We start from the raw sequence: 111,823 nt of genomic DNA, 5'->3' as shown, positions 1-111,823 counted from the left end.
GCCTGCATCTTCGTGCGGGCGCCGCAGATCTCCATGGCGCACCAGGTTCCGCCCCGGTTGCGTGAAGTGTCGAAGAAGACCCAGCGGCAGACGTCCCGGCGACACGCTTTCAGGCGCTGAAGCTGGGCCGGGTCGGCATGGACCAGGACGGCACCGATGCGGGCGAGTGCTTCGCGCACCGGAGGCTGGGGCACCGGCTCGACGCGCGGCTCTCCTCCGGCGACCATGACCCGAACCGGAAGCTGCTCCAGGGCACGGTCAAGGCGCTGCAGGCCGGTGGCGACGTCGGGTGCCGGCGTGCCGTGCAGGTGCCCGCCGTCGTCGTGCGCAGCCGCGCGGTCCCCGCCGTCGTGGTGCGTGAGGAAGAGGGAGCGCAGCCCCTCCCGTAGGTCGAGCGCCAGGGCAAGATCCTCCTCAGTAGCCTGCGTGCCTGCCCCGACCAGCCCGTAGCCGGCCAGCCAGTCCGCCAGTCCGCCGGGGTTGTCCAGTGCGTCCTTCCCGGCTTCCCGGTCCGCAGTATTGGCGAACACCTGGAGGAGCCGCAGGGGAGCAGGGGCCGGTGCGCGCCCGCCCGGCTCCGGGTATCCGCTGTCCGCAGGAACATTTTGTTCCAAAGTGTTACCGCTCATAGTCGATTGCCGGTAACGTATGCCGGAGCAACGGACAAGGACAAGCCGGCAGGGGACCCAGGTATGCACGCATCAGCGCGATCAAGGATGGCTCGTCGTCCCGACCGCATGACTCGATTCTTCGTCGCAGTGGGTCTCCATATCCGGCACATGCCTTCATTATTGCCCGTCACCTCCGCAAACGCAGTGCAGCGGAGGGTCTCGGTATGAAGGACCCAAGCTGGGTGCTGCTGCGCACCGACCGCAGTTTCCGCCGCTACTGGCTGGGGCAGGGCGCTGCCAGTGCCGGCGCCCAGATCACGGGCATCGCCGTTCCGCTGGTTACAGCCATCGCCCTCGATGCCGGGCCGGCGGCGGTCAGCCTTGTCGCTGCGGCCGGCACGCTGCCGTACCTGTTGTTCTCGCTGGTGGCCGGCCATCTCCTGCAGGGTCGGGACCAGCGGCGCTCCATGGTGGCGGCCGATCTTGCCCAATGCGTGCTACTGGCACAGATTCCCCTGGCCTGGGCCGGGGGATGGCTCAGCGTCCCCCTGCTGGCAGCAGTCACCTTCCTCAGCGGCTGCTGCGCCCTGATCTTCGGGTTATCGGCCTTCGCCTTTGTCCCCGCCCTCGTTACGGATCAGGACCTCGCGCCGGCCAACCGTGCCGTCCAAGCCACTCGGACCGTTACGGAAATCGGCGGCCCGGGGCTGGCCGGTCTGCTGGTCTCGGCGGTGGGTGCTCCCGGCGCCTTGATCGCCACCATGCTTGGACATCTGGCTTCCGCTGCGGGAGTGGCCTCGAGCCGCCCCCGGGAACAACGTGCCGTTGCGGCGGCTCCGGCGTCGAGGGCCTCGATGCCTGCGGGGGAGGAGAGCCGGAGCCCGGTTCCGGAGAAGCGGCCCACCCTCCTCACCGGACTGCGGATCCTGTTCGGTGACCGCCATCTGCGCGCCTTGACCGTCCATGCGGCCACCTATAACGCGGCGGAACAGATCCTGATGCTGAACCTGATTCTCTGGGCGGTGCAGCAGCAGGACGTCGGTGTTGGTGCGTACGGCCTGGCGCTGGCCGGAGCCGGTGTCGGCGGTCTGCTCGGCACCCTGGTTGCGCTCCGCCTGGCCGACAAAGCAGGCCTTGGCCCGGCATTCGCCGTTTCGCTGGTGCTCTCCTGCGCGGTTCCGCTGTTGCTGCCGGTCTGGCCGTTAACCGGATGGACAATGGCGGGGGTCATTGCTGCAGTCATGTTGCTGCGTGGTATCGGCGAGGGCAACGCCAATGTCTACTCGCTGACGATGCGCCAGCAGCTCATTCCGCGGGATGAACTCACCCGCTCCGCCGGTGCCTATACCCAGGTGATGTACGGCTCGATTCCGCTGGGCGCCCTGCTGGCCGGCGTCGTCGGCGAAACGCTGGGGGTCCGCGCCGGCGTCCTGGTCGGCGCCGTCGGGCTGGTGCTCTCCGCGGTTCCGATGCTCACCCCCGCGTTCCTGCGGCTCCGTACCATCCCTAGTCCCGGCCGCCGCTTAACGTCCCGGCCTGCAGGGGCCGGGGACAGGGTCAGCTGACACGGAACCAGACGTCACCCATTTGTTCCCGCCGCCAAACCTGCCGAGGCCCGCCGTTCTCTCGGACGCGGTCAGTCAGCCACAAGGTGCTGTCCGGGTCCCACCCTGCGATCACTGAGGAGGTGCCGGCGTCGACGGGGAGGGCATGCCCTGCACTGCCGAGGTAGCCCAGGACAGTCAGGTGCACGGCGTCCCATTGTCCTGCTGCGCGTTCCCAGTCCGGGATCACCCAGCGGCCGGCGCGTCCCGTGGTGCGAAACCAGTCATGTCGGCGGGAGGCAGTGACCTCCAGCGGATAGGCACGGCACAGGGCAGTCCAGTCCTCGGGGGAGCGGATGTGGAGGATCCTGCCGATGCCGCTAACCGGAATTGCGGTCGCTTCTTCCACATCACTCGAGTCCTCGACGAGGCTCAATCCGGCGGGAATCTGCCCGACGGTGCGGACCAGCCCGAGCGGGATGGACCACCAGCTTCCGCTGAAAGGTGCCCGCGGATCCTGCGGCCGGTCCTTGGCGGCCAGCGCTTCCTCGGTGCGGACAGCTGTGCCCCACTTCTGCAGGGTGCCTTGGGGATCCCGGGGCAGGGGTGCCGGGTCCTCCGCCGGCCGCCAGTCGATGGCCCACTGTTCCGGCGGGCCGGGTCGGCCCCACCACTGTGCCGCCGGTGCGCCCAGCGCCCCTTCAGCCACGTGGTGAAGGGCGTTGCGGATGACCGGGAGTGCGGCCAGCGCATCCTCACCGTCGGGTTCCTGCCAGTACCGTGCCGTGTCGACGGACCGTTGGAGGGCCGCCTGGATCTGTTCGCCATCCAGGCGGCGGAGATCCAGGGACAGAATCCCGGCTGCGAGGTGATCGGGCGAGGGCAGGTCACCGGGGCCGGCGGAGCCGAACAATACCGTTGAAGTTCCTTTCCCGGGGTCGAGTTCGTAGCCCAGCCAGAACACCGCCGAGCGGATATCCGGATCCAGCTCGGCCGCAAGTTCAAGGCACAGGCGCCGTCCGCGCGGTCCCTCAACGAGCTGTTCTGCCGGCGACATCATGCGCCCATCCTTGCACGCCGGACCGGCTCAGCAGCTGCCGCGCCGGGTCGCCCACAACGCCACCCTCCTCTTCCGGCTCACTTGTTGGGGCTCTGCCGGTGCTGGTAGGTCTGTGCGGACACGTAGCCCACGAAAAGGGCACCAGGAAGTCCGATCAATGCCTTGTTGTCCGATGCGAAGGCCAGAAAGGCCGCAACGGCGAGAAAACATAAAAAGGCAACGGCGATCCGGGCAGGCAGTTTCATGAATACTCCTCACATACGCGTGCCGCGGCACGATGCTTCGGTAAGAGCAGGCTAAGCGCTTCGGATTCAAGGCAGGGACAGGGAGGCTACCTGTCTTTTAGTGGAAAGCACTGCCCTCAAGAGCGGCGGGTGTGCAACCCGTCAAAGACCATGGTGATGATGTTGTCCGCGAGCTTCTGCGCGGGCAGCGGACCGCCGGGTTTGTACCATTCCACGATCGAGTTGATGGTGCCGAACAGCAGGCGCGTGGTGGTGCGCGGATCAATGTCGCTCCGCACCGAACCCTCGCGCCGGGCCGCGTCCACGAGTCCCGCCACCCGGTGGTCGAACTCCCGGCGCCGGGCCAACGCACTGCGTTCAACGTCGGTGTTGCCCCGGAGCCGCAGTAGCAGCGTGACGAACGGCAGTCGCTCCGTCAGCACCTCGATGGTGCCGCGCAGCACGAATTCCAGCCGGGCATCCGCGGCACCGGCCGAAGCCCGCGGATCATCCAGCACCGCCTCGAGCCCGTCCAGCGCATAGTCCAGCGCCAGGCGCAGCAGATCACCCTTGGACGGCACATGGTGGTAGATCGCCGACTTCGTGATGCCCAGGTTTTCGGCCAGGATTCCCATGGACGTGGCTTCATAGCCGTGCCGGTTGAAGACGTCCACGGCCACGTTCAGTACTGTCTGCTGGTCGTATCCCGGCCGGCCCCGGCGCGGCCCGGACGCCGGGTCGGAGGCAGGGCCGACGGCGGCGGCGGACGCGGCGGATCCAGCATCGGCAGCGGGAACGGGAGCAGGTTCGGAGGAAGCTCCGGCGGCGGCAGGCATGGCGCTATTTTCCCACGTCAACGGGCGGTTCACTGCGCTGAGGCGGTATCGGTGCCGCGGCGCAGGTCGTAGATCCGGCGGAGCTTGCCGCTGGAGCGTGCCAGCGTCCCGGGGTCGACCACCTCAACGAGGCAGGAGGAACCGACGTGGATCTTGACCTGCGCGGCGAGCTCCGATGCCGCCGCCGCGGAGTCCGGCGTCGTGGCATCCTCACGGCGCTCGATCCGGACCGTGAGCTCATCCATGCGTCCCGGGCGGGTGATTTCGAGCTGGAAGTGCGGGCTCAGGGCCGGGATGCGCAGGGCGATTTCCTCGATCTGGGTGGGGAAGAGGTTGACGCCGCGCAGGATGATCATGTCGTCGCTGCGGCCGGTGATGCGTCCCATCCTGCGCATGGATGGCCGGGCAGTGCCGGGCAGCAGGCGGGTGAGGTCATGGGTCCGGTAGCGGATGATCGGCAGCGCCTCCTTGGTCAGGGAGGTAAAAACCAGCTCGCCCGGTTCGCCGTCGCCCAGGACCCGGGTCTCGTCAAACGGGTCGATGATCTCCGGCCGGAAGTGATCCTCCCAGATATGGGCCCCGTCCTTGCTCTCCACGCACTCGCCGGCCACGCCCGGCCCCATGACTTCCGAGAGTCCGTAAATGTCGCACGCGTCCAGGTCCATCAGCGTTTCGAGTTCGTGCCGCATTTCCTCGGTCCACGGCTCCGCCCCGAGAACCGCGTTCTTCAGCGAAGTCGAGCGCGGATCGATGCCGGCCGCTGCAATCGCATCGGCAATGGCCAGCAGGTAGGTGGGCGTGCAGAGGATGGTGTCCGGTTCGAAGTCCACGATGAGCTGGGCCTGCCGCTCCGTCTGCCCGCCGGAAACGGGGATCACCGTGCAGCCGAGTCTCTCCGCGCCGAAGTGGGCCCCCAACCCGCCGGTGAAGAGACCGTAACCGTAGGCATTGTGCACCTTGTATCCCTGACGCACTCCGGAGGCACGCAGCGAACGGGCCACCAGGGAGCTCCAGCGGTCCAGGTCCCCGGCCGTGTAGCCGACGACGGTGGGCCGCCCCGTGGTTCCGGAGGATGCGTGGATGCGGGCCACCTGCTGCTGCGGGACGGCGAACATGCCAAACGGATAGGTAGAGCGCAGGTCCTCCTTCGTGGTGTACGGGAACCGAGCGAGGTCGCTCAGTTCGCCCAGGTCGGAGGGGTGCACGCCGGCGTCGTCGAACTTGCGCCGGTACAGCGGAACCCGTTCGTACGCGTAGGCGACGGTCTGCTTCAGACGCTTCAACTGGAGGGCCTCCAGTTCGTCCCGGCTCATGCGTTCCTCCGGGTCCAGCGTCGAAGGATCGGCTGCGGCGGACTTGATCGGAGCGGAGGGGGCTCTCATGGGCGGCCTTCGGTCGAGGCGCCGGACGGTGTCCGGGCGGGGTTGGGGATGGTGCGCGAGCGTCCGCGGAAGAGGGCGACGACGGCGGCGGTCCCGTCGGGACGTTCGGACCGCACCTCAACGTCGTAGACGCCGCTGCGGCCGTTGCCGGCACGGTGCTCGGCGGAAGCAGTCAGCCGGTCACCCGCCCTGGCCGGAGCCAGGAAGGTGACGTCGGCACCGGCAGCCACCGTGATGTGTTCCCGTTCCCGTGCCGGCCCGCCGTCTTCCGGATTGCAGGCCAGGGCGAAGGCCGTGTCGGCAAACGCGAAGACCATCCCGCCGTGCCCGATGCCGAAACCGTTGACCATCTGCGGGCGGAGAAGCATCGAAATACGTGCCGTGCCGGAGCCGGTTTCCACCACATCGATGCCCATCCAAGCCGAGGCGGCGTCGTCGACCAGGAGAGGATGGGCAGGGGATGTGACCCGGGGAACCTCGGTGTCAGCCATGGGACCTCTTTTCTTTACCGAATGTTCATTAGGTAATCCCGCCATGCGTTCGGCTGTCAAGGATTCCGGCGGTCCCGGTAGGCAGACCGCCCTGCGGACCGAACTTACAGACAGTCGGGGATCGGCCGGAGGCCGTGGCGTACCCTAGTGAGGTGACTCTCTCTGCGGCCACAGCCGTCTCCGGTCCTGTCCGCCCTCCAACGTCTTCCCTTTTGCCTGAGTGGCTGGACCCCCAGGTATTCCTTGCCGACCCGGCCCTCGCACCGTGGGTGGTCCTGATGGTCTGCGGCATCGTGTTTGCAGAAACCGGGCTGCTTATCGGCTTCTTCCTGCCGGGGGATTCCCTCCTGTTTACCGCCGGGCTCCTGGTGGCTACGGGCACCATCGACATTAACGTGTGGCTGCTTGCTGTCCTGGTCTTCATCAGCGCCTTCGTAGGGGACCAGACGGGCTATTACATTGGCAGGAAGGCCGGCCCCGCCGTCTTCAACCGGCCGGACAGCAGGCTCTTCAAACGGGAGAACGTAAGACGCGCCCAGGTGTTCTTTGACCACCACGGCGGCAAAGCCGTGATCCTGGCCCGGTTCGTACCTGTGGTTCGGACCTTCACCCCGGTGGTGGCCGGTGTTGCCGAGATGAACTACAAGGCGTTCGTCTCGTTCAACGCGGTGGGCGCGTTCGTCTGGGGCGTCGGCGTGACCCTCCTGGGCTACGTCCTCGGTGACCGTGTGCCCTTTGTCCGGGAAAACCTCGACCTGATCTTCGTGGCCGTGGTGGTGCTCTCCGTGATTCCGATTGTCATTGAGGTTCTGCGCCAGTCCCACAAGGCCGCAACCAAGGATGATGACGAGGAGGACGACGGCAAGGACAGCAGCACCGAAGCCACTGCTTCAGCAACCGAAGCCGGCGCCGTACCGGAGCGCAACGCCGAGACCGCACGTGCATCCGACGTCGTCGAACACTCCGGCCGCCACACCGGTCCCGCGGAGGGCCGCCGCGTCACCGCACCGAAGCCGAACGTGGAAGGTGCAGGCGCGGTCGAGTAGCCGTCGAAGCCCCGGCTGGAGAATGTTCAGCGCAAGCAGGCCCGGACCGATTGGTCCGGGCCTTTTTGCGCCCGCAGGAGCCGTGCGCGGAGGCATCCCTCGGTAACGATTTTGTAACCGCCGGGCCGCCATCTGCGGTTTGACCTGCGGATACGCAGCTGGGATCACTTCTACGAAAAGTGTGGGAGCGCTCCCACTTGACATGTGATTCAGCACACATCACGATTGGCTCATCGCTTGTGGGAGCGCTCCCACCATTTTTCTTGGCGGCCGGTTCGGCAGCAGGGCGCATCCGTAAGGCAGCGGCACGGAACGCGGAGGTACCGCGGACACTCGTGCTTCGACACCCGGATTATGACAAAGGAGTCAGCAATGAGTACCAAACCCACTTCCGCCGGCCGTGCACGCCGCGGACCTGCGCTTGCCGCATCCGTTGCAGCCGCAGCCCTTCTCCTGACCGCATGCGGCGGGGGAGACGACGGAGCTTCCGAAGGAGGGGACGGCCAGGTCACGCTCAGCATCAGCACCTTCAACGAGTGGGGCTACGAGGAGCTGCTCGAGGAGTACCAGGAGGCGAACCCCGACATCAAGATCGTGCATGACAAGAAGGCCACCTCCAACAATGCCCGGGACAACCTGAACACCAAGCTCGCTGCCGGTTCGGGCCTCTCGGACATCGAGGGCATCGAAGTGGACTGGCTGCCGGAACTCAAGCAGTACCCGGACCAGTTCGCGGACCTGGCCAGCCCCGAGGTGGAAGGCCGCTGGCTGGACTGGAAGGTCGAGGGCGCGACCACGGAGGATGGAAAGCTGATCGGCTACGGCACCGACGTCGGCCCGCAGGCTATCTGCTACCGCTCGGACCTGTTCGCAGCAGCGGGCCTGCCGACGGACCGCGAGGAAGTTGCGGAGCTGCTCGAAGGCGACTGGGACCACTACTTCGAAATCGGCGAACAGTTCACGGCGAAGTCCGACGCCGCCTGGTACGACTCCGCAATGTCCGCCTACCAGGGCATGATCAACCAGGTCGAGAACGCCTACGAGGAAAACGACGGAACGGTCATCGCCACCGAGAACCCCGAAGTGAAGGACATCTACAACCAGGTGCTCGAGAACTCCGTGGACAAGGATCTCTCCGCTCACCTGCAGCTGTGGTCCGACGATTATGAGGCAGGCTTCCAGAGCGGTGCCTTCGCCACCACCTTCTGCCCGGGCTGGATGCTGGGCAGCATCGAGGGCAACGCTGCCGGTGTCGAAGGCTGGGACATCGCCAACGTCTTCCCGGGCGGCGGCGGAAACTGGGGCGGCTCCTACCTGACCGTTCCCACGCAGGGAAAGAACCAGGAAGAGGCCATCAAGCTGGCACAGTGGCTCACCGCTCCGGAGCAGCAGATCAAGGCTTTTGCCTCCAAGGGCACCTTCCCCAGCCAGGTCGAGGCCTACGAGATGGAAGAGCTGACGGGCTCAACCAACGCGTTCTTCAATGACGCTCCGGTGGGCGAGATCCTTGCCGACCGCGCTGAAGCCGTGACTGTTACCCCGTTCAAGGGACAGAACTACTTCGCCATCAATGACTCGATGCAGCAGGCGCTGGACCGGGTAGACGTCCTCAAATCCGATGACCCCGAGTCTTCGTGGAAGAAGTTCGTCACCGGAGTCGAAGCGCTCCAGTAGCATCCACAGGCGTCCGGTGCCTGCGGCCGCGTAAGAGCGGCCGCAGGCACCGGAACCACACTTCGACACCCCTTGGACGTTAGGAAGATAGCCATGGCTGTCACCGTTAAACCGCCGGCAGCGCGGACACCGGTACGCCGGGTAGGGTTCAGCAGCCGGCTGGCCCGTTGGGACGTAAAAGTCTCCCCGTACCTCTACATTTCACCGTTTTTCATCCTGTTTGCGATTGTCGGGCTGTTCCCGCTGATCTACACCGGATGGGTCTCGCTGCATAACTGGAACCTGATCGGCGGCAACCTTGGATTCAGCGGCGCGGAGAACTTCACGTTCGTCCTCTCGCAGCCTTACTTCTGGAATGCGGTAGGCAACACCTTCAGCATCTTCCTGATCTCGGCGGTTCCGCAGATCATCCTGGCAATCGGCATTGCCGCCGTCCTGGATGCGAACCTGCGTGCCAAGACGTTCTGGCGTATGGGCGTGCTGGTTCCCTACGTGGTTGCCCCCGTGGCAGTGGGCCTGATCTTCGGCAATGTCTTCGCTGACCAGTCCGGCGCCATCAACGGGCTGTTGACGTCCATCGGCCTGGATCCCGTTCCGTGGCACTCCAACACCCTGGCAAGCCACATCGCCATCGCCACCATGGTCGATTTCCGCTGGACAGGTTACAACGCCCTGATCTTCCTGGCTGCCATGCAGGCCGTGCCGCGGGACATGTATGAAGCGGCGATTCTCGACGGCGCCAGCCGCTGGCGGCAGTTCATCTCGGTAACCGTTCCCATGCTGCGGCCCACCATCATCTTTGTCGTCATTACCGCCACCATCGGCGGCCTGCAGATTTTCGACGAGCCGCGCGTCTTTGACGCCTACGGCCTGGGCGGGGCCGACCGGCAATGGCAGACCCTCACCATGTACATCTGGGAACTGGGCTGGGGACAGCGCAACCTTGGCCGCGCGTCCGCCGTCGCCTGGCTGCTGTTCGTCATCATCGTGCTCATCGCGGCCCTCAATTTCCTCATCACCCGCCGCATTGCCTCGCAGGGAGGACGGAAATGACCTCCGTACCCATGGTCGAACAAACGGCAGGCAAACGCGCCGCCGAAACCGCCCGGCGCCGTCGGAACCGCGGCGGTGCGCAGCCGCCGCACCCGGCACGGGGCGGGCGGAAAACCGGCGGATACAACCGGCGACCGGGCTTCGTTACCTACGGGCTGCTGGGGGCCGTGATTCTCGGCTCTGCCCTCCCCATCCTCTGGTCCGTCCTGGTGGCCAGCCATGACAGCACGGCGATCGTCAAGGGAGTCCCGCTGATTCCCGGCGGCAACTTCTTCGCAAACGCGGCCACCGTGCTGGATACCATCCCGTTCTGGAAAGCCCTGGGCAACAGCATCCTGGTTTCCACCGTGACGGCCGCTTCCGTGGTGATCTTCTCCTCCCTGGCCGGTTTCGCCTTCGCGAAGCTGCGCTTCCGGGGCAGCAAGGCACTGCTGGTCTTCGTAGTGGCCACGATGGCCGTACCCACCCAGCTCGGTGTCATTCCGCTGTTTATCGTGATGTCCAAGCTCGGCTGGACCGGGACCATGGGAGCCGTCATCATTCCGGGGCTGGTCACCGCCTTCGGTGTCTTCTGGATGACCCAGTACCTGCAGGACGCGCTGCCGGACGAACTGATCGAAGCCGTACGGATGGACGGCGCCAACATGTGGCAGGCCTTCTGGCACGTGGCCCTGCCCGCAGCGCGGCCGGCCGCCGCGATGCTGGCACTGTTCACCTTCGTTGCCACCTGGACCAACTTCTTCTGGCCGTTCATTGTCCTCAATGCGCAGAACCCCACCCTGCCGGTGGCACTGCAGCAACTGCAGTCAGCGCGCTTTGTGGACTACTCGGTGGTCCTGGCCGGCGTGGTGCTCTCCACCATTCCGCTGCTCATCGTTTTTGCCCTCGCAGGACGGCATCTGGTTGCAGGAATCATGCAGGGAGCGGTGAAGGGATGACCACGGACAACGCATCATTCCCGTCCGGGTTCGTGTGGGGTGCGGCGACCGCCGCCTACCAGGTGGAGGGCGCTGCTTCGGAAGACGGCCGGAAGGATTCCATCTGGGACACTTTCAGCCGTATTCCCGGGGCAGTGGTGAACGGTGACACCGGAGACGTCGCCTGCGACCACTATCACCGGATGGATGATGATGTGGCCCTCATGAAGTCACTGAACCTGGACTCCTACCGGTTCTCCACCTCCTGGGCGCGGATCCGGCCAGACGGCGGCCCGGTCAACGCTGCGGGGCTCGACTTCTACAGCCGGCTGACGGATTCGCTGCTCGACGCCGGGATCCAGCCGTGGCTGACCCTGTACCACTGGGACCTGCCGCAGGCCCTGCAGGACCAGGGCGGCTGGGCGAACCGGGACACTGCCTATCGGTTTGCCGATTACGCCCTCAGCGTCCACGACGTGCTGGGCGACCGGGTGCGGGCCTGGACCACCCTGAACGAGCCCTGGTGCTCCGCCTATGTGGGCTACGCCAGCGGCGAGCACGCACCCGGGCTGCAGGACCGAAAACTCGCGGTTGCCGCCAACCATCACCTTTTGTTGGCGCACGGACTTGCCGTCCAGGCGCTCAAGGGCCGTGATCCTGGCCTGGACACCGGCCTGACCCTGAACTTCACGGTCGCCGATCCCGCCGATCCGCGGAACCCCGACGACGTCGACGCAGCCCGCCGGATCGACGGGCAGTTCAACCGGATGTTCGCGGACCCCGTCTTCCACGGGAAGTACCCCGAGGATGTGGTGGCGGACCTCGCTCCCTATGGTTTCGAGTCCCACGTCCGGGACGGAGACCTGGCCATCATCAGTTCGCCCATCGATTTCCTGGGGGTGAATTACTACCACGGTGATGCCCTCACCAAGACCCCGCCGACGGCACCCCTGACGACGGCGGCGCCGTCGGCCCGTCCCACGGCCAGCCCGTATCCTGCCGCGGACGGGATCCATGCCGTGCCGCGCGGACTACCGCGAACGAACATGGGGTGGGAGATCCAGCCCGAGGGACTCCGGCGGCTGCTGAACCGGCTGCAGCGCGACTACACCGGTCCGGCGGGCGTGCCGCTGTACATCACCGAGAACGGTGCAGCCTTCGATGATGACGTAGTGGCCGACGGGACCGTGCAGGACCTGGATCGACTCGACTTCATCCGTTCGCATCTGGCGGCGGTGCAGGAGGCGGCGGCGGACGGCGTCGATGTCCGCGGCTACTTTGCCTGGTCGCTGATGGACAACTTTGAGTGGGCCTGGGGGTACGCCAAGCGGTTCGGCATTGTGCACGTCGATTACGAAACACTGCAGCGCACGCCCAAGGCGAGCGGGCTCTGGTACGCGGAAGCGGCGGCCGCCAATGCCCTGCCCCCGGCCCTGCCGGTGCCGGGCACCGCTACACCTGCGTATGTCGTATCGTCGAAACGATGAGCAGCCTTAAGCCCGGGCCCCGGAACGGGGCGGTGAAACCCCGACGCAGCAGCCCCACGCTGGAAGACGTGGCGGCGCTGTCCGGTGTTTCCCGCTCGACCGTCTCCCGAGCCATCAACGGCGGTGCCCGGGTCAGCGCCCAGACGCAGGCCGCCATCGACGCGGCGATTGGGGAGTTGGGTTTCACGCCCAACCGTGCGGCCCGTTCCCTGGCCACCAGCCGCGCCGATTCCATTGCCCTGGTGATCCCGGAGCCGGATGGCCGGGTCCTGGTGGATCCCTTCTTCGCCATGACGTTGAACGGAATCACGGAGGCGTTGAAGGATACCGAGGTGCAGCTGGTACTGCTGATTGCCCGGCAGGGGGAGAAGGAAGGGCAGTTCATCCGATACCTGCGCAGCGGACACGTGGACGGAGCCATCATCGTTTCCCACCACAAAGCCGATGCCCTGGAAACCGAACTGGCGGACGCAACGCTGCCCGCCGTGTTCATCGGCCGGCCGTGGCAGGACCGCGCCGGGCTGGCTTTCGTGGATACGGATAACCGAACCGGCGGACTGCTCGCTGCCCGGCACCTTACGGGCCGCGGCTACCGGCGGATCGCCACGGTCACCGGGCCGGCGGACATGACGGCCGCCCAGGACCGGACCGAAGGATGGCGGCTGGGACTGGCCGAGGCCGGCCTGGAACCGGCCGGCGTCGAATCCGGACACTTCACCACCGAGGGCGGTGCAGCTGCCGCGGCCCGCTTGCTCGACGCCGACCCGGGCATAGACGCCATCTTTGCCGCCTCCGACCCGATGGCGCTGGGCGTACTGGAGGTGCTGCGCGGGCGCGGACTGTCCGTGCCCGGCGACGTGGCGCTGGTGGGATACGACAACCACCGGCTCGCATCCTCCAGCACGCCGGGCCTCACCACGGTGGTCAACCCGATGGTCGAGATGGCCCGGCGGGCCGCAGAGATGCTGCTGCGCGAAATCGAAGAGCCGGGTTCACATCTGGAGCCTGTCGTCTACCCGCCGGAACTGGTGGTCCGGGAGTCCGCCTAGGCTACCGGGACATCCTGCCGCCCTTCGACACCTCGCTCGTTCCTCGCTCGGCGATGCGGGCTACGCAGAATGCCCCGTCCGCCTAGGCTGCGTTTTCCCGGCGGTCGGCGGGGAGCAGTTCCCGGGCGCCGAGCGCGGACAGGATAAACGCGTAGTCCCACGCCCGGTCCTTCCACGCCTCGTACCGGCCCGATGCTCCGCCGTGGCCGCCGTCCATTTCGATCTTCAGGACGATCGGTTCGCTGCCGGTAGTGGTCTCGCGCAGCTGCGCCACCCACTTGGCCGGTTCGACGTACAGCACGCGGGTGTCGTTGAAGCTGGTGACCGCCGCGATCTGCGGGTAGTCCACGGCCCGGATGTTCTCGTACGGGCTGTACTCCTTCATGTACCGGTAGACCTCCGGATCGGTGATGGGGTTTCCCCATTCCTCCCATTCCAGGGCCGACAACGGCAGCTCGGGATCCAGGATGGTGGTCAGTGCATCCACGAAAGGCACCTGTGCCACGATGGCACGGTACTTTTCCGGGGCCAGGTTTGCGACGGCGCCCATCAGCAGCCCGCCGGCGGAACCGCCCATTGCGGCGATCCGGTCCGGATCCGCCCAGCCCGAGGCGGCAACCCAGTCCGTGGCATCCACGAAGTCGGTGAAGGTGTTCTTCTTGTTCAGCTTCTTGCCGTTGTCATACCAGGCGCGGCCCATCTCGCCGCCGCCGCGGATGTGCGCCACCACGTAGACGACGCCGCGGTCCAGCAGCGACAGCCGGGCGATGTTGAACGCCGGATCCATGCTCAGCTCGTAGCTGCCGTACGCGTAGACCAGTGCCGGGTTGCTGCCGTCCTGCTGCAGGTCCGCCCGGCGGATGACGGAGAGCGGAATGCGGGTGCCGTCCGCCGCCGTCGCCCATTCCCGCTCGGCCACGTACTCCTCGGAACGGTAACCGCCCTTCACAGGGGTTTCCTTCCGCAGCTCCAGCTCTCCGGTGGCCAGCACGTAGTCGTAGACGCGCGGAGGCGTGAGGTAGGAGGTGTAGCTGAGGCGGGCGATCGGGGAATCAAACTCGGCGTTGGCCAGGTTGGCCGTGTAAAGCTCTTCGTCGAAGGCAGGTTCCACGGGCGCGCTCTGCGCCGGGGTGCCCAGACCTTCCACAGGGAGGATCTGCACCCGCTCGGTGGTGTCCTTGCGGACCGACACGAGCACATGGGTGCGGGTTACGGCGGCACCGTTGACGCGCACGGTGTCATCGTGGGCAATGACAGTGTCCCAGTGCTGGTCCGCCAGCGGCTTGGCGAATTCCTCTTCGGCAACGAGCGAGAGCATCGAGTTCAGGGCGTTCCGGTTGTGCGTCACCAGGTATTTGCGTGCGCCGTCCAGGGTCAGCGGCTCGGCTTCGTAAAGGATGCGCTCGCTGCGCGGGATCAGCGTGCGGACGGTGTCGGAGGGGTCGTCGAAGTCCAGGACCCGGTATTCGCTGTACTCGGAACTGCTGATGCCGATCAGCAGCTGCCGGCGGTCCGCCGAGAGATCGAAGCCGGTCCACATGGCGATGTCGTCTTCCTGGTAGATGACGACGTCGTCCTCCACCGGGGTGCCGAGCGTGTGGGCCTTGACCTGGTACGGACGCCAGGAATCATCCACCACGGTGTAGAAGACGCGGCGGCCGTCGGGGGAAAAGGCCAACGAGTAGAAGACGTTGGAAATGACGTCCGGCAGCAGGTCGCCGGTGCGCAGATCCTTGATCCGCAGCGTGAACCGCTCATCTCCGGCGTTGTCCTCGGAGTAGGCCAGCAGGTTGCCGTCTTCGGTGACCGCCAGGCCGCCGAGCGAGAAGAACGGCTTGCCTTCGGCCTCGGCGTTGCCGTCCACGAGGATCTGCTCGCCCGGAACCGGAACACCGGGGACGACGGCGGGCGGCGTCCAATCGGCGTCGAGGTTCCCGGTGTCCTGCGCGGCCGTGCGGCAGTGGATGGCGTACTGCTTGCCTTCCTCGGTGCGGGTGTAATACCACCAGCCCTTTTTGCGTGCCGGAACGGACAGGTCCGTTTCCTCGGTGCGGTTCTTGATTTCGTTGAAGATCTGCCCGCGCAGCTCTTCCTGATCTGCCGTCATCGCGGCGGAGTAGGCGTTCTCTGCCTTGAGGTGTTCCACCACCTCCGGGTTTTCCTTCTCCCGGAGCCACTCATAGTTGTCAATGAACGTGTCACCGTGGCGGGTACGTCCGGTGGGGACTTTCTTGGCAACCGGAGGAAGGGGAGTAGTCATGCTTCGAATATATCCATCCCGGCGGCGGCGTCGAAGGACCGCGCTGCCGTTATGCTCGCGGCTTAGCCCCGCGGCAGCCGCCGGGTTGGCCGTGGGCCAATCCCCGGGCAGGTTAATCCCCGGGCAGGCTAGTCCCCGAGCAGCAGCCAGGCGCAGAGTGCACCGGCGGCGAGGAAGAGTGCCCAGTTCACTGCCACCACCAGCAAAGTGGAGGTGAAGGAGCGTGCGGCGGCTTGGTGCCGGGGAAGCAGCACCGGCTCGGGTGCCGGACCCTTGCGGAACTGGCCCCACAGGCTCGTGGACAGCAGGACGCCTCCTCCGCACAGAGCCAGCGGCAGCGCCGGCAGCGAGAACAGGATCACCTCCGGCGCGAACAGGAACAATACGGTCTCCATCAGGAGACAGGCAGCCAGTAAGAAGGCAGGCCGCCGCAGGGATCCCCAGGTGGGATTCACTGCGTAGAGCGGGCTGACTCCGGCCACCACCATGGCGGTAAGGGCCAGCAGCAACCCCGGAACGGTGACGCTGACGGTCGCTTCTTCAGCAGTCACAGCTGCCGACACGGCGAAGAAACCCAGCAGTCCCAAAAGCGTAGGGACGATGACGACGGCGGCGGATGTCCGCTCTGCCGGTCCGGTCTCCGCCTGCTCGGCACCTGCTTGCTCGGAGCGCGCCTCTTCGGCGCCTGCCGGCTCGGCGCCTACTTGCTCGGAGCCCGCCAGCTCGGCACCTGCCGGTCTGGTTCCTGCCAGCCCGGCGCCTGCCGGACCTGCGCCGACCTCCTCAAGGCCCGCCTGCTCCGCAGAGGATCCGCTGCTGCCCGAAGCTGCGCCCGCGCGGATGGCCCGACGGCCGGCGTCGGGCTCTGGAACACCCATAACTGTCCTTTCCGCACCGCAACATCTACTCACCAGTTTTACATAGCCTGCCTCTTGACGCGCCCATTCCGCCTCCATATCCTGAACGAACGGTCGGTAATTATTCAGCGGGCGGCTACTGGTCGAAATGACTGCTGTTCGGCGCAATTGGAAGCGGAGAAACCATGAGCGGGCAAGAGTATTTTGACGCACTCATTGCAGCGGATGCCCGGGTGGAGCCGCGGGACTGGATGCCCGACGGGTACCGAAAGACGCTGGTCCGGCAGATCTCCCAGCACGCACACTCGGAAATCATCGGCATGCAGCCGGAAGCAAACTGGATCACCCGTGCGCCGTCCCTGAAACGCAAAGCGATCCTGATGGCGAAGGTGCAGGACGAAGCAGGCCACGGACTTTACCTCTACTCCGCCGCTGAAACCCTGGGCACTCCGCGGGATCAAATGACTGCCGACCTCATTGCCGGCAAGGCGCGCTACTCGAGCATCTTCAACTACCCCACGCTGACGTGGGCGGATATGGGTGCCATCGGCTGGCTGGTGGACGGCGCCGCCATCTGCAACCAGGTCCCGCTCTGCCGTGCCTCCTACGGTCCCTACGGGCGGGCCATGGTGCGGATCTGCAAAGAGGAGTCCTTCCACCAGCGGCAGGGCTTCGAAATCCTGCTGGAACTGGCCAACGGCACCCCTGCGCAGCGGGAGCTGGCCCAGGATGCAATCAACCGTTGGTACGCCCCGTCGCTGATGATGTTCGGGCCGCCGGACGAGGATTCACCGAACTCCCGGCAGTCCATGGCGTGGAACATCAAACGCTTCTCCAACGACGAGCTGCGTTCCCGTTTTGTCGGCATGATCGTCGAGCAAGTGAAGGTCCTTGGGCTGACCCTTCCCGATGCGGATATCCGGTACAACGAGGAGACAGGGCGCTGGGAACACGGGCCGCTGGACTGGGACGAGTTCTCCGAAATCCTCGCCGGGCGCGGCCAGTGCAACTCGCAGCGGCTGGCCCGACGGCGGGAGGCCCACGAAGACGGAGCCTGGGTGCGTGAAGCAGCGGCTGCCTATGCCGCCCGCCAGACCGGCCGCGCCGGCGCCGGGGTTCTCTCCAGCGAAGCGGGGGCAGCGTAGCCATGACGGGCGGATCAACTACGGGCGACGACGGTTCGAAGCCGGCTGTCTCGGGCACAAGTACGGCCGCAGCGAACGACGGCGGCGCGACGCCGGGTACCGTACGCGATGGGGGCCTGCAGCCTGCGGGCACGCCAACGGCCGCACAGACCTCCACTGCGGCCTGGCCGCTGTGGGAAGTGTTTGTCCGCTCCTCCCGGGGCCTGTCCCATGTGCATGCCGGTTCGCTTCATGCACCCGACGCGGATATGGCGGTACGCAATGCCAGGGATCTCTACACCCGGCGAAACGAGGGTGTTTCGCTCTGGGTGGTGCCGGCGTCGGCCATCATCGCCAGCGATCCCGATGCCAAGGGACAGTTCTTCGAATCCCCGCAGGGCAAGGATTACCGCCACGCCACCTACTACACCAAGTCGGAAGGGGTGAAGCACCTGTGAGTTCAGACAGCGCCACCCGGATTACACCCGGCAACGCCCTGCGGCCGGAGGACATTGCCGCCGCTGGAACGCGAGCGGATCCCGACGCCGCGGCTTACGCCCTGCGCCTGGGCGACGACGCACTGGTACTGGCACAGCGGCTCGGCTGGTGGATCTCCCGGGCACCCGAACTGGAAGAGGATGTGGCACTGGGGAACATTGCCCTGGACCTGATCGGGCATGCCCGTTCCTTCCTCAGTTATGCCGGCAGCGCCGACGGCCGTACCGAGGACGATCTCGCGTACTGGCGGAAGGACACCGAATTCCGCTCCGTGCATCTGGTGGAACAGCCCAACGGCGATTTTGCCCGGACAATTGCCCGGCAGCTGGTGGTGTCCTTCTACCAGTTCGAGCTGTACGGCGCACTGCAGCATTCCACTGATCCCACCCTTTCCGCGATCGCGGCGAAGGCAGTCAAGGAAGTGGACTACCACCGGGACCACAGCGCACAGTGGGTGCTCCGGCTTGGCCTGGGCACGGACGAATCCCGACGCCGGATGATCCGTGCGCTCGAACTGACCTGGCCGTACGTGGCCGAGCTGTTCGGCGACGACGAGCTTTTGGTCTCGCTCGGCGACCGGGCGGTTCTGCCCTCGTCCCTGAAGCCGGCCTTCGACAGCAATATTGCCGCCGTGCTGCGCGAAGCGGAACTGGACCTGCCCGCGGTGCCGCCTGCTCCCGGCGGCGGCCGGCGCGGACAGCACAGCGAACATCTGGGGTATCTGCTGGCCGAGATGCAGGTGCTGGCCCGCGAACATCCCGGCGCATCGTGGTGAGCCTGATGGAATCCTCCCTGCGTCCGGCGGACCCTGCCGCGGCAGCGGCCTGGGATATCGCCGCCACGGTCTGCGACCCCGAAATCCCCGTACTGACCATCGAGGACCTGGGTGTGCTTCGGCGGGTGGAGGTCATCGGCGCGCGGGTGAACGTGGCCGTTACCCCCACCTATTCCGGCTGCCCGGCCATGGACGCCATCCGGCAGGACGTCACAGCCGCCCTCGACGCTGCCGGTTATCCCAGCGTCCACGTTTCCCTGGAGCTGGCTCCGGCGTGGACCACCGATTGGATGAGCAGTGCAGGCAAAGCGAAGTTGGACGCCTACGGCATCGCGCCGCCGTCGGGCCGGGCCGCTGCGGGGCCGGTGCGGGTGGGCCTGAGCGTGAAATGCCCCCAGTGCTCGTCCCTGAATACCCGCGAGCTGACCCGCTTCGGATCCACGTCCTGCAAGGCGCTGTGGGTGTGCGGCGACTGCCGGGAACCGTTCGACTACTTCAAGGTGCTCTGAAGCCATGACCGCCCTTCCCGAAGCGCCGACCCGCCGCGGCGCCTTCCATCCACTGACCGTTGCCGCCGTTCGCCGGTTGACCGAAGACGCCGTCGAGGTCACCTTCGCGGTGCCGTCCGGACTCGTGGACGCCTACTCCTATCTGCCGGGACAGTACGTTGCCCTGCGCACGGTGCTGGACGGCACGGAACTGCGGCGCAGCTACTCCATCTGCGCCGAACCGAAGCCCGGCGAACTGCGGGTGGCCGTCAAACGGGACCTGGGCGGATTGTTTTCCTCCTGGGTAAACGAGCATTTGAGGGCCGGTGACGTGCTGGATGTGATGAGCCCGGCCGGCAGCTTCATCTCCCGGCACGCCCCGGGCCAACCCGGACTGGAAGCAGTGCACGGGCAGGTGTTTGCCGCCGTAGCCGCAGGGTCCGGCATCACCCCCGTGATCGCAATTGCCCGCACCGTGCTGGCGTCCTCCGACAGCACGCGCTTTGACCTGGTCTACGCCAACAAGGCGGCCATGGATGTGATGTTCCTCGAGGAGCTGGCGGACCTGAAGGACCGCTACCCGTCGCGGTTTGCCCTGCACCACGTCCTCTCCCGCGAACAGCGGATTTCGCCGCTGCTCAGCGGACGGCTCGATGCCGGGAAACTCACCACCCTGATCGACACGGTGCTCCCGGCAGCAGCCGTGGATGAATGGTTCCTCTGCGGCCCGTTCGACCTGGTGCAGTTGTGCCGTGATGCGCTCGCCGAACGCGGCGTCGATCCGGCGCGGGTACGTTTTGAACTCTTCACCACCGGGCGTCCCGACCGTCCGGAAGGTTCGGCCGGCCGTCCGGTCCTGCCCGACAGCTCGGGCGAGAACTTCGACATCACCTTCCGGCTGGACGGACTGCAGGGCAAGGTGGCCAGCCCGGTGCACGCCCGCGAATCCATTCTCAACGCAGCCCTCCGCGTCCGCCCGGACGTGCCCTTCGCCTGCGCCGGCGGCGTCTGCGGAACCTGCCGGGCCAAGCTGGTCGCCGGCACCGTGGACATGGAGGAGAACTACGCGCTGGAACCGGAGGAACTGGAACGCGGCTACGTGCTGACCTGCCAGAGCCGGCCCACCAGCCCGGAGGTGAGCGTTGATTACGACTTCTAGGAGCACCCGTTGATTGAACTCGACATCCACGACGGCGTGGCCGAAGTGGTCCTGAACGCCCCGCAGAAACTCAACGCCTTGGACGGCCCCGCGCTGGCGGACCTGGGGCAGGCGTACGACGACGCCGCTGCCTCGGGCGTACGCGCGCTTTTGCTGCGGGGCGAGGGCAGGAGCTTCTGTGCAGGGCGGGACCTTTCCACTGTCTCGCCGGACCACGACGATGCCCGCGGCTACCTCGTGGATGACCTGTTGCCGCTGCTGCAGAAAATGTCCGCCTTTCCTGCGCCGACGTTCGCTGCTGCCCAGGGTGCGTGCCTGGGAGTAGGGCTCGGATTGTTGGTGGCCACCGACGTCGTCTACGTGGCTGCCGACGCGAAGATCGGCTCGCCGTTCGCGAATCTGGGTGCGGCGCTGGATTCGGGCGGGCACTGGCTCTTCACGGAGCGGCTGGGGCCGCACCGCACGCTGGACCTGATCTACACGGCGGATCTGATGAGCGGTGCGGAAGCGGTGGCTGCCGGGCTGTTCAGCCGCGCCATGGACCCCGCCGAACTGCTGGACCGCACCCGTGCCACGGCCTTGCGCGTCGCCTCCGGTCCCACGCAGGCCTTTACCGCGTCCCGGGAACTCGTGGCCCAGATCCGCGACCGGAGGCTGGGTTTCTGGGAAGCTCTCGATGCGGAGAACACCGTGCAGGAAAAGCTCAGCGGAACGCCCGACTATGCGGAGGGGTTCAAAGCCTTCCTGGCCAAACGCAAGCCCGTTTTCCAGGGCTGACCTGTCGGCTGCGCTCACCGGCCGCCGGTCGGCTTGTGATGCGGTGGACACCGGACTACCTTGGAGGTAACTCGTAAGCATGCTTATAACAGGTGCTTGCCGACGCTAGAGAACCTTGAGACACCGAGGAGGTAAGAACATGGCCGACAGCTACAACCCGAACAATGACCCGGCGAACCCGGATAAGCCGAAGGATGCGCAAAAGGGCTCCGATACGCAGGAGGGCACCGGTAACCACGCCCATAGCGAGGCCAAGGCCGGGAGCACCAATCCTGACCCGATGGACGGCAACATTACCGGCCTCGAGCCCGGCGGCGGCGTTCCTCCGGGAGAGACCCCTCCGGCCGAGGACCAGATGAGCACCGACCAGGGCCACGACGAAAACTGACCTGCCGGACTGGATGAACCGCTTGGGCCAAGGAAGCACCCGGACTGGATGAACCGCCCGGGCTGACATAAAAAGCAGGGCCTGCAGCTGCAGGCCCTGCTTTTTTGCTACCTCTTACTGCTGCGCCTTCAGCGGGTATCGCGTTCCTCGAAGACCAGGAACGTCTGGGTGTCCAGGACGCCCGGCATGGACTGCAGCTGGTCGAAAATGACCCTGCGCAGGTGGATGTTGTCCTCGGCCCGGACCAGCACGATAACGTCGAACGAGCCGCCCACCAGGGCAATGTGGTGGATCTCCGGCACCTCGCTGAGCCGGTCCTTCAATTCCCGCCAGGCGTGCTGGCGGACCTTCAGTGTCACATACGCCGACGAGCCCAGGCCTGCTTTCTCCGGATCCACCAGCGCGGTGAACCGGCTGAGGACTCCGGACTCGGTGAGCCGGGCAATCCGCGAGTACGCGTGCGCCCGGGAGATATGGACCGCCTGTGCGACGGCCGTAAACGAAGCCCTGCCGTCGGCCCGCAGGACGGCCAGGATCTTCCGGTCAATGTCATCCAGTGCCTGCACCTGCGTTGTAGTCATAATGTCCACGCTCTCCCCAAGTAATCTGCGTCACATTTGCAAGGTGTCCATCAGATTACCCTCGCAGGCCGCTGGCGTCCAAGATTTCGGGGAATGCTGGTAACGATTCGGCGCCCGAAAGCATACTGGCAAGACAGAAGTTCCGTGTGCAAAGATGCCGCGGCACTGCGGACGGAGGCTCGCGATGACCATCTCTACCGACAGGACCCGCCAGGCTGCCTTTGGCACCGAAAGCGGTTCCGGGAGCGTCGATGCCCTGTTGCCGTCGGACGTCCCCGTCCAGCTGATAGATGCCGGCGGCGCAGCCCGCCGGGATTCCCGGTACACGATGCCCGCAGATGAAATGCTGCTGGATGCCTATGCCCGTCTGGTGGCGGGCCGGCGGATCAATGACCAGGCCAACGCCCTGGTGCGGCAGGGACGGCTGGCCGTCTACCCTTCCTCCCACGGGCAGGAGGCCTGCCAGGTAGCCGCCGCTGCGGTGCTCCAAACGCAGGACTGGCTGTTCCCCACGTACCGGGACAGTGTTGCCGTTATGTCCCGCGGTGTGGACCCGCTGCAGGTGCTCACGCTGCTGCGCGGTGACTGGCACAGCGGATATGACCCGTACGAACACCGGGTGGCGCCGCAGGCCACGCCCCTGGCCACCCAGCTGCTGCACGCCGTCGGCGTCGCACACGCCGGGAAACTCAAGGGGGAGGACACTGTGGTGCTTGCACTTTGCGGCGACGGCGCCACCAGCGAGGGCGACTTCCACGAAGCCCTGAACTTTGCCGCGGTGTTCCACGTGCCCGTGGTGTTCTTCATCCAGAACAACGAATACGCCATCTCGGTGCCGCTGAAAAACCAGTCCGCGGCGCCGTCGCTGGCCCACAAAGCCGTCGGATACGGCATGCCGGGGGAGCGGGTTGACGGGAACGACGTCGCCGCCCTCCTCTCCGTCCTGGGCGCGGCAGTGCTGCGGGCGCGCGAAGGCGGCGGACCGGCACTGGTGGAAGCACATACCTACCGCATGCAGGCCCACACCAACGCGGATGATGCCACCCGGTACCGTTCGGCGGAAGAAGTGCAGGACTGGTTGCCCCGGGACCCGCTGGCCCGGACCCGCACCTACCTGCGCGGCCGCGGGCTGCTCGATGATGCACGCGAGGATGAACTGGCCGCGGCGGCCGAAGCGCTTGCGGCAGCCATGCGTGAGGGCCTGAATGCCGACGTCGAACCGGACCCGCTGGCGCTGTTTGAACACGTCTATACCCGGCGCACGCCGCAGTTGACGGAGCAGTCCGAGTTGCTGCGCGGCGAGCTGCAGCGGGACGGGTTCGAAAGCGATGCGCTTGTCCGCAACGCCGACGCAGGCCCGGCCGGCGCCGGGAACCCCGCAGATCCCGGCGCTTCGCGGTGACACCTCCTGATCCGAAAGGCAGCACCATGGCAGCAACTCCAACGGTCACTCCGCCCCAGGCGGGGGAGATGACCGAAGCCGGGACAGAGTCCGGACCGGAAATCCTGACCTTCGCCAAGGCGCTCAACGCCGCGCTCGCCGACGAAATGGCGGCCGATCCCACGGTGGTGGTTTTCGGAGAGGACGTGGGTCCGCTCGGCGGGGTCTTCCGGATCACCGACGGGCTGACCGCGCGGTTCGGAACCGGCCGCTGCTTCGACACTCCGCTGGCCGAATCCGGGATCATGGGCATGGCCGTGGGCATGGCGATGAATGGTCTGCGTCCGGTGGTGGAAATGCAGTTCGACGCCTTCGCCTACCCCGCGTTCGAGCAGGTGGTCAGCCACGTGGCGAAGATGTCCAACCGCACCAGGGGGAAGGTGAAGCTTCCGCTGGTGATCCGCATTCCGTATGCGGGCGGGATCGGCGGGGTGGAACACCACTGCGATTCCTCCGAGGCCTACTACGCGCACACGCCCGGCCTGACCGTCGTCGCGCCGGCCACCGTAGCGGACGCCTACACGCTGCTGCGCGACGCGATCCGGCTGAATGATCCCGTGGTTTTCCTGGAACCGAAGAAGCTCTACTGGAGCAAGGAATCAGTGGATCTGGCCGTCCTGCGCCGAGCCGCCGATGAAGCGCTGCACACGGGCCGTTCGGTTTCGGGCGGTATCGGCACCGCAGCCGTGGCACGCACCGGAACGGATGCAACGTTGGTGGCTTACGGGCCGTCAGTGTCGACGGCCCTGGCTGCAGCGGCAGCCGCCGAAGCAGAGGGCCGGTCCCTGGAAGTCATCGACCTGCGCTCGATTGTTCCGTACGACGACGCCACCGTGGACGCGTCCGTCCGGCGCACCGGTCGGGCAGTGGTCATTGCCGAAGCACCGGGGTTTGCTTCTGTCGCTTCGGAAATCGCGGCCCGCATCTCCGAACGCTGCTTCCATTCCCTCGCCGCACCGGTGCTGCGGGTGACCGGCTTCGATGTGCCGTATCCGGCGCCGAAGCTGGAACACTGGTTCCTGCCCGGCGTGGACCGCATCCTGGACGCCGTGGACGAACTGCAGTGGGAAGAGCCGGAGGCTCCCGGTTCCGGCACGGGCGTCCGAATCTCTGCTTCGAAGGATCCCCGATGAGTGTGCGTACCTTCCTGCTGCCGGACCTGGGCGAGGGCCTGACCGAGGCGGAACTCGTCAACTGGCTCGTGGCTGTGGGGGACACGGTTGTGGTGGACCAGCCGGTGGCCGAAGTGGAAACGGCAAAGTCCCTGGTGGAAGTTCCGTCCCCCTTTGCGGGCCGCGTGGCGCAGCTGCACGGCCAGGCCGGCGAGAGCGTCGACGTCGGGCGTCCGCTGATCTCGGTGGACACCGCGGCTGCGGCAACAGCGGGGGCCGGCCTGGCCGCCGGAATGACAGCCACGGGAACCGGGGAGACGATGGCACCTGCGGCAGCCGTGGGACCGGCCGAAGCGGCCGAAGCAGTAGCGGCTGCGGAATCGGCCGGTGAGACTGCGGCGGGGGATGCCTACCGGGAGGAAGAGAAGGCAGGGTCCGGGAACGTCCTCATCGGCTACGGAACCCCGGCCAACGGGCAGTCCCCGCGGCGCACCCGTGCACCCCGGCTGCGGATCGGCGCGGCTGGTGGCCAGGTTGCCGTCCCGGCTGCTGCCCAAGCTGCAGGCCAGGTTGCCGGCCCCACCGCTCGAACGGAAGCTCCGCGTTGTGTATCCCCTCTGGTCCGCCGCCTGGCCCGTGACGCCGGATTGAAGCTGGAGGATGTGGCCGGCAGCGGTCCCGACGGGCTGATCCTGCGCCGCGATGTCGAAGCCGCCGTGGCGCCCGCTCGGGCGGAAGACACTGCCGGCGAAGGGGCGGCCCGAGGTAGTGCCGGCGGAACCGGGGCCGGGGCCGGCCGGGAAGTCCATTCTGTCCGGAATGCCGGAGCCACAGCCGGCGATTCCGGGACCGCAACGGATGCGCGGACGGGGCTCGCCGTCACCTCGCGCACTCCGGTGCGCGGCCTGCGGCGCACCGTCGCCGCAAACCTGAGCCGCAGCCGCAGCCTGATCCCCGAGGCGACCGTGTGGGTGGACGTGGATGCCACGGCCCTGATGGACCTGCGCGCGGACCTTTCCCGCCAGCGGGAGGACGCACCGTCGCTGCTGGCTTTCCTGGCCCGTTTCACGCTGGCCGGACTCACCCGGTTCCCGGAACTCAACACCCGGTTTGTGCCTGCGGAGGAAAGAGTCGGTGCGGGCCCGGGGGAGGACCCCCGGGATAACGCGGGCGAGGACCAGGACGAACAACAGGCCGTGATTGAGGCCTTCGACGGCGTGAACCTGGGCATCGCCGTGCAGGCTGAGCGCGGGTTGATGGTCCCCTCGGTTCGGCGGGCAGACACCCTGTCCACTCGGGAACTAAACGCGGAGATCCGCCGTCTCACCTCTGCCGCCCAGGCGGGCCGGGCAACTCCCGCCGAACTTTCCTCGGGCACGTTCACGCTCAACAACTACGGCGTCTACGGGGTGGACGGCAGCGCTGCCATCATTAATTACCCCGAGTCGGCCATCCTCGGCGTGGGACGCATCATCGAAAAACCGTGGGTGGTTTCCGGCCAGCTCGCGGTCCGGAAGGTCACCCAGCTGACCCTGGTGTTCGATCACCGCGTCTGCGACGGCGCGACCGCCGGCGGCTTCCTGCGCTACGTCGCCGACGCCGTCGAAAACCCGGGCCGCGTGCTGGCGGACCTGTAATACGTGCCGCAGAGAGCCACCCGCGATAGGTTGGAAACCGGCCGGCGAAAAGGAAAGCTGACATGACAGAAACACCGCAGCAGCACATCCCCACCCAGCGCAGCTGGCAGGAGGTTGCACCCCGGGTCTGGGTGCGCGCCAATGCTGCCTTTGCCGTCAACACCGGGCTGGTGATCGGGGACGATCGGGCACTGCTGATCGATACCGGAGCAGGCCCCGGCATGGCGCAGGAGATTTACGATTCCGCCCGGATGCTGACCGACCTGCCGCTCACGGCCGTCAACACGCATGCCCACTTTGACCATTACTTCGGCAACGCCCTGATGCTCGCCAACGGTGTGGAGGATATCTGGGGTACCGCCGGATGCGCCGCGAGTATCCGTGAAAACGGAAACAGCCACCGCCCGCAGGCCGCCGACGTCGAACCCGAGATGGCGGCGGCCACGGGCGAAAACACGGCAATCGCCGAACCCACGAAACTGGTGGAGGACGCACCGGTGGACCTGGACCTGGGCGGCATCTCCGTGACCCTCTTCCACCTCGGACGCGGCCACACGGACCACGACCTGCTGGTGGGAGCCGGGGACGTGCTCTTCACCGGCGATCTCGTCGAACAGGGCGCTGATCCGGCTTTCGAGGACTCCTTTCCCAAGGACTGGATCCGCACGCTGGGGAAAATCTCGGCGCTCGAGGACCTCTACACGATTTTCGTTCCCGGACACGGCAAACCCGTCACGGTGGATTTCGTGACCACGCAAATGCACAAGATGCGCACCGCCGTCGCCGTCACCCGCAGCGCCATGGACCAGGCCTCGGTGGACATGACGAAGGCAATTCCCATCCTGCCGTACGGGCCGGACCAGTCCAGGGCATTGCTCACCCGCCTGCGGACCCTTGCCCGGTGGAAGTGGCTCAAGCAGTAATCACCTCCCCGGAACCGGAACCGGTTGCGGATAGTCTAGGGCCGTGCCAGCGGACGATTTCAGCCTTCGGAAAATAGCTATCCCGGCCTACGGGCCTACCCTGCTTTACGGGTTGGCGACCGGAGCCATCCTGCCGGTCATCGCGCTCAGCGCCCGCGACCTGGGCGCCACCGTTGCCCTGGCGGCGCTGGTCATCACCCTTACCGGAGTCGGTTCACTCCTGACGAACGTGCCTGCCACGATTGTGACCACGCGTTTCGGGGAGAAATGGGCGCTTGTGGCTGCTTCGGCCTGGTGCGCGCTGGCGATGGTCCTTGCCGCTGCGGTCCCGGTGCTGGCGGTTTTCGCGCTGGCCGTCTTTATGATCGGCATGGCGGGGTCGGTCTTCGGGCTGGCCCGGCAGAGCTATTTGACGGAAGCCGTACCGGTGAACTTCCGTGCGCGGGCCCTGTCCACGCTCGGCGGGGTGAACCGGATCGGCGTCTTCATCGGTCCCTTCGCAGCCGCCGGTGCAATCCATTTCTTCGGCACCACCGGGGCGTACTGGGTGGGTGCCGCGGCCGCCGTCGGCGCCGGGATCCTCAGCCTCCAGGTGCCGGATCTTGCTGTCCGTTCCGGTAGGGACGGATCGGGGTTGGTGTCCAAGGGCGACGCCGTCCCCGCGCCCACCGTGCGGTCCATCCTGCGAAGCCATGCACGGATCTTCCGGACCATCGGCATCGGGGTGCTGCTGATCGCTGCCGTCCGTGCGACGCGGCAGGCAGTGATTCCGCTCTGGGGCCAGCACATCGGCCTGGACCCCACCACCACGGCGCTGATCTACGGGCTCTCCGGAGCCATCGACATGCTGATCTTCTATCCCGCGGGCAAAGCCATGGACACCTGGGGGCGGCGTTCGGTGGCGGTGCCCTGCATGCTGATCATGGGGCTGGGCCTCGGGCTGCTGCCGCTGGCTTCCGAAGCAACCGGACTGCTGCTGGCTGCGCTGCTGATCGGGTTCGGCAACGGCATCGGATCCGGGATCGTTATGACCCTCGGGGCGGACTTCTCGCCTTCGCCCGGACGCCCGCAGTTCCTGGGCATCTGGCGGCTGCTGGCCGACCTCGGGACCATGGGCGGCCCAGGCATCCTCTCCGGAGTGACTGCCCTCGTGTCGCTCTCGGCAGGGATCGGGGCCACCGCTGTCCTGGGACTGCTGGGCGCCGTCGTGCTCTGGATCTGGGTTCCCGGACGGAAGGCCGCTGGCAATCCGCTTACCGCCGGCGAGGCTCGCTAGCGGCGATTGCCCCGGGAACCGCCCGCTGCCCGTGCGGGGTCTCCGGCCTGCTGGTTGAACAGCCAGCAGGCGAGGGCGCTGACGAGGAAGCCGACACCCACTATCAGTGTCAGGCCCGCCCAGAAGTACAGCGGTGCGGAAGTGCTCACCGCCGTCGGGTCCCAGCGGGCATAGAAGTAAAGTCCCAGGCTGGCAGCCGTAGCCAGCACTCCGGGCACGGCGCAGATTCCGGCAATCACTTTCGCCGTTCCCTGTGCCGCACCGTTGGCCGGCCAGCGGTTCCAGTCCGGGTTGGTCCGCATCATCACGAGGCCGCCGACAAGGGTCCAGGCGGCCACCACCAGCAGCGAGGCGACGACGTCGGCCGGCCGGTGCCAGAGGTTGAGGAAGGTGGCTGCGCCCGCGAGCACGGCGTAGCTGCCGCCGAAGAGTGCAACCAGGGGCCGCCAGCGCGGGGAGGCGAGCAGGAAGACCGCCGCAGCTGCGGAGGCTGCCAGCGTGGTGTGGCCGGACGGCAGGGAGTTGAAATCCAGGGTCACCACCCCGCGGTCCGGCCGGTCCAGCACGGTCCGTTTCAGCAGCTGGCTGCTGACATTTGCTGCTCCGAAAGTGCCGAGGGCAATCACCGCCGGCGAAATCCGGTGCCGCAGGATGGATACAAACACCACCACAATCACGGCGATGAAGACGGAGATCAGCGGCAGCTCGTCCAGGAAGGCGATCACCGGCCGTTCGGTGGCAGGTGCAATCAGCTCCGCTTCCTGGAAAGCGGACTCATCGGCGAGCTGGCCGGTGGTGGTGCGGACGAAGAACCAATACGTTGCGGCAACGCCGGCAGCGCAGAGGAGGGCCGCGAACAGAAAGAGCGCCGGATTATGCGCAGCCGGTCGTTCGGCACGGGCGCGCTGTGCCAGCAAGTTGCGAGTATCCATTGCATCCAGATTGCCACATCATCGTGGTCCTTACCTGTTCGACCCGAAGCGGGCAGCCGGTGAGCGTCAAAGCGTAGGCTGGCAGGGTGCCGAACAACCCTGACCTGTCTGCCCTCCTAGCCGGAGCCCGCGTGGTCTCCATTCCCATGCGGGTGAAGTTCCGCGGCATCCTGCACCGCGAGGCCCTGCTGATCGAGGGGCCGGAGGGCTGGGGCGAGTTTGCCCCGTTCCCGGAATACTCCGACGCAGAGGCCTCACCCTGGCTTGCCTCCGCCTTAGAAGCGGCCTGGCAGGGCTATCCGGAAGCGGTGCGGAAGTCCATCCCGGTGAACGGCACGGTGCCCGCCGTGCCGGTGCACCAGGTGGAGGCCGTGCTGGCCCGGTTCGGACATGTCCCTGCCGTGAAGGTCAAAGTGGCTGAAACTGGCCAGACTCCGCTTCAGGACCTGGCCCGGGTGGCCGAGGTCCGCCGGTTGCTGCCCGACGCCGGTATCCGGGTGGACGCCAATGCTGGCTGGGACGTGCCCACCGCCGTCGAAACGCTGACCCTGCTGGCTGAGGCCGGGCTGGAATACGCCGAACAACCCGTAGCGGGCATTGACGGCCTGCGTGCCGTCCGGACCGAGCTGCGCCGGCGCGGGGTTCCCGTGCTGATCGCCGCCGATGAAAGCGTGCGGAAGGAAAGCGACCCGCTGAAGGTCGCCCGGGAAGACGCTGCGGACCTGATCGTCATCAAGGCGGCCCCGTTGGGCGGGGTGCGCCGGGCCGTCGAGATTGTGGCGCAGGCCGGGCTGCCCGCTGTGGTGAGCTCCGCCATCGACACTTCCGTGGGGATCCGTACCGGCGTCGCCCTGGCCGCTGCGCTGCCGGAGCTGCCCTATGCCTGCGGGCTGGGCACCTTGTCGCTCATGGCCGGAGACGTGACGGAAGAATCGCTGGTGCCCGACGGTGGTGCCCTGGCCGTGCGGGACGTGCCCGTGTCCGAGGAGCTGTTGGAGCGGTTTGCCGCACCGCCGGAGCGCCGTCAGTGGTGGCTGGACCGGCTGGAGCGGGTGCATGCGCAGTTGGTGACGGCCCAGCAGCGCTAGGCTTTCGATCCGCATGTGTGTCTTAGGCCGGCGTCAGCCTCCGATACCGGTGACGCCAACCATGATGGGGACAATGCCGATGATGAGCGCTGCCCCGAGGATGTCGAAGACGAGCCCGGTGCGGATCATCCTGGTGATCGGTATGGTCCCGGAGCCGTAGACAATGGCGTTCTGCGGCGTCGATACCGGGAGCATAAAGCCGAAGGATGCCGCGAAAGTCGCTGCCAGGGCAGGGATGAACGGATCCACGTCCATCGCTACGCACAGGGGAATCACGATGGGCACGACGACGGCCGCAGAGGCGGTGTTGCTGGTGGTTTCCGAGATGAGGATAGCCAGGATCACTGAGAAGGCGGTGATGGTGATAACGCTGGTGACGCCCAGAGTGTCGGAGGCGGTGGTTCCGATGGTTTCCGCCAGGCCCGTGGCCGACAGCAGGGAACCGAAGATGATGCCCGTGCCGAAGAGGACGATGGTTCCCCAGTCGATCTTGGCTGCATCGGACCAGGTGAGGGTGGCTTCGCGCTTCTTCCAATCGGTGGGCAGGATGAACAGCAGCGAGGCCCCGAGAACTGCCACGATGCCTTCGTCCAGCCTGTCGTCCAGGAAAATGTACTGGCCGGAGTCCGTGCCGAAGATAAGGCTCGCGAATGCCGGGAGCAGCCACAGGGTCACGGTGAAACCGAAGGCGATCAGGGTGTTGACCTCTGCCCGCTTCATTTTGCCCTGCTCGGCTTTTTTCTCGCTGATGAACCCGTCAACACCTTCAATCCTGCGGATCTCGGGCTTATTGAGCAGGAACATAACGAGGGCGAGCACGATGAACATGGCGAGGCAGAGCGGTGCAGCAGTGGCGGCCCACTGGGCAAACGAGATGCGCACGCCCGTCGCTTCCTCGATCAGGCCGCGGCCGATGAGGTTCGGCGGGGAACCCACAGGCGTGAGCAGTCCGCCCACGCTGGCGCCGTAGGCCAGCATCAGCATCAGCGCGGCACCGACACGCAGGCGCAACGGGTCGAAGTCGGACTTGACTACGCCACGGTTCTGCAGAAGTTCGCCGATGACTGTGAGGATGCCCAGAGCCGTAGGCAGAAGCATGGCCACCGTTGCGGTGTTCGACACGAAGGCAGAGAGCAGGCAGGTGATCACTCCGAAGGCGGTGATAATACGGTACGTCGACTTTGCCACTCCGGGAACGGACAGGACGGCGAAGGCCAGCCGCTGCGCGATGCCGTGCTTGAGCATGGCCTGGGCCAGTATGAAGGCTCCGATAAACGTGAAGATGGTGGTGGAGCCAAAGGGCTGCAGGACCTCCGCTGCCGGTGCGATGCCGAGGATCACTACGGCGGCAACCCCCATAAGGCCACCCACGGGGATGGGCACCGGTTCGCAGATCCACAGGATGATCACGCCGAGCAGGACCGCAGCGAGCAGCTGCTGGGTCGGGTCCATGGCCGTGGGCAGGAGGGCGAAGACGATTGCAACGGCCGGTGCGAGGAACAACCCCAGCGTCTGGCGTGCCCGCTCAAACTTCTCCTCACGGGGAGAGAGGGATTGTTCGCTTAGGCTCCGGAACGTTTTCCCGCCCAGCAGGGCGGCTTTGACATCGGTGAACCCCGGCGTCTTCGGGGCCGGCATGGACAGCGGCACATTCTGGGACATCTTCGTCCTCCCGATTTTGGGTGCATTTTCTCGGTTCGACGGGCCGCGGCCCGTGGTGTGCCGCTGTGGAACTAAATCGGCACAACATACGACCGCCGAAATCCCCTACAGGTCATCCGGCGGCTACGGCACTGATTTCATTGGCTATGGCTTTTCCCAGCTGTTCGGTGGTCCCGCTGCCGCCGAGATCGGGCGTGAGGGAAACATCTCCCCGGGCCAGCACGTTCTCGAAAGCCTGAACCACGGCTGCTGCTGCTGCATGCTCGCCCAGGTGCTGCAGCATCATGGAGGCGCTCCAGATCTGGCCGATGGGGTTCGCGATACCCTGACCGGCAATGTCCGGAGCGGATCCGTGGACAGGTTCGAAAAGGCTCGGGAAACGGCGTTCAGGATTTATGTTGCCGCTGGGTGCGATGCCGATGGTGCCCGTGCATGCCGGACCCAGGTCCGAGAGGATGTCGCCGAAGAGGTTGCTGGCCACGACTACGTCGAATCTTTCGGGATGCAGCACGAAGTGCGCCGTAAGGATGTCGATGTGGTAGCTGTCGATCCTCACATCTGCGTAATTGCCGGACATTCGAGCTACGCGCTCGTCCCAATACGGCATGGTCACCGAAATTCCGTTGCTTTTGGTGGCGGAGGTCAGGTGCTTCTTGGGACGGCTGCCGGCGAGGTCGAACGCGTACTTGAGGATGCGGTCCACACCGGTCCTGGTCATGACCGTTTCCTGGATCACCGTTTCCCTGTCGGTGCCCTCGAATATCCGCCCGCCAATGCTGGAGTACTCGCCCTCGGTGTTCTCACGGACAACGTAAAAGTCGATTTCCCCGGGCCGGCGGTCGGCCAGCGGACTCCGGACTCCGTTCAGCAGCTTCACCGGTCGGAGGTTGACGTACTGGTCGAAGTGGCGGCGAAACTGGAGGAGGCTTCCCCACAGGGAGATATGGTCCGGAACCGTTTCAGGGGAGCCGACAGCACCGAAGAAGATGGCGTCGAAACCCTCAAGCTGCTCAACCCAGTTGTCGGGCAGCATCCTGCCGTGCTTGAGGTAGTAGTCGCCGTTGGCAAAGTCGAAGTCTGTGCTCTTCAGGGTGAAGTCAAAGGCCTCAGCTGCGGCAGCCAACGCCCTCATCCCTTCGGGCACCACTTCCTGCCCGATCCCGTCTCCGGCGATGGTGGCGATTCTGTGGGTCTGCGTCATAGCGGACCTTCCGGTCGCGGCGCACCTGCGCCGCGCGAGTCTCAAGGTGCTGGTTCCAACAGTGTAGGGACGGCGCGAAGCTACGGTTAGACCTTCCGGGCAAAGCATTATGTCCGGTTCTGAAAGTAGGGATTCGGCTCGGTGTGCAGCCTGGATCAGGAGCACCTGCCCAGCGACCCTGCAATGCGGCCGCTACGGTCCGGATGCACCGAACCCTAGGATGGAAGAGTGAACGGAACCTCGAAGTCTCCCAACCCGTCCTCCGCCTCCGGGGCGCCTGCTTCCGGCTCCTCTGCGGCCGGCACCCCTGACCTGTCGGATGCGGCGCGGACCGGATTGAGCTCCCTGCAGGCAGCCCGGTCCGCCGTCGCCGCCCTGGCATCCGCAGGAGTGCGCGACGTCGTCCTGTCCCCGGGATCGCGCAGCGCACCGCTTGCCTACGCGCTGGCGGAAGCGGAACTACAGGACCGGATTCGGGTGCACGTACGGATTGATGAACGGGTTGCCGGCTTTACTGCCCTCGGCCTGGCGCGCGGCGGGCGCCGTCCCGCAGCCGTCGTGACGACGTCGGGCACTGCCGTGGGTGAACTGATGCCTGCCGTGATGGAAGCCCACCATGCCTGTGTTCCGCTGGTGGTCCTCTCGGCGGATAGACCGGCCGAGCTGCACGGCACCGGTGCCAACCAAACCACGGTGCAGCCCGGCCTCTTTGCCCACTTCCCTGCGACGGCTGCGGATGTGGAGGCCGGCACCGATCCTGCGGAAGCCATTTCCGCAGCTCTGGCCAGCCTTGGCAACGGGATCCCGGTGGGACCGGTGCACGTGAACCTCCAGTTCCGGGAGCCGCTGACCCCCGGCGAAACCGACCCCTTGTTCCTCGAATCCGATTCCGTTCCGGAGGCTTTGCCTGCCTCCGCTCCGGTTCCGGCGGAGGACCGGGTCCCTGCCGCCGATCCGCCGATCCCCGGTGTTCACCGCACCGTGGTGGTGGCGGGCGACGGGGCCGGGGAGCTCGCTGCGCTCTTTGCCCTGCGTGCCGGGCTGCCGCTGCTGGCGGAACCGTCCTCCAACGCCCGCTTCGGTCCCAACGCCGTGGGCGCGTACCGCCTGTTGCTGCCGGAACTCGGCCCGATGATTGAACGGGTCGTGGTGTTCGGCCGCCCAACGCTCTCCCGTCCGGTAGCCGGACTACTGGCCCGTACCGACATCGAAAAAGCCCTTTATCTGCCCCGGCCGGTGAACTGGTTTACCGAGGGACGACGTCCGGAAACCATCATCAGCGACATCCCCGGACTCTTCGAGTTCGCGGGAACCGGTGCGCCCGGCTGGCTTGAGCAGTGGCGGACGGCCTCGGAAGCGGCCATGAACACGCTGAACAATCTGCTGGAACAGCAGGCCGGGCTCACGGGTCTGCAGGTCGCGGACCTGGTGTGGGACGCTGCAGACGCCAATCTGGTACTCGGTTCCTCCAACGTCATCCGGGACATGGACCTGGTTGCCTCTCCGGGCTGGCATCCGCTGGACGTGTACGCCAACCGCGGCCTGGCCGGGATCGACGGGACCATTTCCACGGCCACGGGCATTGCGCTCGCCAACGGCATTCCCACCCGGCTGCTGCTGGGCGACCTCACGTTCCTGCACGACGCCGGAGCTCTGCTCCTTGGAGAGGGAGAGGACGAGCCGGACCTGCAGATGATCGTGTTGAACGACTCCGGCGGCGGCATTTTCACTGTCCTCGAACATGGTGCACTGGGGGAGGACCCGCGGTACACGGCCTTGGTGGAACGCTTCTTCGGGACTCCGCACCGTGCCGATCTGGCCGCACTGTGCCGCGGCTACGGTGTCCGGCACCAAGTGATCCGTTCGGCCGACGAACTCGAAGCCGCATTGGCCGAACCGGTTCACGGACGGTCGGTGCTGGAGGTACGCACCGCACGGGAGACGCTGCGCGGCCTGCATCAGCAGGTGCAGTCGGCTGTGGGGGCAGCGGTGCGGAGCTAGTGCTGCGGGGTTAGTGCTGCGCGGGTAGGGCTTTACGCCCGCGTCGGCGAAGCGTAGCGTCGCCGCATGGTTACGCCGCTCGATGGCCTACCGAAGATCGGTGCGCCGGCTACCCGTGCCCTCGCCGAGGCGGGCTACGACTCACTTCGCCAGCTGGCCGGGGTCCCGCACGCGGAACTCGCCTCGCTGCACGGCATGGGTCCTAAGGCGCTGCGGCTCATAGCGCAGGCCCTGGACGAATACGGACTCGCACTGGGCTGAGTCTTGCGCCTAGCTGGCCGGAATAACCAATCCGGGCAACCAATCAGGCAACCAAGCCCGGCTAACCAACACCGGGAAACACAGCGCGGCCTGCACCTTGGAGGTGCAGGCCGCGGTGGCGGGTGCGTTGCTTCCGTCTTGGCCCCCGGGCCTGCGATAGGCCGGCGGCACGGGGAACCGGGTTAAAGAACCTTGGAAAGGAACGCCCGGGTGCGCTCGTGCTGCGGGTTGCCCAGGACATCTTCGGGACGTCCCTGCTCCACCACCACGCCGCCGTCCATGAAGACAACGCGGTCGCCCACTTCACGGGCGAAGCCCATCTCATGGGTCACCACCATCATGGTCATGCCTTCCTCGGCAAGCTGACGCATCACGGCGAGAACATCACCAACGAGTTCCGGGTCCAAGGCGCTGGTGGGCTCGTCGAACAGCATCATGTCCGGATCCATGGACAGTGCGCGGGCAATGGCCACACGCTGCTGCTGGCCGCCGGACAGCTGTGCGGGGAAGGCCGTGGCACGGTCCTCCAGACCCACCTTGGCGAGGTTCTTCAGGGCTACCTTGGAGGCTTCCTCCTGGCCGCGCTTCTTCGCCCGGCGCTGCGCCAAGGTCAGGTTGCGCAGCACGTTCAGGTGCGGGAAGAGGTTGAACTGCTGGAAGACCATGCCGATCCGGGTGCGTATCTTGTCCAGGTCCGTGTCGGGATGGGTAATGTCAACGCCCTCCACCAGGACGGTGCCGCTGGTGGGCTCCTCCAGGCGGTTGACGCAGCGCAGCAGGGTCGACTTGCCGGAACCGGACGGACCGATCACGCAGACCACTTCGCCCTGGTCTACATGGAAGTCGATGCCTTTCAGCACCTCGTTGCTTCCGAAGGACTTGTGAAGGTTGCGGACCTCGATGGCAGGGGCGTTGGTGTTCGGGACGCTCATGGCTGCTACCTGCCTCTCTGGTTGTGTCGTTCAAGCTTTGCCACCAGCTGGGTCAGCGGCAGCGTAATGATCAGGTACATCAGGGCAGCGAGCACCAGGGGTGTGGCGTTTGCGGTCTGGGACACGGAGTCACGCGCAAAGGTGGTCAGCTCGCGGTCCTGCAGCGCCATACCGGCAATGAAAAGCAGCGAGGTGTCCTTGATCAGGATGACCAGTTCGTTGGTCAGCGGCGGCGTGATGATCCGGAAGGCCTGGGGCAGGGTCACGGAAATCATGGTCCAGGTCGGACCCATGCCCAGCGAACGGGCAGCCTCGGCCTGACCGGAGGGCACTGCCTGGATTCCGGCACGGATGGTCTCGGCGATGTAGGCGCCGGAAACGATGATCAGGGCCAGGAGCCCTGCGCCTGCGCTGCCTCCCGGCGGACGCCAGTCGAAGGCGATCGGCACGGCGAAGGCGAACCCGAAGATCACCAGCAGTGCGGGGAGTCCGCGGAAGAGTTCGATGTATGCCGTGGCGGCCCAGCGGTACGGGGCTACGGGGGAAAGCTTCATCAGGGCCAGCAGCAGGCCCAGGAGGAGCCCGCCCGCGAAAGCAATGACGGTATAGATAATCGTGTTCTTAACCGCCACCGTGATGATGGTCGGGAAGGCCTCACGGGCCACCTCGGCGTCGAAGAAGTTCTCGCCGATGGCTTCCCAATCGGCAGCCAGCACTACGGCTACCAGCGCGATGACGAAAACGGCGTACAGGACGCCCCGGAACAGGCGTCTGCGGGTGGAGGGTTTCAAAGTGGGGAGCCTTCCAAGGAAGAAAAGGGGTCGTCCCGGGCATCCGGCCCGGGACGACGCAGTGGTCTAGGCGTTATTCGGTGAAGTACTTGTCGTAGATCTCCTGGTATTTGCCGTTGTCCCGCAGCTCAGCGAGCTGCTCATTGACGGCGGAGATGAGTTCGGTGTTGTCCTTCTTCATGGCGAAGCCGTAGGACTCATCCGTCTCATACTCTTCGGCGATGGTGAATTCGCCATCCTCCGTGTGTCCAATGTTCACCGGAAGGTCCTGGAGCACAGCATCGACGTTACCGGACTGGATGGCCGGGAAAAGTTCGGCATCGCTCGGGAAGGCCACGATTTCCGCTCCGGGAGCATTCTCGCGGGCGTAGGACTCACCGGTGGTGTTTCCCTGGACGCCGAGCTTCTTGCCCTCCAGGTCCTCGATGCTCTTGATGTCCGAGTCGACGGGGACCAGCAGCGACTGCAGCGAGTCATAGTACGGATCGGCGAAGCCCATGGCCTCTTCGCGTTCCGCGGTGATGGTGATTGCGCTGGCCTCTAGGTCGCACTGTCCCGCCGCGAGCACGGTGCCGCTGGCAATTCCCTCGAACCCGGCGTCCTGGACTGCGAGCTCAAGGTCAAGCCCGGCCGCGATCTCCTTGACCAGGTCCATGTCGAAACCGGTGTATTCGCCGTTCTCTTCATACTCGAACGGAACGTACGGGATGTCCGAGCAGACCGTCAGCGTGCCTTCGGATACCAGGTTGTATCCGTTGGCAGCGTCGTCGGAGGCTCCGGCGTCGTCGCCGCCGCAGGCGGTCAGCGAGAGGGCACCGATGGCCAAAAAGGTGAAGGCGGCGGTGCGGGCTTTATGCGGCATTGGTTTACAACCTTACGTCGGACGGTGTGAGCAGTCTCACCCGTAGCTGGGTATTGGGATGCAGTCTAGAGCGTACGTAGTCCATATTTCGGTAACGTGTCCGCCACTACCGGCAGTAAAACAGAAGCCCACGTGGCGTGCCTTACTGCGGCACCCGGTTCCCAGTGCGGCTACTTCGTGAAGAACCGGTCATGGAGCTCCTGGTACTTCCCATTCTCCCGCAGCTCAGCAAGCTGTTCATTCACCTTCGAAACCAGTTCCTCGCTGCCTTCCTTCTTCATGGCGAAGCCATAGGACTCACCCGTCTCGAAGCTCGCTGAAATCCGGAACTTGCCGTCCTCGGTGTGGTCCTGGTTTACCGCGTGGTCCTGGAGAACCGCATCAATGTTTCCTGCCTGCAGTCCCTGGAACAGCTCCGCATCGGTCTGGAAGGACATGATTTCTGCGTCGGCGGCATTTTCCCGCGCATAGCTCTCACCGGTGGTGCCCTGCTGGACCCCTACCTTCTTGCCCTTGAGGTCTGCCAGGGAGGCAACTGGGGAATCGGCAGGAACCAGGAGGGTCTGCGGCGAGTCATAGTACGGGTCCGAAAATGCCAGTTTCTCGGCCCGCTCATCGGTGATGGACATGGCTGCGGCAATCACATCGCACTGGCGGGCAGCCAGTACGGTTCCGCTCTGCAGGCCGTCGAATCCAACGTTCTGCACTTCATGCTCGAGGCCCATGCCCTTGGCAATTTCGCGGGTGAGCTCGATATCGAAGCCGGTGAACTCGCCGTCCACTACGTATTCAAACGGCTTGAAGGGAACGTTGGAGCACACCGTGAGGGTGCCTTCGTTGACGGTCGTGAGACCGGACTCCGCGGAGTCGTCTCCTCCGCCGCAGGCGGTCAGGGACAACGCTCCGACGGCGAGGAGGACGGCAAGAGTGGTGCGGGCTTTGTGCGGCATTGCGATTCAGAACCTTAGGTTGGCAGGAACAGAAGAGGCCGCAGGCGGAAACCAAACCGTCTCCAGAGCGGCATAGGGCGGAAACGGCCACAAAGGCACGATCCGAGTTTCTATTCTACCCACTGTAAATTTATGCAACGAACCAAACGGTTATGCAGCCGGTCTCCGACGGAGGCGTCAAGGGGCTTCAGGATCCGGCGGGAGAGGATGCGAAATCGGGGTTACGCACCGGAACGGCGCGGGGCCGGTCCAGGCCCAGGGCCTCAAGCATGGGGCGGAACTTGCTCCAGGTTTCCTCTAGTTCCGCCGCAGGATTGGAGCCGGCCACAATTCCACAGCCTGCATAAAGGCGTACTTCCGTGGGGCTCTCGATCACAGCGCCGCGCAGGGCGATACCCCATTCACCGTTTCCGGCGGCGTCCATCCAGCCGACGGGTCCGGAGTAGGGGCCACGGTCCATGTGTTCAAGCTCACTGATAAGTTCGCCGGCCACGCTGGTGGGGAAGCCGCAGACAGCGGCAGTGGGATGCAGTGCTTCAACCAGCGTCAGGGGTGTGGGGATCAGTCCGCCCGCATCCCGTGCGAGCTCGGCAGTGACGTCGGAGGCCAGGTGCCAGACGTTCGGCAGTTCGAGGACAAACGGCTCCGTGTGGGAAGTCATCGACGAGGTGAAAGGTTCAAGGGACCGGGTGAGGGAATCGATGGCAATTTGATGCTCGTGCTGCTGCTTGGCGGAACCCGCCAGCACTCGCTTTGCGTAGTGGGGATCATCGGCGGGAGCAGTAGCGCGGTCCAGTGTTCCGGCCAGCACGCGAGCCTCGGCGGTGCCGTTTTCGACCTTTATCAGCATCTCGGGCGTGGACCCGATCAAACCGTCCACCGAATACGTCCAGCAGTCGCGGTAGCGCACGGCCAGTTCGCGCAGTACCTGTGAAGCCACGAGGGGGCTGCCCAACTCCACTGCAACGTCGCGGGCCAGGACAATCTTGCTCAAATCGCCGGCTGCTACATGGGCCACCGACCGTGCCACGGCATTTTTCCACTCCGATTCGCTCAGCATGCCCGGAAGGACCCGGTCGGCAGGATCGCTTTCCCGGTAGAGCGGAAGATCGTCCAGATAACGGGCCAAGGCGGCCTTCGCGGTCTCCGCATTTAGTTCTGCTTCTGGATCCGCGGTTGTGTACGTCACCCAGCCGGCGCCGTCGCGCAGCCCGACGATGATTTCCGGAACCACCAGACGGGATTCAAAGGGGGAGCGTTTGGAAAAAGCGAAGGAACCAAAGGCGACGATGCCGGTGCCGGGAGCGGCAAGAGGATCCTCGACGTCGGCTTCCGCAAGGAGGGACCGCCACCAATCCTGTGCGCGCGCAAAGCGCTCGGGGCCGCTGGAAGTGAAGCGGGCCGCTTCTCCAAAGCCGACCAGCCCCTCTTGGCGCCGGATCCAGCACAGTTGCTCGTCAAGAACCAGATACTCCAGGAGACCCATGGCGGCGGAAAGCTCACCGACGGGCACTGTCACAGAACGCAGGGTGGTCATAGTGGTTCCAGACTACTCCGCCGTAGGTACCTGCCGGATATCGGGGGTCCGTGGCTGAGAGCAACACGACAGCGCCGCGGCCGGTTCGGCGGCCCTCCCATTGTTTGAGACAATGACAGAGTGAACCGCGCATCGTTGGAAAAACGCCCGGATGAAGTTGCTGCCATGTTTGATGACGTGGCACCTAAATACGACGTCGTAAACGACGTGCTGTCCCTGGGGCAGACGCGCCGCTGGCGCCGTATTGTGGTGGACGCTGTCGGAGCCGTGCCCGGACAGCGGGTCCTGGACCTGGCCGCCGGCACCGGCACCTCAAGTGAGCCCTACGCCGATGCCGGAATCGACGTCGTCGCCTGCGACTTCTCGCTCGGGATGCTTAAGGTCGGCAAGCGCCGCCGCCCGGACATCGACTTCGTTGCCGGTGACGCCACCAACCTCCCGTTCGAGGACAACTCCTTCGACGCCTCCACCATCTCCTTCGGCCTCCGCAACGTCAACGAGCCGAAAAAGGCCCTGGCGGAAATGCTCCGGGTAACCAAGCCCGGCGGCCGCCTTGTCATTGCGGAATTCTCCTCGCCGGTCATTCCGGTGTGGCGCACCATGTACACCGAATACCTGATGCGTGCCCTTCCTTCGATCGCCCGCAAGGTCGCCTCCAATCCCGATGCCTACGTCTACCTCGCCGAGTCCATCCGGGCATGGCCGAACCAGGACGGCCTGGCAGCCTGGATTGCTGAAACCGGCTGGCAGGATGTTGCCTACCGCAACCTGACCGGCGGCATCGTGGCTGTGCACCGCGCCGTCAAGCCCGGAGGGCATCCGGCCAAGTGAAGGTCCTTATTGTCGGTGCCGGGCCCGCCGGCTCCACAGCCGCGTACTACCTCGCCTCTGCAGGGGTGGATGTCACCGTTCTCGAAAAGACCGCCTTCCCGCGGGAAAAGGTCTGCGGCGACGGCCTGACCCCCCGCGCCGTGCGCGAAATCCAGTTCCTGGGCCTGCCGCACGAAGAAGCCGAAGGGTGGCGCCGGAATAAGGGGCTACGCCTGATTGCCGGCGGCCGGACACTGGAACTGCCGTGGCCTGCGCTCTCGGATTTCCCCGATTACGGCCTGATCCGCACCCGTCTCGGTTTCGACGAGGCCCTTGCCCGCCACGCGCAGGCTGCCGGAGCGAAGATCCTTGAGCGGCACACAGTGGTCTCTGCCATCCGCGGCGACGACGGACGCGTGGAAGGTGCTGTCGCCAACATCCTGGATGAAAACGGGAGGCGCACCGGCGAACGGCGGGAGTTCTTCGCCGACGTCGTCCTGGCTGCCGACGGAAACTCGAGCCGGACCGCGCTGAGCGTGGGCATCGAAAAACGTGACGACCGTCCTATGGGCGTAGCCGTGCGTACCTACTTCGAGAGCCCGCGCACCAATGACGACTGGATGGAAGGCTGGCTGGAGCTTCCGGATGCCTCCGGCAATCCGCTGCCCGGCTACGGCTGGGTCTTCGGAGTGGGAGACGGAACGTCCAATGTTGGCCTGGGCATCCTGAACTCCTCCAAGGAATTCGGAAAGCTGGACTACCGCAAGGTCCTGCGCGACTGGACCGCCGGCATGCCCGCAGAATGGGGCTTCACCCCGGAAAACCAAGTGGGTGAGATCCGCGGGGCAGCCCTGCCCATGGGCTTCAACCGCACCCCGCACTATTCGCCGGGGCTGCTGCTGCTCGGCGATGCCGGCGGCATGGTCAGCCCGTTCAACGGTGAAGGCATTTCCTACGCCATGGAATCGGCGCGGTTTGCGGCCGAACACATCATCGAGGGCTCAGGGGCCGCTCTGGCGCCGGGCCTGCTCACTTCGCGGGCCGCGTTCGACGTCGAACTGCGCGCCTATGCAGGCCACGTGCGGGAAGAATGGGGCAGCCACTTCACGCTCGGCCGCATCTTCGCCGCCATGATCGGCCGCCCCGCAGTCATGAAACTGGCGCTGCGCACAGGAATGCCGATTCCCGTGCTTATGCGTTTCGTGGTGCGTATGCTCGCTAACCTGACGGACAGCAGTTCCAAGGGCATAGAGGATAGAGTGATTGCCTTACTGGAAATGCTGGTTCCGCCGGCAAGCAATCAAGGAACGCCGATAACTCCCCGGCAGCCCGCGCAGCACCCGTGACCTCTATGCCTGTTGTCCACCCGTTCCGACAAATAGTGAGTCTTGAACAGTGACTGAATCCACCAACACCAGCCCGGAAACCGTGCCGGGCACCTCCGCACTGCCGCCGGGCTTCGCCCTGCTGGCTGAGGACCCGAGGCTTGGCCCGTCAATGGCCGCATCCCTGGAGCAGGTGGAACTGCGGCTGCGCGAAGCTGTAGCCAACTCCGATCCTTTCGCCGACGTCACCTCCCGGCACCTCGTGGAGGCCGGCGGCAAGCGGATCCGTCCGCTCCTGACCCTCCTGGCTTCCCATCTCGGTGCCGAGGATGCGCCGGAAAAGGTTATCCAGTCCGCCGTGGTCGTCGAGCTGACGCACCTTGCCACGCTCTACCACGACGACGTGATGGACGAGGCACCGTACCGGCGCGGAGCGCCGACTGCGCATGAACTGTGGGGCAACTCGGTTGCCGTGCTCACCGGCGACCTCATCTTCGCGCGGGCTTCCAGCCTGGTCTCCGCCCTGGGCGGCCCGGCGCTGGCTATCCAGGCACACACGTTCGAGCGGCTGTGCCTGGGCCAGCTGCACGAAACCGTCGGCCCTGCCGAAGGCCAGGATCCGCTCGAACATTACCTGTCCGTGATCGCGGACAAGACCGGATCACTGATTGCCGCCTCCGGCCAGTTCGGTGCATTGTTCTCCGGTGCGGGCCAGGAAACCATCGACATCATGGTTGAGTACGGCGAGAAGGTGGGCATTGCCTTCCAACTGGCCGACGACGTCATTGACGTCACCGGCAAGCAGGCGAAGTCGGGGAAGACGCCGGGCACGGACCTGCGCGAAGGCGTTCCCACCTTGCCCGTGCTGCTGCTTCGACGTGCCGCAGCCGGCGGGGATGCCGACGCCGCAGCCGTGCTCGAACTGGTGGAACGGGACTTGAGCTCGGACGAGGCGCTGGCCGAAGCCGTAGCCGCCCTGCGCAGCAGCCCCGTCACGGATCAGTCCTGGGAAGTTGCACGCAGCTGGTCCGAAGACGCCGTAGCTGCCCTCGCACCGCTGCCCGACTCCGTCGTGAAGGAAGCCCTGGCCGCCTTTGCGCGCGCCGTGGTCAACCGCGAGGTCTAGGTTCTGCTGCCGGGCCGGCAGTTTCCGGGATTCCCCAAACCGCTGAGGTTTCCTGCTGGAAGTGCGGCTACAGGACCGCGCGCAGCTCGGCGGCCTTGCGGGCACGGACAGCGGGCGGCACGATAGGCCGCTTGGGCGTGAAGTAGAGCCCGTCGTCCGTCCAGCGAGGGAGTACATGCTGGTGGTAGTGCCACACGTGCTGGCTCCCTGCTGGCTCGTTGTGCTGCCGGGTGGTGACGCCGTCGGGGTTCCAGGCCTTCTTGATGGCCACTGCCATATCCCGGGTCACGAGCATGATCCGCGCCGCGACGTCGTCGGGCAGCTCATAGAGCAGTTCGTAGTGCCGACGCGGTGTGACGAGGACGTGGCCCGGTTCAGGGTCAAAACCGTGTGAAGCAATGAACGCAAGCACCAGCTCATCGGAGTAGATCAGGTCCCCGGGCTCGCAGAGGTTTCCGGGATACCGGAATTCGCCTGTCGCCATGTCGCAGAACGGGCACTCATACCCGTCCGGCGCGTGGCTTTTCCAAGCTGCTTCGCGGAAAACGTCCTTCATCGACGGCTCAGTCCTCGTCTTCATCCTCTTCGAAGATCCACTCGAACATGTCCAGGACATACTCGCTCAGGGTGCCTTCTTCGCTCTGCCAGTCACCGCGCGCGTTATTGCGTCGCCACACGATGGGGTCCGGAACGTCCAGCTGGTCGGCACGAATGCCCCAGACAAACTTCTCGTCCTCATCTTCGAGGAAGAGCAGGTAGCCGTCTTCGATCTCCAGCTCGTCCGGATCCCAGAAGAAATGGAAGGCCTCCATCAGGTCTTCGCATCCGCCGAGGGCGAGGTAGAACTCACGCAGTACCAGCGGGATGTTGAAATCGTGGACGGCCAGCATCGAATCGAGCTCCCGTTCGGGGATGCCGTCCTCTTCCCGCCAGTTGTCCTCAAGGTACTTGGGGACCAAGGCGCGGAACCGATCCAGGAAAATTTCACTCATGTGGTCTCCAAGCGTGCGTTGAGTGGGTGTATTCCAATCCTAGCCGGGACACGGAGCCGGTCCGGACGAGGGGAGCCTTTGCGGGGTCTGGGGTCTGGAGCCCTAGACCCTTGGAGCCTAGGGCAGACGCGTCGCCAGTCCGGGATAGTCGATGACCATGCCGTCGGCGTCGACGGTGAGTTCGGCGGTGAACCCACGGTTGGCGGAGCTGTAGAGGACGACGGCGTGGCCCGGGTCGGGGGAATAGGCCCGCACCTGTGAATACACCTGCTTGCTGGGCAGGACCCGCAGACTGGGCATTTCCACCCAGGCCATTGTCAGCTGTGTCTCATCCGGGGGAGCGGAATCGTTCAGCAGGTCCAGCCGCAGGATCGGCATGGTGTTGGTCAGCGGGCACAGCCCGAGGTCACAGTCCTGGGCTTCGTCGAGGCTGCGCGGGTCGGCGATTCCGGGGGCGGGCAGGTCGGTGAGCCCGGACGTGGTTGTCTCCGCGCTCCATCTGCCCTCGGTGCTGCGTTCGAGCTCCAGGCTCCGGGACCAGCCCTTCCCCGTCACCTCTACCGTCAGCCGCCGGGTGACCCACCCCGGGATGGTAGACAGTGTCCAGGACGCCCTGTATCCGGCGGTGACAGAGGTGCCGGCTGCGGCGAGTTCCCGGTCACGAAAGGAGACCACTGCCGTGTCCGTACGCTCCGGATCGTCCTGTCCCTGCCAGTGGACGGTCCTGGCCTGCGCGGTGGTAGTCATCCCTACAGGTTAACCGCCCAAGCGTCGGACGTTTAGCGCAAGGTACAGGTGTACCCGGTCGGCGGTCACCGCCGGGTCGTATCCGGTCAGCTCGGCAATTTGTGCAAGGCGGTAGCGGACGGTGTTGCGGTGCAGGCCAAGATCCGCGGCGACGGCGGCCACGGATCCGTTCAGGAGCAGGTAGGTGTCCAGGGTAGGGATCAGTTGCGCGCCGTGCCTGTTGTCGAAGGCGACCAGAGGGTCCAGGGCTTCGGCTGCCAGATCCGATAGTGGAACATCGCGGCTGGCCATCAGCAGGGACGTGAGGTTCAAACGGTCGGGTTCGTTCACTGCTGCACCGTTGCGGAGTGCCTCCCGTGCCTCGTAATAACTCCAGCGCAGCCCTGCTGTTTCGGTGTATGAACCGCCTATCCCCACCTTTGCCGTCAGCCCGGCTCCAAAGAGATACGCGCTCAACTCAGCGGCCAGCTCGTTCGCATCGGCAGCGGGAACCACCAAAGCCAGCCGGTTTTCATGAAGTGCCGTAGGTGCGCCGTTGAATCCGGCCGGCAGCGGGAGAGTGGGCAGGGTGCGGATCTGGCCGGACGCTACTTCCACGAGAAGCACGGCTTGCCGCAGGTCCGAGTCAATACCCGCTGCCTGCAGCCTCACAGCAGCGTCCTGACCTGCGAGCCGGCCATCCACAACGTCACCCAGGAGCTGGCCGGTGACGGCCCTGCTGCTGGCCCGCCTGGCGGCCTGGTTGCTCAGCTCCACGCCGATAAGGCTCTGCGCGTAGGCAATGATGTCCGGTTGTACAGACGGTTCGGCAATGGCCAAGGTGCAACGGTCCCGCATTCCGGTGGGGACAGGGATCCGCCGCCAGGAAGGATCGGGGTCGGAGGTGGCAAAGACCGGTGCGCCGTATTGGAAGAGGGCAACGTCGGCCTCTACAAGTCGGGAGAGTTGTGCCAGCAGCCGTGGCAGTCCCTTGCCGCTGAGCAGCGCCTCTGCCAGCACTTGATGGCCTGAAAGCAATTGATGCAGCTGGGCGACGTGCTGGGCGGAGAGGGAATCCGCAACCAGCTTTCCCAGAGCCATGAACGGTGTGCCGTAGGGGACCTCGAAGACGGGCATGCCGAGTCGGTCCGCCTCAGCGAGCAGGGGAGCCGGCACCGAGGCGTGGCTGAGGCCGGTGCCGAAACCGATCCCCAGCGCTCCGGCCCGCTCCACGCTTTGCACGAAGCGTTGCTGGGCCGCACTGCTGCCGTGCCGCAAACCCGTAGTCAGAACCACCTCTCCGCCGCCGAGGAACGGAGAGGGATCCTCCAGCTCGGTCACAGCGACCCACTGAATAGGCCGTGGAGAAAGGGGAGCCGACCCGTGGCGCGTCAGTTCCAACCCGCCCGCCGCCAGCAGGTCCGAGAGTGTGATCGACATTGCACCACTATAGACCGCGGACTTTTATGCGATCGCACTGCATCTTCCCCATAAGGCTGTGCATGCGGCCGTATGTGTGACCTGCGCTTCACAGTAGGTTTGGGGTAATCGAATACGCACCCGCCCGCCCCGAAAGGACGTCCGGCATGGCTGAGACACTGCAGAACTTCATTAACGGCGAGTTTGTCCCGTCCCGGGGAACCGATGTGCTGGATGTCGTTAATCCAACCAACGGTGAAGTGGTTGCCGTGTCGCCCGTATCCGTGCAGGCGGACGTCGACGCAGCCATGGACGCAGCCGCGGCAGCGTTCCGTACGTGGAAGCGCACCACTCCCAGCGAACGCCAGCGCATGCTGCTTCGTCTGGCGGATGCCTTTGAAGCCCATTCCGACGAATTGGTGGAAGCCCAGCACCGCAATACGGGTCAGGTTCGCTCACTGATTGCCGCAGAAGAAGTGGCCGTCGGGGCGGATCAGCTCCGCTTCTTTGCCGGCGCGGCCAGGCTTCTGGAGGGAAAATCCGCCGGAGAGTACATGGAAGGCTTTACCTCCTTCATCCGCCGCGAGCCGATCGGCGTCGTCGCCCAAGTAGCTCCCTGGAACTACCCGCTGCTGATGGCGGTCTGGAAAATCGGTCCGGCGCTTGCCGCCGGAAACACGGTGGTACTCAAGCCTTCCGACACCACCCCCGAATCCACCTTGGTCCTGGCCCGTCTTGCGGCAGATATCTTCCCTGCCGGCGTGTTCAACGTGGTCCTGGGGACCGGTGCCACCGGTGAGCTGATGGTTGAACACCCCGTGCCCGGCCTGGTTTCCATCACCGGGTCCGTGCGGGCAGGCATCGCCGTGGCCTCCGGTGCGGCAAAGACCCTCAAACGGGCCCACCTGGAACTCGGCGGGAAGGCCCCTGCAGTCGTATTTGCAGACGCAGACCTGGACCGGACCGCCACGGCCATTGCCGAATTCGCGTTCTTTAATGCCGGCCAGGACTGCACCGCCATCACCCGCGTTCTGGTGGAGGATTCCGTGCATGACGCACTGGTGGACAAGCTGGTGGCTGCGGCCAAGGAGCTGAAGACCGGCAGCGACAACGACGAGGAAAACTACTTCGGTCCGCTGAACAACATCAACCACTTCAACGCTGTGAATGCCGTGATCGAAGCTCTGCCCGCGCATTGCCGTGTGGAGACCGGCGGGCGGAGGGCAGGGTCCAAGGGCTTCTTCTTCGAACCCACCGTCATCACCGGTGCCCGCCAAGACGACGACGTGGTGCAGAAGGAAACCTTCGGCCCGGTCATCACCGTGCAGAAGTTCGACAACGAGGAGCAGGCCGTGGAAATGGCCAACGACGTCGAATACGCTCTTGCCTCCAGCGTCTGGACCACGAACCACGGCCGGGCCATGCGCCTGTCACGGGACCTGGATTTCGGAGCGGTCTGGATCAACACGCACATCATGCTCACCGCCGAAATGCCGCACGGAGGCTTCAAGAGCTCCGGTTACGGCAAGGACCTCTCCATGTACGGCGTGGAAGACTACACCCGCATTAAGCACGTCATGAGCGCGTTGGACGCCTAGCCCCGGCATCCGAACCCTGTTCCTCAGGCAGTATTTTCGAAAGGCAATCCCATGAGCATCTCCCTCACCACCCCGAGTTACCGCATCGAACAGCGACGCCGGATTACCGGCACTTTCCCGGGCCCGAAGTCTGCAGCCTTGGAGGCGCGGCGTGCCGCAGTTGTTGCGAAGGGTGTTGCCTCGAGCATTCCCGTGTATGCCGCTGATGCCGACGGCGGCATCATCGTGGACGTGGACGGCAATGCCTTCACTGACCTGGGCTCGGGCATCGCCGTGACCAGCGTGGGTGCCTCTGATCCAGCCGTTGTCGCCGCCGTGCAGGAACAGGTGGAGCACTTCACGCACACGTGCTTCATGGTGACGCCCTACGAGGGGTATGTGGCCGTCGCCGAACGTCTTGCTGCCGTGACTCCGGGGGACTTCGAAAAACGGACCGTGCTGTTCAACTCCGGTGCCGAAGCGGTGGAGAACGCCGTGAAGATTGCCCGCTCGGCTACCGGGCGCGACGCAGTAGTGGCTTTCGACCACGCCTACCACGGCCGCACCAACCTCACCATGGGGTTGACGGCCAAGGCCATGCCCTACAAGACAGGGTTCGGACCGTTCGCGCCGGAGATCTACCGGATGCCCATGAGCTATCCGTTCCGTGAAGAGAACCCGAACCTTACCGGCGCGGAGGCTGCGGACCGGGCCATCCTGGCCATCGAGAAGCAGATCGGCGCGGACCAGCTTGCCGCGCTCCTCATTGAACCGATTCAGGGAGAGGGGGGATTCATTGTTCCTGCGGAGGGCTTCCTGCCGCGGCTCGCGGAGTGGGCGCAGGCCAACGGTGTGGTCTTCATCGCGGACGAGGTGCAGTCCGGTTTCTGCCGTACGGGTGAATGGTTTGCGGTACAGCACGAGGGGGTAGTTCCCGACCTGATCACCATGGCAAAGGGGATTGCCGGCGGGCTGCCGCTCTCGGCCGTCACGGGACGGGCGGAATTGCTCGACGCCGTCCACCCCGGAGGTCTGGGAGGCACCTACGGCGGCAATCCCGTAGCCTGCGCAGCTGCGCTGGCGGCGATGGACACCATGGTTTCGCAGGACCTGGCCGGGCGGGCGCGGCACATCGAGGAGCTCGTCCGGCCAAGACTGGAGGCACTTGTGGTCGAGGGCGGCGTCGTTGGCGATGTCCGTGGACGCGGGGCCATGCTCGCCATGGAATTCGTTCGCCCCGGGTCTCGAACGCCCGACGCCGAGGCGGCCAAAGCTGTCGCAGCGGCGTGCCTGCAGGAAGGTGTCATCGTGCTGACCTGCGGAACCTACGGGAACGTCATTCGGCTGCTGCCGCCGCTGACCATTGGCGATGAGCTCCTGCTTGATGCACTGGAGGTTCTGGAGACCGCCGTCCGCGCCCGGAGCTGATGCCGTCATGGAAGGTCCTTGCGGTGAGGCGTCAGGTTCCGTTTGCGGTCCCGCCAGAGGCCGGGAACCCAGGGTGGAAGTAGGTGTTCCGCAGCGGTCTGCGCTCCGGATCCACGTAAGCCGGCGGCCGGAACCAGGGAATGCCCGCCTGCATTGATACGTGCCAGTTGCCCTGATGGATCAAGTGGTGGTGGAAGGAACACAGCAGCACCCCGTTCCCGATGCTGGTGTCTCCACCCCGTTCCCAGAAGGTGACATGGTGCGCTTCGGTCCAAGGTCCCGGAACTGTACATCCGGGGAAAGCGCAGCCTCGGTCGCGGGCGTGCAGGGCCTTCCGCAGGTGGGGAGGGAAAAGTCGTGCCGCCCGGCCCAGGTCCAGCACCTGTCCCTTGGATCCCAGGACTACCGGAATCAAATCCGCGTCGCAGGCTATGCGCCGGACAGCCCGGGTGTCGATTGGTCCCGAGAAGGCAGCGATGCCGGGCGACGGAGAATGCGATGTTTCGGTGTTCCTGTTATCCGGACCGCTGGCGGAATGTGGTCCGTCTGCGCGATCCCCGCGGATCCTGCGGTTCCTCGCGCCCGGCCCGCCTGTTGGGTTCGTCAGCCCCAGCAAGAGGGCGTCATGACTGATAGTGACCATAACTTGAGGACGCATACCCCCGGAAGCGGGCAGCCCCCCGGAAGCCAGAGCAGTGCGGACAGCGGCGAGCAGCCCCTCCAACAGCAGTTGCGGGCGGGTGGGCCTGGGCAGCCGGTCAAGGATATGGGGGTGCGGAGGTGAATCCTGTCCCGCTGCTGCGGGTGTAAAAGCTCCCTCCGCAGGAATGTGGCGCTCGGGCTGAGTGCTACCGGGTTCGGCCGCGCGGTCCGGCTCGGTCGCGCGGCCCGGTTCGGTTGCGCAGCCTCGCTGGATCGCGCAGCCCGGCTCAGTCGCACAGCCCGGTTCCGTCTTGCGGTCTGATTCCGGGGCGCCGCGGTTGGTACCTTCCTGGCCGTTCACCCGCGGATTGGAGGCGCTGTTCATCAGGGTGGTGAGTGCTTCGTGCTGTTCGTCGGTGCAGTAAATGTGGAGATGGTTCAATCCATTTCGGCGTCGTCCAGGGAAGATCCCTTGGAACCGGACGAGCTCTTCCTCGCTAGGTGGCCGGTCCTGGTCCAGCAAAGCGGTCCAATGCTTCGCCGTACGAACGAGAAAATCATGGTCCTGATGGGAACCGATATCAGTGAGCTGCTTTTCCATGGCGTCGAGAGCCTGTGGTTCCATACGCGGAAGCGCTTCTTCCAACGCGTGTGCGATCACATCAGCATCTGTTGCAGCGAGGGCGGCATCAGCACAAGCCTCAGCCAACCGCGGATACGCGGGTGGGCGACTCTCGCCTGTGACAGTGGTTGCGGGAAGGACAGCTGAACCGAGCGACAGCCGGCGGCGCGCTTCGGCGCGTGAGATTCGAAGGCGGGCTCGCATGAAGTCCGGAGTACTCCGGAACTCCCGCAGATCGCCCTCGCCAAACGTCTGAGCGGGTCTCTGCCGATCGATGGCCGCGGCTGCGACCAGCTTCAGGTAGTCCGTAACGCGTGAAATACCTTCAACGGCCGCAGCGAAATCCACCGCGTCCTGAAAACCTAGAAGATCCCAGGCCTCAGTCGCGTCTTCACCGAGGTCACGGGCTTCCGCGACGAGCGATTCGGCACGCTGCATCAGGCTCACACCTGTTGTAGCGACGGAGAATTCCGCCGGTAGCTGCAACTCGCTCAAAGTTTCCGAAGTCATGCAACAAGGCTGCCGCGGCAGAGCGACTGATGGTCCGGTAGGGCCCCGGATTGGGGACAACAATCAAGACGCGCTGCCCAGGGTGAAGCGGGGGAGGACTAGTCGCCCGCCCTATAACCACGCAGACCGGATCTAGCATCGTCGGTGTGGTTAGGACGGGGGAGGACTAGTCGTTAGAACATCTGCGTCGCCGGAGTAACCCCTAGACAGCCGCCGCAGCACGCAGCCGCCGATTGCGGCGGGGGCCGCCGATCATATCGACGGTCAGCATCACCAGTGCGAGCCAGACGAGGCCGAAGCCCGCCCAGCGCTCGGGCGGCATCGCTTCCTTGAACACGGTCAGGGCCAGGATGAACTGCAGGGTAGGCGCCAGATACTGCAGCAGTCCCACGGTGGACAGCGGCAGGCGGCGTGCAGCCGCCCCAAAGAAGATCAGCGGTACGGCAGTGATGATGCCGGAGGCGACCAGAAGCCAGAGATGCCCGGCACCGTTGGTAGTCAGCGTGGCCGCTCCGGTCATGGAAAGCCAGATCATCACGCCGACTGCAATAGGTGTGAGCACGGCCGTTTCAATCGTCAGGCTCGAAACTGCGTCAACACGCGAGCCGATGCCCTTCTTGACCAAGCCGTAGAACCCGAAGCTGAAGGCCAGGGCCAGGGCCACCCACGGCACGGTTCCGTACGCGAAAGCCAGGACCAGAACGGCAATGAAACCCACTGCCATGGCCGCCCACTGGAGCGGACGCAGTTTTTCCTTGAGCACCAGCACGCCGAGCAGCACCGACACGATCGGGTTAATGAAGTAGCCCAACGCTGCTTCCACTGCGTGCTCGTTCAACACGGCCCAGGAATACGTCAGCCAGTTCACGGCGATCAGCAGGGCAGCACCCGCCAGGGTTCCTACTGTGCGGGGGTTCCGTCCAGCGGCAAGCATCGGCTTCCAGGCCCGCATGACGGAGAGCAGGATCGCGCAGAACACCAGTGACCAGACAACACGGTTGGCAACGATTTCCACCGCGCCGGCGGGCTTGAGGACCATGAAATAGAGCGGAAGCAGACCCCAGAGCCCGTACGCACCAATTCCGAAGAGGATGCCGGGAAGGTTCTCTCGTCCCGTCCCCGCAGGCCCGGACGACGACGGCCCCGTCCCCGCAGGCCCGGACGACGACGGCCCGGACGACGACGGAGCAGCGGACTGGTCCGGCGCACCTGACGCCCCAGACGAACCGGCGGACGAACCGGCGGACGGACCCGAGGTCGCGCCGACGCCCTCTCCGGGCATAGCGGTACGGATGCCGCGAAGGGCGGGGACAGGCTTTGAGAAAGGCACGCACAGCTTAACGCGCCTGTACCTGTGCGTATTCCCGAGGCCTCCCGCACCCGTTTTTTCGAGCCGTTTAGACGGTGGCGAACCCGGCATTTAGAATAAATAACTGTGTGTTAATTGCGCACCCAGAAGCTCAGAAGAGAAGAAGGACTATCAGTGACTAACCCTGCCGCGGACAGCGCCCAGCGTCCTTTGAGGGTCGCCATTATCGGCGCAGGCCCCGCCGGTGTTTACGCCGCCGACATCCTTACCAAAGCCGATCGGGACTTCGAGGTCAGCATTGACCTCTTCGACCAGTACCCCGCGCCCTACGGGCTCATCCGCTACGGTGTGGCTCCCGACCATCCCCGGATCAAGGGCATAGTCAACGCCCTGCACAAGGTGCTGGACCGCGGGGACATCCGGTTCCTCGGCAACGTCAACTACGGCCGCGACCTGACGCTGGCAGACTTCCGCCACTTCTATGACGCCATCATCTTTGCCACGGGCGCCATCAAGGACGCCCCGCTGAACGTGCCCGGCGTCGACCTGGAAGGCTCCTTCGGCGGTGCGGAATTCGTGTCCTGGTATGACGGGCATCCTGATGTTCCGCGCGAATGGCCGCTGGACGCCAAGGAAGTGGCTGTGATCGGCAACGGCAACGTAGCCCTCGACGTCGCCCGCATCCTTTCCAAGCACGCAGATGACCTGCTCAGCACGGAAATTCCGACCAACGTCTACGAGGGCCTGAAGAAGTCCCCGGTCACCGATGTGCACATCTTCGGCCGCCGCGGACCGGCACAGGTGAAGTTCACGCCGCTGGAACTTCGCGAACTCTCGCATTCGCGCGATGTCGATATTGTCCTGTACCCCGAGGACTTCGAATTCGACGAAGGCTCCGACGAGCAGATCCGCACCAACAACCAGACCAAGACCATGGTCAACACCCTCACCAACTGGCTGGTGGAGGAACAGGACACCGGAGCTTCCCGCCGCCTGCACCTGCACTTCCTGCACAGCCCCGTGGAGATCTATGACGATCCCGCGGATCCGGGCAAGGTCGCCGGTATGAAGTTCGAGCGGACCGAGCTGGACGGCACCGGGAACGTCCGCGGCACCGGCGAGATTGTCGACTACCCGGTCCAGGCCGTTTACCGGGCCATCGGGTACTTCGGCTCCGAGCTGCCCGAAGTCGGCTACGACGAGCAGCGCGGCGTGATCCCCAACGAGGGCGGCCGCGTCATCAATGAAGACGGCGCTCCGGTGCCGGGCATCTACACCACCGGTTGGATCAAGCGCGGACCCGTGGGCCTGATCGGCCACACCAAGGGCGACGCGCTGGAGACCATCGGCTTCCTGCTCGAGGACCGGCTGAACCTGCCGGCCGCCACGCACCCGGACCCGTCGTCGATCATTGAGCTGCTGGAAGAACGCGGCGTCAAGTACACCACTTGGGAGGGCTGGCTGAAACTGGATGCTTATGAGCGCAGCCTCGGCGCCTCCTACATCCACCCCGAACCGCTGACGGGCGAACTCGTCCGTGAGCGTGTCAAGGTGGTCGACCGCGAGGAAATGACCCGTATCTCCCGCGGCGAGTAGTCGTAATCAGCAACCCGTAGTTTCTCTGGCCTCCGCCGGTCCGCGCATGGGAGCATATCCAGCAAGGTGTGTTCCCTAACCGGACAACGTCCATTTTGGCGACGTTGTCCGTTTATCAGCGTGGATAGGCGGGGGCCGTGCGCATTGCGGCGCGAAATGAAGGTTTGGCCCAGAACGGGCAGTCCGGTGTCCTGCCGCGGATACCGGCGGAGGCGCTGCTTCGCAACGCCGTCCGGGCCCACGAGTCGCTCGGTGTCGGAACCGGCTGGCTGGAGCGGCTTCGGCCTTCCATCCGGGAGTCCTGGCAGCGTTCGCTGCAGCACCACTCGGACCCGGACGTTTCGCGTCCCGAGTTGGTGTTCGACGACGCCGCCCTGGACCGTTACCGTGCCGCGCATCCGCTCGCTGCCGTGATGCCGGTAATCCGCCGCCTGCTCGTGGAGCCCGGAGAGGACTCCGGGCTGTTGGTGGCCGTAGGCGATGAACTGGGCCGCCTGCTCTGGGTCGACGGCGACGCTGCCCTGCGCCGCCGCGCGGAAGGCATGTTGTTCCTGCCCGGCGCGGATTGGTCCGAACGAACGGTAGGCACCAGTGCCCCCGGAACCGCCCTCGCCACAGGGGCCGACGTGCAGATTGCCGGACCGGAGCATTTCAGCAGGCTCGTGCACTCCTGGAGCTGCACCGCCGTGCCCGTGCATGACCCGGATACCGGTTCCGTGCTGGGCGTCGTGGACGTTACCGGCGGCCCCGAAGCCGTCGCTCCGCATACGCTCGCCCTTGTCCGGGCAGCTGTCGCTGCCGCCGAAGCCCGGCTCCAGGTCCAGCGGCTGCAGGCCCGCCGGGATACCCGTAACGGATCCCCCACAACCTCCGGAGCTCCGCTGCGCCGTCGTGCCCGCCGGAAGCCCCCGCCGCCGGTCCCCGGCTCCACGGAAAGCCTGGAGCTGCTCGGCCGGGACCGGGCCGTCCTGCACATCAATGGCAGGCCGGTGGAACTCAGTTCCCGCCACGGCGAACTGCTGGCCGTGCTGGCGCTGCATCCGGGCGGGCTGACGGCCGAGGAACTGGCCTCGCTTGCCTACCCCGACGGCGGACAGGCAGGTACGGTGCGCGCCGAGATGCTGCGCCTGCGCAACCTCATGGAAGGCGTGGCCGCCGGAACGGAGCCGCTGGTGCCGCGCTCCCGCCCCTACCGCCTGTCGCGTCCGCTCGAAGTGGACGCCGCACAGGTCCTGGGGTTCCTGGAACACGGCGCCTACCGGCTGGCCCTGCGGAGGTACGGCGGACCGGTGCTGCCGCGCTCTGAGGCGCCCGCCGTCGTCCGGCTGCGGACCGAGGTCTCTGCCGTACTGCGCCAGGCCATGCTCTCCGACGCCGGTGCCGACACCCTGCTCCAGTACCTGCACCTGCCGGAGGCAGAGCACGACGCCGAGGCCTGGCAGCTTGCCCTGCGCGTGCTTCCGCCGCGCTCACCCCGCAGGGCCGCCGTCATCGCTGCCCTGGAACGGATCGAACGGGACCTGGCCTAAAAAGGCACAAACCTCTCGTTGCAACCTGCTTGCAACGTTGCGCTCCGTAGCCTCGGGGATGTCCGCAACCGACACCGACGTCGAACGCACAAGGAGCGCAAAATGACCGTTTACGCACAGCCAGGCACCGAAGGATCGAAAGTCACCTTCAAACCGCGCTATGAGAACTGGATCGGCGGCGAATGGGTGGCCCCGGTCAAGGGACAGTACTTCGAGAACATTTCGCCGATCAACGGCCGCCCATTCTGTGAAGTGGCCCGCGGCACATCGGCTGACATCGATCTCGCGCTGGACGCCGCGCACAAGGCCGCCGGGGCCTGGGGCAAGACTGCGGTGGCCGAACGGGCCCTGGTCCTGACCCGCATCGCGGACCGGATCGAAGCGAATCTCGAAATGCTCGCCGTCGCCGAAACCTGGGACAACGGCAAACCGATCAGGGAAGTCCTGGCCGCCGACCTGCCGCTGGCCGTCGACCACTTCCGCTACTTCGCCGGCGCCATCCGCGCCCAGGAGGGCGGCATCTCCCAGATCGACGACAACACCACGTCCTACCACTTCCACGAGCCGCTGGGAGTTGTGGGACAGATCATTCCGTGGAACTTCCCCATCCTGATGGCCGTCTGGAAACTGGCTCCGGCGCTGGCGGCAGGCAACGCCATCGTGCTGAAGCCCGCTGAGCAGACGCCGACGTCGATCCTGGTCCTGATGGAGCTCATCGCGGACCTGCTGCCGGCCGGCGTGCTGAACGTGGTGAACGGCTTCGGGGTGGAAGCCGGCAAACCCCTGGCATCCTCGAACCGGATCCGGAAGATCGCCTTCACCGGTGAGACCACCACGGGCCGGCTGATCATGCAGTACGCCAGCCAGAACCTGATTCCGGTCACCCTCGAGCTGGGCGGCAAGAGCCCGAATATCTTCTTCGCCGACGTCGCCGCCGCCGATGACTCGTTCTACGACAAGGCGCTCGAAGGCTTCAACATGTTCGCGCTGAACCAGGGCGAGGTCTGCACCTGCCCGTCCCGTGCGCTGGTCCAGGACTCCATGTATGACTCCTTCATGGCGGACGCACTGGCCCGCACGGCCCAGATGATCCAGGGCAATCCCCTCGATACCAACACCATGGTGGGCGCCCAGGCGTCCAACGACCAGTTGGAGAAGATCCTCTCCTACCTGGATATCGGCAAGCAGGAGGGTGCACGGGTCCTCGCCGGAGGCGAGCGAGCCCACTTCGACGGCGACCTTGCCGGCGGCTTCTTCGTCCAGCCCACCGTTTTCGAGGGCACCAACAACATGCGCATCTTCCAGGAGGAAATCTTCGGTCCGGTGGTTTCCGTGACCCGGTTCTCCGACTACGGGGAGGCCCTGGCCATCGCCAATGACACGCTGTACGGCCTTGGTGCCGGTGTCTGGTCCCGGGACGGCAACACCGCCTACCGGGCAGGACGCGATATCCAGGCCGGCCGGGTATGGGTGAACAATTACCACGCCTATCCTGCCCATTCCGCTTTCGGCGGCTACAAGTCCTCCGGCATCGGCCGCGAGAACCATGCCATGATGCTGGACCACTACCAGCAGACCAAGAACCTGCTGGTCAGCTACGCGGAAAACAAGCAGGGGTTCTTCTAAGCGGTACCCCGACCTGCCTAGGCTTGGGTGTCACTCGCTTTCCACTGGAATTCCCCTAAACCGCTGATGGAAAGAGAACCCCATGGCCAGCATGCAGGCAGCAGTAGTGAACCAACTCGGTGAAGGCCTCTCCATCGAGGAAATGGCGGTGCTTGAACCAGGTCCGGGCCAGGCGCTCGTCAAGCTGGTGGCGACAGGTGTATGCCATACGGACCTCCATGCCGCAGACGGTGACTGGCCCGTAAAGCCGACTCCGCCGTTCATCCCCGGCCACGAGGGGGTAGGTGAGGTGGTGCAGGTCGGTGAAGGGGTCACCGACCTGCACCCGGGCGACATGGTGGGCAACGCCTGGCTCGCCTACGCCTGCGGTGTATGCGAGTACTGCCGGACCGGCTGGGAAACCCTGTGTGAGCAGCAGCAGAACAGTGGTTACTCCGTGGACGGCTCCTTCGGCCAGTACATGCTGGTAGATGCGCGTTTTGCGGCGCGCATCCCTGAAGGGGCCGATCCGCAGGAAATCGCTCCGGTCCTCTGCGCAGGCGTCACGGTCTACAAAGGACTGAAAGTCAGCGAGGCACGGCCCGGTCAGTGGGTCGTCATCTCCGGCATAGGCGGGCTGGGACACGTAGCAGTGCAGTACGCCATTGCCATGGGACTGCGCGTCGCCGCCGTGGATATCGCAGATGACAAGCTGGAGCTGGCAACGAGGTACGGAGCCGAGGTTGTGGTCAATGCGCGCACCGAGGACCCGGCGGAGGTTATCCAGGAAAAGATCGGCGGTGCACACGCAATACTTGTCACCGCGGTGCATCCGACAGCCTTCGGACAGGCCATCGGCATGGCCCGGCGCGGCGGAACGATTGTCTTTGTCGGGTTGCCGCCGGGAGACTTTCCGGCTCCTATCTTTGACACTGTGCTCAAGGGCCTCACCATCCGGGGGTCGATTGTGGGGACGCGCCAGGACCTGGCGGAGGCAATCGACTTCTACGACCGCGGACTGATCCACCCCAACATCACCGTCCGCAATCTGGAAGAGATCAATGATGTGATGACGGAACTTCGAGAAGGCCGCATCGACGGCCGTGTAGTGATTGGATACTGATGGATTCTTCGCTTGCCCCCGGGCTGGAGGCGGCTGCCGCACTGCCCGGAGAGAGTTTTTCCCGGGTGGCGCTGACGCCGGAGGCACAGGCCCTGCTGCTGCGGCTACGGCCCGTCCACGGTGCGCTGATGTTCCACCAGTCCGGGGGCTGCTGTGACGGGTCCTCGCCCATGTGCTTTCCGAAGGGGGAGTTCCTGACTTCGGATGCCGACGTCCTTCTGGGGGTCTTCGACCTGGCGGGGGAGGAACTGGAGTTCTGGATGTCGCGTGAGCAGTTTGAGTACTGGAAGCACACCCATCTGACCGTGGATGTTGTCTCCGGACGGGGAAGTGGGTTTTCCGTGGAAGCACCCGAGGGTAAACGCTTTCTCATCCGGTCCCGTCTGCTTGACTAGGATCCAAATAGTAAGCTGGCTGTTGAACCTGCCGTTTTGAACGGTAGGGTGCAGTGGACGGAACTTATCAAGGCCCCGTGAGGGCAGGAGAAGAGGAAGACCATGGTAAAGAAGTTTGTATTTCTGGCGGGCGCGGGTATTGGCTACCTGGTTGGCTCCAAGGGCGGCCGCGAAAAGCTGATGCAGCTTTGGAATGACCCGAAGGTGCAGGAAACTGTTTCCCACGGCACCGATTGGGCGAAGGAAAAGGCACCGGGCCTGCAGGATAAGGTTACGGGCGTCGCCAAGGATGCCGCCTCCAAGGTCACCGGTTCCAGCAGCGGATCGGGCTCTTCCGGCAGCACCGGATCCGGGTCCACCGGTTCCACCACGGGTTCTTCCGCGGCCGGCAGCACGGGAACCAATGGTTCCTACACCTCCGGCGGCGAGCAGAAGATGTCTCCGGCTGAACCGCAGCCTGAGGCATAAGCGCAAAGAGCAAGAGAAGCACCGGATAGGCAGGCGGAAACCTGCTTGTCCGGTGCTTTTTCGTTCCCCTTGCCCGCCGTGCAAAGTTGCACTTAGTGTATTGGCGTGGCAGCAGGAGAAACGGCCGCCCCCTCACGGCGGGAACTGAACAAATCGGTGACACGCGCAGCTATCGCCGCGGCTGCCCTCAGCTTGGTCCGCAGCAAGGGCCCGGGCAATTTCACGGTGGACGACATTGCGGAGCGGGCCGGTGTCTCGCGCAGGACCTTCTTCAACTATTTTTCCAGCACTGAAGCATCGCTCACGGTGGCCATGGAAGGATTCCTGGAAACCGTGCTGGGCCACTTCGAGTCCCGTCCGCAGGACGAAAACATCGTGGAGTCCATGCTGGAGGCCCTGACCTCCCCGGCGGAACCGGAGCGGCTGGCGGTGACTGCCGAGCTCTACGCCTTTGCCCAGGACAACCCGGAAATGATGCGGTTCCAGCTGGAGGCATGGGACCGGGCAGAACAGCGCATCGTCGCTTCCATCCGGCAGCGATTAGGCGATGCCGCCGATCCCTTCTACATCTCCTGCCTGGTTGGTTCAGTGCTGACCTGCGGACGAAGCGCCTTTGCCCAGTGGGAACGGCGCACGCAGGGCGCCATCACGCCGGAGTCCCTCAAGCTGCTGGAACAGCTGTTTGCCGAAGCGATTGGGTTCCTCCGCAACGGATTCAACCGTTAACAAGTCCCGTCGAAAAAGCGGAACCTGCACGGCTGGATGCACGTTGGGTAGGAAAGGGTGCGCGGGGACCGCACAATGGACCCGGACGGCTTCCCGGCACGAGCGCACTTTCGGCGCCGCGGGGCTGGGCGCCCAAGGTCCGGGCACCAAAGTCCGGGCGCGCAACGTCCGGGCACCAACGTCCGGGCACCCAGGGTCCGGAGAAAGAAAAACGGCAGCTGAACGGCCGATGGGAATAGTACGCGACCGTACAACCGTTATGTTCGGCTAGTATCGAGTGCCCCGGAAACAACATAACTACGGATTTGGAGTGTGAGCCGAGAAAATGGCTACAGATTATGACGCGCCGCGCAAGACTGAGGAAGAAGCCGGCCCGGCTTCTATCGAAGAGCTTCAGGCACGGCGCAGTGACAAGCAGTCTGCCGTAGTTGACGTGGATGAGACCGAGGCAGCTGAAGGATTTGAACTGCCCGGCGCAGACCTGTCCGGTGAAGAACTGCTTGTCCGCGTAGTGCCGCCGCAGGAAGACGAGTTCACCTGCAACTCCTGCTTCCTGGTCCGCCACCGCTCCCAGCTGGCCGTCGAAAAGAACGGCCTGGCCTACTGCAAGGACTGTGAAGGCTAATTACCCGAAACCTCAGCCGTCGCACCATCCAAGGGTGCGGCGGCTGCCTGTTTAAGTCCGGAGCGGAGTGAGGACGGACCAATGACCGGAACGACGACGGCGGTCCTGCTGGCTGCCGGTGCCGGCAGACGTCTCGGCCGCGGGCCTAAGGCGCTGCTGCCTTTCCGCGGGCGGCCCCTGATCGAGCATCAGGTCGAGGTGCTGCTGGCCGGAGGGTGTGCCCAGGTGGTCGCAGTGCTGGGCGCCGGGAGCACTGAGATTCTGGCCTCGGTCCGGCTGCAGGATGCTGTACCGGTGGTGAATCCACAGTGGGAGCTCGGAATGGGCACCAGTTACCGTTGCGGGATCCTGGCGGCACTGGCCCGGGAGCCGGAGACCTCGGTCCTTGTGGCCCTGGTAGACCAGCCCGGATTGACCCCGGCCGTGGTCTCCCGTGTCCTCGCCTCGGGGCGGCCCGGAAGGATAGCCGCCGCCGGCTACCGGAGGCCGGATGGGGAGTTGCGGCGCGGGCACCCCGTTCTGTTCGATGCTTCCCTGGCCGCGCGAAGCCTGGAACCGGATACACGCTATTCAGGGGCTGAACATGCAGGGGAAGGGAAGCCGGGAGTCGATCCGGATTCCGGTGCCCGTGCGTTCCTGGCTGCCCATCCGGAGCTCCTGGACATCGTGGACTGTTCCGACCTGGCCGATGGGCGGGACGTGGACTGCGATGCGGACCTGGCCCTGTTAGACTGATTCCTTCGTAGGGGAGTATCCCAAAACGCAGATATCCGTCAACACGTGGAGCACCGACGCTCCGCCGGGTTCAGCGGCCAGCCTGTCCAGGGTGGCGGGAGAGACCTATGCTCCTTCGGCATACCCTACGAAAGCAGAGATTCCATGACTGTTTCCCCCTTGGTCTGGGGAGTGACCATTGCGGTCATCCTGGCCCTTCTGGCCTTTGATTACTTCTTCCACATCCGCAAGGCCCACATCCCTACGCTGAAGGAAGCGGCCATTTGGTCCTCCATTTACGTAGGCCTGGCCGTGGTTTTCGGCGGTGTCGTTTGGGCCCTTGGCGGAACCCAGATGGGCACCGAGTACTTCGCCGGATACATCACCGAGAAAGCGCTTTCGGTGGACAACCTGTTTGTCTTCCTGATCATCATGGCGAGTTTCCGGGTTCCGCGTGAAGACCAGCAGAAGGTCCTCCTCTTCGGCATCGTCTTCTCCCTGATCGCCCGTACCGCGTTCATCCTTCTCGGTGCCGCGCTGATCAACTCCTTCTCCTGGGTCTTCTACCTCTTCGGCCTGATCCTGCTGATCACGGCGGGCAACCTGCTCAAGCCTGAAAGCACCGAGGGCGACGACGAAGCCAACAACTTCATCATTCGGCTCGCCCGCAAAATCTTCCACACGTCGGAGACGTACGACGGCGACAAGCTCTTCACCATGGAGAACGGCAAGCGCGTCCTCACCCCGATGCTGCTGGTCATGGTGGCCATCGGCGGTACCGACATCCTCTTCGCGCTCGACTCAATCCCGGCGATCTTCGGCCTGACGCAGAACGTCTTCATTGTCTTCACGGCCACGGCGTTCTCCCTGATGGGCCTGCGCCAGCTCTACTTCCTCATTGATGGACTGCTCGACCGCCTGATCTACCTCAGCTACGGCCTGGCAACCATCCTGGCCTTCATCGGCGTCAAGCTTGTCCTGCACGCCCTGCACGAGAACACCCTGCCCTTCATCAACGGCGGCGAGCACGTTCCGGTTATCGAGATCACCACCGGCCTCTCGCTCTCCGTCATTGTGGGCGTCCTGCTGGTGACCGTTGTTGCGTCCCTGGTCAGCCCGGCAGGCAAGGCCATGACCGCCGTGAACAACGCGCGGCGCCATGCGGATTCCTACCTGGACCTGTCCTACACCGCAGATCCCGCCGAGCGGGAGCGGGTCTACAAGGCCCTGTGCGATGAAGAGCAGGACATCCTGAAGATGGACGTCAAGTACCGCAACAAGGTCAAGGACATCGAAGAGATCCGCGAAACCGTAGCCCGCGCCCACAGCGAGCACGAGCGGTACCTCTCCCGCTAGCGAGAACAGCCGGCGGTGATCCGCCGGCAGTACAGGGCATCCCGGGCAGCCATCGCTGCCCGGGATGCCCTTCGCAGTTAAGCCTGGATGCGACGGGCTACCAAGCGCGTGAACCCGGGCCGCAGCCGGCTATCAGCGGGGCGAGCCCGGGCCAGCGGCGCGAGCCCCGGGCTAGCGGCGGGAACGGTGCGGCACCGGCGCATTCTGCCGCGCACCGGACCGGCGGACGGCAACACCCAGGCACAGGCCGGCCGCCAACGCGCCCAGCCCTCCGGCAGCCAGATCTCCCATGGTGTCCGCATACCCGACGTTGATGCTTGCATCCACGTACGTGTGGCCCCACCACTCACCGATTTCCCAGAGGACACTCATTCCCAGGCCAAGCGCCAGCACCAGCAGCGGAACCACCACGGGGAGCGAGGGCGAGTGACGGTGCGGGCGCTGGACTGCAGGTACTGCGCCGAACTGCACCAGCAGGAAATAGGCCATCACGGCCAGCGCACCGGTGGTGGCAAAGTGGACGGCGAGATCCCACCAGGAGATGCGGGCGTAGAGGTCCGCCACGCTGCTCCAGGCCGCGGCCAGCAGCACCACGCCGTAGGCGGCGTCAAAATCAGGGAAGACCGCCAGCGCCCGGGAGACCAGAAGCCCCAGCAGCACCAGCAGGAACAGGGCCGTTTCCACCGGTCCGAGCAGTACGAGTGCCGTCAGGACACTGAGTACTCCCACTGCACGTACCGCGTCAGCCAGGTACGCCTTCCGGGACTCGGGCGGGCGGAGCAGTGCGTCGATCATCCTCATACGGTAGCCCGGCACCACTGACGGAGGCAGTGGGCATCGGAAACGGGCCGGGAGAACCAGTGGCTCCACGCTAAACTCAGCCCATGCCTTCTGAGCTTCCGGCTGTTGCCGTGGTCATCCCGTGCCGCAATGATGCCGCCCTCCTGGAAGCGTGCCTGGAGTCGCTGGCCGGGCAGAGCCTGCAGCCCCGGGAAATAGTGGTGGTGGACAACAACAGCAGCGATGCCAGCGCAGAGGTTGCCCGGCGGTTCGGCGCCCGAGTGGTTTTCGAACCGGCTCTCGGAATCCCAGCCGCTGCCGGTGCCGGGTACGACGCCGCTGCTCAGGGCCTCGACGCGGACGCCATTATTGCGAGATGTGACGCAGATTGCGTCCTGCCCCCGGATTGGATTGCGCGCATAGCTGAAGCCTTCGCCGCCGATCCGCAGTTGGAAGTGCTTAGCGGTCCCGGTGTTTTCTACGGGATGCCCCGCCTCCCGGCGCTGCTGCTCTCCCGGGTGTATCTGGGGTCCTATTACCTGGCCATGGGGTCAGCTTTGGCCCACTGGCCGTTTTTCGGCTCGAATCTGGCCCTGCGCGCCGGGACCTGGCAAGCGGTCAGCGGCGAGGTGCATAGGAGCGATGCGCAGATGCACGACGACGTCTGCCTCAGCTTCCATCTTGGCCAAGGCCGTCGCTGCCGCCGGGATCCGCACCTGACCGTAGGGATGGCGCCGCGGGCGGTGCAAAGCCGGGCAAACGTGGCCCTGCGCTTCCGGCGGGCCTTCCACACCCTGGCCGGGCACTGGCCCCAGGAATACCCCTGGGTCCGCTGGGGCCGGAGGTTCGCGGGCAGCAAAACCGCAGCACCGGCACACTGAGCGACTGCCGCGCCGTCAGTCCGCACGCACACCGTCGATCCTGCCTGCCGCGCCGTCAGTCCGCACGCACACCGTCAGGCCGACCCCACGCCGTCGCCCACCCCAGACAGGCCGGGCCGGATCTAGGGGTAGAGCAGCGGAAGCTGCAGCACCAGCCAGGGACTGAATGCCCAAGGCGTCAGCCGAACCGCCGGAACAAGCTGCGCCGGATCCGCCCACTCCCAGTCCATGACCTCGTCCGCTGCCGGGACCGGATCGGCGTCGGCCACGGCCGTATAAACGGGGCAGATCTCATGCTCGACAATCCCGGAGGCATCCACGGCACGGTAGCGGAAATCCGGCAGCCGCAGCGTCAGGTCCCGCACTTCGAGCCCCAGCTCGCGCCGGGCGCGCCGGTTCACCGCGTCCTCCGTCGCTTCTCCGGGTCCGGGATGGCCGCAGAAGGAATTTGTCCAGACTCCCGGCCAGGTCAGCTTGGACATCGCCCGGCGGGTGACCAGCAACGAGCCGCGGGTATTGAAGACGTGGGTGGAGAACGCCAGGTGCAGCGGCGTGTCAGTGGTGTGCACGGCGGCCTTGTCCCGGGTGCCCACGGGACGGCCGTCATTGTCTACCAGAACCACGCGTTCTGAGCCGTCTGTCATTTCTTCCGCTAGTCCCATACGTGTTTACTTTACCTATGCAGACGCACCCCCCGCTCGACTTGTCTATCGGCCAGGATCTGGTCGAGACCGTTCTGAACCGGTTCTTCGAGCGGGCCAAAGCCCGCGCCGCGAAACTGGGTCCCGGCTACCTCTCGCTGTGGCAGGCACTGGAAAACTCGACTGCCGGAGGTAAGCGGGTGCGCCCGCGCATCCTCTTGACGGCTTACCTGAATCTCGGCGGCACCGACACGGCGGCCGCTGCCAGTGTAGGCGCCGCATTCGAACTGCTGCATACGGCCCTGATTGTGCACGACGACGTGATCGATCTGGATTTCACCCGCCGCGGCCACGAAAACGTTTCCGGCGTCTATCGGGAGCTGGCCGCCGCCGCAGGCGTTGAAACAGCCGCAGCCCGGCACCGCGGGCTCTCCGCCGGGGTCATTGCAGGGGACCTGGCCCTGACCGGCGCATTCCGCATGCTGGACAGCGCCGAGGTGGACACAGGCCTCCGGTCACGGATGGCCGAGATCCTGGACGAGGCCGTCTTCGCATCCGCGGGCGGAGAGCTGATCGACGTCGACCTTTCCTTCCACCCTGATGCCCCGCCCATCGCCGAAATCCTGCACATGGAGCGGCTCAAGACCGCCGTCTATTCCTTCGAAGCGCCGCTGCAGGCCGGGGCGGTGCTTGCCGGGGCACCGGACGACGTCGTAACCACCCTCGGTCTCTACGGTCGGGACATCGGGATTGCCTACCAGGTTGTGGATGACCTGCTGGGGGTTTTCGGCACGGAGAGCGCCACGGGCAAGTCCAGTTTTTCGGACCTGCGCGAGGGAAAGCGGACGGTGCTGGTCTCCTATGTTGCTCAGAAGCCGGAGTGGGAAGAACTCTCGGGCCTGATCGGCAACCCAGAGCTGACCGCCCGTGATGCCGCCCGCGCCCGGGAACTGTTGGTTTCCTCCGGTGCCCGGGACCATGCGCAGCAGCTGGTGCGCGAATATGCAGACCGGGCCCGCCAACACCTGGACTGCCCTGCGGTCACCCCAGGGCTGCGCGCAGCACTGTCGACAGTGGTTGACGACGCCGTGAACCGGGGGCGGTAGTCCGTGGTAGCTGAGCAGGGCCTGCCCCTCTATAACGCCGTCGCGCGCCGGACTTCGGCCGTGCTGATCCGGTCCTACTCGACGTCCTTCGGGCTGGCCTCCCGGCTGTTGCCGGCCCGGACGCGACTGCAGATTGAAACCATCTACGCGCTGGTCCGGCTGGCGGACGAGATTGTCGACGGCGTGGCGGCGGCCGCGCTGGTGCCCCGCACGGAGATCGGCGAGCTGCTCGATGAGCTGGAGGCGGACACGGAACGTGCCCTGCGCACCGGCTACAGCGTCAATCTGGTGGTCCATGCGTTCGCGCTGACGGCGAGGGAAACCGGCATCGGAACGGACCTCACCCGCCCGTTCTTCGCGTCGATGCGCGCGGACCTGGACCGGGTGGAACACACCGAGGCCAGCTTCAACGAGTACGTTTACGGCTCCGCCGAAGTGATCGGGCTGATGTGCCTGCGGTGTTTCCTCGACGGAGTTCCGCTGCCCGATGACCAGGCCAAGCGGCTGCACGAGGGCGCCCAACGGCTGGGGGCAGCGTTCCAGAAGGTCAACTTCCTGCGGGATCTTGCCCAGGACTTCGAGACCCTGGGACGCAGCTATTTCCCCGGCATCACCGTGGCAGCGTTCAGTGAAACGGACAAGCACCGGATCCTGGCCGGCATCGAGGCTGACCTGCTGGTTTCGGGCGCCGCGGTGGCGGAGCTGCCGGCAAACTGCAGGGCCGCCGTCGCGCTGGCCCAGGACCTGTTCGGTGAATTGGCCCGCAGGCTCCGGAACACACCCGCCGAACAGCTGCGTACCACCCGGGTGCGGGTCCCGAACCCCGTGAAAGTCCGCATCGCAACGCGTGCGGTTCTGACCCGCCGGGTTGCCGGTCCTGTCGGGCTCCGGCACCGCGGCGCAAACCAAGCTGTCCCGGGAAACGAAAGGCAACTATGAGCATGCGTCCGCGCACCGCCGTCGTGATCGGCGGCGGGATTACCGGTCTGGCCACCGCGGCACTGCTGTCGCGGGAAGGCCTGGAGGTCACGGTGCTGGAGAAGCAGCCGGAGACCGGGGGACGGGCGGGGAGCTGGGAGACCGGAGGGTTCCGCTTTGACACGGGGCCGTCCTGGTACCTCATGCCCGAGGTCTTCGACCACTTCTTTCGGCTGCTGGGCACCACCGCTGCCGAGCAGTTGGAGCTGGTCCGGCTGGATCCGGGGTACCGGGTGCTCTTCGAGGACACCGCGGAACCGGTGGACGTGGCTGCCACCCGGGACGGCAACATTGCGTTGTTCGAGTCGCTGGAACCCGGTGCCGGAGCCCGGCTCGAGGAATATCTCGAGTCCGCCGAAGAGGTCTACGCGATGGCCAAGAAGCGGTTCCTGTATACAACGTTTGCCTCGTTCCTGCCGCTGCTGCGCCCCGATGTCCTGCGCAGCGGCCCCCGGCTTGCCAGGCTGCTGCTGGAACCGCTGAGCACCTTCGTTGGCCGGCGTTTCACGGATCCGCGGATCCGGCAGATCCTGGGCTACCCCGCCGTTTTCCTGGGCTCCTCGCCGTTCACCACACCCAGCATGTACCACCTGATGAGCCGGCTGGACCTGGCTGACGGGGTGCTTTATCCCCTGGGCGGCTTCCACCGGATAGTCTCGGTCATTTCCGACCTGGCGCGTGCAGAGGGCAGCCGGGTCATCACCGGTGCCGAGGTCACCCGGATCAGGACTTCCGCTCCGGCCAACGCCAAGAGCGGCCGGGCCCGCTTCCCCCGCCGCAAGCCCCGTGCCGTGGGCGTGGAGTACCGGGATGCCGGCGGCTCACTGGTGTCGCTGGACGCGGACCTGGTGGTTTCAGCAGCGGATCTGCACCACACCGAGACCACCCTCGTGCCCCGGGAGCTGCAGACCTATCCGGAGGCATACTGGGAGCACCGGGTCCCCGGCCCCGGCGGGCTGCTGCTGCATCTCGGTGTGGAGGGGAAACTGCCGCAGCTGGAACACCACACCCTGCTGTTCACCCGGGACTGGGAAGCCAACTTCGAGAAGATCTTCGGTCAGGACACCTCGGTGCCGGATCCGGCCTCCCTGTACGTCTGCCGACCGAGCGCGACGGACCCCGACGCGGCGCCGGAAGGACATGAAAACCTGTTTGTGCTGGTGCCGGTACCTTCGGATCCGTCGCTCGGAGCCGGAGGGATCGACGGCGCAGGGGATCCCCGGATCGAGAAGATGGCCGACGCGGTCATCGAGCAGCTCTCATCCTGGGCCGGTATTCCCGACCTGGCCGAACGCATCATCATCCGCCGCACCGTGGGCCCGCAGGACTTCGTTGCCGACCTCAATTCGTGGCGCGGAACCCTGCTGGGACCGGCGCACATCCTGAAGCAAAGCGCGTTCTTCCGCGGAACAAATGCCAGCCGGAAAGTGGAGGGGCTGCTTTACGCCGGCGGGTCCACCCTGCCGGGCATCGGACTGCCCATGTGCCTGATCAGCGCGGAACTCGTGCTCAAGCGGCTGCGCGGGGAAACGGGCACCGAGGCGCTGCCGGAGCCCGCGCCGTGGGGTGCACGGGTGTCATCAAGCCAGCTTCCTGACGGACAGCACCCGGCCCCGCAGCCGTCGGCAGAGGCGGGAGCGTAATGGGCGTCCTGTACCTGCTTTTCCTGCTGCTGTCCCTGGGCTGCATGGTGCTGCTCGACCACCGGTTCCGGCTGTTCTTCTTCGCCCACGCACGGCGGGCAGCCGCAGTGCTGGCCATCGGAGTGCTGTTCTTCACCGGCTGGGACCTGGCCGGCATCGGCTCCGACATTTTCTACCGCGGCGAGACCCCGTTTATGCTCGGCCTGACCTTGGCACCGCACCTGCCCGTGGAAGAGATCTTTTTCCTGGCCTTCCTTTGCTACCTGACCATGGTGCTCTTCGGCCTGGTGCGTCTGGTCGCGGATCGGGCCGGCGAACGGGCCGCCGAACGAAACACCGACCGGACCGGCAGGCACCCGGCCCGCAGGCCGAGCGAGAGGACCCGGCCGTGACCTACTGGACCCTCAATGCCTTCTTCCTCGTGCCGGCGGCTCTGATCTTTACAACCGCCCTGCTGGGCCGGAACCGCCCGCGGCACTTCGCAGCCGCAGCTGCCGTCACCGGCGTCGTCCTGTTGGCACTGACCGCCGTCTTCGACAACCTCATGATCCGCGTGGGCCTCTTTTGGTACAACGAGGACCGCATTTCCGGAGCCTTTGCCGGTGCTGCGCCGCTGGAGGATTTCGCGTACCCGCTGGCGGCCGTCCTGCTGCTGCCGGCGCTCTGGATGCTGCTGCCCGGACGTGCCCCCGCGCCGGGAGACGCCAAGCCGAACACTAAGGAAACACCGTGAGCACCGCCGCCACCTCCACCGCGGGAACCCTGCGGATGCTGCTGGTGTCTTCGCGGCCGCTCTCTTGGGTGAACACCGCGTATCCGTTCGCCGCCGCCTATCTGCTCACCACCGGGCAGATCGACCTGACCTGGGTCATCGGTACGCTGTACTTCCTGGTTCCCTACAACCTGGCGATGTACGGCATCAATGACGTTTTCGACTACGAGTCGGACCTGCATAATCCGCGCAAGGGGGGAGTGGAAGGCGCCGTCCTGGACCGCGGTTTCCACCGCATCACGTTGTGGGCAGCGGTCATCACCAATGTGCCGTTCCTCGTGGCCTTGATCCTGCTGGGAAGCCCGCTGTCCTGGCTGGTGCTGGCAGTCAGCGTCTTCGCAGTCATTGCGTACAGCGCACCCGGACTGCGGTTCAAGGAACGTCCCTTCCTGGATTCCATGACCTCGAGCACCCACTTCGTCAGCCCTGCAGTGTACGGACTGGTCCTGGCCGGCGCGGTCTTCACCCCGGAGCTCTGGGCAGTCCTGGGGGCGTTCTTCCTCTGGGGCATGGCCAGCCAGGCCTTCGGTGCCGTGCAGGACGTGGTGCCGGACCGGGAAGGGGGCATCGGGTCCATTGCCACGGTGCTGGGGGCGCGGCCGGTGGTGGTGCTTGCCGCCGCTGCCTATCTGGCGGCCGGCCTGCTGATGCTGCTGACTCCCTGGCCGGCGATGCTGGGCGGGTTGCTGGCCCTGCCCTACATCCTTAACCTGGTTCCGTTCCTGCGGATCACCGACGCCGGGTCCGGTGCTGCGAATGCCGGCTGGAGACGGTTCCTGAAGCTGAACTTCCTCACCGGTTTCCTGGTGACGCTGCTGATTATCTGGTACTGGCCTACCCGGTAGGAGGCAGGACATACAGCAGCGGCCGGCCCCCGAAGGGACCGGCCGCTGCTGGTTTAGCGGGTGCTGAAATTACTCAGCAACGCCCACGAACTCGGCCTTTTCGTTGGCCGTGGTTTCGCCCTGTGCCAGGGAAAGGCGCAGCTTCTCGCCCAGGGTCGCGTCAACGTTGGTCCAGTACTGGATCGCAGCTTCGCGGATATGCGGACGCTTCACGCCGGAGATGGCACCGGTGATGGTTTCCAGGAAACGCTGCTTGGCGGCGTCGTCGTAAACCTCGCGGTACAGGGTACCGGCCTGGACGAAGTCGCTGTCCTCGGAATGCAGGGTTGCGGCGGCACGCACCAGGGCGCCGTCGTTCTCCCAGCTGCCCGAACCGGCCAGCGCTGCATCGGCCGCGGGGCCGCCCAGCGTGTTCGGTGCGTAGACCGGAGTCTGCGGGGAGTTGTAGGAGAAGCGCATGGCGCCGTCCTGCGAGTAGTTGTTAACCGGGGCCTTGGGTGCGTTGACCGGCAGCTGGTTGTAGTTGGCGCCGATGCGGTAACGCTGGGCGTCCGGGTAGGAGAAGATGCGGGCCATCAGCATCTTGTCCGGGCTGGCGTCGATGCCGGGAACCAGGTTCGCGGGGGACAGGGCAACCTGTTCGATCTGCGCGAAGAAGTTTTCCGGGTTGCGGTTCAGGGTGTGGGTACCCACCTTGATCAGCGGGTAGTCCGCGTGCGGCCAGACCTTGGTCAGGTCGAACGGGTTGAACCGGTACGTCTTGGCATCTTCGTACGGCATAACCTGCACGTGCAGGTCCCAGGACGGGAAGTTGCCGGCCTCGATGGCCTCGTACAGGTCGCGGCGGTAGTAGTCGGCGTCGGCGCCGGCAATCTTCTCGGCCTCGGCACCGGTGATTTCATGGTTGCCCTGGTTGGACGTGAAGTGGTACTTCACCCAGAAGCGCTCGCCGGCGGCATTGATCCACTGGTAGGTGTGCGAACCGAAGCCGGGCATTTCACGCCACGACGTCGGAAGCCCGCGGTCGCCCATGAGGTAGGTGACCTGGTGGGCGGACTCGGGGGAGTTGGTCCAGAAGTCCCACTGCATGTCGGCGTCGCGCAGGCCGGAACCCGGAAGGCGCTTCTGCGAGTGGATGAAGTCCGGGAACTTGATGCCGTCGCGGATGAAGAACACCGGAGTGTTGTTGCCGACGATGTCGTAGTTGCCCTCGGTGCTGTAGAAACGCAGGGCGAAGCCGCGCACGTCGCGCCAGGTGTCGGGCGAACCCATTTCGCCGGCAACTGAGGAGAACCGCTGGACGGTTTCGGTGACGGTGCCCGGCTGGAAGACAGCGGCACGCGTGTACATGGAGACATCCTCGGTGACAACGAACTCACCGAATGCGCCGCCGCCCTTGGCGTGCACGATGCGCTCCGGAATACGCTCCCGGTTGAACTGTGCCAGCTTCTCGACCAGGTAGCGGTCGTGAAGGGCGATGGCGCCGTCGGCGCCGGTGCTCAGCGAGTGTGCGTCGCTCGCTACCGGGGTGCCGGTCTGCGTGGTGGTGAAGTTGGACATACTTGTTCTTTCTCTGGTGCTGACAAAAGGGAGGAAAGGCTTTGGGGGGCGGGCTACGAGGCTGCGGCGGCGCAGTCGGTGCAGATCCCGCGGTAGAGCACATCCGCAATCTGGATGGTCATACCGTGTGTGTTTCCGGGGGTGAGGCAGGGAGCGTGGCCGACGGCGCAGTCCACGTCCTCGATCCGTCCGCATTCGGTGCAGATGGCGTGGTGGTGGTTGTCATTCACGCGGGTCTCGTACCGGGCCGGAGAATCGGGGGTTTCGATTTTCCGCAGCAGGCCTGTTTCGGTGAGGTCGGCCAGGATCACATAGACGGACTGCAGGGAAATGTCCGGAAGTTCCCGGCGGACGCCGGCCGCGACGTCGTCCGCTACCGAGTGCGGTGCGGTGTCGACGGTACGGAGCACGGCGAGGCGCTGCTTGGTCACCCGACGGCCGTGGGCGCGCAGCTCATCGGACCACCTGGCGGTGGTTTCCTCTGCAGCTGCGTTTCCGTTCATGTCCAACATCCTATCCTTATTCTGAGTTATTCATAATAAGGATCGCCTAACCTGCCCGGGTCCCGGTACGCTGGCCCTAAAGCGTCCCGACAAGCGTCTCGACGGAACAGGAAGCAGAGGCACAGTGCCTGCAGCAGAAGCTCGAACGGGATTCCAGCGCGTGACGGTAGGGGACACGCAGGTGGACATCCGCACCTACCGCCGCTTTGACGACGCCGGGACACCCGACTGGCACGAGACCCGCAGCGAGGTGGTCCTGGTGCACGGGATCGGCGCCTCGGAGCGGTACTACCGCCCGCTGATCTGGGAACTGGCGCGCACATCCATCGTCCATACGCTCGAGCTGCCCGGCTTCGGATCCACCCCGAAGCCGCGCAGGCAACTGCAGATGGAAGACTTCGGGCGCATCGCCGCCGAGGCGCTCGATACCGCCGGCATCCGGGGTGCCCAGTGGGTGGGCCATTCCATGGGCTGCCAGGTGGTGGTGGAAATGGCGCTCGCCGCCCCGGATGCGGCGTCCTCGGTGGTCCTGCTGGGGCCGACCATTAACGACGCCGAGCGCTCCGCCCCGCTGCAGGCCCTGCGGCTGATGCAGGACTGCCTGGTGGAACCCCCGGCCGTCAACTTCATTCTGGTCACCGACTACCTGCGTGCCGGGCCGCGCTGGTATCTCTCCACGCTGCCCGTGATGATCCACCACCGCCTCGAGGAGCGGATCCGCGAGGTAAAGCCTCCGGTCCTGCTGGTGCGCGGCGGGAAGGATCCAGTCGTGCGGGCCGACTGGCTGGCCCGGCTGGCCCTTGCCCGGCCGGGTGCCGTGACGGCGGAAATCCCCGGCCAGCCGCACGTGATGATGTACACCCGTCCGAAAGAAACCGCTGAGCTGATGCGCACGGCGGCCGCCGTACAGTGACATCCTTACGCCCCGGAGTCCGTCCGCGCCGGCAGGGGCGGATCTTCCGGTGGGCGCGCCAGGCACGGGGCTGGGCCTCGGACTATGCATATGTGGCCTATTGGCAGGTGCACGGCTTTGTCTTCCGCCGGGACCCGTCGGCGTACCTGCATCCGGAGGGTGAGGTGCGGGCACCGGTGGTGCTGATTCCCGGTGTCTTTGAAAACTGGCAGTTTATGCGGCCGCTGGCGGACTACCTGTATGAGCGGGGACATCCGGTGCATACCGTGGCCCCGCTGGGCTACAACCGCGGAGCCATCGAGGAGATGGCCGTGCTGGTGGAACGCTATCTGGTGGAGCGGAACCTGACGGGCGTGCTGGTGCTGGCGCACAGCAAGGGCGGCCTGATCGGCAAGCACCTGATGACCCTGCCGGACGGCGGGTCCCGGGTGGAGCGGATGATCGCCGTCAACACGCCTTTCTCGGGCTCCGTCTACGCCAACCTGTTTCCGCTGGCCTCGATCCGGGCCTTCGCGCCGCGGGACCCGTTCCTGCAGAAGCTCCTGCTCAACGTGGACGTGAATGCGCGGATCACTTCGGTGTACAGCAGCTTCGATCCGCATATCCCGGCCGGGAGCCACCTGGCCGGTGCGCGGAACATCCAGCTGGAAACCATGGGGCATTTCCGGCCCATCGGGGATTCCCGGCTGCTGGAGGTCGTGGAACAGGACCTGGGCGCAGCCGAGCGGTAAGGGGAGGTTAGGACGCGCCGCGGGCCAGGGCCTGCTCGACAGCCGCCGCCGAGCCGTCCCGCCACGGCTCTCCGTGCCCGGTGAGCAGCAGGGGAGCATCGGTCTCCGCCAGCAGTGAGAGGGAAGCGAGCGCCTGCGCGCTGTCTGCGGTGGCCGCCCCTGAAACGATCTGCGGACCCTTCGCGCCCGTGTAGGGATCGAGGGTGACGAGCGAGTCCCCGCTGATCAGGGCTCCGCGGTCCGGATAGTGCAGTGCCACATGTCCGGCGGTATGCCCGGGCGTGTACAGGATCCGCGGCTTGCCCGGCAGGGCGTCGCCGGAATCCAGGGCCAGGCTGTGCACATCGGTCACGCCGCGCACGTTCAGCGCCCCGGCGAGGGTCATTGCGCCCAGGACGGGAACCGACTTGGGATAGCGCAGCGGATACAGAAACCGGTTGGCCTCGTGCCGGTAGCGGTAGGGATGTGCGGCAATGTACCGGTCGGCGTCGTGCACCAGGATGGGTGTGCGGTACTCCTGCCGCAGCCGTGCCGCAGTGCCCACGTGGTCGAAATGCGCATGCGTCAGCACCAGGGCCCGGATATCGCCGGCACCGTAGCCCAGTTCGTCCAGCGCGCCGGTCAGGTGCGGCCACATCCCCGGCAGGCCCGCGTCGATCACTGCCACGCCGTCGTCGTCCTCGACCAGGTAGACATTCACATGGGCATGCTCAATGCGGTGGATTCCATCGGCAACGTTGCGGGTAAACACGGCGGCTACTCCTTCGGCAGGGTGCGGGGCAAGCGGTTCCGTCCCATCCTAAGCATGCTTTCTATTGCGGTGCGCGTGTGGTGCGCCGGAACGGGCACAGCGGGACCCTAGACTGCTCTGGTGCCAAGACTGCTCGCTGACCTCACGCCCCTGCGTGAAAGCCCCGAATTCCGCCGGCTCTGGACCGGAACGGCGCTCTCCGCCGTCGGCACCCAGCTCACCCTCGTGGCGGTGAGCCTGGAGGTCTACGAACTGACGAAATCGAGCTTCAATGTCGGTCTGCTCGGATTGGTGGGCCTGGTGCCCCTGGTCCTGGCCGGGCTGTACGGCGGATCGGTGGTGGACGCGTATGACCGGCGCAAGGTCGCTCTGTTCTCGTCGGGACTCCTCTGGCTGAGCACCATCGGGATAGCCGCCCAGGCCTGGGCCGGAGTCGGCAACGTCTGGCTGCTGTACTTCCTCGTGGCCGTCAACGCAGGTGCCGGCGGGCTGAACCACCCGGCCCGCAGCGCCATCATTCCCCGCCTGGTCCGCCCCGAGCTGCTGCCTGCCGCCAATGCGCTGAGCATGATGACCTTCGGCCTGGCCATGACCGCGGGACCGCTGCTGGCCGGAGTGCTGGTGGCACGGGTGGGCTACGGCTGGACCTATACCATCGACGTCGTTACCTTCACTGCCGCCATGTGGGCGCTGTACCGGCTGGCGCCCATGCCGCCGGTGGGCAAGGTGCAGAAGGCCGGGCTGGGCTCCGTGCTGGAGGGGTTCCGGTTCCTGGGCACCCGCCCCAATATCCGCATGACCTTCGTGGTGGACCTGTGCGCCATGGTCTTAGCCCAGCCCCGTGCACTGCTACCGGCCATCGGGGCGCTGATGCTCGGCGGGGGCGCCGCCACAGTGGGGGTGCTGCTGGCCGCCACCGCCGTGGGTGCCTTCCTCGCCGGCCTGTTTTCCGGGCCGCTCGGGCTGGTGCGCCGGCAGGGCCTGGCGGTGCTCTGGTCCGTAGCGGCCTGGGGGTTGTCGGTGACGGCGTTCGGCGTGGTGGTGGTGCTGGCCGGACACAACGACGGCGCGGTCCCCTCCCGGTGGCTTCTTCCCGCGGCGCTCGCGATGGCCTGCGCCGGGATAGCCGATTCCATCAGCGGCGTTTTCCGGTCCACCATCCTGCAGTCCGCCACTCCCGACGCCATGCGCGGCCGGCTGCAGGGTGTGTTCGTGGTGGTAGTGGCCGGCGGCCCGCGGCTGGGGGACCTGGTGGCGGGCGTGGATGCCTCCCTGGTCGGGGAGGGCTGGGCGGCAGTGCTGGGCGGGCTGATCTGCCTGGTCCTGGTGGCGGTGCTGGCCCGAATCCAGCCCCGGTTTGCACGGTACGACGCGCAGCATCCGGAGCCCTGAAGCCCTCAGCGGAGCAGGAACAGTCCGGCCCGGTTAAACGTTGAAGTATATGGACAAAACCGAGATTGCGGGCCGAAACGGCCTGCGTGAAAGGACCATGTACCCGTGCACCGACACTTCAACGGCCTCAAGACGGCAGCCCTGTTCGGCGTGCTTTTCGCCGTGCTGCTGGGAATCGGGGCCCTGCTCTCGAGCGGAACCGGAAGCCCGTCGTTTATCTGGGTCTTCCTCTTTATCGGCCTGGCCACCACTGCGTACAGCTACTGGAACAGTGACAAGCTCGCCATCCGGGCAATGCGCGCCGTGCCCGTCACGGAGGCGCAGGCTCCGGAAATGTACCGGATCGTCCGCGAGCTTTCACAGCAGGCCGGGGAGCCCATGCCTCGGCTCTACATTTCGCCCACCATGGCACCCAACGCCTTCGCCACCGGCCGGAACCCGCAGCATGCTGCGGTGTGCTGCACACAGGGCATCCTGGCACTGCTGAACGAGCGTGAACTGCGCGGCGTGCTCGGCCACGAGCTGATGCACGTCTACAACCGGGATATCCTCACCTCCTCAGTAGCAGCTGCCATTGCCGGCGTTATCACCTCGCTGGGACAGTTCCTGCTGTTCTTCGGTGGTGGGGACCGGCGCAATGCCAACCCGCTGGCCATGATTGCCATGGCCATCCTCGCGCCGATGGCGGCGTCGCTGATCCAGATGGCTATCGGCAGGACCCGCGAGTACGACGCCGACGAAGACGGCGCGAAGCTCACCAACGATCCGCTGGCACTCGCCTCGGCCCTGCGTAAGCTGGAGAGCGGAACCCAGCGTGCACCGCTGCCGGCGAATGACCAGAAGCTGGCTAATGTGTCCCACCTGATGATCGCCAACCCGTTCCGTGCCGGAGTGCGCGGCCTGCTGGCCACCCATCCGCCCATGGCCGACCGCATCCTGCGGCTGGAGCGCATGGCCGGGCGCACCTTGGGCGCCTGACGCAGTGCCGATCCGTGTCCCGCTGACGAAGTAGGCTTCGAGCATGCGACTGATACTTGTCCGCCACGGTCAGACCCCCTCCAACGTGGAGCATTACCTCGACACCGCAGTCCCCGGACCGGGACTGACGGAGCTGGGCAGGGAACAGGCCGCGGCGCTGCCCGAAGCCCTCGGGCACGAACCCATCGACGGGGTCTTTGCCTCCAACCTGGTCCGCACCCAGCTCACCGCCGCGCCTCTGGCCGCGGCCCTGGGCCTGCCGGTCCAGATCCGCGACGGGCTGCGGGAGGTCTTCGCCGGCGATCTGGAGATGCGCAATGACCGGGACGCGATCATTACCTACCTGAAGACCGTTTACCGCTGGGTCTCCGGCGACACAGCCGTCCGGATGCCCGGCGGCCCGGACGGAGCCGAGACGCTGGGCCGCTTTGACGCCGTGGTTGAGGAGCTGGCCGCCGCGGGGTTGAAGTCCCCGGCGATCTTCAGCCACGGGGCGATCATCCGGGCCTGGGCCACGGCCCGCGCCGAAAACGTGGGACCGGACTTTATTGTCGCGAACGCCCTGAGCAACACCGGCATTGCCGTGCTCGAAGCCCAAGAGCTGCCCGACGGCAGCCTCGGTCCCTGGGAGCTGCTGACCTGGATGGGTGAAGCCGTAGGCGGGGAAGAGCTGGAAGACTTCGGCGACGACGGCCCCGCTGCCGACGACGTCGCGCTCTAAGGCGGCGTGTTGCTTTAGAACGCCGGCTGTTTCAGAACCCCGGTGGTCTTAAACCACCGACGGCGCCGTCCCCGCTGCGGGGGAGGCGCCGTCGCAAGTGCTCCGGAGAGACCTAGCGGAAGTTGATGAACTGCAGGTCAACCTCGAGGTCCGCGCCCTTGAGCAGGGCCATGGTGGCCTGAAGGTCATCGCGGGACTTGGAGCTGACCCGCAGCTCGTCGCCCTGGATCTGGGACTTGACGCCCTTGGGGCCTTCGTCGCGGATCAGCTTGTTGATCTTCTTGGCCTGGTCCTGGGCGATGCCCTCCTTCATGGAGGCTTCAATCCGGTATTCCTTGCCGGAAGCGTACGGCTCGCCGGCATCCAGGGACTTCAGGGAAATGCCGCGCTTGACCAGCTTGGACTGCAGCACGTCGAGTACTGCCTTCACCCGGTCTTCCGAGTTGGCCTTCATCAGGATCTTCTCGCCGCTGAAGTCCACCTCGGCGCCGACGCCCTTGAAGTCGTAGCGCTGGACGATTTCCTTCTGCGCCTGGTTCAGCGCATTGGCCACTTCCTGCTTATCGATCTTGCTGACGACGTCGAACGTGGACTCGCTGGCCATTTCGGGGCTCCTCTAAGTTGGTGACTTTTCCTGGTACTTAGCGTAGTAGGTCCGAGCCGTGATGGCGCCCCGCTCCCAGCCGGTACACAGCAAACACCCGGCGTTGTCCCATCAGGGAGGGGAAGGGTCAGGGGGTGGAAAACAATCCCAGTGCCGCGTCCCGTCCATCCTTCCGCCGTCCCGCAGCTGTCCGGATCCGCGCCGTGGCGGCCGGTTCCTTCCTTGCAGCAGCGTCTGCCGCGGGGCTTGGCGCCATTGGTGCCGCGCCGGCGAGGGCCGCATTGGTCCCGCCTCCGGTATTGTCCGCCCTGGAATGCGCGGCGCAGGCCGCCGGAATAGATTGCGGAAGCCAGCAACGTTTGGCAGGCATCCGCGCCGACCTGGGGAACGCCGTCGCCTGGGGGACGGTGACCCAGGCGCAGGCCGACCGGTTCTACGCGCAGCTCGAAGACCGGATCTCACGGGGACTGTAGCGCCTCCGGCAGGGGGCAGCGGACGCCCCGCAGCCCCGCTGGCAACGGCTGGAAACCGGCCGGAAACGGGCCGGCAGGACCCGGTTTGGGGCTCGATTCGTAACTTCGGAGAATCTTCGGTAAAGTTGTCTTGTCCGCAGCTACTGCGGGCAAGGTCTTCACTTGAAGACACTCGGCAGATTACCCGAGCGGCCAAAGGGGGCTGACTGTAAATCAGCTGGCAACGCCTTCACTGGTTCGAATCCAGTATCTGCCACAGACAAACCCGTCCTCACCACTGGTGAGGGCGGGTTTTTCCTTTCCCGGGGCCCTTGCGCCCAGAACTCCTAGATATTAGGCTCCCTAAATATGACTAGCGATCCCGCCCTGGACGACCTCGCCGAGGAATTCCGTGAATCCCTCCGGCTGGCACTGTATATCGCCCGCAACATGGACGCGGATACGGACATCAGCGCCACGCAGGTCAGCATCATGAAGATGGCCGCCGGCGAGGGGATGCGGGTGAGCGAGATTGCCCGGAACCTCGGAGTGAAGGTCCCCAGCGCCACGGAGCAGATCATCCGCCTTGAGGGTGCGGGCCTGTTGAAGCGCAGTCCGGATCCCCATGATTCCCGCGGTGTCCGGGTGACTCTCACTTCGCAGGGAGGCGAAGCGCTTCAGGAAGCCAACGGCAGCAGGACGGCGCTGATGGCGGCCCTGCTGGAGCAGTTGAGCAGCGAGGAGCGGAGCGCCCTGTCGGCAGCGCTGCCCGTCATCCGCCGGCTGACGAAACTGCCCAGGGCCTAGAGGGCTTCACCGGACAGCGAACAGCTACAGACAATGCCACCGGCCCCGGCTAGCGTTGGACCATGGCTACTATCGACATCACCGAAGCAACATTCCCCGAGACCATCGAGGAAAATGACATAGTCTTCGTGGACTTCTGGGCGGACTGGTGCGGTCCCTGCAAGCAGTTTGCACCCGTATATGAATCCGTTTCGCAGCAGCACGACGACATCACCTTTGCCAAGGTGGACACAGAGGCTGAGCAGGGCCTGGCAGCTGCCGCCGGCATCACCTCCATTCCCACCCTCATGGCGTTCCGTGAGAAGGTGCTGGTGTTCTCCCAGCCCGGAGCCCTGAATGCCAGCCAGTTCAGCGAACTGGTGGAAGCAGTCAAGGGCCTGGATATGGCGGCCGTGCACGAGCAGATTGCAGCGCAGGAGCGCGAGGCAGCAGCAGGCTCAAACGGCCAGGCCAAGCAGGCCTAGCCCCACCCGCTTTTTCCTTCAGGGAAGCATCCGCTCCAGGATGCTTCCCTGATTGCGTTAAAGGCGCCGTCCGGGCTACGCGGATTCGAAAACGCCACGTCTACCGTCGCCGCAGCGGCCGTTGTACCCTCGCTTCCATAAGGCGCACCGTCTGGGGAGCGCATGGGGGAGTGCACGGGGGAGCGAGCAGTGCGGACGTCAACGACGACGAGACGACAGCGAGGACAACATGAGTTCCAACCGAGGGATTGCCTATCTGGAACCGGGCGTGGTGGAAGTCCAGGACATCGACTACCCCACCTTCGAACTGAAAGACGGGCCGGGTGTTAACCCGGCTAACATCGGGCGCAAACTTCCACACGCCGCCATCCTGAAGGTGGTCACCACCAACATCTGCGGATCCGACCAGCACATGGTCCGCGGGAGGACGACGGCGCCACCCAACCTGATTCTGGGCCATGAGATCACCGGGGAAGTGGTGGAAACCGGATCGGACGTGGAGTTCATCAAGGTGGGCGACCTGGTCTCGGTGCCGTTCAACATTTCCTGCGGCCGCTGCCGCAACTGCAAGGAACGCAAGACCGGCATCTGCCTGAACGTGAACCCCGACCGCCCCGGCAGCGCCTACGGATACGTGGATATGGGCGGCTGGGTGGGCGGCCAGGCCGAGTATGCCCTGGTACCGTACGCGGACTGGAACCTGCTGCGGTTCCCGGACAAGGACCAGGCCATGGAGAAGATCCTTGACCTCACCATGCTTTCGGATATCTTCCCCACCGGCTATCACGGCGCAGTCACCGCCGGGGTGGGGGTTGGCTCCACCGTCTACATCGCCGGGGCGGGACCAGTCGGTCTGGCGGCAGCAGTCTCGGCACAGTTGCTGGGCGCCGCCGTGGTGATTGTCGGTGACCTGAATGAGGAGCGGCTGGCCCAGGCGCGCAGCTTCGGCTGCGAAACCGTGGATGTATCGCTGGGTGCTCCTCAGGACCAGATCGAAATGATCCTCGGGGTGCCGGAAGTGGACTGCGCCGTCGACGCCGTCGGGTTCGAGGCCCGCGGCCACGGTGCCGGGTCAAGCAGCGAGGCACCGGCCACTGTGCTGAACTCGCTGATGGACGTCACGGCTGCCGGCGGGGCACTGGGCATCCCGGGACTGTACGTGACCGGCGATCCGGGCGGCGTGGACGAGGCGGCGCAGAAGGGTTCGCTCAGCATCAACCTGGGTACCGGCTGGGCCAAGTCGCTGTCCTTCACCACCGGGCAGTGTCCGGTGATGAAGTACAACCGTGAACTGATGACGGCGATCCTGCATGACAAGGTGCAGATCGCCAAGGCCGTCAGCGCCACGCCGATCAGCCTGGACCAAGCACCCGAAGCCTATCGTGAGTTCGATTCGGGCGTGGCGAAGAAATACGTCATCGACCCGAACGGGATGGTGGGTTCGCACTAGTCCACCGGTCCGTCCGCTAAGCAGGAGGACGGACGAACAGCAGCACGCCGGCAGGACCGAAACCAAATCGGTCCTGCCGGGCTGTCTTCGCGCCCGCACCCTTCTGATGCCTCCCGGCCCGGCGGTACGCTCAATTGGTCCGGGGTCCCGTCACAGCTTTTCGGGCCTCCGCCACTCGAACGCCCACGGCTTGATAAAAGCGGAGTTGGAAGCGGGGATCGTATGTGCGGCAGCAGCGGAACAATCGGCAAAGCCGGAACCGGAACACCTGACATCCCGGGGAGGCCGGCATGAACGGGGCGGACACCGCGTGGGTGCTGATCTGCGCCGGGCTGGTGCTGTTTATGACCCCGGGCCTGGCACTCTTCTACGGCGGGATGGTTCCGGTCCGTAACGTCCTGACCATGCTGATGCAGAACATCATCCCGCTCGGAATCATCTCGGTGACCTGGATCCTGGTCGGGTACACCCTGGCCTTCAGCAACCGGGGCAACTCCGTGCTCGGCGAATTCGATGCCTTTGCGCTTATCGACGTCGACACTCCGCAGTTCCACACCGTTGCGGCGGGCGTGACCATTCCAACGCTGGCCTTCGTGGCCTACCAGATGATGTTCGCGGTGATCACTCCCGCACTGCTCACCGGCGCGACAGCCGGCAGGCTCCGGTTCGCCGGCTGGGTGGTTTTCCTTGCAGCATTCTCCATCCTGGTCTATCCGCAGGTGGCGCGCTGGCTCTGGCATCCAAAGGGTTGGCTGTTCCAGCTCGGTGCCCAGGACTGGGCCGGCGGCATGGTGGTGCACGCCTCCGCGGGTGCCGCCGCCGTGGCGGTGCTGCTGGTGGTGGGCCGGCGGCGCGGGTGGCCCAACCTTCGGAACTCGCCCAACAACCTTCCGCTGATGCTGGTGGGCGGTGGCATTCTCTGGTTCGGGTGGTTCGGATTCAATGCGGGTGACGGGCTGCAGGCCAACGACATTGCCGCGCAGGCGCTGATCAATACCCACGTGGCAGGATCGGCCGCGATGCTCACCTGGTTGCTTGTGGAGCGGATCACCAGAGGACACTGCACGCTGGTAGGAGCCATTTCCGGTGCAGTTGCGGGCCTGGCCACCATCACGCCCTGCGCAGGCTATGTCGGCACCGGGGCGGCCCTGCTGATCGGACTGATCGCGGGATGCGTGTGCGTGGTGGCGGTGCGGCTCAAGAGCGTCCTGCATTACGACGACGCCCTGGACGTCATTGCCGTCCATTTCGTGGGCGGTGTGCTGGGGTCCTTCCTGCTGGGTTTCTTCGGGGACAGTTCAGTGAACCCGGCCGGAGATGACGGCATCTTCTCCGGCGGCGGGGGAATGCTGCTGTGGCACCAGATCGTGGCCCTCGTTTCCGTGGTGCTCTTCTCCTTCGTGCTCAGCTGGATTGTTGCCGCCGTCATTTCCCGGACCATAGGGCTGAAGGAGCCGGGTCCGGAGCAGGAGGACCTTGACCGCGTCCAGCAGGACTCGTCCGCATATTCACTCAGCGGCATCAGCGCCCGGCCCACGGCAGCAGGCCGGGCGGCGGTGGACGGAAGCCCCGGCGGTGACGTCCGGCACTCCGCACCCAGCCATGTCGTCAGCGCGGTGGTCAACACCGAGCGCATTGACGGGCTGCGGGACGCGCTGCTGATGGCCGGCGCCCGCTCCCTGGAGCTCTCCGACACCGCTGTCTACTCCGGGAAGATCCGGACCGATTCTTTCCGCAGCGAAAAGCGCCTCATCGATTTCGATGAGCGGTTCCGGGTGCAGGCAGCGGTGGACTCAGATCATGAGGAAGCGGTGGTCGCGGTGCTGAAACGGTTCGGGGCGGAACCCGAATCCATCTACCGGATGGCAATCGCCCCGAACTGACGCCCGGTTAGACCCGTTCCACCTTGAGCGGTTCGGCCAGCAGGGCGCTGAGGGATTCCTGCAGGTCCTGGAGGGCTGCACCACGGGCATGGCGCTCCAGATCCTCGCGGGAGGCCCACTGTTCCGCCAGCACAATTGCCGCCTCCGAGTCCTCAATGATTTCGTAGCGCAGGCAGCCCGGTTCCGTCCGTACCTGCTCAATGGCGATGTCCAGGGCCAGCTTCACGCGCATGTGCTCGCCGGCGTTCGGGACCAGGGTGGCGCGGAGATTGATGGGGGTATTGGTTTCCATTCCCCCACCATAGGACTTCCACGGAAACCGCCGTGCAACCGACCCTCGAATACCTCAGCGTCGGCGGTGATCCATCGGGGCGAGCTTCGGCCCGTAGGTGGGTTTGCGGTAACCGCTGAGCATGATCATCCGCACCACCCGCTGGCGGTGGCCCCGCCAGGGTGCGAGCAGCTCCAGCATGCCGGCGTCGTCGGTCCGCTTCCCGGTGAGGGCCGCGCCCACGTAGGCGGCCAGATGGTAGTCGCCAACGGAGACGGAATCCGGAGCGCCGTGTGTCCGCTGGGTGATTTCCGCAGCGCTCCACACGCCGATTCCCGGCACCGAGCAGAGCTTGGCGGTCAGCTCCTCGCCGAGCGGATCCCCGGCCAGCCGCTCCAGCCCCGAGGCGAGTGCACAGGCCCGCAGGATGGTGGTGGAACGGGAGAGGTCCACCCGTGCCCGGTGCCAGTCCCAGCTGGGGATCTTCCGCCAGGTCTCCGGGGCAGGGGAGGCTTTCATGCCCGACGGCGCCGGGCCGGGTGCATCAACGCCGTAGCGGGTCACCAGGTAGCGCCAGGCGTAGTAGGCCTCCAGCACGGTGACTTTCTGCTCCAGCACCACAGGGATCAGGCTGTCCATGATCCGGCCCGTGCTCGGCAGCCGCAGGGAGAGGTTCCGGCGCCGGGTCTCGGTGACCATTCGGGGCAGGGTGGCGAGGAACGCCTCGTCGTCGAAGCCGGACCAGTCGTCGTGTTCGCCCAGCAGGGCGGGTACCGAGTCCAGCGCGCACCGGGCACCCGGTCCCCAGGCCTGGGCGCGGACCCGTGCGCCGGGGGCCGGGACGGGTTCCTCGCGAAGGTTCAGGGTGGCCGGACCCTCCGGGGTGAGGAAGGCCAGCCACGCAACACCCGGGCCGAGGCGGATGGTCGGATCCTGCTTACCGCGGACCAGGATGCGCAGCGAAGTCTGCAGGCAGTACGGGGCGGGGGACTCCCAGCAGCGCACCAGACCGGAGTGAGCCTGCTGCAGCGCTGGAACAGCGGCAGTGAAGGACATGCAACTATCGTTGCACGTACCACCCCCGCTTCTGCCCGCACTGCTGGCTGCCCCGATTGTGGCTTTTGCTACGCCGCGTTCCGTCCCCCATGCCACAGCGGGAAGGAAGAAGTACCGTGGGTCACATGAAGTATGCCAATACCGTCCTGGACCTGATCGGCAACACTCCCTTGGTGAAGCTCCACCACGTGACCGAAGGCATCAGTGCCACCGTCCTGGTGAAGCTGGAGTACCTGAACCCGGGCGGATCCGTGAAGGACCGCATTGCCGTGAAGATGATCGACACGGCCGAGCGTGAGGGGAAGCTGCTGCCCGGCGGCACGGTGGTTGAGCCCACCAGCGGCAACACCGGCGTCGGGCTGGCGTTGGTGGCCCAGCAGAAGGGCTATAAATGCATCTTCGTTACCCCGGACAAGGTGGGGGTGGAGAAGCGGGACGTACTGCGTGCCTACGGTGCCGAAGTGGTGGTCACCCCGACGGCGGTCGCTCCGGACAGCCCCGACTCCTATTACGGAGTCTCCGACCGGCTGGTGCGCGAGATCGACGGCGCCTACAAGCCGGACCAGTTCTCCAACCCGTCGGCCCCGGCCAGCCACTACGAATCCACGGGACCGGAAATCTGGGCGGATACGGACGGCCGGGTGACGCACTTCGTGGCAGGCGCCGGAACGGGCGGCACCATTACCGGCACTGGACGCTATCTGAAGGAAGTCTCCGCGGAACGTGCCTCCGGGCCGGTACGCGTGATTGCCGCTGACCCGGACGGGTCAGTGTATTCCGGCGGCACGGGCCGCCCCTACTTCGTGGAAGGCGTGGGGGAGGACATGTGGCCGGACAACTACGATCCGTCCGTGCCGGACGAGGTGATTGCCGTGAAGGACGCGGAGTCCTTCACCATGACCCGCCGCCTCGCCCGGGAGGAAGGCCTGCTGGTAGGCGGTTCCTCGGGCATGGCCGTCACGGCGGCCCTTGAAGTTGCCCGCTCGCTGGGGCCCGACGACGTCGTTGTGGTCCTGCTGCCGGACAGCGGCCGCGGATACATGGGCAAGATTTTCAACGACGAGTGGATGCGCTCCTACGGTTTCCTGCAGGACAGCGGGGAGCAGGCCACCGTCCGCGACGTGCTGGCCACCAAGGACGGCTCGCTGCCGGAACTGGTCCATACCCATCCAAACGAAACCGTGCGGGACGTCATCGCCATCCTGAACGAGTACGGGGTCTCGTATCTGCCTGTCCTCTCGCAGGAACCGCCGGTGGTCCTGGGCGAAGTCCTCGGATCCGTGGATGAGCGCTCGCTGACGGAGAAGCTCTTCCGCGGCGAGGCCAAGCCGACGGATCGGATCAGCGAGCATATGGGGCCGCGTCCGGAGCTGGTGGGTGCGGGGGACAACGTGGCCGCCGCGCGCTCCAAGCTGCAGGAGGACGACGCCGTCATGGTTACGTCCGATGGCGCAGCCGTTGGCATGCTGACCCGGCACGACCTACTTTCGTACCTGAGCCTGTAACCCCGGCGCACCTTCGCAGGGGTGCTGCCTGCACCAATCTGCCGGTCCCGGCCGGCGCTAGGAGAACACCATGAGCAGCTTCAGTACCCGCGCCATCCATGCGGGCCAGGAACCGGATCCCACCACGGGCGCAGTTATTCCGCCGCTGTACCAGAGCACCACCTACGCCCAGGACGGTATCGGCGGCCTGCGCAACGGCTATGAGTACGGCCGCGGAACCAACCCCACCCGGGATTCGCTGCAGCAGCAGCTTGCAGCACTGGAAGGCGGCAGGCATGCCTTCTCCTTCAGCTCCGGGCTGGCCGCGGAGGACGCCCTCATCCGGGGGCTGCTGGCTCCCGGGGACCACATCGTCCTGGGCAACGATGCCTACGGCGGAACCTACCGCCTGATCAACAAGGTGCTGGGCAAGTGGGGAATCACCAATGCTGCCGTGGACATGTCCGACGCCGCGGCGGTTGCGGCTGCCATCGCGGCCGGGAACACGAAGATCGTCTGGCTCGAAACACCGTCGAACCCGATGATGAAGATCAGCGACATCGCCGCAACGGCACAGGCAGCACACGACGCCGGTGCTCTCCTGGTGGTCGACAACACCTTTGCGTCCCCGTACCTGCAGCAGCCGCTGGCCCTGGGGGCCGACATCGTCGTGCACTCGACCACCAAGTACATCGGCGGGCACTCCGACGCCGTAGGCGGTGCCGTAATCCTGAACGACGACGCCATGGCGGAGGAGATCAGATTCATCCAGTTCGCTGTCGGTGCGGTCTCCGCGCCGATGGAAGCCTGGCTGACCACCCGCGGCCTGAAGACCCTGGCGGTGCGGATGGACCGGCATTCCGCCAGCGCAATGGCCGTGGCGAAGTGGCTGAAGGAGCAGCCAGCAGTGGAGCACGTGCTGTATCCGGGACTGGAAGAGCATCCGGGGCATGACCTGGCCAAGGCCCAGATGAAGGACTTCGGCGGAATGGTTTCGGTGTCCTTCAAGGGCGGCGAGACAGCGGCCCGGAAAGTGGCCGAATCCACCCGGCTGTTCCTGCTCGCCGAATCCCTGGGCGGGGTGGAGTCCCTGATGAACTACCCCTCGGAAATGACCCACGCTTCGGTCAAGGGCACCGAACTGGCCGTGCCGGAGAACCTGCTGCGGCTTTCGGTGGGCCTGGAGGATGTCGAGGACCTCATTGCGGACCTCGACCAGGCGCTGGGGCAGCTCTAGGAAGCCGTATCCCTGCGCCCCTTGCGCTTCCTGGGGTCGCGGAGCTGGAAATACCTGCTGCTCTGCGGCAGCCAGAGCAGCGCCGTGCAGGCCAGCAGCACCAGGCCTACGGCTACCAGCGCCGGGCCGCGGAAGAGCAGCGGGAACCCGGCAATCACACCGATGCTGCTCAGTGTTTCCCGGGCGCTGCGCTTCCCCGAGCGCAGGCGCAGCACGCTGTAGGCGCTCAGGGCAGCAAGCACCAGGGCCAGGGTTCCCAACAAGGTCAGCGCAGCGCTGTCCTGGTGCTGGGTCCGGGCCGAAATGATGAAGGAGACACCCGCCGTGGCCACCAGCGCAGCTGCCGCCAGCCAGGCGGCCGCCGCCGCCCGGATGATGCGGGGCGGGCGGGCGCGCGGCGCGGGAGTGCGCGGCGCAGGGGTGCCGGAACCCGGTCCCATCAGCGGGGCGCCACGATCTGTTCGCGGGCCTCAAGGTCATAGCGGTAGACCTCCCGGCCGCCGATCCACACCTTCAGCGCCCGCTGCATGACGTCCAGCGGATCGCCGCTCCACAGGACCAGATCCGCGTCCTTGCCGGGTTCCAGGGAACCGAGCCGGTCCGCGAGGCCCAGGACCCGGGCGGGATTGATCGTCACGGCACGCAGTGCCTCGTCGGGGTCCAGCCCCTCCTTCACCGCGAGCGCGGCTTGGTAGATCAGGAAATTGATGGGGACCACCGGATGGTCGGTGATGATGGAGATCTCCACCCCGGCAGCAGCCAGTTTCCCGGGATTTGCCATACTGCGGCCGCGCAGCTCCACCTTCGAACGGGTGGTGAAGAGCGGACCGATGAGCACCGGGATGCCGCGTTCGGCCAGGACGTCGGCCAGCAGGTGCGCCTCGGTGCCGTGGTCCAGCACCAGGTCGTAGCCGAACTCGTCCGCCAGCCGCAGGGCGGTGCCGATATCGTCCGCCCGGTGGGCATGCTGCCGCCAGGGGATTTCCCGCTTCAGCACCATGGCCAGGGCTTCGAGGTGCGGGTCGCGGGCGTTCGGGTCCGCCTTGCCCAGATAGTTCTGCGCATCCATAAAGGCCTGCCGGATCACCATCGCCGTACCCAAACGCGTGGAGGGGGTCTGCTTCTTGTCGCTGTAGATCCGCTTCGGGTTCTCTCCGAGCGCGGACTTCAGGCCGCTGGGTGCGCGCAGCACCATTTCCTCCAGATAGCGCCCGTGCGTGTGCAGCGCCACTGCCTGCCCGCCGATCGGGTTGCCGGAACCGGGGTTGATGTTCGCCGTGGTCACTCCGCCGGCCAGCGCGTCGTCGAACCCTGTATCAAAGGGGTTGACGGCGTCCAGGGCGCGGACGCCCGCCATCACCGGGTCCGTCATCTCGTTGGAATCGTTGCCGGCCCAGCCTTCACCCTCCTCATGCACGCCGAGGTGGGTGTGCGCATCCACCAGCCCGGGCAGCAGCCACTGTCCTCCGGCGTCGAGCACCCGGGCGCCTGCGGGCACAACGACGTCGGGGCCAAGCTCCCGGATCCGTCCGTCCTCGACGATGACGGTGCCGTCGAAGGGCCTGCCGGTGACCGGAACCACATGGGCATTGGTGATGGCTTGAAGCGCGGGGGACATGGGGACCTTTCGCTTACTGATCTGGTCCGGCCAGCCTATCGCCTGCCTCCGGGCGGGGGAGGCGGGGCAGCCTGCCCGGTAGACTTGCGGGTGTCAAGATCGACGAAAAAACGCTATGTAGCGCCACACGCGCGGCCGGCAGTCTTACAGGGAGAACAATGGGCCAGATCCACCGATCCGCTTTTGTGCGGACCGTTGCGACCCTGGGGGCGCTGGCATTAGCCGGACTGCTCGTATGGACAGCTTTCGACTTGTCGCCGCGCCACGGCCTCGACTTCAGCGTCTACCTTTCCGGCGGGCAAAGCGTCATCGACGCCGCCGGTGAACTGTATACGAAGTCGGTCCAGTACGACGCCGACAGCAGCCTGCTCTTCACCTACCCGCCTTTTGCCGCGCTGGTCTTTGCCGTGCTGGCTCCGTTCGGCCAGAGTGTGGGGCTGAATATCTTCACCGGCATTTCCATCGCCATTGCCGCAGCCACTGCCGTCTGGGCAGTCCGCTATGTCTTCCGCCGCCGGGGCGCAATGGATGTACTCCGCCACCCCTGGCTCCGGCCGCTGGCGATCGCGGGTACCGGGTTGATCGTGCTGCTCGGACCGTGGCGCGAAACGCAGGCCTTCGGGCAGATCAACATCCTGCTCTTTGGGCTGATCATGGCCGACTTCGTGATCAAGAAGGAGGGCTGGCCCACCGGGCTGCTGACCGGGGTGGCGGCCGGGCTGAAACTCACCCCGTTGGTTTTCGGCCTGTACTTCCTGGCACGGGGCGACTGGCGCGGACTGCGCAACATGACCTACGGCTTCCTCTCAACCTTCGCCCTGGGCTTCCTGATCCTCCCGCGGGAATCCCGCACGTACTGGCTGGACCTGCTGCCGGACACCTCGAGGATCGGCGGTGCCGGCTACGTGGACAACCTCTCGATCAAGGGTGCGATCCTGCACTTCGGCGGCCCGGATTTCCCCGTCGACCTTCCGTGGCTCCTCCTGTCGCTGATGGCTGTCGCCGCTGCCGCCGTCGTCATCCGCATCGCCGGCAACCGCGAGGAGACTTTCACCGCTTTGGCGGCCACCGCGCTGCTGATGCTCCTGATTTCCCCCGTCTCCTGGTCGCACCACTGGGTCTGGGTGGCCCTCTTCATCCCTGTCCTGGCCCGGAACATGATGGATTTGGAGCCGGAGCGCCGGAGACTGAAGATCACCGGGTTCCTCCTGCTGGCCTCCTCGCTGGTGATCTTCATTTACTCGCCCAAGACCATCGGCGAACTGTTCAATGCGCCCAACCTGGACTCCCAGCTGCCCGAGCCGTGGCTGATGGCCTCCAGCGCCGGTGTCTTCTGGGGTATCGGGCTGCTGGCCTGGTGGACCGTCAACTATTGGGGCAGCCGCCCGCGCCACTGGTGGCGCAACAATCCGCCCGGGTTGCAGCGGGCCACGGAGCCGCAGCCCTAAACTGCTGGCATGAGAACCGGTTCACTGCTCGCCGTTTGCCTGGTGCACGGCCTCCTGCCCACGAAGGACGCCACCGGCGTCACTGCCATCGACAAACGCGCCGTGGCAGGACCGGTAAAAGTCCATCCCCTGGGGCTGACCGGAGACCTGCAGGCCAGCCGCAAACACCACGGCGGTGAATCCAAGGCAATCTATGCCTATTCCCAGGATGACGCCGAGTACTGGTCCCGGGAACTGGGACGCGAGATCCCGCCCGGCCTGTTCGGCGAAAACCTGCGGCTGGACGGTTTGGACGCCACTGCCGCCCTGATCGGCGAGCGGTGGCGGATCGGCGCCGAAGTCGAGCTGGAAGTGACCTGTCCGCGTACCCCCTGCCGCAACTTCCAACGGCGGATGGAGGTGCCGAACTGGCAGCGCCGCTTTGCGGAGGCCGGCCGGGTGGGCACCTATCTGCGGGTCCGCCGCCGCGGCAGCATCACTGCGGGGGACACGGTGGAAGTGGTGACCGCACCCAGCCACGGCGTGAGTGTCCGTGACGTCTTCCGCGGCCTCGACGCCGATCAGGCAGCGGTGCTGCAGGCGTCCCGGAGCGCCGGCGAAATCACGCTGTCACCGGAAATACTCAAGGTCCTGCGCACCATGTCGGCCAAAGCCGAGCGGTCCACGGCGGCAGTGCCGGCCTCGGGTTAGCCCTGCCCGCGGCGCCTGCCCGCAGCGCCTGTGCGCAAGCTCACCGGCTCCGACCACGCACCCGACGCCGGGATGCCGTACACTGGAAAACATCCCCCACTCCGGTATTCCCTTATTTCCTACGGTTCAATCCGTACGGTTCGTTGTGTTGGGGCTCGCATCTAATGCGGGCAGATTCATCTTTCGGGGAGCGCCGGCAAAGAAATCGTCACACCGGTCGTAGGCACAATCCAGTGAAATCGGCCCACAGCTGTGACGGAAAGTCCTGCCTGGGATTGCAACAGCGCCGGACTTACGTCCTGCAGCCTATTGGTTGCCCGGTCCCGATTGAATGAGGATTACCTCTTGTCTGAAGCCACGCTGGAAAACACCAACGTCGAAAATGCCGCTCCCGAAACCGAAGAGAACACCGTGCTGTTCAGTGACTTCGGATTGGACGAGCGCGTCCTGGCAGCCCTGAAGGATGTCGGCTACGTAACGCCGTCTCCCATCCAGGCAGCTACCATCCCCCTGCTGCTCGAAGGCCGCGACGTCGTCGGCCTGGCCCAGACGGGTACCGGCAAGACCGCGGCATTCGCCGTTCCGGCCTTGTCCCTCCTCGCCGGCCGCCCGGCAACCAAGGACACCCAGGTGCTGGTGCTTGCACCCACCCGTGAACTGGCCCTGCAGTCTGCAGAAGCCTTCACTTCCTACGCTGTCCACATGGACGGCATCACCGTGCTTCCCGTGTACGGCGGTTCCGCCTACGGCCCCCAGCTCAACGGCCTTCGCCGCGGCGCCCAGGTTGTTGTTGGCACCCCCGGCCGTGTGATTGACCACATCGCCAAGGGTTCACTGAACCTGTCCAACCTCGAGTACCTGGTGCTCGATGAGGCTGACGAAATGCTCCGCATGGGCTTCGCCGAAGACGTGGAGCAGATCCTTTCCTCCACTCCGGCGAGCAAGCAGGTTGCACTGTTCTCCGCCACCATGCCGCCGGCCATCCGCAAGATTGCCAAGAAGTACCTGAACAACGCTGCGGAAATCACGGTCAAGTCCAAGACCACCACCGGTGCGAACACCCGCCAGCGCTACGTGCAGGTCATGGGCCCGCACAAGCTGGATGCAATGACCCGCATCCTGGAAACCGAAGAGTTCGACGGCGTTATCGCGTTCGTCCGGACCAAGGCGGCCACCGAAGACCTGGCTGACAAGCTCAAGGACCGCGGCTACAGCGCCGCCGCCATCAACGGCGACATCCCGCAGCAGCAGCGTGAGCGCACGGTCGAGGCCCTCCGCGACGGCAAGATCGACATCCTGGTTGCCACGGATGTTGCCGCCCGCGGCCTCGACGTCGAGCGCATCAGCCACGTCGTCAACTACGACATCCCGCACGACACCGAGTCCTACGTCCACCGCATCGGCCGCACTGGCCGTGCAGGACGCACCGGCGACGCCATCCTGTTCATGACCCCGCGCGAGAAGTACCTGCTGCGGGCCATCGAAAAGGCCACGCGCCAGCCGGTTGAGCACATGCAGCTGCCGAGCGTCGACGTCGTCAACGAGAAGCGCCTGGCCAAGTTCTCCGAGAAGATCACGGAAACCCTCGGTTCCGAGGACATCGCGGTGTTCCGGGACCTGGTAACCAAGTACCTGGCCGAGCACGAAGTTCCCGCCGAAGACGTTGCAGCAGCCCTGGCCGTCATGGCCCAGGGTGGCCGCGACCTGCTGCTGCGGGAAATCCCGCAGGCTCCGGCCCGCCAGCGTGAGCGTTCCGAAGGCCGCAACGACGGCGTCGGCTCCCGCGGCCCGACACGCCCGCTGACCGAAGGCAATGCAACGTACCGCATCGCCGTCGGCCGCCGCCAGCGCGTGCTGCCCGGTTCGATTGTCGGCGCCATTGCCAACGAGGGCGGCCTGTCCTCCGCGCAGATCGGCGGCATCGACATCCGTGCAGACCACACCCTGGTGGAACTGCCTGCAGATCTGTCCAAGGACCAGCTGCGCGCCCTGTCCCGCACCCGGATCGGCGGCGAGCTGATCCACCTCGAGCTGGACAAGGGACGCAAGCCGGCCCGTGAGCGTGAAGGCGGCGGCAGCTTCAACGACCGTGCCGACCGCGGCGGCTTCAAGAAGGATTTCAAGAAGCGCGACGGCGAGCGTTCCTTCGGCGACCGCGGCAGCGACCGCCCGTTCAAGAAGCGTGAAGGCGGCTTCCGCGACAGCGCCGCTGCCGGTGCCCGCAAGCCCCGCTTCCGCGACTAGGAAGCAGCGGCGCCCGTAAACCCGGGCGCCGCACCGCAGTTCCGTACAAACGAGAAGGACGCCTCCCGCTGCGGGAGGCGTCCTTCTTGTTATGCCCTGTGGTGCCGGGGCGCTGTTCCGGCTTACTGCACGGACCCGCCTGCACGGCGGCTCTCGAGGCGCATTTCCAGGTCATTCATGACAATCGCAGCCAGGTCCGAGAGCGTTGCCTCGTCCTCGGGGGAGAAGGTGCGTGGCTTCGTGTCCAAGATGCAGAACGTGCCCAGACTGAACCCGTCACTGGTCTGCAGCGGAACGCCGGCGTAGAACTGCAGGCCGAAGTCTCCGGCCACCAGCGGGTTGGCCAGCGTCCTCGGGTCGTGCCGGGCGTCGTCGACCACATAGACGCCGTCCTGCAGGATGGCGGAGGCGCAGAGGCCGGGATCGCGGCCGATCTCGACGGCTTCCGTGCCGTGATGGGACTTGAACCAGATCCGGTCGGTGTCCACCACGCTGACGATTGCCACGGGGACGTCAAAGAGGCGGGATGCCAGGGCCGTGACCCGGTCGAAGGCGCCGTCCGGGGGAGTATCCAGCAGGTCGTAGCGACGCACCGCGTCCATCCGCCGGGCTTCGTCGGCGGGCAGGATCTCCGGGTCAACCCGGTGCCGGCCGCGCGCGGCGATGATCATGTCATACAGGACCTGGGAGACGTCGTGGGCACTGGGACGCTCTGCAGCGTCCTGAGCGGTCATGGCGCGCAGCAGCGACGCCCAGTCCGCTCCCAGCTCCGAGGGGATCTCCGGGTCCTTCAGGAGGCGTGCGAGGGCACTCTCCAGGGCGGGGCCGGGGAAGGCCGGCTTGCCCGTCAGGCACTGCAGCAGCACGAGGCCCAGCGAATACACATCGCTCGACACCCCGGCCTGTTCGCCGCGGGCCTGTTCGGGACTCATGAATGCCGCGGTGCCGGAGAAGGTGCCGTGCTGGGACTGCGGATCGCTGGCCACGAAGGCAACACCGAAGTCGGTGAGCTTGGCGCGGATGCGGGCATCGGCACTGCTGTAGTCGAACAGCATGATGTTCGCCGGTTTGACGTCCCGGTGCACAACGCCGTTTTCGTGGATGTACTCCAGGCCCAGCGCCAGGTCATAGCCAAGCAGCGCGGTGTGGCGGCGGGGCAATCGGCCCTCTTTCAGCCGTTCGCGCAGATCGAGGCCCTGGACAAGTTCCATAACGAGGTAGATCAGCGGCGATGCCGGGTCGGACGTGTCGGATCCGGCATCCAGCAGAGTGACCAGGCTGTGGTGGTTCAGGCGCGCCAGGATCTTGGCCTCGGCGTCGCTGCGCCGCAGGTCGATCTCACTGGTGGCCGACGGGCGGATGATCTTCACCGCTACGTCTCGGTCCAGGAACTCGTCCTTGGCCCGGTGGACGGTGCCCATGGCACCTGCCCCGATTTGATTCAGGAGTCTGTATCTTCCACCCAGGAAGAGACCTTCTGAAACGTGGTTCGGCACTATGCTCACGTGCCCTCGCTTTCTCGTAGCATAAGCATACTGATAAACCGGGGAGGATTTGACCTTTTTTGCTGCACTGAACGGCGTGTCGGGCGGGTGGAAAGTGTCGCTGGTCACCTTTGGGCTCAATGGTCCATCTCGATTTCATGTTCCTGAAAAGTGCTGGTAGAGTTTTATGTCGTTGCCCCGATAGCTCAGTGGTAGAGCGCCATCTTGGTAAGATGGAGGTCCCGGGATCGATTCCCGGTCGGGGCTCTCAATGGGAGGGCCCGCGTTGCTAAGGCTGTTTGTTTTTGCAGAGGCCTATGTAGGGCGGGCTTTACTCATTTTTGGCGGTGTAGCTCAGTTGGTTAGAGCGCACGACTCATAATCGTGAGGTCGGGAGATCGAGCCTCCCCACCGCTACAAACAGGGCAGGTCCTGGAGGTTTCAATCTTCCGGTACCTGCCCTTTTTGTTTGCCCTGGGCTGTGGGTCGTGCGCTGTGGGCCGTGCGCCTTGGGCTGTGGGTCGTGAGCCGCGCGCCGCGCCGCCACGCCGCTCCGACAGTCCACTAAGGTTGCTTATCATTGCCGGTTCTCCATAGGGTGGGCGTAGCGGGAAACCGAAAGGTTCCCCGATCCAGGCACCACCACCGTAGAAGCATCGCTGCGGCCCGCAGGTTTTCCGGCTGCAGCTGAAACGAACGGAGTTCCCATGGCAGAGCACGATATTTCCGGCAAGAAGGTAGCGTTCCTCCTCACCGACGGCGTGGAGCAGATTGAGTTGACCAGCCCCTGGGAAGCAGTCAGGAACGCCGGCGGCGAGCCGGTCCTCGTGTCCCCGAAGAAGGGCACCGTCCAGGGCTTCGACGGCATGGACAAGGGTGAAACCTTCACCGTCGACCTGGATGTGGCCGACGCCGATGCAAGCGACTTCGACGCGCTGGTCCTGCCAGGCGGCGTCGTCAACGCAGACTTCCTCCGAGTGGACAAGAACGCCCAGCAGTTTGCCCGGGCCTTCTTCGAGGCACACAAGCCCGTGGCTTCCATCTGCCACGGCCCCTGGCTCCTGATCGAGGCGGGCGTCGTCAAGGGCCGCGACCTGACGTCCTACCACACGCTGGCAACGGACCTGAAGAACGCCGGCGCGAACTGGACCGACGAGGAAGTGGTGGTGGACCAGGGGTTCGTCACCAGCCGCAACCCGGACGATCTGCCGGCTTTCAACGACAAGCTCGTTGAAGAAATCGCCGAAGGGGAACACGCGGGCCAGCACGCCTGACACCTCCCGAAACACCACCGAAGGGTGGGGTAACGTGAAAAACGTTATCCCACCCTTTTGGCGTTATCCGGGAGGTTCACCATGCCTGCAGCCGGGGGCAGCGCAGCATCCGCCGACGCCGGCAGGTTCCTGTGTTCGGGGACCTCCTGGAGCATTGCCGGGCCGAACCTGACACTGCACCTTCCCAGCGGACAGGCTGAAAAGCAGCCGCTCACTCCGGGCACCGAACTCCGGTTCCGTGTCCTGGCGGACACCAACGGGAACGAGAAGTTCTGCCTTGGCTCCTGGCAGGTGAACGACGACGGCGTCCAGTCCCACACCCCCTGTCCAGGCCAGGGTCCTGCCGAGCGCGGTTATCAGTGCAGCAGCTGCTTCATCCGGGACGAGGTGCGGGGAATCCACAACAGCCACCGTGCGGACAGCATCCCCACCGCGCTCCGGCGCTACCTGGATCAGCCGCACTGGCTGTACGTGGCCACTTTCGCCGACGGATCCACCAAGGTCGGCACTGCCGCGGACGGGCGCAAGCAGCTCCGCCTGATTGAGCAGGGGGCAGTCCGCGCCCGATACGTCGCCCGTGCCGGCGACGGGCTGGTGGTGCGGGTGCTCGAAGACGCCGTGACGGCCGTGGTCGGCCTGCAGCAGGCGGTCCGGGCGGGAACCAAAACGGCGGCGCTGGCCCGGCCCCTGGCCGCCGCGGAGCTGGACGCCCTCAACGCCGAGGCGGCGGAGTCGGTGCGTTCCATGCTGCCGGACGTGGCGATTACCGGGTTCCGGACGGCCGATGAAGTCTGGGAACCGCCGGCCCAGTTCCGTACGGTGCTGGAGACGCCGTGCGAACTGTATCCCTGCGACCCGGCGTCCGGAGAGCACGGCATGGTCATCCAAGCCGTCCTGGGCGCAACGGCCCTGGTCCGGGTGGACGGTGAAGAAACCCTGTTTGCAGCGGACCTGTCCCGGCTGAAGGGCCGTCGGCTGCAGTACGGTCCCTTCCGCACATCCGTTCCGGCGCTGCAGGCCGCACTGTTCTAGCGGGAGTCCCGTGCCAAGGCTGCGAACGCACCGGGTGTCCATCCCGTCGCGGCCCGGAAATCCCGGGAAAAGTGCGCCTGGTCGGCATACCCGAGCCCTGCAGCCAACTCGCTGAGCGATCCGCCGGAGCGGAGCTGCGCTCCCGCTTCCTGCAGCCGGCGCTGCCGGATCATCCACCGCGGACTCACGCCAAGGAAACGCGTGCAGATTCGCTGCAGCGTCCGTTCGTGCAGATCAAAAGCTGCACGGAGCGCGGCGACGGTGGTGATGCGGGGGTCCTCTTCCACCCGGCCCACAAGTGCGTCGGCGAGGGCTGCCTCGCCGGAGGGGTTTCCGAGCGCAGGCAGCCGTTCTTCCAGCAGTTGCCGGCCAGCAGCATGTGCACCGGCACTGGTCGGGTCGGTTTCCATGATTCCGCGGACCGCGGGAACCAGATCCGCCAGGAGGCGAACCCCTGCCAGATCCGCATGTTTGTCCGTTAATGAGCCGATATCCGCCTGCAGCAAGGGGCGGCCTGCACTGGGCCTGAGCATGACCCCGAAAGCCCACCCCGCCCCTGACAGCGGCATGCGTGCCGCCGTGGTGCGCGGACCGAGCAAACGGGCATAGGAGGCAGTGATACTGAGCAGGCAGACCGGATACGTGAGGATCCGCTGCTCGCGGACTTCGCCGGGAGGCACATTCCATACCGGAATCCAGAACACCCGCAGCCACTGGCGGCACCCCGGCGACGGCGGATACCGGTACATGGCGAAGGACCGGTCGTGCGCATCCCTGAGGTAGCCCCGGCCGATCTCCCTCGTGCTGCCGTCATCCAACACGTGCTCCCTTCCGGAACCGGTGTCGGTTTTATTCAATACGCTTACTCCACCGCGGTCTAGCGTCGGAGGGACCAACACCTGTTCAAGGACAAGGAGACCGTCATGGCAACTTTTCACAACTGGCGCACATATGCCGTCCCGTTTTCCGCCGTCGTGGCGGACACCACGGACTGGGATGCTGCTACGCCCTGCACCGAATGGACAGCTCGCGATGTGGTGGAGCACGTGGTGATGACCCAACGGGACTTTTTGGCACAGCACGGCCTGCTGCCGGCCGGGCCCGCCGGCATCGCGCCGGACGGGGAGAGGCCCGACCTGCTCTGGAAGAACCACGAGAGCCTCGTTGCGGCACTGCTTTCCGATGCCGCCGTCGCCGGCCGGGAATTCGACGGATATTTCGGTCCCAGTACCATCGGGGCCACCATCGTGGAGTTCTACGGCGTGGATCTCCTTACCCACCGGTGGGACCTTGCCGTATCCCAGGGCCTGGATCCGCTCCTCACCGGCGAGGACCTGGACGCCATCGACGCCGCCATGGACAGCTTCGGTGAACAGGCCTACGCGCCCGGGCTGTTCGCACGCCCGGTAGGGGTTCCGGACAGCGCCGACCGCCGGGCGGTTGTCCTGGCCCGGACCGGACGCCGGGCCTGACCAGGTGGTTCGGGCCCTTCCCGCCCGCCCCTGTATTCTGAAGACATGCTAAATACCCCTTGGGAAACCGGCTCGCCCCTGTACCGGAAACTTGTCGTGAGCGCCCTGGCGCTCAGCGGACTCGGGGTGCTGCTGGTACTCCTGGGAGCCGTCCTGGACAACCAGGTCCTGATGTACACCGCCCTTCCCCTGATTGTGGTGGGCCTGAGCACGCACCTGAGCGGTATGGTGGTCCGCGCCAGGGACACCCGGCGCCGCATCAAGGGCATGGAGGGCAAAAAATGAGCATCAACCCCCAGCTCCAGGGACGCACCTACCCGGCCGGGGCGGCGTACTCCGTGGGCCGCGAGAAGATCCGCGAATTCGCTGCGGCCGTCAAGGCCACCAATCCGGCCCACTTCGACGTCGCACGCGCCCAGGAACTCGGCTACGCAGACCTCGTTGCCCCGCCCACCTTCGCCATCATCGTTGCCCAGCGTGCCGACGCGCTGCTGGTTGCCGATCCCGATGCAGGCATCGACTTCTCCCGGGTGGTCCATGCCGATCAGCGCTTCACCCACCACCGTCCCATCGTGGCCGGAGACGAGCTGGTGGCAGAGCTGCACGTGGACTCCGTGCGGGCAATGGGCGACGGCGCCCTGATCACCACCCGCGCGGAAATTTCCACAACCGAGGGCGAGCAGGTAGCCACCACCCTTTCATCCATCCTCGTCCGCGGAGAGGGACAGTAACCGCTATGTCCATTGCACTGAGTGAACTGTCCAAGGGCACCGAGATCGGTTCCGCGGCGCTGGAAATCTCCCGCGCCGACCTTGTCCGCTACGCCGGCGCCTCCGGCGACTTCAACCCCATCCATTGGAACGAGCGCTTCGCCCGCGAGGTGGAACTGCCCGGCGTCATTGCGCACGGCATGTTCACCATGGGAACCGCAGTCCAGCTGGTGAGCGACTGGATCGGAGACCCGGGAGCGGTGATCGACTACCAGACGCGGTTCACCCGGCCTGTCCTGGTGGAGGACATCGACGGCGCCCCCGGGGCGGTCGTGGAGGTCGCCGGTGTCATCGGCGCCATCGACGCGGACAACTCGACGGCACGTGTGGATCTCACCGTGACCTTCAACGGACAGAAGGTGCTGGTCAAGGCGCAGGCAGTGGTGCGGGTCTGGTGACTGCTTTGACCCGGATGCCGCTGGCATCCCTGACCACCGCGCGTGTAGGCGGACCGGCACGCCGCTACCTGGAAGCAGAAACCGAAGACGAACTCATCATTGCCGTCCGCGCCGCGGATGAGGCGGGGGAGTCACTGCTCATCATCGGCGGCGGTTCCAACCTGTTGATCTCCGACGAAGGTTTCGACGGCGCCGTCATCCACATTGCCAGCCGCGGGCTGGACATCCGGGAGACCGGGGACGGAACAGCCGTCCTGCGCGCAGAGGCCGGGCACCCGTGGGACGAGCTGGTGGCGTACACCCTGTCGGAGGGCTACTCCGGGCTGGAGGCGCTTTCCGGTATTCCGGGGCTTGCCGGAGCGACGCCGGTGCAGAACGTGGGTGCCTACGGTGCCGACGTCTCGCAGTCCATCACTTCGGTGCGCGCCTGGGACCGCACCGAGCGCACCGTGGTGGAATTCGCCAACGACGATCTCGAATTCGGCTACCGGGATTCGGTGCTCAAGCGCAGCACGAAAAACGGCTCTCCCCGCTACGTGGTGCTGACCGTGGAGTTCGCCCTCTCCAAGGGGACCACCAGCGCTCCGGTCCGCTACGCCGAGCTCGCCCGGGCTCTGGGAGTGGATATCGGCGAGCGTGCCGATGCCGTGGACGTGCGCCGCGAAGTCCTTCGGCTGCGGGCAGGGAAGGGCATGGTCCTGGACGCCTCGGACCCCGACACCTACAGCACCGGTTCCTTCTTCACCAACCCCATCGTTGACGAGGCAACCGCAGCCGCGCTGCCGGCAGACGCTCCCCGCTACCCGGTGGCGGAACCCGGCAAGGTGAAGCTCAGCGCCGCATGGCTGATCAGCCACGCCGGTTTCCGCAAGGGCTTCGGGCTGGCTCCCGAGGACGGCACCGGCGGCCGGGCCGCGCTGTCCACCAAGCACACCCTGGCCGTCACCAACCGCGGCGACGCCACTGCCGAGGACCTGCTGGCGGTGGCCCGCGCGGTTGCTGCCGGCGTGGAGAAGGCCTTCGGCATTCGGCTCCACCCCGAGCCCCTGCTGGTGAACTGCGCGCTGTAGCGGTCCGGGGCACGGCAGGTATCAGCCGCCGGGACTGCCGCCGAGAGCGGGTCCCGGCGGTCCAGGACCTTCCTCCGCAAATCCTTTCCGCGCCGGTCCCTTCCGCGCAGGGCCTTTCCGCGCCTCGGCAGCCGCGGCCCGAGCACTCCGGATAGCCGGACGGTCCCGGCCCGGATCCAGCAGGCAGCTGTTGCACAGCCACTGGATCAGCCGGGGCGTCAGGGCCACCTGGGTGCGCCGGTCCTGCAGATCCGGCAACAGCCACTCCGGCTCCAGGAAGCCGCTGAGGGCATACGCGAGCTCGTGGGCGCCGAACAGCCGGGCGAAGGCAGCTTCCGGCTCAAGGCTCCGCTCAAGCGCCAGCAGCGCTTTGTCCTCGGCGCAGAGGACACGCGCGCCCTCGGCCTCGAGATACCGGCGCAGCTGGAGCGCCACGCGGAGATAACGGGCCCGCGTGGGAGTCTGCTTGCCGGCACAGCTGAAGGCGAAGAAGGTGTTAAGGACGAGATCCACGCTTTGCTGCTCCATGCGGACAACATGCCACCTGGCACTGACAATTTTTGGGCGCTCCGGTTCTGGCTGCCATCCAGCCTTAGGTGCCTCCGCCCGGCAGGCCTCTGCCCCTGGTAAGCCACCTGCCCGTTAACGCAGCGCGGGTCCGCTCCACGGGGGAGCGGACCCGGAACGGGAACCGGAAATCAGAGGTTGCCGGTGGCGATGCGCAGCATCCGGCGCAGCGGTTCGGCGGCGCCCCAGAGCAGCTGGTCGCCAATGGTGAAGGCGCTGATGTACTCCGGACCCATTTCCAGCTTGCGGATGCGGCCCACCGGGATGTCCAGCGTGCCGGTGACCGCCACCGGCGTCAGCTGGGCCATGGTCGCTTCCTTGGTATTGGGCACCACCTTGGACCATTCATTGTCCGCGTCGATGATCTTCTCGATCTCGGCCACGGAAAGGTCCTCCGTCAGCTTCAGGGTCAGGGCCTGGGAGTGGGACCGCATGGCACCGATCCGAACGCACAGCCCGTCAAACGGTATCCGTCCGTCGGTCCCGCGGCCCAGGATCTTGTTGGTCTCCGCGCCGCCCTTCCACTCTTCCTTGGACATGCCGTTACCGAGGTCCGCATCGATCCAGGGGATCACCGAACCGGCCAGCGGCACGCCGAACTGGGAGGAGTCCATGGACGGGTTCTTCTGCTGGGCCAGGACGGCACGGTCGATCTCCAGGATGGCCGACGCCGGATCGGCGAGGTTGGGCGCCACCGCAGCGTTCAGCGCACCGAACTGGTTCAACAGTTCGCGCATGTGCCGGGCACCGCCGCCGGAAGCTGCCTGGTAGGTCATGGAGGTGCCCCACTCGACCAGGCCGTTGCGGAACAGCCCGCCCAGGCCCATCAGCATGCAGGACACGGTGCAGTTTCCACCCACGAAGTTCTTCACGCCGCGGGCCAGGCCCGCGTCAATGACGTCACGGTTGACCGGATCCAGCACGATGATCGCGTCATCGTCCATGCGCAGCGTGGACGCGGCGTCAATCCAGATGCCGTCCCAGCCGGCGGCGCGCAGCTTCGGGAAGATTTCCGCCGTATAGTCGCCGCCCTGGGCGGTGACGATGATCGGCAGCTTGGCCAGCGCGTCGACGTCGTACGCATCCTGCAGCGGTCCGGCGCCGGCCGCGAAGGACGGCGCGTTGCCGCCGGCGTTGGAGGTCGAGAAGAACACCGGGTTGACCAGCTCGAAGTCGCCCTCGTCCTGCATGCGCTGCATCAGGACGGAACCGACCATGCCGCGCCAGCCGACGAAACCTGCACTGGGAAAAGCGGGAATGGAGGAAGAAGTCATGCTTTCCACTCTAGGCCAGCGGGTCCGCTGCGTCTTGGTTGTGTCCGTCACGGTTCTCTTCCGCACGGTCCCGTGTCCAGAGAGCAATCCGGTATCGGGTGCCGTTGGAAGACGTGTACCAATCGGCGGCAGGACTGACCCCGCTGAAGGTCCAGTCCTGGCCCAGTGCCGGGGCGAACGTGTCGCCTTCGGTCTCCATGTCGATGACCGTCACCACCGCGGTGTTGGCCACGGAAACGGCCGCCTCATATAGCTGTGCGCCGCCGATGATCCAGATTTCCGTGCTCCCGGAACTGGTTCGGGCCACGGTCAGGGCATCTTCGAGTGAGCCGACGACGACGGCGCCGGCCTCCGCGGCTTCGTCCCGCAGTTCGGCACTGGAGGACACGATGATGTTTGTCCGCCCGGGCAGCGGCCGGTAGGCAGCAGGGAAGGACTCCCAGGTACGGCGGCCCATGATGACCGGGTGTCCCGCCGTCGTCGCCTTGAAGTGCGCCATGTCCTCGGGCAGGTGCCACGGCATGCCGCCGTCGCGTCCGATGACGCCGTCAACCGTCTGGGCCCACACCATGCCGATAACGGGTTCACCGTCGGGTACGGTGCCGCGCTCCCGGAGGACCTGGCCCAGGTCCGCGCCCTCACCGGAGCCGCCGCCTACCGGGAAGTAGCGGGTGGGGCCTGCCGGGGCGGCAGCAGTTGTTACGGGAAGGGGCTCGGTCATGGTTGTCCTCTCAAACGGCGATAGGAGCTTTGATACCGGGGTGGTGCCGGTAATCGAGGACCTCGAAGTCCTCAAGGGTGTAGTCGAAGATGCTCTCGGGAGTACGGCGGATCCGAAGCTTCGGGTACGGGAAGGGCTCCCGGCTGAGCTGCTTCCGGACCTGGTCCACATGGTTGTCGTAAATATGGACGTCGCCGCCGCTCCAGACAAATTCGCCGGGCTCCAGTCCGGTCTGCTGGGCCACCATCAACGTGAGGAGCGCGTAAGAGGCGATGTTGAACGGGACCCCGAGGAAGGTGTCCGCGGAGCGCTGGTACAGCTGGCAGGACAGCTTCCCGTCCGCCACGTAGAACTGGAACAGGGCGTGGCAGGGCGGCAAGGCCATGTTCTCTACTTCGGCAGGGTTCCAGGCCGTGACGATGTGGCGGCGGGAATCCGGGTTTTTCCGGATGCCTTCCACCAGTTTCGCAATCTGGTCGATATGTCCGCCGTCGGGCGTGGGCCAGGAGCGCCACTGGACGCCGTAGACCGGGCCGAGCTCGCCGTCCTCGTCCGCCCATTCGTCCCAGATGCTGACACCCTGTTCCTGCAGCCAGCGCACGTTTGAGTCGCCGCGCAGGAACCAGAGCAGCTCGAGTGCCACTGACTTGAAGTGCACCCGCTTGGTGGTGATCAGGGGAAAGGACTCGCTCAGGTCGAAGCGCATCTGGCGGCCGAACACGCTGCGCGTGCCGGTGCCGGTGCGGTCCGATTTCTGCGTTCCGTTGGCCATGACATCGCGCAGCAGGTCTTCATACGGGGTAGGAATGCTCACCCGGCCAGTCTAGTTCAGGTCGGCGCGCGGACAGGGGGAATGCGAGGCGTGCCACAACGGTGCCTGGGCAGCCGATGCTAGTCGTCGAAGGCCCGGTATTTTTCCAGGGACACAATCCGTCCCTCGTCCGCACTGCTCACCTGGCAGATCACGGACTCGCCGGGTGCCAGGTACGGGTCCTTGGCAGGCAGGCCGGCGGCCATGTCAGCGGGCATATGCCCCGCCAGCACGTCGAAGACCAGGGGCAGCACCGGCCGGTGGGTGCACACCGCCACGGGTTTGGCCTTGTCGAAGAGGCCCTCAATGGCGTTCCGGGCCTTGCCCGGCTTGCGCTTGGCGCTGTGCTCGGTAAGCGCGTCAACCGTCTTGAACTTGGTGCCTTCTGCCTTCACGTACGGGCGGACGGTCTGCACGCAGCGCACCCAGGGACTGGAAACCACGCGTTTGGGCCGCCAGGCCACCAGCAGCCGCGAGACGGCCATTGCCTGCCGCAGCCCGGTGGCTACCAGCGGACGTTCGCCTTCTGCCCGGGTCCATGCGGACCGGGGCTTGGCCTTGGCATGCCGGACGATGATCAGCGGCCAGGTCCTCAGCCGCTGCTCGTTCCAGGCCGCCACCAGTTCCTTCAGCGGCAGCCTGTCCGTGGGGTTGGAGAGTGCCTCGGCGGCTTCCTCCGGGGTGCACCAGCGTGTGCCGTCCACTTCCTTGCCGTCCGGCCGTGCCTTGTCCGAGTCCACGTGGGAGGCCCAGTAGTGCACCATCTTCATGCCCGAAGCCACCGGGTAGAGCGTGGAGGGCAGCGGAATGCCCAGATTGATCCTCAGGCCCACTTCCTCACGGACCTCCCGAACGGCGCATTCCGGGGTGGTTTCGCCTTCATCGAGCTTGCCCTTGGGCCAGGACCAGTCGTCATACCGGGGACGGTGGATCATGAGGACCTGCAGCTTGCCCTCCCGTTCGCGCCAGCACAGGGCACCCGCAGCCACTACCTTGACAGGGGTGTCTTCCTGGACGGGAGCGGCGGCGGGGGAGTGAATTGCTTCCATCAGCGCCGAGCCACGGAGCGCTGGCGGGAACGGGACGCCAGCAGCCAGGACTGCACGTCCTGCAGCGGGTTGCCTTCCTCGTCCTTGTGGTGGCGGATCCAGGCGCCCTCCGGATCCAGGTGCCAACTCGCCGTGCCGGGATCCATGTACCGGTCCATCAGGCCGATCAGATCGGCGACGTCGTCGCGGGCCACCAGCTGGACCAGGGCCTCCACGCGGCGGTCCAGGTTGCGGTGCATCATGTCCGCCGATCCGATGAAGACCACCGGGTCGCCGCCGTTGGCAAAGGCGAACACCCGGGAGTGCTCCAGGAAGCGGCCCAGCACCGAGCGTACGGTGATGTTCTCGCTCAGGCCGGGTACGCCCGGACGGACCGAGCAGATTCCGCGGACAATGACGTCCACCCGGACCCCCGCCTGGGAAGCACGGTAGAGGGAGTCGATGATCGCCTCGTCCACCATGGAGTTGACCTTGATAATCACGCGTGCGCTGAGGCCGGCCTTCTTGTTCGCGATTTCGCGCTCAATCCGGTCAATCAGTCCGGACCGGACCGAGCGGGGAGCCACGAGCAGCCGCTTGAACGTGGACTTCGGCGCGTAGCCGGAGAGCTGGTTGAACAGCTTCGTCAGGTCTTCGCCCACCTGCTCGTTGGCGGTCAGCAGGCCCAGGTCCTCGTAGTAGCGGGCGGTGCGCGGATGGTAGTTGCCCGTGCCGATATGGCAGTAGCGGCGCAGCCCGTCCACTTCCTGCCGGACCACCAGCGACAGCTTGCAGTGCGTCTTCAGGCCCACGATGCCGTACACCACGTGCACACCGGCCTGCTCCAGCTTGCGCGCCCAGGAAATGTTGGCCTGTTCGTCGAACCGGGCCTTGATTTCCACCAGTGCCAGGACCTGCTTGCCGGCCTCGGCGGCGTCGATCAGGGCGTCAACGATGGGCGAATCGCCGGAGGTGCGGTACAGCGTCTGCTTGATGGCCTGCACCCGCGGATCGGCGGCCGCCTGCTCCAGGAACGCCTGGACGGACGTCGAGAAGGAATCGTACGGATGGTGCAGGAGGATGTCCCGACGGCGCATGGCCGCGAACACGTTCGCCGGCTTCGAAGTCTCGGACTCCTTCAGGTGGCGGTTGGTGTGCGGCACCTGCTTCGGATAGTGCAGGTCCGGCCGGTCGATCCGGCTGATCGGGGAAAGGCCGCGGAGGTCCAGCGGCGCGGGCAGGACATAGACCTCGTCCGATTCCACGCCCAGCTCGCGTTCGAGCAGTTCCCGGATATTCGGGTTCATCTCCGGGGTGACTTCCAGGCGCACGGGCGGTCCGAAGCGGCGCCGCAGCAGTTCCTTTTCCAGGGCCTGCAGGAGGTTCTCGGCGTCGTCCTCTTCCACCTCGAGGTCTTCGTTGCGGGTCACGCGGAAGGTGTAGTGCTCAATAACGTCCATGCCCGGGAAGAGCTGGTCCAGATGCTGGGCAATGATGTCTTCAAGCGCGATGAACCGGGCCGTGCGTCCGGCCACGTTGCCCGCGCGGGGCCCGTCCACGGAGATGAGGCGGGGGAGCTGGTCCGGAACCTTCACGCGTGCAAAGAATTCCTTGCCGCTGACCGGGTTGCGGACCACCACGGCCAGGTTCAGGGAGAGGCCGGAAATGTACGGGAAGGGGTGGGCCGGGTCCACGGCAAGGGGAGTCAGGATGGGGAAGACCTTCGAAGCGAACTGCTTGTGCAGGCTCGCCTTGGCGGCGTCGTCCAGTTCGTCCCAGCTGACCAGGTAGATCTGCTCTTCCGCCAGGGCCGGCCGGATCTGGCTGGCGAAGACGTCCGCATGGCGCTGCTGCAGCCGGTAGCCCGCCGCCACGATTTCCTCGAGCTGTTCAATCGGGCTCTGGCCTGCGGCGGAGGGAACCGCCAGGCCGGTCGCGATGCGGCGCTTGAGGCCGGCAACCCGGACCATGAAGAACTCGTCGAGGTTGGAGGCGAAGATGGACAGGAAGTTCACCCGTTCCAACAGGTACAGCTCAGGGTCTTCAGCGAGTTCCAGGACCCTGGCGTTGAAGTGCAGCCAGCTGATCTCCCGGTCCAGGAACCGTTCCGGCGTGATATCTCCGCTGGGAACAAGGGCGGGACCGAAGTCCGGGATGTCGATGCGGTCCTGGGTGGCCCGCGGTGCCGACATCGCCTCTGCGGACCCGAAGGTCGAGCGGGGCTCTGCGTCGGTATCGAAACTCATAGTGTCTCCCTGAGGTGCTGGCGGCGGATCAGGGCAGGCGTAACGGGCGGACCGCCTGGCCCTGCAAACAACATTACAAGCTGTACGCACCCTATGCGGGTGCGTACATCACGTCCTGGTCCCAGCGGACGAAGCCGAGCCGGCGGTACAGGGCGACGGCGGCGGTGTTGTCGGCGTCGACATACAGCATGACGGCGTCCAGTCCCGCCGCGTGCAGGTGCTGGATTCCGGCTACCGTCAGGGCTTTTCCGAGCCCCCGGCCCTGCGCCTCGGGGCTTACGCCGACCACATACACTTCGCCGATGGGCGGGTGCCCTCCGGCGCCGGGGTGGACCTTGGTCCAGTGGAATCCGAGGATTGTGCCTTCCTCGTCCACGGCCAGGAGGAATCCGGCCGGGTCAAACCAATCCTCGTCCATGCGGGCCTGCAGATCGGCAAGGCTCATGGACCCCTGCTCCGGGTGGTGGGCAAAGGCTGCGGCGTTGACGTCCAGCCAGGCGCGCTCGTCCTTGCCGGGTTCAAAGGGACGGACGGACACCCCGGCGGGGAACTGCGTTTCCGGCAGCGAGGCGTTGGACCGGCTCAGGCGCATCTTCCACAGGTCACGGACGGGACGGTAGCCGAAGCGGGCGGCGAGCTCCACGGCCGCCTCGTGGTTTCCATGCGACCAGGCAGCGGGCCGGGGATCGACGTCGGACGGGCTGTCCCGCACCGCATCCTGCACTGCGGCTGCAAGGGCCGTGCCGACGCCCTGGTTGCGGTAGTTCGGGTGTACCACCAGTTCGAGCACCCCCGGATCCTGCGGAGTTTCGGATACCAGGACGGCGACGCCGGCCAGCCATTGCCCGCTGCCGGTATCGGAATCGGAATCACTGGCATAGGTGGTGAAGACGGAGAGGGTGTCCGGGTCGGCGTCGGGGGAGCGCAGGTCCACGAGCGTCTGCTCGGACAGCGGCGGGTTGCCGTCCGAGTCCTGCGCGGCGGACGCCAGTTGCAGGATGTCGGCGAGGGCGGCGGGCTCGGGCGTGCCGCGGGTCTCGACTACGGGCCAGGCTGTCTGCGGTTCTTCACTCATGCCGAAAGCCTAGCGCGGCTGGTGCCCCTGCGCAGGGCGCGGCGCCGCGGGAGCAGCACTCAGGCGTCCTGGCTGGCGGCTGCCGTGGTTTCGGCCCGCGAGCGGGTGAACCGGTAACCGACGTTCCGCACCGTGCCGATCAGCGTCTCATGGTCCGGCCCCAGCTTGGCCCGCAGCCGCCGTACATGGACGTCGACGGTCCGGGTGCCGCCGTAGTAGTCGTAGCCCCACACCTCGTGGAGCAGCTGGTCTCGGGTGAACACGCGGCCGGGATGCTGAGCCAGGTATTTAAGGAGTTCGAACTCCTTATAGGTCAGGTTCAGGGCCGTGCCGTTCACGCGGGCGGTGTAGCTGGCCTCGTCGATGACGACGCCGGAGGCGCGGATCTCGGTGGAAGGAGCCTCGACTGTCCCGACGCCGCGGGCCGCCGCCAGGCGCAGCCGCGCTTCCAGCTCGGCCGGGCCGGCGGAATCGAGGATGACGTCGTCAGCCAGCCAGTTGGGGGCGACGGCAGCCATTCCGCCCTCCGTGAGGATAAGGAGAAGAGGCGTGCCCAGGCCCGTGGCTTTCAGCAGCTGGGTCAGGGACCGCGCGCCAACGAGATCCCTGCGGGCATCCACCAGGATGACGTCACTGGGATCGGTGTCCAACAGGGCCGTAGGTTCCGCCGGCACCACATGGACCTTATGGTTCAGGAGCTCCAGGGCGGGCAGGACGTGAACCGAGGAACCCGAGCTGTTGGTAAGAAGCAAAATGTGCGACATAGGTCCTCCGAATGTTGGGCGCACACCATCGGGCGGTTTCCTTCGCCGATCCGCTTGGCTTGAAGTGATCGAAAGTATACCCATCGAGGTAACGGGCCTGTCGTTTTTCTTCTGGACGCCGTAATAAGGCAGGATAACTAGGGTGAAACTTTGGAGCTTAGCGGTGCCGGCGGCGCTTGCCATTATCGGTATCGTGAGCGCTTCCTACCTGTCCGTGTCCGCGGTGGCCGTGATCAGCGGTCTGGCCGCCGTCCTCACCGGCGTCTGCTGGCCGCACCTGATAGGGGTGCCTGCCCGCAAGACACAGGGCGCAACCCTGGGCCTGGTAGGCGCCGGAGCAGTGGCGGCCGCGTACTTCGCGCCAGCCGCGGCCATGCTGACCTGGTTGCCGGCCGCCGTCGCCGTAGGTGTGGGAGCAGTCTTCCTGATCCAGCTGCTCCGCGGCACCGGGCAGGCGCACCGGCTCGAATCCATCGTCGGCATCATCTCAGGCGTGCTGGTTACCGCCATGGGCTCCGGCTGGGTGGCCGCTGACCGTTTGGCCGGCACCGACGGGAATCCCGCACTCCTGAGCGTGGCCGGCGGCGCCGCATTGGCAGCCGTGGCCGTGACGCTCATTCCGCTCCCGGACCGGATGGCCGCACCGCTGGGCCTGCTCGCCGGCGGCCTGACCGCAGCCCTGGTGGCCCTGGCCGTGGCCGGCGTTTCCTGGCAGGCAGCAGCTTTCAGCGGCGTGGTGATAGCCGCCGTCGTGATGGCGTTCCGCCGGCTGGCCCTTTCCCGCAACGATGCGTCCAATGCGGCGGGACGCCTGGCGCTGGGCCTGGCTCCGGTGGTTACCCTCGGATCCGTGGTCTACTTCCTCGGACGGCTCCTGGCTTTCTAAACAGCTGCGTTTCCCGAACAGCGGCGTTGGGCGGCGGCGTTTGAAACCCCGGCGGGGTTTGGCCCGCAGGTCCCTGTCATGATCGAATGGCGGGAAGGAAACTGTTCCTCCCGCGCGTTAGGATGTAGCCATGGTTGCTCTCGAAATTTTCTTTATTGCCCTGCTGGGCATCACCGGCCTCGCGATGGCCGGATTCGCTGCACTGGTTATCTCCCGCCTGTACAAGGGCCAGAAGTAAACACCGGCCAGAAGTAAACACCGGCTTCGCCCGCCGGCACCAGCCACCCGTTACATCGAAGGACAGGTTCCACCATGCCAATGGAGATCCCCACCGATCTGACCCCGGAACTGGTACCGCTGTCCTGGCTCCTCGGCACCTGGGAGGGTTCCGGACGGCTGGGTGAGGGCGAGGCTGATTCGGAGCACTTCACACAGAAGGTCACGTTCACCCAGAACGGCCTGCCGTACCTGCAGTACACAGCGGAAAGCTGGCTCACCGATGAGCAGGGCACCCGCCTGCGGCCGCTGGCCGTCGAGA

Annotated in this window: 111 protein-coding genes and 3 tRNA genes (2 of these 114 only partly in view); 71 read left to right on the top strand and 43 right to left on the bottom strand. The window is 65.8% G+C overall.

The window, feature by feature from the left end; genetic code table 11:
• Nucleotides 1-629: the 5' portion of a CGNR zinc finger domain-containing protein gene (locus N2K99_RS13585; RefSeq protein WP_227932974.1), read on the bottom strand. Its footprint begins 22 nt before the window's first position; 629 of the gene's 651 nt are visible here — the first part of the coding sequence; the start codon lies at nt 627-629; the stop codon falls past the left edge of the window.
• A gap of 206 nt (nt 630-835) precedes the next feature.
• Between N2K99_RS13585 and N2K99_RS13580 the strand changes: the two genes are divergently transcribed.
• Nucleotides 836-2,176: an MFS transporter gene (locus N2K99_RS13580; protein ID WP_227932975.1), complete on the top strand. Its 1,341-nt coding sequence runs from the start codon at nt 836-838 to the stop codon at nt 2,174-2,176.
• Here the strand turns inward: N2K99_RS13580 and N2K99_RS13575 are convergent.
• The 5 genes from N2K99_RS13575 to N2K99_RS13555 all read right to left on the bottom strand — a co-directional run bounded on the left by N2K99_RS13575 (nt 2,169) and on the right by N2K99_RS13555 (nt 6,148).
• Complete coding sequence (locus N2K99_RS13575) at nt 2,169-3,215, bottom strand: hypothetical protein (RefSeq protein ID WP_227932976.1); 1,047 nt, start codon at nt 3,213-3,215, stop codon at nt 2,169-2,171. The genes N2K99_RS13580 and N2K99_RS13575 overlap by 8 nt on opposite strands.
• 77 nt (nt 3,216-3,292) lie before the next feature.
• Complete coding sequence (locus N2K99_RS13570) at nt 3,293-3,460, bottom strand: hypothetical protein (RefSeq protein WP_227919004.1); 168 nt, start codon at nt 3,458-3,460, stop codon at nt 3,293-3,295.
• A gap of 116 nt (nt 3,461-3,576) precedes the next feature.
• The gene (locus tag N2K99_RS13565) at nt 3,577-4,275 is read right to left on the bottom strand and encodes a TetR/AcrR family transcriptional regulator (RefSeq protein WP_227932977.1); all 699 of its coding nucleotides are present in this window, start codon (nt 4,273-4,275) and stop codon (nt 3,577-3,579) included.
• 29 nt (nt 4,276-4,304) lie between these two features.
• Nucleotides 4,305-5,657, bottom strand: coding sequence for a phenylacetate--CoA ligase PaaK (gene paaK / locus N2K99_RS13560; protein ID WP_227932978.1), 1,353 nt, complete (start codon nt 5,655-5,657; stop codon nt 4,305-4,307).
• Nucleotides 5,654-6,148 (bottom strand): hotdog fold thioesterase, encoded by a 495-nt coding sequence (locus N2K99_RS13555; RefSeq protein WP_227932979.1) that lies wholly within the window; start codon nt 6,146-6,148, stop codon nt 5,654-5,656. The genes paaK and N2K99_RS13555 overlap by 4 nt, the downstream gene beginning before the upstream one ends.
• A gap of 152 nt (nt 6,149-6,300) precedes the next feature.
• Between N2K99_RS13555 and N2K99_RS13550 the strand changes: the two genes are divergently transcribed.
• From N2K99_RS13550 to N2K99_RS13525, 6 genes are all read left to right on the top strand, one after another.
• The gene (locus N2K99_RS13550) at nt 6,301-7,194 is read left to right on the top strand and encodes a DedA family protein (RefSeq protein ID WP_227932980.1); all 894 of its coding nucleotides are present in this window, start codon (nt 6,301-6,303) and stop codon (nt 7,192-7,194) included.
• A 372-nt stretch (nt 7,195-7,566) separates the two neighbouring features.
• Nucleotides 7,567-8,868 carry an ABC transporter substrate-binding protein gene (locus tag N2K99_RS13545; protein WP_227918996.1) on the top strand — a complete coding sequence of 434 codons (1,302 nt, stop codon included), beginning with the start codon at nt 7,567-7,569 and terminating at the stop codon, nt 8,866-8,868.
• Between the two features lie 93 nt (nt 8,869-8,961).
• Complete coding sequence (locus tag N2K99_RS13540; protein ID WP_227932981.1) at nt 8,962-9,921, top strand: carbohydrate ABC transporter permease; 960 nt, start codon at nt 8,962-8,964, stop codon at nt 9,919-9,921.
• Complete coding sequence (locus N2K99_RS13535) at nt 9,918-10,859, top strand: carbohydrate ABC transporter permease (RefSeq protein WP_227932982.1); 942 nt, start codon at nt 9,918-9,920, stop codon at nt 10,857-10,859. Before N2K99_RS13540 ends, N2K99_RS13535 begins: the two co-directional genes overlap by 4 nt.
• The gene (locus tag N2K99_RS13530) at nt 10,856-12,325 is read left to right on the top strand and encodes a GH1 family beta-glucosidase (protein ID WP_227932983.1); all 1,470 of its coding nucleotides are present in this window, start codon (nt 10,856-10,858) and stop codon (nt 12,323-12,325) included. The genes N2K99_RS13535 and N2K99_RS13530 overlap by 4 nt, the downstream gene beginning before the upstream one ends.
• Nucleotides 12,322-13,374, top strand: coding sequence for a LacI family DNA-binding transcriptional regulator (locus N2K99_RS13525; protein WP_227918985.1), 1,053 nt, complete (start codon nt 12,322-12,324; stop codon nt 13,372-13,374). Before N2K99_RS13530 ends, N2K99_RS13525 begins: the two co-directional genes overlap by 4 nt.
• 82 nt (nt 13,375-13,456) lie before the next feature.
• On the opposite strand, the gene N2K99_RS13520 is transcribed toward N2K99_RS13525, so the two are convergent.
• Both N2K99_RS13520 and N2K99_RS13515 read right to left on the bottom strand, forming a co-directional pair.
• Nucleotides 13,457-15,634, bottom strand: coding sequence for a S9 family peptidase (locus tag N2K99_RS13520; protein WP_227932984.1), 2,178 nt, complete (start codon nt 15,632-15,634; stop codon nt 13,457-13,459).
• A gap of 128 nt (nt 15,635-15,762) precedes the next feature.
• Entirely contained in the window at nt 15,763-16,512 is a 750-nt protein-coding gene (locus tag N2K99_RS13515; protein WP_227932985.1) for a hypothetical protein, read from the bottom strand.
• A gap of 164 nt (nt 16,513-16,676) precedes the next feature.
• Between N2K99_RS13515 and paaA the strand changes: the two genes are divergently transcribed.
• The 7 genes from paaA (at nt 16,677) to N2K99_RS13480 (ending at nt 21,700) form a co-directional block, all read left to right on the top strand.
• Entirely contained in the window at nt 16,677-17,636 is a 960-nt protein-coding gene (gene paaA, locus N2K99_RS13510; RefSeq protein ID WP_227932986.1) for a 1,2-phenylacetyl-CoA epoxidase subunit PaaA, read from the top strand.
• Between the two features lie 2 nt (nt 17,637-17,638).
• Complete coding sequence (gene paaB / locus N2K99_RS19095) at nt 17,639-18,073, top strand: 1,2-phenylacetyl-CoA epoxidase subunit PaaB (RefSeq protein ID WP_308036333.1); 435 nt, start codon at nt 17,639-17,641, stop codon at nt 18,071-18,073.
• Nucleotides 18,004-18,888: a 1,2-phenylacetyl-CoA epoxidase subunit PaaC gene (gene paaC, locus N2K99_RS13500; RefSeq protein WP_374200032.1), complete on the top strand. Its 885-nt coding sequence runs from the start codon at nt 18,004-18,006 to the stop codon at nt 18,886-18,888. Before paaB ends, paaC begins: the two co-directional genes overlap by 70 nt.
• 5 nt (nt 18,889-18,893) lie before the next feature.
• Nucleotides 18,894-19,397, top strand: coding sequence for a 1,2-phenylacetyl-CoA epoxidase subunit PaaD (paaD, locus tag N2K99_RS13495; RefSeq protein ID WP_227918976.1), 504 nt, complete (start codon nt 18,894-18,896; stop codon nt 19,395-19,397).
• 4 nt (nt 19,398-19,401) lie between these two features.
• Nucleotides 19,402-20,535: a 1,2-phenylacetyl-CoA epoxidase subunit PaaE gene (gene paaE / locus N2K99_RS13490; protein WP_227932988.1), complete on the top strand. Its 1,134-nt coding sequence runs from the start codon at nt 19,402-19,404 to the stop codon at nt 20,533-20,535.
• 9 nt (nt 20,536-20,544) lie between these two features.
• The gene (locus N2K99_RS13485; RefSeq protein ID WP_227932989.1) at nt 20,545-21,312 is read left to right on the top strand and encodes an enoyl-CoA hydratase/isomerase family protein; all 768 of its coding nucleotides are present in this window, start codon (nt 20,545-20,547) and stop codon (nt 21,310-21,312) included.
• A 139-nt stretch (nt 21,313-21,451) separates the two neighbouring features.
• On the top strand, nt 21,452-21,700 hold the full coding sequence (locus tag N2K99_RS13480) for a DUF6480 family protein (protein ID WP_227918970.1): 249 nt from the start codon (nt 21,452-21,454) through the stop codon (nt 21,698-21,700).
• 128 nt (nt 21,701-21,828) lie between these two features.
• Here the strand turns inward: N2K99_RS13480 and N2K99_RS13475 are convergent, their stop codons facing one another.
• The gene (locus N2K99_RS13475; RefSeq protein WP_227918969.1) at nt 21,829-22,281 is read right to left on the bottom strand and encodes an Lrp/AsnC family transcriptional regulator; all 453 of its coding nucleotides are present in this window, start codon (nt 22,279-22,281) and stop codon (nt 21,829-21,831) included.
• Between the two features lie 184 nt (nt 22,282-22,465).
• On the opposite strand from N2K99_RS13475, the gene pdhA reads away from it, so the two are divergent.
• The 5 genes from pdhA to N2K99_RS13450 all read left to right on the top strand — a co-directional run bounded on the left by pdhA (nt 22,466) and on the right by N2K99_RS13450 (nt 28,670).
• Nucleotides 22,466-23,683 (top strand): pyruvate dehydrogenase (acetyl-transferring) E1 component subunit alpha, encoded by a 1,218-nt coding sequence (gene pdhA / locus N2K99_RS13470; RefSeq protein ID WP_227932990.1) that lies wholly within the window; start codon nt 22,466-22,468, stop codon nt 23,681-23,683.
• Nucleotides 23,684-23,751: 68 nt separating this feature from the next.
• On the top strand, nt 23,752-24,855 hold the full coding sequence (locus N2K99_RS13465; RefSeq protein ID WP_227933062.1) for an alpha-ketoacid dehydrogenase subunit beta: 1,104 nt from the start codon (nt 23,752-23,754) through the stop codon (nt 24,853-24,855).
• The gene (locus N2K99_RS13460) at nt 24,852-26,471 is read left to right on the top strand and encodes a dihydrolipoamide acetyltransferase family protein (protein WP_227932991.1); all 1,620 of its coding nucleotides are present in this window, start codon (nt 24,852-24,854) and stop codon (nt 26,469-26,471) included. The genes N2K99_RS13465 and N2K99_RS13460 overlap by 4 nt, the downstream gene beginning before the upstream one ends.
• Nucleotides 26,472-26,533: 62 nt before the next feature.
• Nucleotides 26,534-27,394: an MBL fold metallo-hydrolase gene (locus N2K99_RS13455; protein WP_227932992.1), complete on the top strand. Its 861-nt coding sequence runs from the start codon at nt 26,534-26,536 to the stop codon at nt 27,392-27,394.
• A 43-nt stretch (nt 27,395-27,437) separates the two neighbouring features.
• Nucleotides 27,438-28,670 (top strand): MFS transporter, encoded by a 1,233-nt coding sequence (locus tag N2K99_RS13450; protein WP_227932993.1) that lies wholly within the window; start codon nt 27,438-27,440, stop codon nt 28,668-28,670.
• On the opposite strand, the gene N2K99_RS13445 is transcribed toward N2K99_RS13450, so the two are convergent.
• Nucleotides 28,667-29,602, bottom strand: coding sequence for a phosphatase PAP2 family protein (locus N2K99_RS13445; protein ID WP_227918959.1), 936 nt, complete (start codon nt 29,600-29,602; stop codon nt 28,667-28,669). The two genes, N2K99_RS13450 and N2K99_RS13445, sit on opposite strands and share 4 nt — an antisense overlap.
• 146 nt (nt 29,603-29,748) lie before the next feature.
• Between N2K99_RS13445 and N2K99_RS13440 the strand changes: the two genes are divergently transcribed.
• Nucleotides 29,749-30,690 carry an o-succinylbenzoate synthase gene (locus tag N2K99_RS13440; RefSeq protein WP_231711734.1) on the top strand — a complete coding sequence of 314 codons (942 nt, stop codon included), beginning with the start codon at nt 29,749-29,751 and terminating at the stop codon, nt 30,688-30,690.
• Between the two features lie 33 nt (nt 30,691-30,723).
• Here the strand turns inward: N2K99_RS13440 and N2K99_RS13435 are convergent, their stop codons facing one another.
• Together N2K99_RS13435 and N2K99_RS13430 are read right to left on the bottom strand one after the other, a co-directional pair.
• Nucleotides 30,724-32,352 carry a DASS family sodium-coupled anion symporter gene (locus N2K99_RS13435; RefSeq protein WP_227918957.1) on the bottom strand — a complete coding sequence of 543 codons (1,629 nt, stop codon included), beginning with the start codon at nt 32,350-32,352 and terminating at the stop codon, nt 30,724-30,726.
• Between the two features lie 112 nt (nt 32,353-32,464).
• Nucleotides 32,465-33,553, bottom strand: a complete 1,089-nt coding sequence (locus N2K99_RS13430; protein WP_227918954.1) for a tartrate dehydrogenase — start codon at nt 33,551-33,553, stop codon at nt 32,465-32,467.
• Between the two features lie 228 nt (nt 33,554-33,781).
• Here N2K99_RS13430 and menD point away from each other — a divergent pair, with 228 nt between their 5' ends.
• Together menD and N2K99_RS13420 are read left to right on the top strand one after the other, a co-directional pair.
• Entirely contained in the window at nt 33,782-35,554 is a 1,773-nt protein-coding gene (gene menD, locus N2K99_RS13425) for a 2-succinyl-5-enolpyruvyl-6-hydroxy-3-cyclohexene-1-carboxylic-acid synthase (RefSeq protein ID WP_308036334.1), read from the top strand.
• Nucleotides 35,555-35,620: 66 nt separating this feature from the next.
• The gene (locus tag N2K99_RS13420; protein WP_227932995.1) at nt 35,621-35,815 is read left to right on the top strand and encodes a helix-hairpin-helix domain-containing protein; all 195 of its coding nucleotides are present in this window, start codon (nt 35,621-35,623) and stop codon (nt 35,813-35,815) included.
• A 182-nt stretch (nt 35,816-35,997) separates the two neighbouring features.
• Here the strand turns inward: N2K99_RS13420 and N2K99_RS13415 are convergent, their stop codons facing one another.
• The 5 genes from N2K99_RS13415 to N2K99_RS13395 form a co-directional block, all read right to left on the bottom strand.
• Complete coding sequence (locus N2K99_RS13415) at nt 35,998-36,747, bottom strand: amino acid ABC transporter ATP-binding protein (protein WP_227932996.1); 750 nt, start codon at nt 36,745-36,747, stop codon at nt 35,998-36,000.
• A gap of 5 nt (nt 36,748-36,752) precedes the next feature.
• Nucleotides 36,753-37,538, bottom strand: coding sequence for an amino acid ABC transporter permease (locus N2K99_RS13410; RefSeq protein WP_227918949.1), 786 nt, complete (start codon nt 37,536-37,538; stop codon nt 36,753-36,755).
• A 73-nt stretch (nt 37,539-37,611) separates the two neighbouring features.
• Complete coding sequence (locus N2K99_RS13405) at nt 37,612-38,400, bottom strand: basic amino acid ABC transporter substrate-binding protein (RefSeq protein ID WP_227932997.1); 789 nt, start codon at nt 38,398-38,400, stop codon at nt 37,612-37,614.
• A gap of 170 nt (nt 38,401-38,570) precedes the next feature.
• Entirely contained in the window at nt 38,571-39,350 is a 780-nt protein-coding gene (locus tag N2K99_RS13400) for a basic amino acid ABC transporter substrate-binding protein (RefSeq protein ID WP_227932998.1), read from the bottom strand.
• Nucleotides 39,351-39,537: 187 nt separating this feature from the next.
• Nucleotides 39,538-40,887, bottom strand: coding sequence for an isochorismate synthase MenF (locus tag N2K99_RS13395; protein WP_227918939.1), 1,350 nt, complete (start codon nt 40,885-40,887; stop codon nt 39,538-39,540).
• Between the two features lie 120 nt (nt 40,888-41,007).
• Here N2K99_RS13395 and N2K99_RS13390 point away from each other — a divergent pair, with 120 nt between their 5' ends.
• From N2K99_RS13390 to N2K99_RS13380, 3 genes are read left to right on the top strand one after another with little or no spacing between them, the layout of a single operon-like run.
• Entirely contained in the window at nt 41,008-41,718 is a 711-nt protein-coding gene (locus N2K99_RS13390) for a demethylmenaquinone methyltransferase (RefSeq protein WP_227918937.1), read from the top strand.
• Entirely contained in the window at nt 41,715-43,043 is a 1,329-nt protein-coding gene (locus N2K99_RS13385; protein WP_227932999.1) for a geranylgeranyl reductase family protein, read from the top strand. Before N2K99_RS13390 ends, N2K99_RS13385 begins: the two co-directional genes overlap by 4 nt.
• A gap of 49 nt (nt 43,044-43,092) precedes the next feature.
• Nucleotides 43,093-44,148 carry a polyprenyl synthetase family protein gene (locus N2K99_RS13380; protein WP_227918933.1) on the top strand — a complete coding sequence of 352 codons (1,056 nt, stop codon included), beginning with the start codon at nt 43,093-43,095 and terminating at the stop codon, nt 44,146-44,148.
• Nucleotides 44,149-44,215: 67 nt separating this feature from the next.
• On the opposite strand, the gene N2K99_RS13375 is transcribed toward N2K99_RS13380, so the two are convergent.
• The 4 genes from N2K99_RS13375 to N2K99_RS13360 all read right to left on the bottom strand — a co-directional run bounded on the left by N2K99_RS13375 (nt 44,216) and on the right by N2K99_RS13360 (nt 47,306).
• Nucleotides 44,216-44,728 carry an HIT family protein gene (locus N2K99_RS13375; RefSeq protein WP_227918930.1) on the bottom strand — a complete coding sequence of 171 codons (513 nt, stop codon included), beginning with the start codon at nt 44,726-44,728 and terminating at the stop codon, nt 44,216-44,218.
• Nucleotides 44,712-45,140: a hypothetical protein gene (locus N2K99_RS13370; protein WP_227933000.1), complete on the bottom strand. Its 429-nt coding sequence runs from the start codon at nt 45,138-45,140 to the stop codon at nt 44,712-44,714. The genes N2K99_RS13375 and N2K99_RS13370 overlap by 17 nt, the downstream gene beginning before the upstream one ends.
• A 117-nt stretch (nt 45,141-45,257) precedes the next feature.
• Nucleotides 45,258-45,887 carry a putative glycolipid-binding domain-containing protein gene (locus N2K99_RS13365; protein WP_227918928.1) on the bottom strand — a complete coding sequence of 210 codons (630 nt, stop codon included), beginning with the start codon at nt 45,885-45,887 and terminating at the stop codon, nt 45,258-45,260.
• Between the two features lie 9 nt (nt 45,888-45,896).
• Nucleotides 45,897-47,306: a PucR family transcriptional regulator gene (locus N2K99_RS13360; RefSeq protein ID WP_227918927.1), complete on the bottom strand. Its 1,410-nt coding sequence runs from the start codon at nt 47,304-47,306 to the stop codon at nt 45,897-45,899.
• Nucleotides 47,307-47,452: 146 nt separating this feature from the next.
• Between N2K99_RS13360 and N2K99_RS13355 the strand changes: the two genes are divergently transcribed.
• A complete protein-coding gene (locus N2K99_RS13355) occupies nt 47,453-48,883 on the top strand; it encodes a gamma-aminobutyraldehyde dehydrogenase (RefSeq protein ID WP_227918926.1) in 1,431 nt (476 codons plus the stop codon).
• 51 nt (nt 48,884-48,934) lie between these two features.
• Entirely contained in the window at nt 48,935-50,290 is a 1,356-nt protein-coding gene (gabT, locus tag N2K99_RS13350) for a 4-aminobutyrate--2-oxoglutarate transaminase (RefSeq protein WP_227918925.1), read from the top strand.
• Nucleotides 50,291-50,321: 31 nt separating this feature from the next.
• Here gabT and N2K99_RS13345 read toward each other — a convergent pair whose 3' ends face one another.
• Both N2K99_RS13345 and rarD read right to left on the bottom strand, forming a co-directional pair.
• Entirely contained in the window at nt 50,322-52,064 is a 1,743-nt protein-coding gene (locus tag N2K99_RS13345) for an HNH endonuclease signature motif containing protein (RefSeq protein ID WP_227918924.1), read from the bottom strand.
• 202 nt (nt 52,065-52,266) lie between these two features.
• Nucleotides 52,267-53,394: an EamA family transporter RarD gene (gene rarD, locus N2K99_RS13340; protein ID WP_260554658.1), complete on the bottom strand. Its 1,128-nt coding sequence runs from the start codon at nt 53,392-53,394 to the stop codon at nt 52,267-52,269.
• Between the two features lie 153 nt (nt 53,395-53,547).
• Here rarD and N2K99_RS13335 point away from each other — a divergent pair, with 153 nt between their 5' ends.
• From N2K99_RS13335 to N2K99_RS13290, 10 genes are all read left to right on the top strand, one after another.
• Nucleotides 53,548-54,969, top strand: a complete 1,422-nt coding sequence (locus N2K99_RS13335; protein ID WP_227933001.1) for an FAD-dependent oxidoreductase — start codon at nt 53,548-53,550, stop codon at nt 54,967-54,969.
• A 164-nt stretch (nt 54,970-55,133) separates the two neighbouring features.
• The gene (locus tag N2K99_RS13330; protein WP_227933002.1) at nt 55,134-56,498 is read left to right on the top strand and encodes a GAF domain-containing protein; all 1,365 of its coding nucleotides are present in this window, start codon (nt 55,134-55,136) and stop codon (nt 56,496-56,498) included.
• A 102-nt stretch (nt 56,499-56,600) separates the two neighbouring features.
• Nucleotides 56,601-58,124, top strand: a complete 1,524-nt coding sequence (locus tag N2K99_RS13325) for an aldehyde dehydrogenase family protein (protein ID WP_227933003.1) — start codon at nt 56,601-56,603, stop codon at nt 58,122-58,124.
• An 82-nt stretch (nt 58,125-58,206) separates the two neighbouring features.
• Complete coding sequence (adhP, locus tag N2K99_RS13320; RefSeq protein ID WP_227918919.1) at nt 58,207-59,226, top strand: alcohol dehydrogenase AdhP; 1,020 nt, start codon at nt 58,207-58,209, stop codon at nt 59,224-59,226.
• The gene (locus N2K99_RS13315) at nt 59,226-59,621 is read left to right on the top strand and encodes a DUF779 domain-containing protein (protein WP_227918918.1); all 396 of its coding nucleotides are present in this window, start codon (nt 59,226-59,228) and stop codon (nt 59,619-59,621) included. The genes adhP and N2K99_RS13315 overlap by 1 nt, the downstream gene beginning before the upstream one ends.
• A gap of 102 nt (nt 59,622-59,723) precedes the next feature.
• The gene (locus N2K99_RS13310) at nt 59,724-60,089 is read left to right on the top strand and encodes a hypothetical protein (protein WP_227918917.1); all 366 of its coding nucleotides are present in this window, start codon (nt 59,724-59,726) and stop codon (nt 60,087-60,089) included.
• Nucleotides 60,090-60,194: 105 nt separating this feature from the next.
• Complete coding sequence (locus N2K99_RS13305) at nt 60,195-60,815, top strand: TetR/AcrR family transcriptional regulator (RefSeq protein ID WP_227933004.1); 621 nt, start codon at nt 60,195-60,197, stop codon at nt 60,813-60,815.
• A 325-nt stretch (nt 60,816-61,140) separates the two neighbouring features.
• Nucleotides 61,141-61,440, top strand: coding sequence for a DUF4193 domain-containing protein (locus N2K99_RS13300; protein ID WP_146360892.1), 300 nt, complete (start codon nt 61,141-61,143; stop codon nt 61,438-61,440).
• Nucleotides 61,441-61,521: 81 nt separating this feature from the next.
• Nucleotides 61,522-62,175, top strand: coding sequence for an NTP transferase domain-containing protein (locus N2K99_RS13295; protein ID WP_227933005.1), 654 nt, complete (start codon nt 61,522-61,524; stop codon nt 62,173-62,175).
• A gap of 144 nt (nt 62,176-62,319) precedes the next feature.
• Nucleotides 62,320-63,510, top strand: a complete 1,191-nt coding sequence (locus tag N2K99_RS13290; protein WP_227918914.1) for a TerC family protein — start codon at nt 62,320-62,322, stop codon at nt 63,508-63,510.
• A 171-nt stretch (nt 63,511-63,681) separates the two neighbouring features.
• Here N2K99_RS13290 and N2K99_RS13285 read toward each other — a convergent pair whose 3' ends face one another.
• Nucleotides 63,682-64,305, bottom strand: a complete 624-nt coding sequence (locus tag N2K99_RS13285) for a hypothetical protein (protein WP_227918912.1) — start codon at nt 64,303-64,305, stop codon at nt 63,682-63,684.
• A gap of 89 nt (nt 64,306-64,394) precedes the next feature.
• On the opposite strand from N2K99_RS13285, the gene N2K99_RS13280 reads away from it, so the two are divergent.
• Nucleotides 64,395-65,171 (top strand): glycosyltransferase family A protein, encoded by a 777-nt coding sequence (locus N2K99_RS13280; RefSeq protein ID WP_227933006.1) that lies wholly within the window; start codon nt 64,395-64,397, stop codon nt 65,169-65,171.
• A gap of 122 nt (nt 65,172-65,293) precedes the next feature.
• Here the strand turns inward: N2K99_RS13280 and idi are convergent, their stop codons facing one another.
• On the bottom strand, nt 65,294-65,815 hold the full coding sequence (gene idi, locus N2K99_RS13275) for an isopentenyl-diphosphate Delta-isomerase (protein ID WP_227918908.1): 522 nt from the start codon (nt 65,813-65,815) through the stop codon (nt 65,294-65,296).
• A 35-nt stretch (nt 65,816-65,850) separates the two neighbouring features.
• Between idi and N2K99_RS13270 the strand changes: the two genes are divergently transcribed.
• The 6 genes from N2K99_RS13270 to N2K99_RS13245 are packed head-to-tail and all read left to right on the top strand — an operon-like array spanning nt 65,851 to nt 71,156.
• Nucleotides 65,851-66,918, top strand: coding sequence for a polyprenyl synthetase family protein (locus tag N2K99_RS13270; RefSeq protein WP_227918906.1), 1,068 nt, complete (start codon nt 65,851-65,853; stop codon nt 66,916-66,918).
• 3 nt (nt 66,919-66,921) lie between these two features.
• Nucleotides 66,922-67,857: a squalene/phytoene synthase family protein gene (locus N2K99_RS13265; RefSeq protein WP_227918903.1), complete on the top strand. Its 936-nt coding sequence runs from the start codon at nt 66,922-66,924 to the stop codon at nt 67,855-67,857.
• Nucleotides 67,858-67,859: 2 nt separating this feature from the next.
• A complete protein-coding gene (gene crtI, locus N2K99_RS13260) occupies nt 67,860-69,539 on the top strand; it encodes a phytoene desaturase family protein (protein WP_227933065.1) in 1,680 nt (559 codons plus the stop codon).
• Nucleotides 69,539-69,931 (top strand): lycopene cyclase domain-containing protein, encoded by a 393-nt coding sequence (locus tag N2K99_RS13255; protein ID WP_227933007.1) that lies wholly within the window; start codon nt 69,539-69,541, stop codon nt 69,929-69,931. Before crtI ends, N2K99_RS13255 begins: the two co-directional genes overlap by 1 nt.
• Nucleotides 69,928-70,272, top strand: coding sequence for a lycopene cyclase domain-containing protein (locus N2K99_RS13250; RefSeq protein WP_227918899.1), 345 nt, complete (start codon nt 69,928-69,930; stop codon nt 70,270-70,272). The genes N2K99_RS13255 and N2K99_RS13250 overlap by 4 nt, the downstream gene beginning before the upstream one ends.
• 35 nt (nt 70,273-70,307) lie before the next feature.
• Nucleotides 70,308-71,156 (top strand): prenyltransferase, encoded by an 849-nt coding sequence (locus N2K99_RS13245; protein ID WP_231711737.1) that lies wholly within the window; start codon nt 70,308-70,310, stop codon nt 71,154-71,156.
• A gap of 69 nt (nt 71,157-71,225) precedes the next feature.
• Here the strand turns inward: N2K99_RS13245 and N2K99_RS13240 are convergent, their stop codons facing one another.
• On the bottom strand, nt 71,226-72,716 hold the full coding sequence (locus tag N2K99_RS13240) for a catalase (protein WP_227918894.1): 1,491 nt from the start codon (nt 72,714-72,716) through the stop codon (nt 71,226-71,228).
• Nucleotides 72,717-72,769: 53 nt separating this feature from the next.
• Entirely contained in the window at nt 72,770-73,219 is a 450-nt protein-coding gene (locus N2K99_RS13235) for a Fur family transcriptional regulator (protein WP_227933009.1), read from the bottom strand.
• Between the two features lie 124 nt (nt 73,220-73,343).
• Here N2K99_RS13235 and N2K99_RS13230 point away from each other — a divergent pair, with 124 nt between their 5' ends.
• Nucleotides 73,344-74,132 (top strand): alpha/beta fold hydrolase, encoded by a 789-nt coding sequence (locus N2K99_RS13230; protein WP_227933010.1) that lies wholly within the window; start codon nt 73,344-73,346, stop codon nt 74,130-74,132.
• 92 nt (nt 74,133-74,224) lie between these two features.
• Nucleotides 74,225-74,863 (top strand): triacylglycerol lipase, encoded by a 639-nt coding sequence (locus N2K99_RS13225; RefSeq protein ID WP_227933011.1) that lies wholly within the window; start codon nt 74,225-74,227, stop codon nt 74,861-74,863.
• A 7-nt stretch (nt 74,864-74,870) separates the two neighbouring features.
• Here N2K99_RS13225 and N2K99_RS13220 read toward each other — a convergent pair whose 3' ends face one another.
• Nucleotides 74,871-75,614, bottom strand: coding sequence for an MBL fold metallo-hydrolase (locus N2K99_RS13220; RefSeq protein ID WP_227918885.1), 744 nt, complete (start codon nt 75,612-75,614; stop codon nt 74,871-74,873).
• Nucleotides 75,615-75,734: 120 nt separating this feature from the next.
• Here N2K99_RS13220 and N2K99_RS13215 point away from each other — a divergent pair, with 120 nt between their 5' ends.
• The 3 genes from N2K99_RS13215 (at nt 75,735) to N2K99_RS13205 (ending at nt 78,705) form a co-directional block, all read left to right on the top strand.
• Nucleotides 75,735-77,006, top strand: coding sequence for an MFS transporter (locus N2K99_RS13215; protein WP_227918883.1), 1,272 nt, complete (start codon nt 75,735-75,737; stop codon nt 77,004-77,006).
• Nucleotides 77,007-77,111: 105 nt separating this feature from the next.
• Nucleotides 77,112-77,984, top strand: coding sequence for a zinc metalloprotease HtpX (htpX, locus tag N2K99_RS13210; protein WP_227918881.1), 873 nt, complete (start codon nt 77,112-77,114; stop codon nt 77,982-77,984).
• 43 nt (nt 77,985-78,027) lie between these two features.
• Entirely contained in the window at nt 78,028-78,705 is a 678-nt protein-coding gene (locus N2K99_RS13205; protein WP_227918878.1) for a histidine phosphatase family protein, read from the top strand.
• Between the two features lie 112 nt (nt 78,706-78,817).
• Here the strand turns inward: N2K99_RS13205 and N2K99_RS13200 are convergent, their stop codons facing one another.
• Complete coding sequence (locus N2K99_RS13200) at nt 78,818-79,309, bottom strand: YajQ family cyclic di-GMP-binding protein (protein ID WP_227933012.1); 492 nt, start codon at nt 79,307-79,309, stop codon at nt 78,818-78,820.
• A gap of 134 nt (nt 79,310-79,443) precedes the next feature.
• Between N2K99_RS13200 and N2K99_RS13195 the strand changes: the two genes are divergently transcribed.
• The 6 genes from N2K99_RS13195 (at nt 79,444) to N2K99_RS13170 (ending at nt 84,365) form a co-directional block, all read left to right on the top strand.
• Nucleotides 79,444-79,782, top strand: a complete 339-nt coding sequence (locus N2K99_RS13195) for a hypothetical protein (RefSeq protein WP_227933013.1) — start codon at nt 79,444-79,446, stop codon at nt 79,780-79,782.
• Nucleotides 79,783-79,956: 174 nt separating this feature from the next.
• Nucleotides 79,957-80,038, top strand: a tRNA-Tyr gene (locus tag N2K99_RS13190).
• A gap of 92 nt (nt 80,039-80,130) precedes the next feature.
• A complete protein-coding gene (locus tag N2K99_RS13185) occupies nt 80,131-80,568 on the top strand; it encodes a MarR family winged helix-turn-helix transcriptional regulator (protein ID WP_227918872.1) in 438 nt (145 codons plus the stop codon).
• A 62-nt stretch (nt 80,569-80,630) separates the two neighbouring features.
• Nucleotides 80,631-81,032 (top strand): thioredoxin, encoded by a 402-nt coding sequence (gene trxA / locus N2K99_RS13180; RefSeq protein WP_227918870.1) that lies wholly within the window; start codon nt 80,631-80,633, stop codon nt 81,030-81,032.
• 229 nt (nt 81,033-81,261) lie between these two features.
• Nucleotides 81,262-82,482 (top strand): formaldehyde dehydrogenase, glutathione-independent, encoded by a 1,221-nt coding sequence (gene fdhA, locus N2K99_RS13175; RefSeq protein ID WP_227918868.1) that lies wholly within the window; start codon nt 81,262-81,264, stop codon nt 82,480-82,482.
• 290 nt (nt 82,483-82,772) lie between these two features.
• Nucleotides 82,773-84,365 carry an ammonium transporter gene (locus N2K99_RS13170; protein WP_227933014.1) on the top strand — a complete coding sequence of 531 codons (1,593 nt, stop codon included), beginning with the start codon at nt 82,773-82,775 and terminating at the stop codon, nt 84,363-84,365.
• A gap of 7 nt (nt 84,366-84,372) precedes the next feature.
• Here the strand turns inward: N2K99_RS13170 and N2K99_RS13165 are convergent, their stop codons facing one another.
• Nucleotides 84,373-84,657, bottom strand: a complete 285-nt coding sequence (locus N2K99_RS13165; RefSeq protein ID WP_227918863.1) for a putative quinol monooxygenase — start codon at nt 84,655-84,657, stop codon at nt 84,373-84,375.
• Nucleotides 84,658-84,711: 54 nt separating this feature from the next.
• Nucleotides 84,712-85,692 carry a DNA-3-methyladenine glycosylase gene (locus N2K99_RS13160; RefSeq protein ID WP_227933015.1) on the bottom strand — a complete coding sequence of 327 codons (981 nt, stop codon included), beginning with the start codon at nt 85,690-85,692 and terminating at the stop codon, nt 84,712-84,714.
• A gap of 125 nt (nt 85,693-85,817) precedes the next feature.
• Here N2K99_RS13160 and N2K99_RS13155 point away from each other — a divergent pair, with 125 nt between their 5' ends.
• Both N2K99_RS13155 and N2K99_RS13150 read left to right on the top strand, forming a co-directional pair.
• Complete coding sequence (locus N2K99_RS13155) at nt 85,818-87,197, top strand: cystathionine beta-synthase (RefSeq protein ID WP_227933016.1); 1,380 nt, start codon at nt 85,818-85,820, stop codon at nt 87,195-87,197.
• A gap of 70 nt (nt 87,198-87,267) precedes the next feature.
• Entirely contained in the window at nt 87,268-88,413 is a 1,146-nt protein-coding gene (locus N2K99_RS13150) for a cystathionine gamma-synthase (RefSeq protein ID WP_227933017.1), read from the top strand.
• Here the strand turns inward: N2K99_RS13150 and N2K99_RS13145 are convergent.
• A complete protein-coding gene (locus N2K99_RS13145; RefSeq protein WP_227933018.1) occupies nt 88,410-88,853 on the bottom strand; it encodes a hypothetical protein in 444 nt (147 codons plus the stop codon). The genes N2K99_RS13150 and N2K99_RS13145 overlap by 4 nt on opposite strands.
• Nucleotides 88,853-90,031 (bottom strand): amidohydrolase, encoded by a 1,179-nt coding sequence (locus N2K99_RS13140; protein WP_227933019.1) that lies wholly within the window; start codon nt 90,029-90,031, stop codon nt 88,853-88,855. Before N2K99_RS13140 ends, N2K99_RS13145 begins: the two co-directional genes overlap by 1 nt.
• Before the next feature lie 158 nt (nt 90,032-90,189).
• On the opposite strand from N2K99_RS13140, the gene N2K99_RS13135 reads away from it, so the two are divergent.
• From N2K99_RS13135 to N2K99_RS13125, 3 genes are all read left to right on the top strand, one after another.
• Complete coding sequence (locus N2K99_RS13135) at nt 90,190-91,479, top strand: glycosyltransferase family 87 protein (protein ID WP_227933020.1); 1,290 nt, start codon at nt 90,190-90,192, stop codon at nt 91,477-91,479.
• 9 nt (nt 91,480-91,488) lie between these two features.
• Nucleotides 91,489-92,169: an MOSC domain-containing protein gene (locus N2K99_RS13130; protein ID WP_227933021.1), complete on the top strand. Its 681-nt coding sequence runs from the start codon at nt 91,489-91,491 to the stop codon at nt 92,167-92,169.
• Nucleotides 92,170-92,514: 345 nt separating this feature from the next.
• Entirely contained in the window at nt 92,515-94,413 is a 1,899-nt protein-coding gene (locus tag N2K99_RS13125) for a DEAD/DEAH box helicase (RefSeq protein ID WP_269436466.1), read from the top strand.
• Between the two features lie 122 nt (nt 94,414-94,535).
• Here N2K99_RS13125 and N2K99_RS13120 read toward each other — a convergent pair whose 3' ends face one another.
• Complete coding sequence (locus tag N2K99_RS13120) at nt 94,536-95,834, bottom strand: protein kinase domain-containing protein (protein WP_231709169.1); 1,299 nt, start codon at nt 95,832-95,834, stop codon at nt 94,536-94,538.
• 258 nt (nt 95,835-96,092) lie between these two features.
• On the opposite strand from N2K99_RS13120, the gene N2K99_RS13115 reads away from it, so the two are divergent.
• The 4 genes from N2K99_RS13115 to N2K99_RS13100 all read left to right on the top strand — a co-directional run bounded on the left by N2K99_RS13115 (nt 96,093) and on the right by N2K99_RS13100 (nt 98,203).
• Nucleotides 96,093-96,164, top strand: a tRNA-Thr gene (locus N2K99_RS13115).
• 76 nt (nt 96,165-96,240) lie between these two features.
• Nucleotides 96,241-96,314 (top strand) — tRNA-Met (locus tag N2K99_RS13110).
• A gap of 290 nt (nt 96,315-96,604) precedes the next feature.
• Complete coding sequence (locus N2K99_RS13105; RefSeq protein WP_227918841.1) at nt 96,605-97,171, top strand: type 1 glutamine amidotransferase domain-containing protein; 567 nt, start codon at nt 96,605-96,607, stop codon at nt 97,169-97,171.
• Between the two features lie 81 nt (nt 97,172-97,252).
• Nucleotides 97,253-98,203, top strand: a complete 951-nt coding sequence (locus N2K99_RS13100; RefSeq protein ID WP_227933023.1) for a DUF2797 domain-containing protein — start codon at nt 97,253-97,255, stop codon at nt 98,201-98,203.
• Here the strand turns inward: N2K99_RS13100 and N2K99_RS13095 are convergent.
• Complete coding sequence (locus N2K99_RS13095) at nt 98,200-99,060, bottom strand: AraC family transcriptional regulator (protein ID WP_227933024.1); 861 nt, start codon at nt 99,058-99,060, stop codon at nt 98,200-98,202. The genes N2K99_RS13100 and N2K99_RS13095 overlap by 4 nt on opposite strands.
• A 66-nt stretch (nt 99,061-99,126) precedes the next feature.
• On the opposite strand from N2K99_RS13095, the gene N2K99_RS13090 reads away from it, so the two are divergent.
• From N2K99_RS13090 to N2K99_RS13070, 5 genes are read left to right on the top strand one after another with little or no spacing between them, the layout of a single operon-like run.
• On the top strand, nt 99,127-99,675 hold the full coding sequence (locus N2K99_RS13090) for a maleylpyruvate isomerase N-terminal domain-containing protein (RefSeq protein WP_227918836.1): 549 nt from the start codon (nt 99,127-99,129) through the stop codon (nt 99,673-99,675).
• A 45-nt stretch (nt 99,676-99,720) separates the two neighbouring features.
• Entirely contained in the window at nt 99,721-99,960 is a 240-nt protein-coding gene (locus N2K99_RS13085; RefSeq protein ID WP_227918834.1) for a hypothetical protein, read from the top strand.
• Nucleotides 99,957-100,406 carry a MaoC family dehydratase N-terminal domain-containing protein gene (locus N2K99_RS13080; protein WP_227918832.1) on the top strand — a complete coding sequence of 150 codons (450 nt, stop codon included), beginning with the start codon at nt 99,957-99,959 and terminating at the stop codon, nt 100,404-100,406. Before N2K99_RS13085 ends, N2K99_RS13080 begins: the two co-directional genes overlap by 4 nt.
• A 5-nt stretch (nt 100,407-100,411) precedes the next feature.
• Complete coding sequence (locus tag N2K99_RS13075; RefSeq protein WP_227918830.1) at nt 100,412-100,843, top strand: MaoC family dehydratase; 432 nt, start codon at nt 100,412-100,414, stop codon at nt 100,841-100,843.
• A gap of 5 nt (nt 100,844-100,848) precedes the next feature.
• Entirely contained in the window at nt 100,849-101,913 is a 1,065-nt protein-coding gene (locus tag N2K99_RS13070; RefSeq protein WP_227933066.1) for a UDP-N-acetylmuramate dehydrogenase, read from the top strand.
• Between the two features lie 21 nt (nt 101,914-101,934).
• Here N2K99_RS13070 and N2K99_RS13065 read toward each other — a convergent pair whose 3' ends face one another.
• The 8 genes from N2K99_RS13065 to N2K99_RS13030 all read right to left on the bottom strand — a co-directional run bounded on the left by N2K99_RS13065 (nt 101,935) and on the right by N2K99_RS13030 (nt 110,399).
• Nucleotides 101,935-102,426 (bottom strand): hypothetical protein, encoded by a 492-nt coding sequence (locus N2K99_RS13065; protein ID WP_260554648.1) that lies wholly within the window; start codon nt 102,424-102,426, stop codon nt 101,935-101,937.
• A 185-nt stretch (nt 102,427-102,611) separates the two neighbouring features.
• The gene (gene asd, locus N2K99_RS13060) at nt 102,612-103,697 is read right to left on the bottom strand and encodes an aspartate-semialdehyde dehydrogenase (RefSeq protein WP_396127084.1); all 1,086 of its coding nucleotides are present in this window, start codon (nt 103,695-103,697) and stop codon (nt 102,612-102,614) included.
• Nucleotides 103,698-103,764: 67 nt separating this feature from the next.
• Nucleotides 103,765-104,475 (bottom strand): dihydrofolate reductase, encoded by a 711-nt coding sequence (locus N2K99_RS13055; RefSeq protein ID WP_227933027.1) that lies wholly within the window; start codon nt 104,473-104,475, stop codon nt 103,765-103,767.
• Between the two features lie 10 nt (nt 104,476-104,485).
• On the bottom strand, nt 104,486-105,289 hold the full coding sequence (locus N2K99_RS13050; RefSeq protein ID WP_227918820.1) for a thymidylate synthase: 804 nt from the start codon (nt 105,287-105,289) through the stop codon (nt 104,486-104,488).
• A gap of 77 nt (nt 105,290-105,366) precedes the next feature.
• Nucleotides 105,367-106,335 (bottom strand): NUDIX hydrolase, encoded by a 969-nt coding sequence (locus N2K99_RS13045; protein WP_227918818.1) that lies wholly within the window; start codon nt 106,333-106,335, stop codon nt 105,367-105,369.
• Nucleotides 106,335-108,560 (bottom strand): RNA degradosome polyphosphate kinase, encoded by a 2,226-nt coding sequence (locus tag N2K99_RS13040; RefSeq protein ID WP_227918816.1) that lies wholly within the window; start codon nt 108,558-108,560, stop codon nt 106,335-106,337. The genes N2K99_RS13045 and N2K99_RS13040 overlap by 1 nt, the downstream gene beginning before the upstream one ends.
• 91 nt (nt 108,561-108,651) lie before the next feature.
• Nucleotides 108,652-109,635 carry a mycothiol synthase gene (gene mshD, locus N2K99_RS13035; RefSeq protein WP_227933028.1) on the bottom strand — a complete coding sequence of 328 codons (984 nt, stop codon included), beginning with the start codon at nt 109,633-109,635 and terminating at the stop codon, nt 108,652-108,654.
• A 59-nt stretch (nt 109,636-109,694) separates the two neighbouring features.
• Nucleotides 109,695-110,399 (bottom strand): response regulator transcription factor, encoded by a 705-nt coding sequence (locus tag N2K99_RS13030; protein ID WP_227918812.1) that lies wholly within the window; start codon nt 110,397-110,399, stop codon nt 109,695-109,697.
• A gap of 193 nt (nt 110,400-110,592) precedes the next feature.
• On the opposite strand from N2K99_RS13030, the gene N2K99_RS13025 reads away from it, so the two are divergent.
• Entirely contained in the window at nt 110,593-111,285 is a 693-nt protein-coding gene (locus tag N2K99_RS13025; protein ID WP_227933029.1) for a hypothetical protein, read from the top strand.
• Nucleotides 111,286-111,597: 312 nt separating this feature from the next.
• Nucleotides 111,598-111,823, top strand: partial view of an FABP family protein gene (locus tag N2K99_RS13020; protein ID WP_227918809.1) — the start only. Its footprint extends 374 nt past the window's final position; the window shows 226 of its 600 coding nt (coding positions 1-226); it begins with the start codon at nt 111,598-111,600; its stop codon lies beyond the right edge, outside the window.

This window comes from Arthrobacter sp. zg-Y1110 (genome assembly GCF_025244865.1).
GTDB lineage: Bacteria > Actinomycetota > Actinomycetes > Actinomycetales > Micrococcaceae > Arthrobacter_B.
This window is presented reverse-complemented; position numbering and strand designations above follow the sequence as displayed.

Bases quoted from the DNA above. Each gene is read 5' to 3' on its own strand.
- N2K99_RS13580 (WP_227932975.1), top strand. From the start codon at position 836: ATGAAGGACCCAAGCTGGGTGCTGCTGCGCACCGACCGCAGTTTCCGC.
- N2K99_RS13575 (WP_227932976.1), bottom strand. From the start codon at position 3,215: ATGATGTCGCCGGCAGAACAGCTCGTTGAGGGACCGCGCGGACGGCGC.
- N2K99_RS13570 (WP_227919004.1), bottom strand. From the start codon at position 3,460: ATGAAACTGCCTGCCCGGATCGCCGTTGCCTTTTTATGTTTTCTCGCC.
- N2K99_RS13565 (WP_227932977.1), bottom strand. From the start codon at position 4,275: ATGCCTGCCGCCGCCGGAGCTTCCTCCGAACCTGCTCCCGTTCCCGCT.
- paaK (WP_227932978.1), bottom strand. From the start codon at position 5,657: ATGAGAGCCCCCTCCGCTCCGATCAAGTCCGCCGCAGCCGATCCTTCG.
- N2K99_RS13555 (WP_227932979.1), bottom strand. From the start codon at position 6,148: ATGGCTGACACCGAGGTTCCCCGGGTCACATCCCCTGCCCATCCTCTC.
- N2K99_RS13545 (WP_227918996.1), top strand. From the start codon at position 7,567: ATGAGTACCAAACCCACTTCCGCCGGCCGTGCACGCCGCGGACCTGCG.
- N2K99_RS13540 (WP_227932981.1), top strand. From the start codon at position 8,962: ATGGCTGTCACCGTTAAACCGCCGGCAGCGCGGACACCGGTACGCCGG.
- N2K99_RS13535 (WP_227932982.1), top strand. From the start codon at position 9,918: ATGACCTCCGTACCCATGGTCGAACAAACGGCAGGCAAACGCGCCGCC.
- N2K99_RS13530 (WP_227932983.1), top strand. From the start codon at position 10,856: ATGACCACGGACAACGCATCATTCCCGTCCGGGTTCGTGTGGGGTGCG.
- N2K99_RS13525 (WP_227918985.1), top strand. From the start codon at position 12,322: ATGAGCAGCCTTAAGCCCGGGCCCCGGAACGGGGCGGTGAAACCCCGA.
- N2K99_RS13520 (WP_227932984.1), bottom strand. From the start codon at position 15,634: ATGACTACTCCCCTTCCTCCGGTTGCCAAGAAAGTCCCCACCGGACGT.
- N2K99_RS13515 (WP_227932985.1), bottom strand. From the start codon at position 16,512: ATGGGTGTTCCAGAGCCCGACGCCGGCCGTCGGGCCATCCGCGCGGGC.
- paaA (WP_227932986.1), top strand. From the start codon at position 16,677: ATGAGCGGGCAAGAGTATTTTGACGCACTCATTGCAGCGGATGCCCGG.
- paaB (WP_308036333.1), top strand. From the start codon at position 17,639: ATGACGGGCGGATCAACTACGGGCGACGACGGTTCGAAGCCGGCTGTC.
- paaD (WP_227918976.1), top strand. From the start codon at position 18,894: ATGGAATCCTCCCTGCGTCCGGCGGACCCTGCCGCGGCAGCGGCCTGG.
- paaE (WP_227932988.1), top strand. From the start codon at position 19,402: ATGACCGCCCTTCCCGAAGCGCCGACCCGCCGCGGCGCCTTCCATCCA.
- N2K99_RS13480 (WP_227918970.1), top strand. From the start codon at position 21,452: ATGGCCGACAGCTACAACCCGAACAATGACCCGGCGAACCCGGATAAG.
- N2K99_RS13475 (WP_227918969.1), bottom strand. From the start codon at position 22,281: ATGACTACAACGCAGGTGCAGGCACTGGATGACATTGACCGGAAGATC.
- pdhA (WP_227932990.1), top strand. From the start codon at position 22,466: ATGACCATCTCTACCGACAGGACCCGCCAGGCTGCCTTTGGCACCGAA.
- N2K99_RS13465 (WP_227933062.1), top strand. From the start codon at position 23,752: ATGACCGAAGCCGGGACAGAGTCCGGACCGGAAATCCTGACCTTCGCC.
- N2K99_RS13460 (WP_227932991.1), top strand. From the start codon at position 24,852: ATGAGTGTGCGTACCTTCCTGCTGCCGGACCTGGGCGAGGGCCTGACC.
- N2K99_RS13455 (WP_227932992.1), top strand. From the start codon at position 26,534: ATGACAGAAACACCGCAGCAGCACATCCCCACCCAGCGCAGCTGGCAG.
- N2K99_RS13445 (WP_227918959.1), bottom strand. From the start codon at position 29,602: ATGGATACTCGCAACTTGCTGGCACAGCGCGCCCGTGCCGAACGACCG.
- N2K99_RS13440 (WP_231711734.1), top strand. From the start codon at position 29,749: ATGCGGGTGAAGTTCCGCGGCATCCTGCACCGCGAGGCCCTGCTGATC.
- N2K99_RS13435 (WP_227918957.1), bottom strand. From the start codon at position 32,352: ATGTCCCAGAATGTGCCGCTGTCCATGCCGGCCCCGAAGACGCCGGGG.
- N2K99_RS13430 (WP_227918954.1), bottom strand. From the start codon at position 33,553: ATGACGCAGACCCACAGAATCGCCACCATCGCCGGAGACGGGATCGGG.
- N2K99_RS13420 (WP_227932995.1), top strand. From the start codon at position 35,621: ATGGTTACGCCGCTCGATGGCCTACCGAAGATCGGTGCGCCGGCTACC.
- N2K99_RS13415 (WP_227932996.1), bottom strand. From the start codon at position 36,747: ATGAGCGTCCCGAACACCAACGCCCCTGCCATCGAGGTCCGCAACCTT.
- N2K99_RS13405 (WP_227932997.1), bottom strand. From the start codon at position 38,400: ATGCCGCATAAAGCCCGCACCGCCGCCTTCACCTTTTTGGCCATCGGT.
- N2K99_RS13400 (WP_227932998.1), bottom strand. From the start codon at position 39,350: ATGCCGCACAAAGCCCGCACCACTCTTGCCGTCCTCCTCGCCGTCGGA.
- N2K99_RS13395 (WP_227918939.1), bottom strand. From the start codon at position 40,887: ATGACCACCCTGCGTTCTGTGACAGTGCCCGTCGGTGAGCTTTCCGCC.
- N2K99_RS13375 (WP_227918930.1), bottom strand. From the start codon at position 44,728: ATGAAGACGAGGACTGAGCCGTCGATGAAGGACGTTTTCCGCGAAGCA.
- N2K99_RS13370 (WP_227933000.1), bottom strand. From the start codon at position 45,140: ATGAGTGAAATTTTCCTGGATCGGTTCCGCGCCTTGGTCCCCAAGTAC.
- N2K99_RS13365 (WP_227918928.1), bottom strand. From the start codon at position 45,887: ATGACTACCACCGCGCAGGCCAGGACCGTCCACTGGCAGGGACAGGAC.
- N2K99_RS13360 (WP_227918927.1), bottom strand. From the start codon at position 47,306: ATGTCGATCACACTCTCGGACCTGCTGGCGGCGGGCGGGTTGGAACTG.
- N2K99_RS13355 (WP_227918926.1), top strand. From the start codon at position 47,453: ATGGCTGAGACACTGCAGAACTTCATTAACGGCGAGTTTGTCCCGTCC.
- gabT (WP_227918925.1), top strand. From the start codon at position 48,935: ATGAGCATCTCCCTCACCACCCCGAGTTACCGCATCGAACAGCGACGC.
- N2K99_RS13345 (WP_227918924.1), bottom strand. From the start codon at position 52,064: ATGACTTCGGAAACTTTGAGCGAGTTGCAGCTACCGGCGGAATTCTCC.
- N2K99_RS13325 (WP_227933003.1), top strand. From the start codon at position 56,601: ATGACCGTTTACGCACAGCCAGGCACCGAAGGATCGAAAGTCACCTTC.
- adhP (WP_227918919.1), top strand. From the start codon at position 58,207: ATGGCCAGCATGCAGGCAGCAGTAGTGAACCAACTCGGTGAAGGCCTC.
- N2K99_RS13315 (WP_227918918.1), top strand. From the start codon at position 59,226: ATGGATTCTTCGCTTGCCCCCGGGCTGGAGGCGGCTGCCGCACTGCCC.
- N2K99_RS13310 (WP_227918917.1), top strand. From the start codon at position 59,724: ATGGTAAAGAAGTTTGTATTTCTGGCGGGCGCGGGTATTGGCTACCTG.
- N2K99_RS13300 (WP_146360892.1), top strand. From the start codon at position 61,141: ATGGCTACAGATTATGACGCGCCGCGCAAGACTGAGGAAGAAGCCGGC.
- N2K99_RS13295 (WP_227933005.1), top strand. From the start codon at position 61,522: ATGACCGGAACGACGACGGCGGTCCTGCTGGCTGCCGGTGCCGGCAGA.
- N2K99_RS13290 (WP_227918914.1), top strand. From the start codon at position 62,320: ATGACTGTTTCCCCCTTGGTCTGGGGAGTGACCATTGCGGTCATCCTG.
- N2K99_RS13285 (WP_227918912.1), bottom strand. From the start codon at position 64,305: ATGATCGACGCACTGCTCCGCCCGCCCGAGTCCCGGAAGGCGTACCTG.
- N2K99_RS13280 (WP_227933006.1), top strand. From the start codon at position 64,395: ATGCCTTCTGAGCTTCCGGCTGTTGCCGTGGTCATCCCGTGCCGCAAT.
- idi (WP_227918908.1), bottom strand. From the start codon at position 65,815: ATGACAGACGGCTCAGAACGCGTGGTTCTGGTAGACAATGACGGCCGT.
- N2K99_RS13270 (WP_227918906.1), top strand. From the start codon at position 65,851: ATGCAGACGCACCCCCCGCTCGACTTGTCTATCGGCCAGGATCTGGTC.
- crtI (WP_227933065.1), top strand. From the start codon at position 67,860: ATGCGTCCGCGCACCGCCGTCGTGATCGGCGGCGGGATTACCGGTCTG.
- N2K99_RS13255 (WP_227933007.1), top strand. From the start codon at position 69,539: ATGGGCGTCCTGTACCTGCTTTTCCTGCTGCTGTCCCTGGGCTGCATG.
- N2K99_RS13245 (WP_231711737.1), top strand. From the start codon at position 70,308: ATGCTGCTGGTGTCTTCGCGGCCGCTCTCTTGGGTGAACACCGCGTAT.
- N2K99_RS13240 (WP_227918894.1), bottom strand. From the start codon at position 72,716: ATGTCCAACTTCACCACCACGCAGACCGGCACCCCGGTAGCGAGCGAC.
- N2K99_RS13235 (WP_227933009.1), bottom strand. From the start codon at position 73,219: ATGAACGGAAACGCAGCTGCAGAGGAAACCACCGCCAGGTGGTCCGAT.
- N2K99_RS13205 (WP_227918878.1), top strand. From the start codon at position 78,028: ATGCGACTGATACTTGTCCGCCACGGTCAGACCCCCTCCAACGTGGAG.
- N2K99_RS13200 (WP_227933012.1), bottom strand. From the start codon at position 79,309: ATGGCCAGCGAGTCCACGTTCGACGTCGTCAGCAAGATCGATAAGCAG.
- N2K99_RS13185 (WP_227918872.1), top strand. From the start codon at position 80,131: ATGACTAGCGATCCCGCCCTGGACGACCTCGCCGAGGAATTCCGTGAA.
- trxA (WP_227918870.1), top strand. From the start codon at position 80,631: ATGGCTACTATCGACATCACCGAAGCAACATTCCCCGAGACCATCGAG.
- fdhA (WP_227918868.1), top strand. From the start codon at position 81,262: ATGAGTTCCAACCGAGGGATTGCCTATCTGGAACCGGGCGTGGTGGAA.
- N2K99_RS13170 (WP_227933014.1), top strand. From the start codon at position 82,773: ATGAACGGGGCGGACACCGCGTGGGTGCTGATCTGCGCCGGGCTGGTG.
- N2K99_RS13165 (WP_227918863.1), bottom strand. From the start codon at position 84,657: ATGGAAACCAATACCCCCATCAATCTCCGCGCCACCCTGGTCCCGAAC.
- N2K99_RS13160 (WP_227933015.1), bottom strand. From the start codon at position 85,692: ATGTCCTTCACTGCCGCTGTTCCAGCGCTGCAGCAGGCTCACTCCGGT.
- N2K99_RS13155 (WP_227933016.1), top strand. From the start codon at position 85,818: ATGAAGTATGCCAATACCGTCCTGGACCTGATCGGCAACACTCCCTTG.
- N2K99_RS13150 (WP_227933017.1), top strand. From the start codon at position 87,268: ATGAGCAGCTTCAGTACCCGCGCCATCCATGCGGGCCAGGAACCGGAT.
- N2K99_RS13145 (WP_227933018.1), bottom strand. From the start codon at position 88,853: ATGGGACCGGGTTCCGGCACCCCTGCGCCGCGCACTCCCGCGCCGCGC.
- N2K99_RS13140 (WP_227933019.1), bottom strand. From the start codon at position 90,031: ATGTCCCCCGCGCTTCAAGCCATCACCAATGCCCATGTGGTTCCGGTC.
- N2K99_RS13135 (WP_227933020.1), top strand. From the start codon at position 90,190: ATGGGCCAGATCCACCGATCCGCTTTTGTGCGGACCGTTGCGACCCTG.
- N2K99_RS13130 (WP_227933021.1), top strand. From the start codon at position 91,489: ATGAGAACCGGTTCACTGCTCGCCGTTTGCCTGGTGCACGGCCTCCTG.
- N2K99_RS13120 (WP_231709169.1), bottom strand. From the start codon at position 95,834: ATGGGCACCGTCCACCGGGCCAAGGACGAGTTCCTGGACCGAGACGTA.
- N2K99_RS13105 (WP_227918841.1), top strand. From the start codon at position 96,605: ATGGCAGAGCACGATATTTCCGGCAAGAAGGTAGCGTTCCTCCTCACC.
- N2K99_RS13100 (WP_227933023.1), top strand. From the start codon at position 97,253: ATGCCTGCAGCCGGGGGCAGCGCAGCATCCGCCGACGCCGGCAGGTTC.
- N2K99_RS13090 (WP_227918836.1), top strand. From the start codon at position 99,127: ATGGCAACTTTTCACAACTGGCGCACATATGCCGTCCCGTTTTCCGCC.
- N2K99_RS13085 (WP_227918834.1), top strand. From the start codon at position 99,721: ATGCTAAATACCCCTTGGGAAACCGGCTCGCCCCTGTACCGGAAACTT.
- N2K99_RS13080 (WP_227918832.1), top strand. From the start codon at position 99,957: ATGAGCATCAACCCCCAGCTCCAGGGACGCACCTACCCGGCCGGGGCG.
- N2K99_RS13075 (WP_227918830.1), top strand. From the start codon at position 100,412: ATGTCCATTGCACTGAGTGAACTGTCCAAGGGCACCGAGATCGGTTCC.
- asd (WP_396127084.1), bottom strand. From the start codon at position 103,697: ATGGTCGGTTCCGTCCTGATGCAGCGCATGCAGGACGAGGGCGACTTC.
- N2K99_RS13055 (WP_227933027.1), bottom strand. From the start codon at position 104,475: ATGACCGAGCCCCTTCCCGTAACAACTGCTGCCGCCCCGGCAGGCCCC.
- N2K99_RS13045 (WP_227918818.1), bottom strand. From the start codon at position 106,335: ATGGAAGCAATTCACTCCCCCGCCGCCGCTCCCGTCCAGGAAGACACC.
- N2K99_RS13040 (WP_227918816.1), bottom strand. From the start codon at position 108,560: ATGAGTTTCGATACCGACGCAGAGCCCCGCTCGACCTTCGGGTCCGCA.
- mshD (WP_227933028.1), bottom strand. From the start codon at position 109,635: ATGAGTGAAGAACCGCAGACAGCCTGGCCCGTAGTCGAGACCCGCGGC.
- N2K99_RS13030 (WP_227918812.1), bottom strand. From the start codon at position 110,399: ATGTCGCACATTTTGCTTCTTACCAACAGCTCGGGTTCCTCGGTTCAC.